The organism is Dactylosporangium thailandense (assembly GCF_059739745.1).
Genome location: NZ_AP029195.1, coordinates 5,067,637 through 5,182,979, shown reverse-complemented (window position 1 = coordinate 5,182,979; position 115,343 = coordinate 5,067,637). Strand labels below are relative to the sequence as shown.

The 115,343-nt window shown below is 74.0% G+C and carries 76 protein-coding genes, 2 pseudogenes and 1 riboswitch (1 of these 79 running past the window's edge); of the genes and pseudogenes, 47 read left to right on the top strand and 31 right to left on the bottom strand.

What is annotated here, in order from left to right; all coding sequences use genetic code 11:
* Positions 1–1,681: the 3' portion of an ArnT family glycosyltransferase gene (locus AC6JBM_RS22445; RefSeq protein WP_497985529.1), read on the top strand. 227 nt of this gene lie to the left of the window's left edge; the window shows 1,681 of its 1,908 coding nt (coding positions 228–1,908); its start codon lies beyond the left edge, outside the window; it ends in the stop codon at positions 1,679–1,681.
* Between the two features lie 39 nt (positions 1,682–1,720).
* On the opposite strand, the gene AC6JBM_RS22440 is transcribed toward AC6JBM_RS22445, so the two are convergent.
* Complete coding sequence (locus AC6JBM_RS22440; RefSeq protein ID WP_497986511.1) at positions 1,721–2,011, bottom strand: substrate-binding domain-containing protein; 291 nt, start codon at positions 2,009–2,011, stop codon at positions 1,721–1,723.
* 102 nt (positions 2,012–2,113) lie between these two features.
* Between AC6JBM_RS22440 and AC6JBM_RS22435 the strand changes: the two genes are divergently transcribed.
* Both AC6JBM_RS22435 and AC6JBM_RS22430 read left to right on the top strand, forming a co-directional pair.
* Positions 2,114–3,436, top strand: coding sequence for a discoidin domain-containing protein (locus AC6JBM_RS22435; protein WP_497985528.1), 1,323 nt, complete (start codon positions 2,114–2,116; stop codon positions 3,434–3,436).
* Between the two features lie 48 nt (positions 3,437–3,484).
* Positions 3,485–4,708: a heparin lyase I family protein gene (locus AC6JBM_RS22430; RefSeq protein ID WP_497985527.1), complete on the top strand. Its 1,224-nt coding sequence runs from the start codon at positions 3,485–3,487 to the stop codon at positions 4,706–4,708.
* 22 nt (positions 4,709–4,730) lie between these two features.
* Here AC6JBM_RS22430 and AC6JBM_RS22425 read toward each other — a convergent pair whose 3' ends face one another.
* Complete coding sequence (locus AC6JBM_RS22425; RefSeq protein WP_497985526.1) at positions 4,731–7,298, bottom strand: LuxR C-terminal-related transcriptional regulator; 2,568 nt, start codon at positions 7,296–7,298, stop codon at positions 4,731–4,733.
* Positions 7,299–7,408: 110 nt separating this feature from the next.
* On the opposite strand from AC6JBM_RS22425, the gene AC6JBM_RS22420 reads away from it, so the two are divergent.
* Positions 7,409–8,725 carry a discoidin domain-containing protein gene (locus AC6JBM_RS22420; RefSeq protein ID WP_497985525.1) on the top strand — a complete coding sequence of 439 codons (1,317 nt, stop codon included), beginning with the start codon at positions 7,409–7,411 and terminating at the stop codon, positions 8,723–8,725.
* 26 nt (positions 8,726–8,751) lie between these two features.
* On the opposite strand, the gene AC6JBM_RS22415 is transcribed toward AC6JBM_RS22420, so the two are convergent.
* Both AC6JBM_RS22415 and AC6JBM_RS22410 read right to left on the bottom strand, forming a co-directional pair.
* Positions 8,752–11,367: an AAA family ATPase gene (locus AC6JBM_RS22415; protein ID WP_497985524.1), complete on the bottom strand. Its 2,616-nt coding sequence runs from the start codon at positions 11,365–11,367 to the stop codon at positions 8,752–8,754.
* Between the two features lie 207 nt (positions 11,368–11,574).
* Positions 11,575–12,810 (bottom strand): MFS transporter, encoded by a 1,236-nt coding sequence (locus tag AC6JBM_RS22410; RefSeq protein ID WP_497985523.1) that lies wholly within the window; start codon positions 12,808–12,810, stop codon positions 11,575–11,577.
* A gap of 370 nt (positions 12,811–13,180) precedes the next feature.
* Between AC6JBM_RS22410 and AC6JBM_RS22405 the strand changes: the two genes are divergently transcribed.
* The 10 genes from AC6JBM_RS22405 (at position 13,181) to AC6JBM_RS22360 (ending at position 24,759) form a co-directional block, all read left to right on the top strand.
* Positions 13,181–14,251, top strand: a complete 1,071-nt coding sequence (locus AC6JBM_RS22405; protein ID WP_497985522.1) for a sugar ABC transporter substrate-binding protein — start codon at positions 13,181–13,183, stop codon at positions 14,249–14,251.
* The gene (locus AC6JBM_RS22400) at positions 14,241–15,041 is read left to right on the top strand and encodes an ATP-binding cassette domain-containing protein (RefSeq protein WP_497985521.1); all 801 of its coding nucleotides are present in this window, start codon (positions 14,241–14,243) and stop codon (positions 15,039–15,041) included. The genes AC6JBM_RS22405 and AC6JBM_RS22400 overlap by 11 nt, the downstream gene beginning before the upstream one ends.
* Entirely contained in the window at positions 15,038–16,234 is a 1,197-nt protein-coding gene (locus AC6JBM_RS22395) for a sugar ABC transporter permease (RefSeq protein ID WP_497985520.1), read from the top strand. The genes AC6JBM_RS22400 and AC6JBM_RS22395 overlap by 4 nt, the downstream gene beginning before the upstream one ends.
* Positions 16,235–16,236: 2 nt before the next feature.
* On the top strand, positions 16,237–17,625 hold the full coding sequence (locus AC6JBM_RS22390) for a GH1 family beta-glucosidase (protein WP_497986510.1): 1,389 nt from the start codon (positions 16,237–16,239) through the stop codon (positions 17,623–17,625).
* On the top strand, positions 17,625–18,632 hold the full coding sequence (locus AC6JBM_RS22385) for a LacI family DNA-binding transcriptional regulator (RefSeq protein ID WP_497985519.1): 1,008 nt from the start codon (positions 17,625–17,627) through the stop codon (positions 18,630–18,632). Before AC6JBM_RS22390 ends, AC6JBM_RS22385 begins: the two co-directional genes overlap by 1 nt.
* 36 nt (positions 18,633–18,668) lie before the next feature.
* Positions 18,669–20,972 (top strand): alpha-xylosidase, encoded by a 2,304-nt coding sequence (gene yicI, locus AC6JBM_RS22380; protein ID WP_497985518.1) that lies wholly within the window; start codon positions 18,669–18,671, stop codon positions 20,970–20,972.
* Positions 20,973–21,181: 209 nt separating this feature from the next.
* A riboswitch (cyclic di-AMP (ydaO/yuaA leader) is annotated at positions 21,182–21,325 on the top strand.
* Between the two features lie 289 nt (positions 21,326–21,614).
* Positions 21,615–22,376: a C39 family peptidase gene (locus AC6JBM_RS22375; protein WP_497985517.1), complete on the top strand. Its 762-nt coding sequence runs from the start codon at positions 21,615–21,617 to the stop codon at positions 22,374–22,376.
* Between the two features lie 364 nt (positions 22,377–22,740).
* Positions 22,741–23,544 carry a class I SAM-dependent methyltransferase gene (locus AC6JBM_RS22370; RefSeq protein ID WP_497985516.1) on the top strand — a complete coding sequence of 268 codons (804 nt, stop codon included), beginning with the start codon at positions 22,741–22,743 and terminating at the stop codon, positions 23,542–23,544.
* A 264-nt stretch (positions 23,545–23,808) separates the two neighbouring features.
* The gene (locus AC6JBM_RS22365; RefSeq protein WP_497985515.1) at positions 23,809–23,955 is read left to right on the top strand and encodes a hypothetical protein; all 147 of its coding nucleotides are present in this window, start codon (positions 23,809–23,811) and stop codon (positions 23,953–23,955) included.
* Positions 23,956–24,090: 135 nt separating this feature from the next.
* Entirely contained in the window at positions 24,091–24,759 is a 669-nt protein-coding gene (locus AC6JBM_RS22360; protein WP_497985514.1) for a hydrolase, read from the top strand.
* 11 nt (positions 24,760–24,770) lie between these two features.
* On the opposite strand, the gene merT is transcribed toward AC6JBM_RS22360, so the two are convergent.
* The 5 genes from merT to AC6JBM_RS22335 all read right to left on the bottom strand — a co-directional run bounded on the left by merT (position 24,771) and on the right by AC6JBM_RS22335 (position 27,917).
* Complete coding sequence (gene merT / locus AC6JBM_RS22355) at positions 24,771–25,058, bottom strand: mercuric ion transporter MerT (protein ID WP_497985513.1); 288 nt, start codon at positions 25,056–25,058, stop codon at positions 24,771–24,773.
* Positions 25,055–25,513 (bottom strand): MerR family transcriptional regulator, encoded by a 459-nt coding sequence (locus AC6JBM_RS22350; RefSeq protein ID WP_497985512.1) that lies wholly within the window; start codon positions 25,511–25,513, stop codon positions 25,055–25,057. Before AC6JBM_RS22350 ends, merT begins: the two co-directional genes overlap by 4 nt.
* Positions 25,510–25,845, bottom strand: coding sequence for a hypothetical protein (locus AC6JBM_RS22345; protein ID WP_497985511.1), 336 nt, complete (start codon positions 25,843–25,845; stop codon positions 25,510–25,512). The genes AC6JBM_RS22350 and AC6JBM_RS22345 overlap by 4 nt, the downstream gene beginning before the upstream one ends.
* A 72-nt stretch (positions 25,846–25,917) precedes the next feature.
* Positions 25,918–27,267, bottom strand: coding sequence for a UDP-N-acetylmuramoyl-tripeptide--D-alanyl-D-alanine ligase (locus AC6JBM_RS22340; protein ID WP_497985510.1), 1,350 nt, complete (start codon positions 27,265–27,267; stop codon positions 25,918–25,920).
* Positions 27,268–27,515: 248 nt separating this feature from the next.
* Positions 27,516–27,917 carry an LppU/SCO3897 family protein gene (locus AC6JBM_RS22335; RefSeq protein ID WP_497985509.1) on the bottom strand — a complete coding sequence of 134 codons (402 nt, stop codon included), beginning with the start codon at positions 27,915–27,917 and terminating at the stop codon, positions 27,516–27,518.
* Positions 27,918–29,027: 1,110 nt separating this feature from the next.
* Here AC6JBM_RS22335 and AC6JBM_RS22330 point away from each other — a divergent pair.
* Positions 29,028–29,547, top strand: a pseudogene (locus tag AC6JBM_RS22330) (NF041680 family putative transposase); the annotation flags it as partial.
* Between the two features lie 217 nt (positions 29,548–29,764).
* Positions 29,765–30,523 (top strand): hypothetical protein, encoded by a 759-nt coding sequence (locus AC6JBM_RS22325; protein ID WP_497985508.1) that lies wholly within the window; start codon positions 29,765–29,767, stop codon positions 30,521–30,523.
* 73 nt (positions 30,524–30,596) lie between these two features.
* On the opposite strand, the gene AC6JBM_RS22320 is transcribed toward AC6JBM_RS22325, so the two are convergent.
* The 3 genes and pseudogenes from AC6JBM_RS22320 to AC6JBM_RS22310 form a co-directional block, all read right to left on the bottom strand.
* Positions 30,597–31,402 (bottom strand): IS5 family transposase gene (locus tag AC6JBM_RS22320; protein WP_497986509.1). Its coding sequence is split into 2 segments (ribosomal slippage): positions 30,597–31,072 and positions 31,072–31,402, totalling 807 coding nucleotides; the frame shifts between segments, so codons are not numbered across the junction.
* 239 nt (positions 31,403–31,641) lie between these two features.
* A complete protein-coding gene (locus AC6JBM_RS22315; RefSeq protein WP_497986508.1) occupies positions 31,642–32,778 on the bottom strand; it encodes an IS701 family transposase in 1,137 nt (378 codons plus the stop codon).
* Positions 32,779–32,863: 85 nt separating this feature from the next.
* A pseudogene (locus AC6JBM_RS22310) lies at positions 32,864–34,294 on the bottom strand (NF041680 family putative transposase).
* A 107-nt stretch (positions 34,295–34,401) separates the two neighbouring features.
* Between AC6JBM_RS22310 and AC6JBM_RS22305 the strand changes: the two are divergent.
* A complete protein-coding gene (locus AC6JBM_RS22305; protein WP_497985507.1) occupies positions 34,402–35,100 on the top strand; it encodes an IS5 family transposase in 699 nt (232 codons plus the stop codon).
* A gap of 48 nt (positions 35,101–35,148) precedes the next feature.
* Here the strand turns inward: AC6JBM_RS22305 and AC6JBM_RS22300 are convergent, their stop codons facing one another.
* Entirely contained in the window at positions 35,149–35,763 is a 615-nt protein-coding gene (locus tag AC6JBM_RS22300) for a hypothetical protein (protein ID WP_497985506.1), read from the bottom strand.
* A 134-nt stretch (positions 35,764–35,897) separates the two neighbouring features.
* Between AC6JBM_RS22300 and AC6JBM_RS22295 the strand changes: the two genes are divergently transcribed.
* Entirely contained in the window at positions 35,898–36,659 is a 762-nt protein-coding gene (locus tag AC6JBM_RS22295; RefSeq protein ID WP_497985505.1) for a LamG domain-containing protein, read from the top strand.
* A gap of 35 nt (positions 36,660–36,694) precedes the next feature.
* Entirely contained in the window at positions 36,695–37,135 is a 441-nt protein-coding gene (locus tag AC6JBM_RS22290; RefSeq protein ID WP_497985504.1) for a hypothetical protein, read from the top strand.
* On the opposite strand, the gene AC6JBM_RS22285 is transcribed toward AC6JBM_RS22290, so the two are convergent.
* On the bottom strand, positions 37,116–37,541 hold the full coding sequence (locus AC6JBM_RS22285) for a hypothetical protein (RefSeq protein ID WP_497985503.1): 426 nt from the start codon (positions 37,539–37,541) through the stop codon (positions 37,116–37,118). The genes AC6JBM_RS22290 and AC6JBM_RS22285 overlap by 20 nt on opposite strands.
* A gap of 185 nt (positions 37,542–37,726) precedes the next feature.
* Between AC6JBM_RS22285 and AC6JBM_RS22280 the strand changes: the two genes are divergently transcribed.
* Positions 37,727–39,130, top strand: a complete 1,404-nt coding sequence (locus AC6JBM_RS22280) for an AfsR/SARP family transcriptional regulator (protein ID WP_497985502.1) — start codon at positions 37,727–37,729, stop codon at positions 39,128–39,130.
* Positions 39,131–39,607: 477 nt separating this feature from the next.
* Here AC6JBM_RS22280 and AC6JBM_RS22275 read toward each other — a convergent pair whose 3' ends face one another.
* Positions 39,608–40,291: a hypothetical protein gene (locus AC6JBM_RS22275; RefSeq protein ID WP_497985501.1), complete on the bottom strand. Its 684-nt coding sequence runs from the start codon at positions 40,289–40,291 to the stop codon at positions 39,608–39,610.
* Positions 40,292–40,501: 210 nt separating this feature from the next.
* Here AC6JBM_RS22275 and AC6JBM_RS22270 point away from each other — a divergent pair, with 210 nt between their 5' ends.
* Positions 40,502–41,668, top strand: coding sequence for a glycosyltransferase (locus AC6JBM_RS22270; RefSeq protein ID WP_497985500.1), 1,167 nt, complete (start codon positions 40,502–40,504; stop codon positions 41,666–41,668).
* Here AC6JBM_RS22270 and AC6JBM_RS22265 read toward each other — a convergent pair.
* Complete coding sequence (locus AC6JBM_RS22265; RefSeq protein ID WP_350610659.1) at positions 41,665–41,862, bottom strand: hypothetical protein; 198 nt, start codon at positions 41,860–41,862, stop codon at positions 41,665–41,667. The genes AC6JBM_RS22270 and AC6JBM_RS22265 overlap by 4 nt on opposite strands.
* A 136-nt stretch (positions 41,863–41,998) precedes the next feature.
* Between AC6JBM_RS22265 and AC6JBM_RS22260 the strand changes: the two genes are divergently transcribed.
* From AC6JBM_RS22260 to AC6JBM_RS22240, 5 genes are all read left to right on the top strand, one after another.
* The gene (locus AC6JBM_RS22260) at positions 41,999–42,496 is read left to right on the top strand and encodes a TlpA family protein disulfide reductase (RefSeq protein WP_497985499.1); all 498 of its coding nucleotides are present in this window, start codon (positions 41,999–42,001) and stop codon (positions 42,494–42,496) included.
* Positions 42,493–42,885 carry a S26 family signal peptidase gene (locus tag AC6JBM_RS22255; protein ID WP_497985498.1) on the top strand — a complete coding sequence of 131 codons (393 nt, stop codon included), beginning with the start codon at positions 42,493–42,495 and terminating at the stop codon, positions 42,883–42,885. Before AC6JBM_RS22260 ends, AC6JBM_RS22255 begins: the two co-directional genes overlap by 4 nt.
* The gene (locus AC6JBM_RS22250; RefSeq protein WP_497985497.1) at positions 42,882–44,639 is read left to right on the top strand and encodes an ABC transporter ATP-binding protein; all 1,758 of its coding nucleotides are present in this window, start codon (positions 42,882–42,884) and stop codon (positions 44,637–44,639) included. Before AC6JBM_RS22255 ends, AC6JBM_RS22250 begins: the two co-directional genes overlap by 4 nt.
* Before the next feature lie 124 nt (positions 44,640–44,763).
* Positions 44,764–45,171 (top strand): DUF3224 domain-containing protein, encoded by a 408-nt coding sequence (locus tag AC6JBM_RS22245; RefSeq protein ID WP_433074765.1) that lies wholly within the window; start codon positions 44,764–44,766, stop codon positions 45,169–45,171.
* A gap of 5 nt (positions 45,172–45,176) precedes the next feature.
* Entirely contained in the window at positions 45,177–45,830 is a 654-nt protein-coding gene (locus AC6JBM_RS22240; protein ID WP_497985496.1) for a hypothetical protein, read from the top strand.
* Between the two features lie 10 nt (positions 45,831–45,840).
* On the opposite strand, the gene AC6JBM_RS22235 is transcribed toward AC6JBM_RS22240, so the two are convergent.
* The 4 genes from AC6JBM_RS22235 to AC6JBM_RS22220 all read right to left on the bottom strand — a co-directional run bounded on the left by AC6JBM_RS22235 (position 45,841) and on the right by AC6JBM_RS22220 (position 50,925).
* Positions 45,841–46,248, bottom strand: coding sequence for a DUF3224 domain-containing protein (locus tag AC6JBM_RS22235; RefSeq protein WP_350610666.1), 408 nt, complete (start codon positions 46,246–46,248; stop codon positions 45,841–45,843).
* 21 nt (positions 46,249–46,269) lie between these two features.
* The gene (locus AC6JBM_RS22230; RefSeq protein ID WP_497985495.1) at positions 46,270–47,478 is read right to left on the bottom strand and encodes an NAD(P)/FAD-dependent oxidoreductase; all 1,209 of its coding nucleotides are present in this window, start codon (positions 47,476–47,478) and stop codon (positions 46,270–46,272) included.
* Entirely contained in the window at positions 47,471–48,970 is a 1,500-nt protein-coding gene (locus AC6JBM_RS22225; protein ID WP_497985494.1) for a class I adenylate-forming enzyme family protein, read from the bottom strand. The genes AC6JBM_RS22230 and AC6JBM_RS22225 overlap by 8 nt, the downstream gene beginning before the upstream one ends.
* Before the next feature lie 86 nt (positions 48,971–49,056).
* The gene (locus AC6JBM_RS22220; RefSeq protein ID WP_497985493.1) at positions 49,057–50,925 is read right to left on the bottom strand and encodes an ArnT family glycosyltransferase; all 1,869 of its coding nucleotides are present in this window, start codon (positions 50,923–50,925) and stop codon (positions 49,057–49,059) included.
* Positions 50,926–51,312: 387 nt separating this feature from the next.
* On the opposite strand from AC6JBM_RS22220, the gene AC6JBM_RS22215 reads away from it, so the two are divergent.
* The 3 genes from AC6JBM_RS22215 to AC6JBM_RS22205 are packed head-to-tail and all read left to right on the top strand — an operon-like array spanning position 51,313 to position 54,454.
* Positions 51,313–52,593, top strand: coding sequence for a cytochrome P450 family protein (locus AC6JBM_RS22215; protein WP_497985492.1), 1,281 nt, complete (start codon positions 51,313–51,315; stop codon positions 52,591–52,593).
* Positions 52,590–53,495 carry a DUF6039 family protein gene (locus AC6JBM_RS22210; protein ID WP_497985491.1) on the top strand — a complete coding sequence of 302 codons (906 nt, stop codon included), beginning with the start codon at positions 52,590–52,592 and terminating at the stop codon, positions 53,493–53,495. Before AC6JBM_RS22215 ends, AC6JBM_RS22210 begins: the two co-directional genes overlap by 4 nt.
* 20 nt (positions 53,496–53,515) lie before the next feature.
* Positions 53,516–54,454, top strand: coding sequence for a DUF6039 family protein (locus tag AC6JBM_RS22205; protein ID WP_497985490.1), 939 nt, complete (start codon positions 53,516–53,518; stop codon positions 54,452–54,454).
* 59 nt (positions 54,455–54,513) lie between these two features.
* Here the strand turns inward: AC6JBM_RS22205 and AC6JBM_RS22200 are convergent, their stop codons facing one another.
* The 3 genes from AC6JBM_RS22200 to AC6JBM_RS22190 all read right to left on the bottom strand — a co-directional run bounded on the left by AC6JBM_RS22200 (position 54,514) and on the right by AC6JBM_RS22190 (position 58,946).
* A complete protein-coding gene (locus AC6JBM_RS22200) occupies positions 54,514–55,719 on the bottom strand; it encodes a cytochrome P450 (RefSeq protein WP_497985489.1) in 1,206 nt (401 codons plus the stop codon).
* A gap of 69 nt (positions 55,720–55,788) precedes the next feature.
* A complete protein-coding gene (locus AC6JBM_RS22195) occupies positions 55,789–57,423 on the bottom strand; it encodes an MDR family MFS transporter (protein ID WP_497985488.1) in 1,635 nt (544 codons plus the stop codon).
* A 173-nt stretch (positions 57,424–57,596) separates the two neighbouring features.
* Complete coding sequence (locus AC6JBM_RS22190) at positions 57,597–58,946, bottom strand: sucrase ferredoxin (protein WP_497985487.1); 1,350 nt, start codon at positions 58,944–58,946, stop codon at positions 57,597–57,599.
* A gap of 129 nt (positions 58,947–59,075) precedes the next feature.
* Between AC6JBM_RS22190 and AC6JBM_RS22185 the strand changes: the two genes are divergently transcribed.
* The 18 genes from AC6JBM_RS22185 (at position 59,076) to AC6JBM_RS22100 (ending at position 109,170) form a co-directional block, all read left to right on the top strand.
* On the top strand, positions 59,076–60,311 hold the full coding sequence (locus tag AC6JBM_RS22185; RefSeq protein WP_497985486.1) for a hydroxymethylglutaryl-CoA synthase family protein: 1,236 nt from the start codon (positions 59,076–59,078) through the stop codon (positions 60,309–60,311).
* A complete protein-coding gene (locus AC6JBM_RS22180) occupies positions 60,302–61,078 on the top strand; it encodes an enoyl-CoA hydratase-related protein (RefSeq protein WP_350610677.1) in 777 nt (258 codons plus the stop codon). The genes AC6JBM_RS22185 and AC6JBM_RS22180 overlap by 10 nt, the downstream gene beginning before the upstream one ends.
* 38 nt (positions 61,079–61,116) lie before the next feature.
* Complete coding sequence (fabD, locus tag AC6JBM_RS22175) at positions 61,117–63,351, top strand: ACP S-malonyltransferase (RefSeq protein ID WP_497985485.1); 2,235 nt, start codon at positions 61,117–61,119, stop codon at positions 63,349–63,351.
* 59 nt (positions 63,352–63,410) lie between these two features.
* The gene (locus AC6JBM_RS22170; RefSeq protein ID WP_497985484.1) at positions 63,411–65,186 is read left to right on the top strand and encodes an amino acid adenylation domain-containing protein; all 1,776 of its coding nucleotides are present in this window, start codon (positions 63,411–63,413) and stop codon (positions 65,184–65,186) included.
* Complete coding sequence (locus AC6JBM_RS22165; protein ID WP_497985483.1) at positions 65,183–66,133, top strand: chlorinating enzyme; 951 nt, start codon at positions 65,183–65,185, stop codon at positions 66,131–66,133. Before AC6JBM_RS22170 ends, AC6JBM_RS22165 begins: the two co-directional genes overlap by 4 nt.
* A gap of 76 nt (positions 66,134–66,209) precedes the next feature.
* Entirely contained in the window at positions 66,210–67,391 is a 1,182-nt protein-coding gene (locus AC6JBM_RS22160; RefSeq protein ID WP_497985482.1) for an alpha/beta fold hydrolase, read from the top strand.
* Between the two features lie 346 nt (positions 67,392–67,737).
* On the top strand, positions 67,738–68,397 hold the full coding sequence (locus tag AC6JBM_RS22155; protein WP_350610682.1) for a Crp/Fnr family transcriptional regulator: 660 nt from the start codon (positions 67,738–67,740) through the stop codon (positions 68,395–68,397).
* Positions 68,398–68,561: 164 nt separating this feature from the next.
* On the top strand, positions 68,562–80,963 hold the full coding sequence (locus tag AC6JBM_RS22150; protein WP_497985481.1) for an amino acid adenylation domain-containing protein: 12,402 nt from the start codon (positions 68,562–68,564) through the stop codon (positions 80,961–80,963).
* A 16-nt stretch (positions 80,964–80,979) separates the two neighbouring features.
* Positions 80,980–101,475 carry an SDR family NAD(P)-dependent oxidoreductase gene (locus AC6JBM_RS22145; RefSeq protein ID WP_497985480.1) on the top strand — a complete coding sequence of 6,832 codons (20,496 nt, stop codon included), beginning with the start codon at positions 80,980–80,982 and terminating at the stop codon, positions 101,473–101,475.
* Between the two features lie 10 nt (positions 101,476–101,485).
* Positions 101,486–102,376 carry an LnmK family bifunctional acyltransferase/decarboxylase gene (locus tag AC6JBM_RS22140; protein ID WP_497985479.1) on the top strand — a complete coding sequence of 297 codons (891 nt, stop codon included), beginning with the start codon at positions 101,486–101,488 and terminating at the stop codon, positions 102,374–102,376.
* Positions 102,373–102,624: a phosphopantetheine-binding protein gene (locus AC6JBM_RS22135; protein WP_497985478.1), complete on the top strand. Its 252-nt coding sequence runs from the start codon at positions 102,373–102,375 to the stop codon at positions 102,622–102,624. Before AC6JBM_RS22140 ends, AC6JBM_RS22135 begins: the two co-directional genes overlap by 4 nt.
* A complete protein-coding gene (locus tag AC6JBM_RS22130; RefSeq protein ID WP_497985477.1) occupies positions 102,621–103,868 on the top strand; it encodes a hydroxymethylglutaryl-CoA synthase family protein in 1,248 nt (415 codons plus the stop codon). Before AC6JBM_RS22135 ends, AC6JBM_RS22130 begins: the two co-directional genes overlap by 4 nt.
* 12 nt (positions 103,869–103,880) lie before the next feature.
* The gene (locus AC6JBM_RS22125) at positions 103,881–104,120 is read left to right on the top strand and encodes a phosphopantetheine-binding protein (RefSeq protein ID WP_350610688.1); all 240 of its coding nucleotides are present in this window, start codon (positions 103,881–103,883) and stop codon (positions 104,118–104,120) included.
* Entirely contained in the window at positions 104,117–105,373 is a 1,257-nt protein-coding gene (locus tag AC6JBM_RS22120; RefSeq protein WP_497985476.1) for a beta-ketoacyl synthase N-terminal-like domain-containing protein, read from the top strand. The genes AC6JBM_RS22125 and AC6JBM_RS22120 overlap by 4 nt, the downstream gene beginning before the upstream one ends.
* A complete protein-coding gene (locus AC6JBM_RS22115) occupies positions 105,370–106,125 on the top strand; it encodes a thioesterase II family protein (protein WP_497985475.1) in 756 nt (251 codons plus the stop codon). Before AC6JBM_RS22120 ends, AC6JBM_RS22115 begins: the two co-directional genes overlap by 4 nt.
* A gap of 209 nt (positions 106,126–106,334) precedes the next feature.
* Positions 106,335–106,547: a hypothetical protein gene (locus AC6JBM_RS22110; protein ID WP_497985474.1), complete on the top strand. Its 213-nt coding sequence runs from the start codon at positions 106,335–106,337 to the stop codon at positions 106,545–106,547.
* 112 nt (positions 106,548–106,659) lie between these two features.
* Entirely contained in the window at positions 106,660–107,271 is a 612-nt protein-coding gene (locus AC6JBM_RS22105) for an STAS domain-containing protein (protein WP_497985473.1), read from the top strand.
* A 141-nt stretch (positions 107,272–107,412) separates the two neighbouring features.
* Positions 107,413–109,170, top strand: a complete 1,758-nt coding sequence (locus tag AC6JBM_RS22100) for a chloride channel protein (protein WP_497985472.1) — start codon at positions 107,413–107,415, stop codon at positions 109,168–109,170.
* Positions 109,171–109,188: 18 nt separating this feature from the next.
* On the opposite strand, the gene AC6JBM_RS22095 is transcribed toward AC6JBM_RS22100, so the two are convergent.
* From AC6JBM_RS22095 to AC6JBM_RS22060, 8 genes are all read right to left on the bottom strand, one after another.
* The gene (locus AC6JBM_RS22095) at positions 109,189–109,713 is read right to left on the bottom strand and encodes a MarR family winged helix-turn-helix transcriptional regulator (RefSeq protein WP_497985471.1); all 525 of its coding nucleotides are present in this window, start codon (positions 109,711–109,713) and stop codon (positions 109,189–109,191) included.
* 9 nt (positions 109,714–109,722) lie between these two features.
* Positions 109,723–109,926: a hypothetical protein gene (locus AC6JBM_RS22090; RefSeq protein ID WP_497985470.1), complete on the bottom strand. Its 204-nt coding sequence runs from the start codon at positions 109,924–109,926 to the stop codon at positions 109,723–109,725.
* Positions 109,927–109,946: 20 nt separating this feature from the next.
* Entirely contained in the window at positions 109,947–111,332 is a 1,386-nt protein-coding gene (locus AC6JBM_RS22085; protein WP_497985469.1) for a serine/threonine-protein kinase, read from the bottom strand.
* Between the two features lie 134 nt (positions 111,333–111,466).
* Positions 111,467–111,922, bottom strand: a complete 456-nt coding sequence (locus AC6JBM_RS22080) for a response regulator (protein ID WP_497985468.1) — start codon at positions 111,920–111,922, stop codon at positions 111,467–111,469.
* A 247-nt stretch (positions 111,923–112,169) separates the two neighbouring features.
* Positions 112,170–113,087, bottom strand: coding sequence for a hypothetical protein (locus AC6JBM_RS22075; protein WP_497985467.1), 918 nt, complete (start codon positions 113,085–113,087; stop codon positions 112,170–112,172).
* 633 nt (positions 113,088–113,720) lie between these two features.
* Complete coding sequence (locus AC6JBM_RS22070) at positions 113,721–114,335, bottom strand: WD40 repeat domain-containing protein (RefSeq protein ID WP_497985466.1); 615 nt, start codon at positions 114,333–114,335, stop codon at positions 113,721–113,723.
* Positions 114,332–114,580, bottom strand: coding sequence for a hypothetical protein (locus AC6JBM_RS22065; protein ID WP_497985465.1), 249 nt, complete (start codon positions 114,578–114,580; stop codon positions 114,332–114,334). The genes AC6JBM_RS22070 and AC6JBM_RS22065 overlap by 4 nt, the downstream gene beginning before the upstream one ends.
* A gap of 160 nt (positions 114,581–114,740) precedes the next feature.
* On the bottom strand, positions 114,741–115,187 hold the full coding sequence (locus AC6JBM_RS22060; protein ID WP_497985464.1) for a hypothetical protein: 447 nt from the start codon (positions 115,185–115,187) through the stop codon (positions 114,741–114,743).
* Positions 115,188–115,343: the final 156 nt, after the last annotated feature.

The window sequence follows — 115,343 nt, the reverse complement described above, 5'->3', positions numbered from 1 at the left end:
GTTCATCACGGTCGACAAGCCGCCGGGCGCGCTGTGGCTCACGGGCCTGTCGGTGCGGCTGTTCGGGCTCAGCCCGTGGAGCATCCTGCTCCCGCAGGCGCTGGAGGGCGTGGCCACGGTCGCGCTGCTCTTCGCGACCGTGCGCCGCTGGTTCGGGCCGGGCCCGGCGCTGCTGTCCGGGGCGGTGCTCGCCACGACCCCGGTGGCGACGCTCATGTTCCGGTACAACAACCCCGACGCGCTGCTCATGCTGGCCCTCGTCGCCGGCGCGTACGCGACTGTGCGGGCGCTGGAGGACGCGCGCACCGGCTGGGTGGTGCTCGCCGGCGCGTGCGTCGGCTTCGGCTTCCTCACGAAGATGCTGCAGGCGCTGCTGGTCCTGCCCGCGTTCGCCCTCACCTACCTGGTGTTCGCGCCGGCCCCGGCCGGGCGCCGGGTGCGCCAGGTGCTGCTCGGCGGGGCGGCGCTGGTCGCGTCCGCCGGCTGGTGGGTGGCGATCGTCGAGCTCACGCCGGCGCGGCACCGCCCGTACATCGGCGGCTCCACCGACAACGACGTCCTGCAGCTGACCCTGGGGTACAACGGCTTCGGCCGGATCACCGGCAACGAGTTCGCCGGCAATGAGTTCGCGGGCTCGGCGGGGCGGCGCTTCGGCCTCGGCTCCGACGGGCCCGGCTGGGGCCGGATGTTCGACGCCGCGACCGGTGGCCAGATCGCCTGGCTCCTGCCCGCCGCCGTGCTGCTGGCCGTGGCCGGCCTCGCCCTCGCCGCCCGCAGCGCCGCGGCCCCCGAGCGGGCCGGACGGTGGCGGGCCGCCTATGCGTTGTGGGGCGGATGGCTGGTGGTGACCGCGGTGGTCCTCAGCCTGATGCACGGCATCTTCCACCCGTACTACACGCTGGCGCTCGCCCCGGCGGTGGCCGCGCTGGCCGGCATGGGCGCCCACACCCTCTGGCGGCTGCGCTCCGACCGCGCCGGCGCGTCCCTGCTGGCCGCCGTGGTCGCCGCAACCGCCGTCTGGTCGTGTGTGCTCCTCGGGCGCAGCGCCGCCTTCCAGCCGTGGCTGCGCGTGGCGGTCGCGGCGACGGGACTGCTCGCGGCGGCCGCGCTGGTCCTGTCCGGACACCGGGCTCGGCGGGGCCCGGTGGTGGTGCCGCGGCTCGCGCCGTTCGCCGGGGCCGCCGCCCTCGTCGCCGTCCTCGCCGGCCCGGTGGCGTACTCCCTGCAGACCGTCGCGGCGCCACGGTCCGGGCCGCTCGTCTCGGCGGGGCCGGCGCTGCCCACCACTCGCGCCGGACGGCCCGACGGCATGGACCTGGCGCGATTTTTCGCCGATCGCGCGCCCGACCCGCGGATCCGCGAGCTGCTGACGCGCGACGCCGGCGCGTACACGTGGGTCGTGGCGACCGTCGGCTCCCGCGGTGCGGCGACCTACCAGCTGGCCACGGGGCGGCCCGCGATGGCGGTCGGCGGCTTCAGCGGCACCGACCCCGCCCCCACGCTCGCGCAGTTCCAGCGGGACGTCGCCGCCAAGCGGATCCACTACTTCGTCGACGATCCGTTCGCGCGCGCCTTCGCCGGCACCCGCGTGCGCGACAGTGCCCGGATCGCGGACTGGGTGCGGCGCGACTACCCGGCGACCACGATCGACGGCGTCACCATCTACGACCTGTCGAAGTAACCACCCGCGGACCGACCAACGGGCGTCGTGCCACATGGCTTACCACCGCACCCCGGTGACCCGCACCGGCCGCACCTGGTCGTTCAAGCTCGACGGCGTCGCGGACCGTGGCGCTGAGCGGCTGCCGGATCGGCGCCGTGACCGTGGACGTCGAGGCGAACGGCGGGGGAGCGCCCGGTCAGACCCGGTGCTCTCCCGCACGACGAGGGAGTAGCCGGTCACGGTGTCGTGGTCGGCCTCGGTGCTCCCGCCGACCCGGTCGAGCAGCAGCGCCACCGCGGTCTCGGCGATCTGCGCCTTGTCCGGCGAGATCGTGGTGAGCGAGGGGATGCTGTACGACCTCGACGGCCGATTGAGTCTCCGATACTCATGAACGCGTATCGGATTACCTCGATGCTGCTCATGCGATAACCCGCTGAGCAGGAGGTACCCGTGCTCCGCCGACCGTTGTTCGTCCTGTCCGCGATCGCCGTCGTCCTGCTCGCCGCGGCCCCCGCCGGGGCCCGGCCCGCCGCGGATGCCGCCGCGAATTCCGGCGCCCTGCCGGCCGGATGCGGCACGAAGCAGGCCCCGTCCGCCGTGAGCGCCAGCGACTACGAGGACGTCAACCCGCCGCGCAACGCCGTCGACGGCAACCCGGACACCCGCTGGTCCGGCTACGGCTTCGGCGCCTACCTGCAGCTCGAGCTGCCCGCCCCGGCCACCCTGTGCGCCGTGCAGGTCGCGTGGTTCCGCGGCGACGAGCGCTGGAACGACTACACCGTCTACACCTCGGCGGACGGGGTGAACTACCGCAACGTCAACGCCGGCCGCAGCACCGGCACGACCCGCGCGCCGGAGACCTACGCGTTCACCCCGCACCAGGCGCGCTTCGTGCGGATCGCGTTCTGGCAGAACGCCGAGCAGCACCTGTGGGCCAGCATCACGGAGGCGACGGTGCTCGGCGCCGCCCCGGCCGGCTCGAACGTCGTCGTGGCCGTCGGGGACATCTCGCAGACCTGCGTGGCGGCCACGTGCCCGACGGCCCGCACGGCGGCGCTGAGCGCGCAGATCGACCCGGCCCGCATCCTGGGGCTGGGGGACCAGCAGAACGGCAACGACACCTACGAGGACTTCCTGCGGTACTTCGACAAGACGTGGGGGCCGCTGCGGGGCCGGTTCCATCCCACGCCCGGCAACCACGAGTACGACGTGGCCGGAGCCGACGGCTACTTCCGCTACTTCGGCGCGGCCGCGAAGCCCCAGGGCACCAGCTGGTACAGCTTCGATCTCGGCAACTGGCACATCGTCTCGCTCAACTCCGAGTTCGACCGCAACGAGGGCGGCGCCCAGCTCGCCTGGCTGCGGGCCGACCTCGCCGCGACCGCCAGGCCGTGCGTCGCCGCCTACTGGCACCGGCCGAAGTTCAGCTCCGGCAGCGAGCACGGCAGCTTCCCCAACGTGAAGCCGTTCTGGGACGCGTTGTACGCCGCCGGCGCCGACGTGATCCTCAACGGCCACGACCACGACTACGAGCGGTTCGCGCCCCAGCGCCCCGACGGCGTCGCGACCCCGGCCGGCATCCGCGAGTTCGTCGTCGGCACCGGCGGCGCGGGCCTGCGCCCGTTCGGCACCACCGTCGCCAACAGCGAGCGGCGCATCGCCGACACGCACGGCGTCCTGCGTCTCGACCTCGGCGCGAACGAATACGCGTGGCGCTTCGTCGACATCGACGGCGTCACGCGCGACCAGGGCGGGCCGGTCGCCTGCCACTGAGCCGGCCGGCCGCTTCGACAGAGCACCCACACAGAGGAGGTACCCCCGATGACATCACGATGGCGGCCGGTCCGGGCGCTGCTGGCGTGCGCGCTGGCCACGGCCGGGCTCGCGCTGGCCGCGCCAGGGTCCCCGGCCCACGCCGACCCGGCCGGTGTGACGAGGACCCTGGACTGGGAGAACCCGGCGGACCGCACGGTGCCCCCGCCCGGCTTCTACAAGCAGTCCTGCTGCGGTACCACGTCCACCCGGATCGTCAGCGACGTGAAGCGCGACGGCGGATACGCCGCCCGCTTCGAGCTCAACAAGACCGACACGGCGGTCTCCAACGGCAAGCGCTCCGAGCTGACCCAGCCCGACACCCAGCCGGCCAACGCCGAGCGGTGGTACGGCTTCAGCATCTACCTGCCCGCCTCGTGGGTGTACGACCAGTCGCCCGAGATCGTCAGCCAGTGGCACCAGTGCGACGCGTCCCGGTGCGGTGGCGGCTCCCCGCCGCTGGCGCTGAAGACCGAGAAGGGCCACTGGAAGCTCGACATGCCGCTGCGCTCGCAGACGGTGGACCTCGACGCCTACAGCACCGGCACCTGGACCGACTGGGTGTTCCACGTCAAGTGGAGCACCGGCGACTCCGGGCTGCTGGAGGTGTGGCGCAACGGCGTGTACAAGTTCGGCTTCACCGGCAGCCGCACGCACGCCGACACGCAGGGCTCGCCGTACTTCAAGTTCGGCATCTACAAGTGGGACTGGAACAGCGGCAGCACCCACGCGTCGGACACCACGCAGCGGGTCATGTACTACGACGCGCTGCGCCTGGGCGACCAGCGCGCCACGTTCGCCGACGTCGACCCGGCGCGCTCCGGCGGCGGCCCCTGCAACCGTGCGCAGCCGGTGGTGTCGACGTCGGCGAGCACCTACGAGGATGTGAACCCGCCGCGCAATGCGGTGGACGGGAACCTGTCGACGCGGTGGTCCGGGTACGGCTACGGGGCGTACCTGACCGTCGACCTCGGCACCCAGCGCACCATCTGCGGGGCCGGCGTGGCCTGGCACCGCGGTGACGTGCGCTGGAACGACTACACCATCTACACCTCCGTCGACGGCGTGACGTACACCAAGGCCTGGGAGGGGCGCAGCAGTGGTACGACACTGCAGCCCGAGGTCACGACGTTCCCGGGCCGGTCGGCCCGCTACGTGAAGTACGCGTGGTGGAACAACGCCGAGGCCAACGGCTGGGCGAGCATCACCGAAGCGACCGCCCTCAGCGCGTGAGGCGGCCGGCCGGCGGCGGGCCTCACCCGCCGCCGGCGGCCAGCGGGGCGAGCGCGAGCCGCTCGGCGAGGTGCCGGCGGCTGCCGATGGCCAGCTTCGTGTAGGACAGCTGCAGCAGATTGCCCACGGTTCGCACCGAGATGCCGAGCCGCTGGGCGATCTCGCCGTTGCGCAGGCCCGCGGCGGCGAGCTCGCACACCTCCCGCTCGCGGGCGGTCAGCCGCGCGGGGGTCGTCAGCGACGGCAGCCACGGCGGCACGTGGCCGGCGCAGCGCTCGGCCGCCCGTCGCCGGGCCCGTGCGGCCGCCGGCGGCGCGGCCGGGTCGCACGCGGCCGCGGCGGCGGCCTCGAGGGCGAATCCGTGGTAGCCCAGCGCGTCGAAGCGCTCGGCCGCGCGCAGCAGCGGCGCGGTCCGGCCCCGCAGCAGGGCCTCGGCATGCTCGGCGAACAGCTCGAACAGCGGGCTGTCGCAGCGCCCGGCGATGGCCCGCAGCCGCCGGACCGCCGCCGCGGTGCGGGCCGGGGCCAGCCGGACATGCAGGTACGCGCACTCGACGGCGGTGGTGAGCCGGCCCGCGGCGAGGTACCGCTCGGCCAGCCGGTCGGCGAGGTCGGCGGCGTGGGCGTGCCGGCCGCCGTGGGCCAGGACGAGGACCCGGTCCAGCTCCACCCGGTCGCTCAGGGTGCTGCCCGGGGCCACCCGATCGCCGAGCTCGGCGAGGATCTGCCCGGCCCGGTCGGCCTCGCCGAGCGCGGCCAGGCACACCGCGTACTGCCCGGCGATGAACACCCGCAGCGGGAACGGTGTCCGCTCGTCCGCCAGCGCGTACGCCTCGCGCAGCGCCGGGAGGGCCCGCGCCGGCCGGCCCGACCACCACTCGGCGACCCCGACGGCGTACGCGGCGGGCGCGGCGTCCTCGGTCCGGGAGCCGCGCAGCACCCGCGCGTAGTGCCGCCGTGCCACCGCGAGCCCCTCGCGGAGCCGGCCGGTCAGCACGAGCGCGTGGGTCTGACAGGTCAGGGTCGCCATGCGTACCGCGGTCCAGGTCGCGGGGGCCGGTCGCGGATCGCGTTCGGCGCACACCTGGCCCGGCCGCCCCCGGAAGGTGAGCTGGTAGGTCCGCAGCGCCTCCCCGACGTCCCGGGTCAGCGGCCCGCCGGCCGAGGCGTCGACCGGTGCCAGGGCCCCGCCGGTGAACAGCGCGACCGCCTGCGCGGCGACCGTGAGCTCCAGCGACTCGTCGGGCCGGTCCACGTGCCGCCGCGCCCGTTCGACCTCGGCCGCCGCCTCGTCGGTGCGCGACAGTCCCCAGAACAGGTTCAGCGCGCGAGCGGCCGCCGCCCGCGGGTCGTCCGGCCGGTCGAGGCACAGCCGCCGCAGGATCCGCTCGGCGTCGGCGGCCCGGCCCAGCGCCACCAGCGCCTCGGCGCGCAGCAGGGCACCGTCGTGGCCGGGCACGGGCCGGGCCAGCCGGGCGGCGAGCACCGGGCGCCCGGCGCCCAGCGCGGCCCCGGCCGCGGCCAGCAGCGTCTCCGGCGGGACGGGCTCGGCCGCCTCGAGCCGCCACCACGCGCGCACCGGACCGTCGTCGGGCCGATCGTCGCCTTCGGGGTGGGCGGCCCGCACGAGGTCGCGGAAGAGCCGGCGGCGCCGCAGCGACCCGACCGACGGCAGGACGCCCTCGACCTGCAGCGGGTGCGCCGGGCGCAGGACCGCGCCGGCCGTCCGCACGACCTGCCCGGCGCCGACGAGGGCGTCCAGCGCGGCCCCGGCGACCACCGCGCGCAGGACCGCCTCCGGCAGCGGGCCCGCCACCGCCAGGTACTCCAGCACCTCGGCCCCGCCCTCCGGCAGCGGCTCGGCGTCGACCGCCCCCAGGTCGCACCAGCGGCGGGGATCGCCGACCGCACCGCGCCAGGACCACACGTCCCGCACGGCGACGAGCCGGCCGCAGGTGAGCCCGACGCCGACCAGCCGGCGCAGCACGAGCGGGTTGCCCCGCGCCGCCCGCCACAGGCCGCGGACCGTCATCCCGTCGACCGGGCCGCCCAGCGCGGCGGTGAGCAGGGCCACCACGGGCGCCAGCGGCAGTGGGCGCAGCGGCAGCTCCGTGATCGGGCGCCCCTGCCACCATGGCGGGGCGGCAGCGGCGGCGGGCCGGGCCGTGAGCAGCAGGCCCGCGCCGGTCCGCTCCGCCAGGTCGCGCACGAGCGCGGCGTCCGCGGCGCTCAGCCGGTCCGCGTCGTCGACACCGAGCACCGTCGGGCGGTCCCCGGCCAGTTCCCGCAGCGCCCGCGCGGCCGCGTCGAGCGAAGTTGCCTCGCCGACTCCGGCGTCGGCCAGCAGTGCCGCGACGGCCGGCGGGGCGAGCGGTGAGGCGCCGGCGGCGGTACGGGCGACGAGCGCGCCGCTCGCCCCGCAGCGGTCGAGGACCAGGCGGGCCAGCCGCGACTTGCCGAGCCCGGCCGAGCCGATGACGACGACGGCGTCGGAGCGCCGCAGCAGCGTGACGGCGAGCCGGGCGGTGTCGGCGCGGCCCACGAGCGGCCAGCGCTGCCCGGCCGCGGATCCGCCGGGTTCCGGGGTCACCGCGGGCTCCCCGGTGCGGTCCGGCGGTTGAGTACGGATCGCTCATGACCGATGGCCGACGGAGGGACGACCGTGAATGCGTTCAGCCCACCCGAACGGAGGCCGTAACCATGTCCGTATCCATGTTCAAGACCGCGCCCGGCTTGGCCCGGGCGCTGCTCGCGATGACCGCCCTGGCGCTGCTCGCCTCGACCGCGCTCACCGCCGTGGCGGCCCGGCCCGCGGCCGCCGCGGGCCCGATCGGCAACGACGCCGACGGCGTCGCCATGATGTATCCGACGAAGGCCGGCGGGCAGGTGTGGCGCCTGGGCTCCAACCCGGCCGGCGACTCGCGGCTCGACGGGCCGGCCCTGCGGCGCAACTCGGACGGCACGTTCAAGGTGACCGAGGCGAACACGCGACTCGGCGTCCTGAGCGCCACCTACGACCACGACGACGAGAACAGTCTGGTGTGGTCGCAGCCGACGCTGCGCAAGGTGGGGTATCAGCACGACGCGTCCGACTGGCGCGATGTGGAGATCACCGGATACGTACGGCTCAACACGACCTCCGACGCCGATCAGGAGTTCACCTGGTATGCCCGCGGCGCCCGGCACACCGGCAGCGGCGCCACCCCGGAGACCTGCTGGGGCACCGCGTACAAGGCGAACCTGCGCTTCCGCGACGGGGCCACCCGATGGCAGAAGGAGCTGTTCCACGACGGTGGCGACGGCTACGCCAGCCGGCCCTGGCAGAACGCCGGAGCGTCGGTGCAGGGCCGGCTCGTCGGCTTCAAGGCGGTCATGTTCAACACCGCGGCCGGGGTGCGGCTGGAGACGTACCTCGACCGCAACAACACCAACACGTGGACCCAGGTCGCGTCCTACGACGACCAGGGCGGCTGGGCGATCGCTCAGGACAACCGCTGCGGCGGCACCCGGGACGAGGTCGTGCGCTGGGGCGGCCCGATCGCCACGTTCCGGTGGGACCTCGCCCAGGACGTCGACGTGACCCGGCTGAGCATCCGGGAGATCAACCCCGGGGCCGCCTGTAACCGCGTGCAGCCGGTGGTGTCGGCGTCGGCGAGCACGTACGAGGATGTCAATCCGCCGCGCAATGCGGTGGACGGGAATCTGTCGACGCGGTGGTCCGGGTACGGCTTCGGGGCGTACCTGACCGTCGATCTGGGCACGCAGCGCACCGTCTGCGGGGCCGGGGTGGCCTGGCACCGCGGTGATGTGCGCTGGAACGACTACACGATCTACACGTCGGTCGACGGCGTGACCTACACGAAGGCGTGGGAGGGGCGCAGCAGCGGTACGACGTTGCAGGCCGAGGTGACGACGTTCCCGGGCCGGTCGGCTCGGTACGTGAGGTACGCGTGGTGGAACAACGCCGAGGCCAACGGCTGGGCGAGCATCACCGAAGCGACCGCACTCGGCGCATAGGGACGGGCTCGCGTCCCGGCCGCTGGTCACCCCACGGCCGCCGATCGGGACGCGGGCGCGGCCAGCACCCGGGCGAGGCCGTCGCGGCCGGTCACGCCGAGCTTGCGGTACACGCGGTAGAGGTGGTTGCCGACGGTGCGGACCGACAGCCGCAGCCGCTGGGCGATGGCCTCGTTGGGCAGCCCGGCGGCGGCCAGGTCGGCGATCTGGCGCTCCCGGACCGTCAGCGCGGCCGGCCGGGCGACGCCCTCCGCCCAGGGCGGCACGAACCCCTCGCACCGCTCGCCGAGCGTCGCGAGCGACGGCCGGAACCGGCTGTCGCGAACCTTCCCCTCCATGCGCACGCCCGACGCCGCGGCCTCCAGCGCCACCGCCGCGTAGCCCCGCCCGGCCAGGTCCTCGCAGGCGGCGGCCAGCCGGTCCACGTCGCGGTGCACCAGTGCGTCGACGTGGTCGGCGAAGACCACGAACAGCGGGCTGTCGGCGCGGTCCGCGGCCTGCCGCAGCGCCGCGGCCACCCCGGCACCCGGCCGCAGCCGCCCGGCCAGGTACAGGCTGTCGGCGGCGCTCGTGAGCCGGTCCAGGGCCAGGTACCGCTCGCCGAGCGCCGCCGCAATCCGGGCGCCGCCGGCGGCGTCACCGCGATGGGCCCGGCACCGCGCCTCGGCCATGTCCAGATGCCCGCCGAGCACCGATCCGGACGGCAGCCGCGCACGCATGTACCGCACCGTCGAGGCGGCCGCCGCGCCGCGGCCGAGCGCGGCCAGGCAGGCGGCGTACTCGCTGAACACGTACGCCTGGATGGGGAACGGGGTGTGCTCGTCGATGAGGGCCCGCGCCTCCCGCAGGTAGGGCAGGGCGCGCGCGGGCCGCCCGGCCCACACCTCGCAGACCCCCAGCTCCAGCGACAGCATCGCCACCTCCGACGCGGCGCCGCGGGGGAGCGCCGCCCGGTGGTACGCGCGCCCGGTGGACAGGGCGGCCGGCAGCTCGCCGGCCATGGCCAGCGCGTGGACGTGGCAGGCCGCGGCCGCGCCGCGCATCGACGCCCACGCGCGGGGCGCCGCCAGGTCACCGTCGCGGAACCCGGCCACGACCCGGGCCGGGGCGCCGGCGAAGACCGCGGCGTACGCGCGGATCGCGGACGCGGCCCCGGCGACGACGCTGTCGGTCACCCCGTCGGAGAGGGCCCCGTCGCCGCGGCCGTCGCCGAAGACGGACAGCGCCAGCGCGGCCACGCCGAGCCGCGGGTCGGCGCGCTGCTCGGCGGGCAGGGTCCGGCGGGCCCGGTCGACCACCGCCGCGGCCTGCTCCGGGCGGCGCAGGCCCCAGAACAGGTTGAGGGCCCGCAGGGCGGCCAGCCCGGCACGGTCGGCGGCCGGCAGGTGCTCATGGCCGGCGTCGAGCAGCGCCTCGGCCGCGACCGCGTTGTCCTGCGCGACGAGCGCGCCGGCCAGCACCTCCACCCCGGCCGCACCGGCGCTGCGCGCCAGGGACTCGGCGCGGACCGCGTCGCCGCGGTCGAGGGCGTCCCGCGCGGCGCGCAGGATGTCCGGCACGGGTACCCGCTCCCGGGCCGCCAGGCGCCACAGGACCGAGCGCAGGTGCGCGCCGGGGCCGGGCATGCCGGCCGCGTCGACCGCCGCGGCCAGCCGCCCGTAGACCGACCGGCGGTCGCGGTCGGAGACGGTGGCCCGCATCAGCTCGCCGTACAACGGGTGGCCGCACCGCACCAGCAGCCCCTGGGCGACGCGGTCGACCCGGATCAGCTGCCGCCGCTCCAGGGCCTCCAGCACGGGCAGCGGGGCCAGCGTCTCCAGCGCGTCGGCGGACATCGGCTCGCCGTGCGCCACGTACCGCAGCGCGGCGCGCTCCTGCGTGTCGAGGCGGCGCAGGACGTCGGCCACGAGGTCGCGCAGGCCCTCGTGGGAGCAGATCGTGCCGTGCCAGCGCCACAGCCCGTCGACCGGGCGCAGCCGGCCCGCGGCGAGCCCGGCGTCGACGAGGTGCCGCAGGAACAGCGGGTTGCCGCGGGTGATCCCGGTGAGCCGGCGCAGGGTGAGCCGGTCGAGCGGGCCACCGAGCACGGCACGGATCAGCGCGTCGACGGCCGCCGGTCGCAGCGGCCCGATCGACACCCGCTGCAGCGTCGGGCGGGCCTGCAGCGCCCGCAGCGCCGGGGCGTCCATGGCCTCGGGCCGGGCGGTCACGAGCAGCTTGGCGGGCACGGCGCCGACCAGGTGCTGCACGAGGGCGGTCGACGCGGCGTCGAGGTGCTGGGCGTCGTCGATGTGCAGCAGCACCGGCCGGTCCGCGGCCCGCTGCCGCAGCGCCCTGGTGGCCGCGGCGAACGCGCGGGCCAGCCCGTCGCCGCCCGCGGCCGGCAGCAGCGGGGCCGCCGCGGCGAGCGGCAACCCGTCGGCCGCCTCCCAGCCGGACAGGGTCGACACCAGCATGCCGGCGTCCGTACACCGCCGCGCAACCTCCTGCGCCAGCCGGGATTTGCCGACGCCGGCCTCGCCGGTGAGCAGCACGCCGGCCTCGTCGGTCGCGCCGAGCAGCGCGGACAGGTGCTCCACCTCGGTCGATCGGCCCACGAGCGGCCAGTGCACCGCCGGGGTGGCAAGGGTCGTCGCAGTCACCGTGGCTCCCACGCGTGTCGGCGGCGACGCGCGGTCGTGCGACACCATCCGTGCGGTGCCGGGACGTCGCCGCGCCCCTATGCTCACCGCCCCGGCCGACCGGCGCAACTGTAGGGGCGGATTCGTGTTGAGCAATGACTACTCATGCGCGCGGCCGGGGGCGGCACCTACGGTCCGCTCGGGAGGCCCTCCGCCCGGCCGCCGGCGTCACCGCGCGGTGAGCGCCGGCCCGGGTGCGGCGTGCATCCGCCGGTCGACGATCAGGATCAGCACCGCGGCGGCCACGGCGGCCGCGGCCAGCACGAGCCAGAGCGGCACGCGGCCGCCGACCAGGAACACCGCGATCGGCGGGCCGATGGTGTTGCCGACCTGGAACACCGCCCACGCCGCGCCGGAGGAGCGGCCGAGGGTGCCCTTCGGGGCGATCCGCTCGACGAGCGTGTAGAACGCGGGGCTGTACGCGCACTCGCCCAGCGCGAACGTGACCATCATGACGGCCAGGAGCGCGACCTGGGGGCCGCCGGTGAGCGCTCCGGCGGTGTAGCCCAGCAGCCAGGCCACCGCCCACATCAGTCCCATGGTGATCAGGGCCCGGGTCTTGTGCACCCGCTCGACCCAGCGGGACACCGGCAGCTGCCCGAGCAGGACCACGGCCGTGGCAACGGCGTAGAGACCGCCGACCAGCGTGGTGGAGCCGGCCATCTCGGTGCGGACGACCAGCGGCACGCCGCTCTCCACCTGGGCCAGCCCGAAGGTGACCAGCAGCAGTTGCGCGACGAGCAGGAGGACGTAGTTGAGGCCCGGCCGGAACCGCACGAGCCGCGCCCGGTCCTCCGCCGCGTCGCCGTCCGGTCGCGGCAGCGGCACGCGGAAGACGATGATCAGCGCGTACACCGCGCAGCTGACCCCGTTCGCCGCGCACATCCACCGATAGCTCGCGGCGGAGCCGAGCAGCACACCGCCGAGCCCGGCCCCGGCCCCGAGGCCGAGGTTGAGCAGCAGGTAGCGCAGCGACATCGTGCGAACCTTGGCCTCGGCGGTGGCGCTGAGCGCGGTGATGATCGGCACCACGGCCGGCAGGAACGCGCCGGTCCCGACCCCGATGACGAGGACCGCCGCCAGCTCGGCGGCGTAGCCGGACGCGAGCGCGACCAGCAGCCAGCCCGCCGTCTGCACCAGCAGCGCGGCGATCGCCACGACCCGCGGCGAGTGCCGGTCCACGAGCCAGCCCCCGGCGACCGACATCGGCACGGCCGCACCGGCCAGGATGAGCAGCAGCAGCGCGATCGCTCCGGCGGACAACCCGCGGAACTGGCTGAGATAGATGGCCAGAAATGGATAGCACAGCCCGGTGCCGACCGCGGACACGCCGTACCCGGCGACGAACCACCATGCCGGTGCGCCGAGCCGCCGTGCCGCTCCTTCGGTCCGATCAACGCCCATGCCAGCCCCTCCCCGTGTCGCCTTGCCGGCAGTGTCGAAGATGCCCCCGCCGCCGGCGCGGGTCAACGGCTTCGGCGCGACGGGGCAATCCGCGTCCGCGGGCCCGACCGGCGTGCAACGATCTTGAAATGGCCGCGGCTGCCCGGCGGTGGACCTGTCACAACGGCGCCGGCCCGCCGTGGTCGCGGCGGCGGCCGGCGGGGCGGTGGGACACCGTCAATGGCCTCGGGAAACGCGCCGCCGAGCGCGGCGCAACAGTCCGGTAACTTGATGTTGACGATGCCGAGACAAGCGGCTAGCTTACCTGCTAGGCGGCTGTCGAAGCGCTTCGACAGATGCTTCGGAACGTTGTGAACAAGACGGAGCTGACATGAAGCGAATCATGGCAACGGCCGCCGCGGCGGCCTTACTTCTGACCGGGTGCGGTGGCGGCGGGAACCAGGGCGCGAACGCCCCGGCGAACTCGTCCAAGGACGTCGTCATCGGATGGATCTCGCCCGACGCGACCTCGTCCACCCGGTGGGACACGCAGGACCGGCCCGCGTTCGAGAAGGCCGTGCAGACGCTGGCGCCGGGCGCGAAGGTCATCGCCAGTACCGCCCCCAACGACCAGGCGATGCTGCAGCAGGCGGAGTCGGCGATCACCCAGGGCGCCAAGGTCCTGGTGATCAACCCGATCACCGCCGAGGGGGCGCTCCCGGTCGTCGACCTGGCGAAACGCGAGCACGTCGCCGTGATCTCCTACGAGGGGCTGATCGCCAAGGCGCACCTCGACGGGTACATCACCTTCAACAACCTCGAGGTCGGTCGCCTGCAGGCGAAGTACATCGTCGACCACGCCGGCCCCGGGGCCAACATCGCGGTCATGAACGGCGCCCAGGTGTGCGAGGCGTGCATCGCGTTCAAGAAGGGCGCGCACGAGGTCTTCGACCCGGCGGTCCAGTCCGGCAAGATCAAGATCGGCTACGAGGCGGACACCCCCAACTGGGAGGCGACCAAGGCGCAGGCCCAGACCGACCAGGCGCTGACCAAGCTTGGCGACAAGGTCGACGGCATCCTCGCCGCCAACGACGGACTGGCCGGCGGCGTCATCGCCTCGCTGAAGGCTCGCCAGCTCAACGGCAAGGTCGTCGTCACCGGCCAGGACGCCACGGTCGCGGGGCTGCAGGAAATCCTGCTGGGCAACCAGACCATGACCGTCTACAAGGACCTGCACAAGCAGGCGCAGGCCGCCGCCAAGGCCGCCGTGGCGCTGGCGATGGGCAAGCCGAACGAGACGGGCCTGACCGACACCTACGACAACGGCGGCAACGCGGTTCCCGCCCTGTTCCTGCAGCCCGTGGCGGTGGACCGCGCGAACATCAAGCAGGTGTTCGACGACGGCTTCGTCACCAAGGCCCAGATCTGCACCGGCGACGTTGCGAGCAAGTGTGACTTCTGAGCACAGCCGCGGCTCCGGCTCAGGCCTGCGCCTGGAGATGCACGGCATCCGCAAGAGCTTCGGCAGCGTCGACGCGCTGCGCGGGGTCGACCTCGAAGTGCGGCCGGGCGAGATCATGGCGCTGGTCGGCGACAACGGCGCCGGCAAGTCGACGCTCGTCAAGACCCTGTCCGGGGCGCAGCCCGCCGACGCGGGAACCATCCGGGTCGACGGCGAGCCGGTCAGCATCACCAGCCCGCAGGACGCCGTCCGGGCCGGGATCGAGACGGTCTACCAGGACCTCGCGCTGTGCGACAACCTCGACGTCGTGGCCAACCTGTACCTGGGTCGCGAGCTGCGCAGCCCGCGGCAGGGGCTGTTCGGGCGGTTCCTCGCGCGGGGCCGGATGAGCCACCACGCGCGGCAGGTGCTCGACGAGCTGGCGGTGACCCTGCCGGCGTTGAGCACCCCGGTCGCCGCGCTCTCGGGCGGCCAGCGCCAGGCGATCGCCGTCGGCCGTGCGGTGCTGTGGGGGTCGAAGGTCGTCGTCCTCGACGAGCCGACGGCGGCCCTCGGTGTGCAGCAGACCGCCACCGTCTACCGGCTCATCCGCACGCTGAGCGAGCGCGGTGTCTCGGTGGTCCTGATCTCGCACAACATGGTCGACGTGTTCGAGCTCGCCGACCGGATCACCGTGCTGCGTCTGGGCGAGGGGGCCGGGGTCTTCACCCCGGCCGAGTCGACCCCACAGGACGTGATCGCGGCGATCACCGGCGGCAACGTGGTGCCTCTCGGGGGGAAACGAGCATGAGTACCGACGTGTCGATCGCACCGTCCGCGGCGCGATCCCGTGCACGCCTGACCAGGTTCAGCGGCGACCTCGGCCCCTGGCCGGTGCTCGTCGGCCTGGTGTGCATCGCCGTGGGCTTCCAGGCGGCGAACTCGGCGTTCCTGACGCCCCGCAACCTGTCCAACCTGATCCTGCAGACCGGCACCCTGGTGGTGCTGACGCTCGGCATCATGCTCGTCCTGCTGATCGGCGAGATCGACCTGTCGATCGGCGCGGTCAGCGGCGTCACGGCCTGCGTCATGGGCATCATGTCGGCGTTGCACGGCTGGCCGGCGTGGGCGGCGATCGCGCTCGCGATCGCCCTGGGGGCCCTGATCGGGCTCGTCCAGAGCTCCTGGATCGTGGCCTTCAAGGCGCCGTCGTTCATCGTGACGCTCGCCGGCATGCTCGTCTGGCAGGGGGCGCAGCTGATCCTGCTCTCCGACCAGAACGGCCAGCTGCGCATCGAGGACTCGGTGATCACCAGCATCGCCTCGAACTACCTGCCCCGGCCGGTGGGGTGGACCCTGACGCTGCTCGTCGCCCTGGCCGGCGCCGGATGGGTCGTCGTGCGCCGGTACCTGTCCCAGCGGGCCGGGTACGGCACGAACTCCCTCGCGGCGGACCTGGGCCGGGTGCTGGCCATCGTCGCGGCCCCGATCGTGGTGATGCTCGTCCTCGACAGCTACCTCGGCGTGCCGTACATGCTGGTGGCCGTCCTGGCCGTCACCGTGACCCTGGCCGTGGTCACCGGGTTCACCGTGTTCGGCCGGCACATCTACGCCGTCGGCGGCAACGCGGAGGCGGCCCGGCGCACCGGAGTCCGCGTCGGATCCCTGCGGATCACCGTGTTCGTGATCGCCTCCGCCCTCGCCGCCTTCGCCGGCGTCCTGGAGGCCTCGCGCGGATTCGCCGTGTCCGTCAACTCCGGCGGTGGCAATGCCGCGCTCAACGCGATCGCGGCCGCGGTCATCGGCGGCACCAGCCTGTTCGGTGGCCGGGGCCGCGTCGTCGGCGCGCTGCTGGGCGCGCTGGTCATCAGCAGCGTCCAGAACGGGCTCGCCCTCATCGGCCAGACGGCGGCGACCCAGATCATCGCGACGGGGCTGATCCTGCTCGCCGCCGTGACGCTCGACATGAGCGCGCGCCGCAAGAACAAGGGGACACGGACGTGACGATGCCGGAGCACTCCAACAGCGTGGGCCCGGACGCCCTGGCGGCACTGCCCGCGGACTTCCGGTGGGGCAGCGCCACGGCCGCCTACCAGGTGGAGGGCGCCGCCCGGGAGGACGGCCGCGGCCAGTCCATCTGGGACACGTTCAGCCACACGCCGGGCCGCACGTTCAACGGCGACACCGGGGACGTCGCGGCGGACCACTACCACCGGTACCCCGAGGACGTGCGGCTCATGGCCGACTTCGGGCTGAACGCCTACCGGTTCTCGATCTCGTGGCCGCGGATTCTCCCGCAGGGCCGCGGCGCGGTGAACCAGGCCGGGCTCGACCACTACGACCGGGTCGTGGACACCCTGCTCGAACACGGCATCGAGCCGATGGTGACGCTCTTCCACTGGGACCTGCCGCAGGCCCTGGAGGACGAGGGCGGCTGGTTCAACCGGGACACCGCGCACCACTTCGCCGACTACGCCCAGGTGGTGCTCGAGCGCCTGGCCGACCGGGTCCCGCTGTGGCTGACCCACAACGAACCGTGGACCGTCATCGGGCAGGGCTACTCGCGGGGGCTGCACGCGCCCGGCTACCGCGACTACCACAAGGCCGGAACCGCCATCCACCACATGCTGCTCGGGCACGGCGAGGCGGTGCAGCGCTTCCGGGCGCTGGCGCCGGGCTCCGCACAGGTGGGCATCACGCTGTCCATGGCGGTGGTCCGGCCGTGGTCGGACGCGCCGGGCGATGTCGCGGCGGCCCGGCTCCTCGACGGCGAGCAGAACCGCGTGTACCTGGACCCGCTCCTGCGCGGGTCCTACCCGCAGGACCTCGACCAGCTCTTCCCGACGCTGTCCGACCCGGCCGTGGTCCGCGAGGCCGACCTGGAGGTCATCGGCACCGGGATCGACTTCCTCGGGGTGAACTACTACCTCAACCACATCGTGAAGGCCGATCCGACGGTGCCCGTGCTCGGCGCCCGGCTCATCGACCCGCCCGGCCCGATGATGAGCGCCGGCATCGCGGCGAAGCCGGCCGGCCTGTACGACTGCCTCACCCGGGTCCACCGCGAGTACCGCGAGCTGCCGATGTACGTCACCGAGGTCGGCGCCTCGGTGCACGACTACGTCGACCCGGACGGCAGGGTGAAGGACCAGCCCCGCATCGACTACCTGCGCACCTGCGTGGAGTCGATCGCGCGGGCGGTCGGCGAGGGGGCCGACGTGCGCGGCCTCTACGTCTGGTCGCTGCTGGACAACCTGGAGTGGGATCTGGGCTACTCGATCCGGTTCGGGCTGTTCTACGTCGACTACCGAACCCAGGAGCGTGTGCCCAAGGACAGCGCGTACTGGTACCGCCGGGTCATCGCGGAGCACACGGCCGGCGAGGGCCCCCGGTAGTGGTCACCATCGCCGACGTCGCTCGGCACGCGGGGGTGTCGGTCAGCACGGTCAGCTACACGCTGTCGGGCAAGCGGCCGATCTCGGCGTCGACGCGGGCGCGGATCGCCCGCAGCGTCGCCGAGCTCGGCTACCGGCCCAACGCCACGGCGCAGGCCCTGGCCAGCAAGCGGACCAACACCCTCGCCCTGATGGCGCCCCTGCGCGCGGACAACAACGTCCCGGTCATCATGCAGTTCGTCGCCGGGATCGCCGCGGCGGCCCGGGACCACGACCACGACATCCTCCTGCTGACCCAGAGCGAGGGCGTGGAAGGGGTACGCCGGGTCAGGGAGACGGCACTGGTCGACGCGGTGATCGTGATGGACATCGAGGCCGACGACGCCCGCCTGCCGGTGCTGCGAGCGCTGGGCCTGCCGGCGGTGCTCATCGGCACCACGCAGAACGCCGGCGGCCTGGTCTGGGTCGACCTCGACTTCGCCCGGGCCGCCGAGGCCTGCGTCGAGCACCTGGCCGGACTCGGGCACGGTTCGGTCCTCATGCTCGGGTCGCCCGGCGCCGTGTACGAGCGCCGCAGCGGCTATGCCCTGGCGTTCGCGGCCGGCTTCGAGTCCGCCGTGCGGCGACACGGCATCGACGGCCGGTGGTGCCCCAGCGAGCCGGCGTACCAGGCCGCGAGCGCGCTCCTCGAACGGGAACTGGCGAAGCGGCCGCGGCCCACGGCCCTCGTCGTGCACAACGAGGGCATCCTCGGGGCGGTCCTCGGCACGCTGCGCCGCCTCGACCTGCGGGTGCCCGAGGACATCTCCGTGGTGGCGCTCTGCCCGGAGCAGACGGCGGTCAACCAGGTCGTGGAGCTGACCGGGGTCGCCGTCCCGGCCGAGCAGATCGGCCGGGCCGCCGTCGAGATGGTCCTGCGGCAGGTCGACGGCGACGGCACCGCGCAGACCCGGCTCATCGCCCCCGAGCTCACGATCCGGCAGAGCACGGCGGCGCGCCATGCGTAACCCTCCCACCCCGACGACTTCTTGGGACAGATCGCGATGAAGTTCAACGACGGCTACTGGCTGCTGCGCGAGGGCGTCACGGCGCGGTACGCGACCGACGCGCTGGACGTGCGCACCGGCGAGGCCACCGCCTCGATCGCGGTGCTGACCAAACGCAACGAGCACCGCGGCTCCGTGCTCAACACGCCCACGATCACGGTGGAGCTCTCCGCGCCGGCCCCCGACGTGGTGCGCGTGCGGGCCAGCCACCGCGCGGTGCTCGAACGCCCGTCGGTGCGGTTCGAGATCTCGCCGGCCCCGGTCGAGGTGCGCGTCGAACGCGACGACGCGGCGGTCCGGCTGACCGCGGGTGACCTCAGCGTCGAGGCGGCGGCCGCCGGGCCGTGGGGGCTGCGGTTCCTCGGCGCCGGTACCCCGCTGACGTCCTCGGGCTTCAAGTCGCTGGCCTCGATGACCGATGCCGCCGCCGGCGACTTCATGATCGAGCGCCTGACGCTGCCGGTGGGGGCCAACGTCTACGGGTTCGGAGAGCGCTTCACGCCCTTCGTCAAGAACGGGCAGGTCGTCGACAGCTGGAACCAGGACGGCGGGACCGCCAGCGAACAGGCGTACAAGTCGGTCCCCTTCTTCCTGACCGACGCCGGCTTCGGGGTCTTCGTCAACTCGCCGGCGCGGGTCTCGTTCGAGGTGGCGTCCGAGATCGTCTCCGCGGTGCAGTTCTCGACCCCCGGCCCGCACCTCGAGTACCTGGTGATCTACGGCCCGACACCGGCGGAGATCCTGCGCAAGTACACGGCGCTGACCGGCCGCCCCGCCCTGCCGCCGCGATGGTCGTTCGGCCTGTGGCTGTCGACCTCGTTCACCACCGACTACGACGAGGCGACGGTCACGCACTTCGTCGAGGGCATGGCGCAGCGGGACCTGCCCCTGAGCGTGATCCATTTCGACTGCTACTGGATGCGTGCCCTGCACTGGTGCGACTTCGAGTGGGACCGGCGGGTGTTCCCGGAGCCGGACAAGATGCTGCGCCGGCTCGGCGACCGGGGCCTGCGGCGCAGCGTCTGGATCAACCCGTACATCGGCCAGCGCTCGCCCGTGTTCGAGGAGGCCGCCGCGGCCGGCTACCTGCTGCGCCGCCCGGACGGCACCGTGTGGCAGTCGGACCTGTGGGTCGCGGGCATGGGCATCGTCGACTTCACCAACCCGGCCGCGCGCGAATGGTTCGCGGGCAAGATCCGGACGCTGCTCGAGTCCGGGGTGGACGCCGTGAAGACCGACTTCGGCGAGCGGATCCCCACGGACGTGGTGTGGTTCGACGGGTCGGACCCGCAGCTCATGCACAACTACTATCCGTTGCTGTACAACCAGACGGTCTTCGACGAGGTGCGCCGGCACCGGGGCGAGGGCGAGGCCGTGCTCTTCGCCCGCTCCGCCACCGTCGGCAGCCAGCAGTTCCCCGTGCACTGGGGCGGCGACTGCGAGTCGACGTACACCGCGATGGCCGACTCGTTGCGCGGCGGGCTCTCCCTCGGCCTGGGCGGCTTCGGCTTCTGGAGCCACGACATCGGCGGATTCGAGGGCACGCCGTCCGCCGCGCTCTTCAAGCGTTGGGTGGCCTTCGGGCTGCTCTCCTCGCATTCGCGGCTGCACGGCTCGGAGTCGTACCGGGTGCCGTGGGCGTTCGACGAGGAGGCGGTCACCGTCACCCGGCAGTTCGCGCAGCTCAAGAATGCCCTCATGCCCTATCTGTGGGCGGCGGCCGTGGACGCGCACCGGCGCGGGATACCGGTCATGCGAGCGATGCTGCTCGAGTTCCCGCAGGATCGCACGTCGTCGTTCCTCGATCGGCAGTACATGCTGGGGCCGGACCTGCTCGTCGCGCCGGTCTTCAGCGACGAGGGAGACGTCGAGTTCTACCTGCCCGGCGGGGCGTGGACCAGCTACCTCGACGGCACCACGGTGAGCGGACCCGGCTGGGTCCGGCAGCGGCACGACTTCGCGTCGCTTCCCCTGCTGGTGCGGCCCGGCTCGGTGATCGCCCTCGGCGCACGCACCGACCGGCCCGACTACGACGACGCGCTCGCCCCGGTGTTCGAGGTCTTCGGGATGGCCGACGGCGACCGGCGCGTCGCCACGCTCTTCGACGCGGCCGGCGAGGAGCGTGTGGTCGTCGAGGTGACCCGGGCGGGATCGCAGCTGCGGGCGGTCGTGACCCGCGGGCTGGAGCACCTGATCGAGGGCTGGACCGTGTGCTGGGTCACCGGGCCGCGCGGCCCGCGGCGAGGACCCCGCGTGTCCGGCTCCGCCACCGAGCACACCCTGACCCTGGCCCTGGACTGAGCAACCGTCAGCCGCCGGCCCACGGATCTGACGGTCCGTGGGCCGGCGGCTGACGGCATGTCACGTCCTGATCGGACAGTGCGGCCAACGCCGCGTTGCGTAGTTGCGCGGAGAGCAGCTCTTCCAGCTAGCAGGTGTTTGCAGGGCCCGTGGCCTTGCGTAACGTCATTGATCGCTCGCCCCGGTTCGTGCTCACAACAGGTGGCGCCGGGACGGGCCCGCTGAGTCGTGCCATGCACGAGCCGGGGACCCACCGCACGTCTGGGGTGAATCCGTGGGCCGAGCGCCCGCGGTAGGGCGACCTTCGCGCCCGAATCCGTCAGCTAACCCGGTAAGCGGATGCGTAAGGGAGATTCGCCTGTGCACAGCCGCAACCCCCGCTGCAGCCAATCTCGCCCGGAGCGTGCGCGCCCGGGTCTGCGTCGATCATCGGCGGCCGAGCGCTAACCACACGTAGGGCGGACCGCCGCCGCGCGGCGCCGAGTGCGCTGCGGGCGAGCCGGGACGCGTTGCTCCGCGCTGCCCACGCCGTGTTGCGGTGGCTGGCCCCTGCGGCCTGCCCCGAGCGCCGTGCTGCGCGCACAACCCCCGATGCTCAACCCTGATCGATCACCCCTGCGCGGGGTGTTGAGGAGAGTCGCAATGCATGCTGAACCCGTACGTGAGCAGGCCGGCCGCATCCGAGGCATGCGCCGGGTGCGAGCGGTCGCGATCTCGGGCGCGCTGCTCGCCGTGACCGCCGCGGCCGTCAGCGCGTGTGGCCAGGCCGCCGACACGTCGTCGGCCCCCGCTGCCGCGGTAGGTGCGCCGGCGGGCGGGCTTGATGCCGCCCGGGCCGTGCCTGACCCGTCCGCTCCGGCGCCGACGCAGTCGACGCCGGCGGCCCCCGCGGAGAAGGAGCTCGCCTACGACTTCCAGTTGCAGCCCAACTTCTACTACTGCGGCCCGGCGGCCACCCGGATCGCGCTGACGGCGGCGGGTCACGCCATCACCCAGGACCGCGCCGCGTCGATGCTGGGCACCACCACGAACGGGACGAACTCGGCCCTGGACACCACCCGGGTGCTCAACAGCGTGATCGGCGACGGCCGCACGGTGTACCGGACCAGGGAGATCCCGGCCTACCCGGCGACGTCAGCGCAGGCGAAGCAGTTGCAGGCCGACGTGGTGTCCACCATCAGCAGCGGGCGGGCGGTCGTCGCCAACATCGCCGGGCACCTCACGGACAACGCCGGTGTCTACCACTCCTACGAAGGCGGGCACTACCTCACCGTCGTGGGATACCAGGACGGTGGCAGCACGGTGAAGATCGCCGATCCGGCCAACCCCCGGGGCGACGGCACCTACTGGGTCAGCGTCCCGAAGCTGGCCGACTGGATCTCCCAGCGGGGCTACTCGTATTGAGGTTTCCGGCCGCGAAGGTTCACCGGGGCTCAGTGAGCCCGGCGCCGAGTACATGACATAGATGAAGGCCGACGTGCCGGGGTGGCGCGCTCCGGGTTGGAGGCCTTCACATGACAGCACTGCGTCTCGCCCGCGGACGGCGATCGTCCGCGGCGGCGGTCGCGCTCGCCATCGCCGGCGCCGTGGCACTCGCGGCGCCGGCGATGAGCTTCGCCGCCACGCCGGGCGACAGCCGAGTGCGCTCTCGTACTGGCACGTGATTGCGAATTCCAGTAACGATCGGCGGGCGGGCGGCTCCACCCTGCCGTGCCTGGCATCGAGAATTGGGTGCCTGTCGTAGGAGCTGCGCTCGTACTCTCTGTTGGTGAGCGATATCAATGACTACGTGAGGTTGCGAGAGACCTTCAACGAGGACGCTGCACGCTATGACCGTGCCCGCCCTCGGTATCCAGTGCAGATGTTTGATGATCTCGCTGCGGCCGGGGTAGCGCCTGGGGCAAGGGTGCTGGAGATCGGCTGTGGCACCGGGCAGGCGACCGTGCCGCTGGCCGAGCGGGGCTGCCGCATCGTGGCTGTCGAGTTGGGCGCGGACATGGCGGCTGTGGCTCGGCGAAATCTTGCCGCGTTCGACGCGGTGGAGGTCGTTACGGCGGCGTTCGAGGAGTGGCCCTTGCCCGGTGAACCGTTCGACGTGGTGTTCTCCGCTACCGCGTTTCACTGGATCGACCCCGCGGTGCGGGTGTCGAAGTCTGCTGACGCTTTGCGCCCCGGTGGCCTGCTGGCCACCGTGGGAACCCACCACATCGCCGGCGGTACCTGGACCGAGGCATTCTTCGTTGAGATCCAGAAGTGCTACGAGCGCTTCGATCCGTCGACCCCACCGGGCCTGCGTCTGGAGACCGCTCGTGACATCGTCGAGGACGATCGGGAGCTCACCTCGTCGGGGCGATTCGGGCCTGCGAAGTTCCACCGATACGAGTGGGAGCTGCCGTACTCGACAGCTGACTACCTGGATCTGCTGTTGACCTACTCTCAGCACCGTGCCTTGCCGGACGTGCAGCGGAACGCACTGCTGAACTCCATCGCGCGGCTGATCGACGCGGACTGCGGGGGGCAAATTGTCAAGCGCTACCTGACGGAGCTGAGGATCGCCCAACGAGTCCGGTGAATCGCTTCGACCACTGGCGGTTGAACTCAGCACAGCGCTCGTGCCCCTCCCGGGGAACTGGTCGAAGGGCAACAAGGGCGCCCCGTGCAGGTCCATCGCACGGGGCGTCCGCGATTCTGTGCGAGGCGCTCTCGTCACGGAGGGCCCTCCCGGAGGCTGGCGCGCAGGGCGGTGAGCGGCATGAAGGCCGAGCCGTTGCCGAGTTCGTTCGGTGTCGGGCCGGATGGTGGGCACATCGTCCGCGGGCTGGGACCGCCGAGCAGGGTGACGACCTCGGCAGCCGGATCGTCGCCGCCCGACTTCGACAGCGCGAGCTACGCGACGAACCCGCCGGCCGACTATCCGGCGACGAGTCACCCGTCGGACGGCTGGTACCCCACGCTGCTCACCCAGTCCGGCGCGGTCTCGTAGGCGGTCGGAGGGTCGGCGCCGGGTTTCTCCTGGACGGGCGGGGGTAGCTCGGTGCCGACGGTGGTGAGCGTGCCGCTCGCCTTACGGCCAGTCGCAACCGCTCGCCTTACGGCCAGTCGCAGCGAGGAGGACGCCATGACAAGCCTTCCCAAGCGTGACCCGGCGAAGGACCACCTGCTGAGCCCGGGAAACGCGGCACTCGTGATCATCGACTACCAGCCGCCGCAGATCTACACGGTACGGTCCATGAACACCGGGCGGATGCTCAACAACATGGTCGCCCTCGCGCGCCTCGCCCGGGTGTTCAACGTGCCGACCGTGCTTTCGACCGTGAACGTGAAGTCGGGCGTGAACCCGGACACGGTTCCGCAGCTGAAGAACGAGCTCGCCGACATCCCCTCGTACGACCGGACGCAGATCAACGCGTGGGAGGACAAGGAGTTCCTCGACGCGGTGAAGGCCACGGGGCGCCGGAAGCTGATCATGTGCGCGCTGTGGACCGAGGCGTGCCTGCTGTTCCCGAGCCTCGACGCGCTCAACGAGGGGTACCAGGTCTTCCCGGTCGTCGACGCGCTCGGTGGCACGACGATCGAGTCGCACAACAATGCGCTCGAGCGCATCAACCACGCCGGGGCGCAGCCCACGACGTGGAACTCGGTCGCGTGTGAGCTCCAGCGGGACTGGGCCCGCACCGAGACGGTGGAGGGCTTCCTGCAGACCGTCATCGACCAGAACGAGGACTGGGGCTGGTACGAGGAGATGCGCGGGCGCGGCAAGCGGCTGCAGACTCCGGTCCCCGTCTGAGCCACCGCCGGTCAGGAGCCGCAGCCGCCCGTGCAGCCGCAGCCCGCGGCGGGCGCGGCGGCCGCGGCGGCGCGGCGGCGGTGCAGCCACCACAGGCCGAGCCCGGTCGCGGCCAGGCCGGCGGAGACGGCGAGGAGCGTCTTCTGCAGGATCGCGGCGCCCGCCGTGGTGAGCACGCCGGCGGCGACGAGCGGCGGCAGGGCGCAGCAGGCGGCGCAGGCGATCGCGGCGAGGACCCCGCTGACCTTGGACCGCAGCGGCGGTCCGTCGTTCACCGGTGGCGGCAGGGACAGGCTCATGCGAGGTCTCCGTCGAGGTCGGGGCGGACGCCGATGGTCAGCATCGGCATCGGGCAGTCGGCACAGGTGCAGTTGGTGAGGGAGTCGCAGCGGGCGTCGACGACCTCGGTCAGGGCCGCCCGGATGGTGGTGAGGTCGGCGATCTTCGCGTCCACCTCGGCGATCTTGTCGATGGCGCGCTGCCGAAGGTCGGGGGTCGGGTGCCGGCGGCCGGTGTCGAGCAGCTCGGCGACCTCGTCGAGGGTGAAGCCGAGCCGTTGCGCGGCCTTGATGACCTGCAGCAGGGCGACGGTGCCGGGCGGGTAGAGCCGGTGCCCGCCCAGGGAGCGGTCGGGCGGGGCGAGCAGGCCGCGGCGCTCGTAGTACCGCAGGGTCTGGATGTTCACCCCGGCCTGCCCGGCGACCTCGCCGGAGCGCAGCCCGGCCCGTCCTTCGGGTTCGGGGAGGCTGGTCACGGCGTCGGGCCGGCCGCGCGTGCGGCGAGCGAGGCGAGGACGCCGGTGTGGGCGGCGGGGACCTCGACGTCGAGGACGAGCGCCTCGCCGTCCTCGACGGGCTGCGGGGTGACGGTGAAGGTGAAGAACGAGCAGCAGGCGGTCTCGCGGGCGGCGAGGTCCCGCACGGTGGCCTCGAGGCCCGCTGGGCCGGTGAGGTGCAGCCGGGCGTGGGTGGGGCTCAGGGTGGTGACCGTGCGGGCCGCGGTGCCGAACAGGGCGTCGAACTCGGCCAGGCGCAGCGGCCGGTCGGCGGCCGGCAGGGTGCAGGCGTCGGGGATGTCGAAGGTCATCGCAGCTCCTTGCGCTGGCGGTGGCGGACCTCGACGATAAACCTGTACCCGGGTACCGGATGCAAGCCCGCGCTATGGGGTCAGGAGTGCGGCGGCGACCTCGTCGAGGCGGGCCGCTCGGGAGGCCTTGACGAGCACCACGTCGCCGGCGGTCAGGTGCTCGCGCAGCCAGTCCACGGCCGCGTCGTTGCCGGTCAGGGGCACCGCCCGCGCGCCGGCCCCGGCGGCGAGCGCCCGGGCGGCCTCGCCGATCGTGAGGACCACGTCGGCCCGGGCCGCGGCGTACTCCCCGACGGCGCGGTGCTCGGCCGCGCTGTCGTCGCCGAGCTCGAGCATCTCGCCGAGCACGGCGATGCGGCGCCGGCCGTCGATCGCCGCGAGCGCGTCGAGGGCGGCGCGGGCCGAGTCGGGGTTGGCGTTGAAGGAGTCGTTGAGCAGCGTCGCGCCGCCGTCGAGCTCGTGCTGCTCCAGGCGCCACTTCGACAGCGAGGCGGTGGCCAGTGCGGCCGCGGCCGCGTCGAGGGGCACGCCGGCCGCCAGTCCCGCCGCTGCGGCCGCTGCCGCGTTGAGCGCCTGGTGCGCGCCGACGAGCGGCAGCGTGACGGCCACGGCGGCCTCGGCGCTCGCCAGGGTGAAGGACGGGCGGCCGAGGCGGTCCAGCGTGAGGCCGAGCACGCGGACGTCGGCGTGCTCGGCTCGGCCGAAGGTCAGCACCGGGCCGCCGGTGCACGAGCGCATGGCGGCCACGCGGGGGTCATCGGCGTTGAGCACGGCGGTGCCGCCGGGCGCCAGCCCCCGCACCAGCTCGCTCTTGGCCCGGGCGATGGCCTCGCGGTCGCCGAACGAGCCGAGGTGGGCCTGGCCGACGTTGAGCACGACGGCGATGTCCGGCGCGGCCAGCCCGGCGAGCTCGGCGATGTCGCCGACGCGGCGGGCCCCCATCTCGAGGACGAGGAACCGGGTGGCCGCATCGGCGCGCAGCATGGTGAGGGGCACGCCGAGCTCGTTGTTGAGCGAGCCGGTCGTGGCGACCGTCGGCGCGGCGGCCGCCAGCACGGCCGCGAGCAGATCCTTGGTGCTGGTCTTGCCCTGCGAGCCGGTCAGCCCGGCGACGGTCAGCCGGGCGCGCAGGCGGGCCACGACGTGGGCGGCGAGCGCCTGCAGCGCGGCCTGGGTGTCGCCGGCGACGACGGTGGGCAGGGCTGTCGGCCGGGAGCCGAGCACGGCCACGGCCCCGGACCGGCCGGCCTGGCCGGCGTAGTCGTGGCCGTCGGCGTGCTCGCCGGCGAAGGCGACGAAGAGGCCGCCGGGTTCGGCCTGCCGGCCGTCGAGCACGGCCGGCGCGGTCACGGTCACCGTGTCGTCGCCCTCGACCGTGCCGCCGACGATCGCGGCGATGTCGCCGACGCTGAGCGCAATCATGCCGCTGAGCCAACGCGGGGCGGTGTTGTCAGGACGTATCCGATTTTCGATACGCCCGCGACATGTGGTGCCGGGTACTGCACGCTGGATGGGGGGTGACCATCCGCGGGCCTGGCAGCGACGGCGCGCCAGCGCCGAGCGGTGTCTGGCGGGAGCGACGGTCCGCACCACGGCGGACCCGAGTCATGATCTGGCGCTACGAAGGTGGTACCGCGGGCCGGCTGACGACCCGCGGTACTCCTCGCGTCCTACTTGGCGGGCTTCAGGCAGAGGACGGTGCCCTTCTGGCCCGACTTGCCCTCCCAGTACGCGCTCGTCGCGTCCGCCCACTGCGCGCACACGTCGGTCGCGTCGACCTCGCTCTCGGTCTTGCTCTCGACCCGGCCGAGCACGACGAAGTTCGCGTCGCTGCTGTCGCACTTGACGATCGCGAGCTCGTTCGCGCCCTTCTGGTGCAGGCAGTCGCCGACCTTGGCGTTGAGCGCGGCGTCACGGCTGATGTACCAGCCGATGCCGGCCAGCACGACCAGGACGATGAGCGAGATCACCAGGCGCGGGATCTTGATGCCCTTCTTGGCCGGCTGCGGTGCCAGGGGCTGCTGCAGGGGCGCTTGCTCCTGCGGCGGCTGCTGCTGCGGGGGTGTGGTCATGGTGTTGGTGCCTCCCGTGTAATTGCGTACCGGGTAGGGGTACCGGGTTCGAGCCGGATCGTCCAGGAGTTGTCGGGTTTGTTACTTGTGATCTTGATCGCTTACCCGTAACTCCCGGCGGTGCGGGCGTTCGCGCGCTTTGGGCCGGGCCAGGCCGCGCTGGGCGGCGGCCGGGCGTTCGTGGCGGCGAAGGTGGCGGCCTCGTTGCCGGTGGTGCCGGTTGGTTGCAGGTGCTGCCGTCGGTGGGGACCTTCTGGCGCCATGCCGTCGGGCAGCGCACGCCCGAGCCGTCCCGTCCGGCGGCGATGATGCCGTGCCGCCGGACGGCGGACTCGAAGGCGGCAGCATGGCCGTGCCGACCGGCCCCGGCCTCGGCGTCGAGCCGGACCGGGTGGCGCTGGCTGCCGCGTACCACGCGGTGCGGGCGGCGACCCCGAGTCCCCCGTCGCACCGGATGGTCGACGCCGGGCACGAGGACGCCCTCGGCGGCGCGATGGGCGTTGACCACCAGGACGCCCGCAACAAGACTGCGGGCGCCGGCTGGTCCGGCGCGGAGCGGCGGCTGCTGCCGGTGTGCTGCTGCGACGGTGCCGGCCTGCCGGTTGCGGATGCCCGATCTCGACCGGCGCGCCGCGACCGAGGCGCTGCGCGAAACCGTGCTCGCCGGCGCGGCGGGTGGCGATGTTCGCCGATGCCGACCCGCGGACGGCCGGCCCGCCGTGCGCGGTCACCGGCTCCGTAGCGGGCGTCGGCGCGCTGTGCTGACGTTCTTTCTGCCGCGGCCGGGCGGCAGAAATACGCCGGGTTTCCTTGCCGAACTCTTAGCTTGATCTTTAACTTCGGGCCGGCTGGTATCGGCCCCGGTTGGTCGATCATTCTTCTTGTCTAGGGAAGAAGATCGGATCAAGGGCTGCGGAGGATCAGTGGGCCTGATGGTGGCCGTGGTGGTGTGGGTGGGGATCTGGGCTGGTTCCGCGGGGAATTGTACCGCTGTCTGACGGCTCGTGCTGATGCGTTGTTCGAGTTGACGGACGCGGTGCTGTGCACGGACGGGCCGGTGCGGTCGTTGCCGGCACTGTCGCTGGTCGCGGAGCATCGCCGTGGTCACGGCGCTCTGTCTGGCTGTGGTGCTCCACCAGCATCGGCCCTGACCCGGCAGCGACCCCGGACGCGGCCATGGTCGACCTGTTATGGCAGGCGTTCCTGCGCCGCTTCGACATCGAGCACACGTTCCGGCTGCTCAAACAGACCCTCGGCTGGACCGTGCCGAAACTGCGCGACCCAGCCGCCGCCGACCGGTGGACCTGGCTGATCATCGCCGCGCACACCCAACTGCGACTGGCCCGCCCGATCGCCGCGGACCTGCGCCGCCCATGGGAGCAACCAGCCCCGTCGCAGCGACTCACCCCGGCCCGCGTCCGACGCGACTTTCGGCACCTCCGCGCGACGAGCACCTGCCCCGCGAACGCACCGAAACCCACCAGAGCAGGCCCCGGACGACCGCCAGGCCAACCCAACCGCCACCCCACCCGCCGCTACGACGTCCACACCGTCACCAGCAACCCAAACCGCAAAACCGAAACCCGGAAAGAAGAAGTCGACCAACCCACGACCACGCCGCACAGGTTAAAAGTCAAGCTAAGACCGCGTCTCATTTGGGGCTGACAACGGCTCAAGGATGATGTTCAATCCGCATCCCGCGCTCGGCGAACTTCGCGAGTACCTCGGCTCCAGGCGAATGGACCCGTCCGACGAAACGGTGTGGTTGCCGAAGTGGGGACGCGCCTCGTGAGGCTGTCGCACGCGTCCCCGGCCCCCGTTTGACGGCTGCGGCTACTCTCGGCGCGGTGAAACGGTTGTTCTCCCTCGTGCACGTCCGCACGCCGATCCTCGGCGTCCTCGGTGCCGCCCTGGTGATGGCTGTGGCGAGCGGCGTGCAGTTGGTCGCCTGGGACAGCGATCCCGCGATGATCTGGGGCATGGCGGTCGGTGTTCCGCTCGCCGCGCTGGCCGTCATGCTGCCTGTCCTCGTATGGGCGTCGCAGCCCCGCCTGCACCTCGACGACCTCGACCGCATGCTGGCCGGCCAGGCATGGGCGCACTGGCGCTACGACGAGGCGGACTGGCGGGCCGCGAACGAGGCCGAGGCGCGCCGGGACCGCCGCAGCGCGCACGCCGCGGCATGGACCGCGCTCGTCATCGGTCTCGTGATCCTCGGCGCCGGTCTGCTGGGCGCACCGGGACTGGTCTTCGCCGGCGCGATGATCACCGCGATCTACCTCGTGCTCTTCGCCGTCGTCGCGGTGGCCGGCACCGGACCGGCCGCCCGCCGCGCCACGACGGGCGAGATCTTCGTCAGCCCGCTCGGCGTGTATCGGCGCCCGGGTGGCTACGTGATGCTGCTCGCGGTCGGGGTGGGGCTCGTGGCGGTCGAACTGGTCGAGGGGGACGTGCTCGTCATCCGGTTCATCGTGCAGGTGCTGAACCGGACCGGGACGCGTCATCTGGAAACGGCCGCCGAGGTCGCCGTGCCGCGTGGGCACGAGGCCGAGGCGAGGGCCCTTGTCGAGCGGTTCCGCACCGAGGTCCTCGCGGAGACCCGCTAGGCCGTTTCGCGCGCCTCGGTCGGAAGAATCCGGACAAGGAGGCTGGCGGGTATAAATCCGATAAGACCATGTCTCATTTGGGGTGTTTCGTGAGTTTGCGGTAGCAGATGAGGGTGCAGGCGATGGTGGTGAACGCGGCGAAGTGTTCGGCGTGGCGGTCGTAGCGGCGGACAAGGCGCCGGTAGCGCATGAGCCAGGACATGGTGCGTTCGATGACCCAGCGGTGTCGGCCGAGACGTTGGGAGGACTCGACCTTCTTGCGGGCGATCCGCACGGTGATGCCACGCCGGCGGACCTCGGCCCGCAGCGCTTTGTGGTCGTAGGCCTTGTCGGCGTGCAGCTTGTCCGGTCGGCGCCGCGGGCGGCCGACCCGGCCAGCGACCGGCGGCATGCCGTCCAGCAATGGCAGCAGCACCGCCGCGTCCGGGGTGTTCGCCGCGGAGATGGCGGTGGTGAGCGGCAGACCGCCACGCTCGGCCATGACATGGATCTTGCTGCCGGGTTTGCCACGGTCGACCGGGCTCGGCCCGGTCAGATCGCCCCCTTTTCAGCCCGGACCTGGATCGAGTCAATCACCGCCCGGGACCAGTCCAGGTTGCCATGGGCCTGGAGTTGTTGCAGCACCGCCAAGTGCAACGCCGGCCACAACCCGGCCTTCGTCCACTCGGTGAAGCGGCGGTGCACGGTGGCGCGGGTGACGCCGAACATCGCCTCGGGCAGCTTCCACCACGAGCACCCAGCCTGGGGCAGATAGCAGATCGCGGCCAGCACCGCCCGGTCATCCACCCGCCGCCGGCCCCCACCCTGCGGCCGCACCGGCGCGGGCGGGATCAACGGGGCTGAGATCTCCCACAGAGCATCAGGACACCAACGCTCCACATCGGACACGCCGAAGATTGAACATCATCCTTGAGCCGTTGTCAGCCCCAAATGAGACGCGGTCTAATACTGCAACGACAGGTTGTGATGATGTCCGCGTCGCTTGTAATGGCTGATTCGGGCGCGGGTCTGGCTGGTTCGTCGCCAGGTCGACCAGTGCACAACGTGGGCGATGACGCGCGTCAACGGGGCGGTGATCCGGTTGAACAACCGTCGGATCTCGTTGACAGACAAAGGAATCAGAGGTTCGCTACCGACGTCAGCGGATCCCCTTTTTTGACAGCGTCTCGGGTGATCACGAGGAACGCCGCCGCGAGCATGGACAACGTGATGTGCCGATACCACGGCTCATAGCCACGGACCTGGTAGTGGTCGAGACCGGTCTCGTTCTTGGCGGTCTGGAAGCACTCTTCGATCGCCCACCTCGAGCCCGCCACCCGGATCAGCTCGTCGAGGTCAGTGTCAGCCGGCCCGAAACACACGTAGTAGGCGAGCTTGCTCGGGTCGCTGACACTGCGCCGGGCCAGCAGCCAATGCCCCCAACCAGGACGCCGCAACGGCCGGATCGGCACCGCCGCCCAGTCATAGACCCGCTCACCGTGCGCGCCAGCACCACAGCTCAACCGCACCCACTCACCAGCCTCAACCGCGGCAACGAGACGATCGACCCGCTCCTTCAACAACCGCTGCGACACCACCATCGCGTTGCACGGCACGGCGAGAACGTGCGCAATGTCGTTGAGTTCCAACCACATCCGCAGTTTGGTGTCCTGGCCATACGCCTCATCGCCCGTCAACCAACCGAACGGCACCTGCGCCTCGAGTGCACGCTCCACCATCTCCTGTGCCAGCAACGGTTTCGTCGCGAACCGCACCACGTCCGGGACGCCGGCATCCCGGCACCGCTGCCGGTCGTCGGTCCATTCCTTCGGCAGGTACAACTCCCGATCGATCAACGCCCGCCCCCGAGGCGAGGCGTAAGCGAGGAACACACCCACCTGAGCGTTCTCAATCCGGCCCGCCGTCCCCGTGTACTGCCGCGCCACACCGGCAGACTTCACACCCTTCTTCAGAAACCCCGTCTCGTCCACCACCAACACCCCACGCTGGGCGTCCCCGATCGCCTCCACCACCGCCGCGCGGACCTCGTCACGGACCCCATCGGTGTCCCAGGCGTAAAAGTTCAGCAACCGCTGCATCCGCTCCGGACCGACATCCCCAGCGGCCTCCGCGAGGGTCCACCCGTTCTTGCGCTCCACCTCACCGAGCAGTCCCCGCACATAGATCCGCATCTGACGCCGCGACTCCACCCTGGGGAACAGACCAGCAAACCGGCCCAGAAACGCCACGAACCCCGCCGACCACCCAGCAGCCATGTCCTCCAACACGGCAGATCAAATACCACAACCAGCGTCTATGTCACAACCTGTCGTTGCAGTACTAAGCTTGTTTGTTTAACCTTCATCGCTGTTTGCGATCCTTGAGGCTCTTGTCCCGCTTGGTGGTCTTGCCGACGTCGTGCTGGATGGCGGGTAGGTGGTTCTTCGATCCTGGCGGGCGGCCTGGGCCGGCTGTGGTGGGTTTCGGTGCACCGGCCGGTCGGGTGGTTTTGGGGCGCAGGTACCGAAATCCGCGGCGGACCCGGGCCGGGGTGAGCCGGTCCGGGTCGGTGGGGCGTTCCCAAGGACGGCGCAGGTCCTGCGCGAGTCCCCGGGCGAGGCGGAGTTGGGTGTGGCAGGCGATCACGAGCCAGGTCCATCGATCGGCGGTCTCGGGGCTGCGCAGCCTCGGGGCGGTCCAGCCGAGGGTCTGTTTGAACAGCCGGAAGGTGTGTTCCAGGTCGAACCTGCGCAGGAACGCCTGCCACAGCTTGTCCACATGCGACGGTGACGCGCCGGTGCGGGATGACCACAGCCACACCGGTTTCGGATTGCGGTCACCGGGAGGTGCTGCACCGTGAGCCGGATCAGGGTGCCTTCCAGCACGGGCAGGTCACCGGCGTGGTCCAGCCAGGCGGCCCGGCGGGTCAGCCGGGGATGCAACCGGTCCCACGCCTGCGCGGTGGCGATGCCGTAGCGGGTGGTGTCGGTGGTGGTCACCTGCCCCCGGCGCCGGCCAGGTGCCGGTATCGGCGAGGTGGAACTCGCCGCCGTGCTTGGCCGGCCGGCCCATCGTGCCCGGCCGGCGGGGTGGTACGGGCATTCGCAGCACCCGGTCGGCGCGCAACCGGCCCAGCACCTCGACCGGCAGATCCGCCAGGAGGAACGCCAGCCGGGCCAGGTCGTAGCCGGAGTCGAAGACGACCAGCACGTCCGGGTCGCCGTCGTGCCAGTGCCCGGCGTCGAGCAGCCGGTGCAGCACCGCACGAACCTGCCCGGCGGTCACCTCGGCCACGTCATCGTCCGGGCCGAGCCGGACCGCGTCCAGCACCGCGGTCCACGACGTGCGGCCAGGTTACAACGCGGCCACGAACGAGTACGGCCAGCCGGGGATCTGCTGGTCCTGGTTACGGCCGCGGCCGTGGACGTGGCAGAACAGCCGGTCGGGGCTGGTCGCCGCGTCCGGGCGCAGCCACGGGCTGACGTCGACGGCGAGCGTGAGCCGTCCCTCGCGCGAGCGGGGTAGCGGCAGGCCCGCCACGGCCGTGCGCAGCCGCTGCACATCGATGCGGCCGGCGTTGAGTCCGTCGTACATCGCGCCGTGCCCACGCCGGTGCTCCGGCGCCAACGTCAGGTCCACCAACGTCTTGACCGGCCCGTCGGTACACAGCAGCGCATCGGTCAGCTCGAACAATGCGTCAGCCCGAGCGGTCACACACCGGTAGAACTCCCGCCGGAACCTGCCCAACTCCCCGAACGCGCCCGCCACCGCAGCATCAGGCACACTGATCACCCAGACAGCCCTTGCTCATAGATCTTCTTCCCTCGACAAGAAGAAGGATCAACCAAGGGCTGTCCCATGATCAGCCGGGGTCACCACCGACCGGCCGCATCCTGTACGTGGTCCACACTGGCTGCGCCTGGCGGTACCTGCCGGCCGATTTCCCGCCATGGCAGACCGTGTACTGGTATTTCAGGCAGTGGGAACGGGACGAGGTCACCGACCGGATGCTCACCGCACTGCGGGAGCAACTCCGCGTGCAGCAGGGCCGCAACCCGCAGCCCAGCGCGGGCATCATCGACTCCCAGAGCGTCAAGGGCACTGACACCGTCGGACGCGACAGCCGGGGCTACGACGCGGGCAAGAAGATCAACGGCCGGAACAGGTTCGTCGTCACCGACACTCTGGGCCTGCACGTCGTCGTGGTCGTCCTCGCCGCGAGCGTCCAGGACCGCGACGGAGCCCGGACTACCTTGCTGTCTTTGTACCTGGCGGCACCCATCCGGTTCGTCTACGCCGACGGCGCCTTCGCCGGCAAACTCGTCGAGTGGGCCGCCGCCATCCTGCGCACCACGCTGCACATCGTGCGTAAACCCTCGGATCAACACGGCTTCGCTGTCATTTCCCGCCGCTGGGCGGTGGAGCGCACCCTGGCCTGGCTGACCGGGCACCGCAGGTTGGCCCGCGACTACGAACGATATCCCGCGACATCCGTGGCAATGATCCGATGGGCCGCCATCAACACGATGACCCGCCGCCTGGCGCGTGGCCGCCCCGTTACCCGTCCACCTCGTTGGCGTTGGCCTGCAGGGCCATAGCCACCCGGATGCGTCGACGACAGCATGGGCAGACGGCGAGTGCACCGGTCAACTGATATGAGGTAGCGCCGCAATCAGCGCGTCGAACACCGCGGGGTCGTACCGGTCCGCCCTCGCCGCAGGCAGTACGGCGGGAAGGCCGTCCGACGGCAGTCCCCAGCGCACCCGGCCGGGTGCGGCTAGCTCCAGCGCCTGGTACCACTCCCGCAACGGTTCCGCCAGCCGAACGTGCAACGCGAAGTTGCGACGTTGACGGGTCGGGTCGCCATCCCGGCGCCGGCGCAGCTCCTCAACGGACGGCAGGGAAACCAGTACCACGTCGGCGAAGCCGAGACGCCCGGCCGCGATGGCAGCCCGGTTCGCGGCCACCTCGAACGTCCACAGTTCTGGACTGGCCGCACCGACACGGACCAGCGACCAGGAATAGTGCAGCTTCAACGGGTCGTCGTCGCAGACGGCCAAACCAGAGGCCCGCTCCCGCGCTACCGCGGCCTGCCACCGGCGGCAGTTCACCGCCGACCAGAAGGCAGCCTGCGCCGACAAGTCCCCGTCGTCCGGTTCCGCGCCGGTCGGCGCGTACTCGGCGACCAGATTTTCGGGGTGGTGGCGTCGGCACCACGTGGTCTTGCCGGCCGCGCTCGGGCCGGTCACCGCGACGATCACACCCGACAGTCTGCCCAACAACCAGCGCGAATCTCGCAACACCCCCTGCCGCGCAACGTTATCGTAAACAAAACTTCCTGTCTGGCGGCTGTGGCGGCGGCGCGCCGGGCCCTTCGGGACGGTGGGAGACAACTATGTCCGTGCAAGCACCGCCGCTGCGCAGGTTCACGAGAGCCGTGGCCGTCGTCAGCCTGCTGACCGCCGGGGCCCTCGTGCTCGGTACCGCCGCGCACGCGGCGATCCCGGCCCCGCCCGCGGGCTTCACCCAGGTGTGGGCCAGCGACTTCGACGGCGCGGCCAACACCGGCGAGATCGAGACCATGACCGACAGCACGCAGAACGTCTACCGCGACGGCAGCGGGCACCTGATCATCAAGGCCAGGCACGCGGGCACCAACCCGGCCACCGGCTGGACCTCCGGGCGGATCGAGACCAAGGCCACCTTCGGCGCCGGGGCGGGCGGCGTGCTGCTGGTCAAGGCCGCGATCTGGCAGCCGGACGTGACGACCGCCAACGGCGTCGGCTACTGGCCCGCCTTCTGGATGCTCGGCTCGACGCTGCGCACCGGCACGCCGTGGCCCACCTCCGGCGAGATCGACATCATGGAGGACGTCAACGGCCGCAGCTCCGTCTTCGGCACCCTGCACTGCGGCACGAACCCGGGCGGGCCGTGCAACGAGTCGACCGGGATCGGCAGCGGTGAGCGCGCCTGCAATGGTTGTCAGACCGGCTATCACGTGTACGCCGTGCAGGTCGACCGCTCGGTCAAGCCGGAGCAGATGCGCTGGTACCGCGACGGCACCAACTACTTCACCGTCAACGCGAACCAGGTCCCGGCCGCGACCTGGACGAACGCGGCGGCCCCAACGCGGCCACGGCCGGCGGCCACGCCATGAAGATCGACTACGTCGCCATCGCCGAGCAGTAGTTCGTGGACGTCCCGGTCGTCACGGCCGCCCGGATGTACTTCCATCTCGGCACCAAGGACAGCCAGTACTCCGACTTCATCGAGCTCAACACCACGGCCGCGTGGATCGGCGCCAACACCACGAGGGTCGACGGGTTCGGCCTCAAGCTCGCCCTGCGCGTGCACACCAAGGGCGGCGCCGAGTCGACGGTCGGCGAGATCCAGGCCGTCTTCGCGCAGGGCCGCGGCGCCACGTTCCAGGAGTTCGTCGACGCGATGCCGGCGCCGCCCGTCGCTTTGCCGGCGAGCGCGAGCGCGGCTGGGCGGCGTGGACGATCGCGGCCCTGGTCGCGGCGGTCGCCGGCAACGTGCTCGCCGCGGCCGCGGGCGACTTCCGCGCGGCCCTGCTCGGCCAGGCGGTCGGCGCCGCGTGGACGACCTCGCTCTACGCCCGGCTGCTGCTGAACGCCCCGCGCCTGGTGCCGGCCGCGCCGTAGCTGCGCCGGATCAGCGCGACGGCCTCCCAGCCGAGCAGGCCGGCGAGCGCCACCAGCACGCCGGCGCCCGTCATCATCAGCCGGGTGTCGGCCGGGTGGGCGGTGGTGCCCGCGGCGAAGACCCGCAGCGTCGCGGGGGAGTGCGGGCTCACCTCGCGCACGGTGCCCCGGACCTCGCCGTCGCCGAGGTTCCAGGTGCCCTTGCAGGAGATGTGGGACACCTCCTGCCACATGTCGTCGACGCAGTCGCTCAGGGACGCGGTGGTGAGCGATCCGCCGCGCAGGTATTCACCGAGGCCGCCGCGCGGATAGAGCAGCGAGGCCGCGCAGATTACCAGAAAGCCCATCAGGACCCACCGGAACAAGGCGATCATGTCGAGCCCCTCCAGGATCGGCGCCACTGCCCCTCACAACGCCCCAACGTATCGATCGGGTTGTCTTCCGAGAAATTGATGCTCTCGACATCGATTCTTGCGAAGATGCGTCCGAACCTTGCGCTCGATCGAGACCGTTCGCTACCGTACGGGCCGCGACAACCGGCACCGCGGGGGTGTGTGAGGTGAGGTTTCAGCTGCTCGGGCCCATCCGGGTGTGGCGCGGAGGCGACCCGCTGCCCATCGGCCCGGCCAAGCAGCGCAGCCTCGTCGCCGCCCTGCTGCTCGAACCCAACCGGATCGTCCCGCTCGACCGGCTCGTCGGCATGATCTGGGACGGCGAGCCGCCCGCCTCCGCCGTCGCCAACGTGCGCACATACGCCTCCCGGCTGCGCCGCACCCTCGTCGACGACACCGGCGAGGCGCGGCTCACCGGTCACGTCCCCGGCTACCGCCTCGCCGTCGGCGACGACGAGCTCGATCTCGCCGCCTTCCGCCGGCTCGCCGCCGACGGCCGCGCGGCCCTCGCGGATGGCGACCCGGGCCGCGCCGCCGGTCTGCTCGGCCGGGCCGTCGGGCTCTGGAAGGGCGCCGTCGGCGAGGACCTCGAGCGCTCGCCCGGCCTCGACCGCTGCCTCGGCCCCCTCGAAGAGCAGCGGCTCGTCGCCGTCGAGGACTGGATCGAGTCCAAGCAGCGCCTCGGCGACACCATCGGCCTCGTCACCGACCTGCGGCACCTGCTCGACGAGCACCCGCTGCGCGAGCGGCTCTGGGCCCAACTCGTCCTCGCCCTCTACCGCACCGGCGACGTGGCGGGCGCGCTCGGCGCGTTCGGCGAGGCCCGGCGCTGCTTCTCCGAGCGCCTCGGCGTCGACCTCGGCCCGCAGCTGACCGGGCTGCACCAGGCCGTCCTCCGGCGCGATCCGGCCCTGGAGGCCCGTCCCGCCGCCGTTTCCGCATTGGTACCGCGAGAGCTCCCCGCCGACACCCGGCTGCTCGTCGGCCGCGACCGTGAGCAGGCGACCATGGCCGAGGCCGTCCTGCGCTCCGACGGCCCGGTCTTCATCGCGGTCCACGGCGCCGCGGGGATCGGCAAGTCGGCCCTGGCCGTGCGCGTCGCCACGCGGCTGGGCCGGCACTTCCCCGACGGGCAGCTCTACGTCGACCTGCACGGCTCCGATCCCGGCCGGGCCGTGCGCCGCCCCGCCGACGTGCTCGCCCAGTGCCTGCGCTCCCTCGGCGTGCCCGGCGCGCAGGTGCCCGCGGCCGAGGAGGAGGCGGCCGCGCGGTACCGCACCGTCGCCGCCAACCGCCGCCTGCTCGTCGTGCTCGAGGACGCCGCCGACGAGGCCCAGGTCCGCCCGCTGCTCACCGCCACGGCCGGCAGCGCGGTCATCATCACCAGCCGGCGCCGCCTCGCCGTGCACGACCGCACCGTCCACATCGGACTCGGCCCGCTCACGGTCGCCGACTCCGTCGAGGTGCTGGCCGGACTCGGCGGCCCCGGCCGCGACGGGCACCTGCTACTGCGATTAGCGCGCAGCTGCGACGGCTCCCCGCTCGCCCTGCGCCGCGCCGCCGCCGGCTAAGCCGCGCGCTTCGGTCTTCCTGGCTACCAAGCCGAGCGGATCTCCGTCGATCGGTCGTGTTCGGTGCCCCGATGGTGGGCCTGCGCTGTTTCGGTGTGTTGCGTCAGTGGTCGTTTGAGGTTGCCGGTCCAACCTTCGGCGGAAAGTCTGGCCACCGCCGACAGCCAGGACACCCACACCTTCGACACCGCCGACCGGATCATGGACGCCGGCTACGTCCACGACGCCTTCGGCCGCACTACCACCCCGACCGGCCTGACCAACACGTACTACGCCAACGACCTCGCCGCCACGACCAGCGCCACCGGCGACACCCGCCTGCAGCTCACCAACCTGCACGGCGACGTGGCCATGACCATCGACACCGCCCTCACCACCCCCGAGGCCTGCAGCTCGGGCAGGCCGGTCCGCGGCGGTCGGTGCTCATGTGCCCCTCGGCCGGCGTATCTGGGGGCGCTGCGCAGGCCCGGCAGGCGGCTAAAGTCCGAATGCGGCCGTTACCCGTTCCGTCAGATCGCCCTCGGTCATCGCGGTATCGATCTCGATGGTACTCAGCGCGAGCCGTTTCGTTTCCTCGTGGAGGCGTTGGGTGAACATCTCATCGCGCTCAAGCAGATTGTGCAACGCTCTGTCGGGATCGGTGGTCCTCCCAGCGATCTGCCACAGCGAGCCGCGGCTGGCAAAGGCCGCCCGGCGGAAGCCGGGCGTCGGGAGAAGCCAGACGGCGTGACTGGGCGCCGCGAGGAGCGGCTTGACGAGGCGCGGCAACAGCCGGAAGCCTTCGACGATCACGCGGGGTTCCGTCGGGAGGCGCATCAGGTCCTCGATGATCAGGTTGAAGCTCTCGCCCCGAAACCAGTGGAAGGTCTCCAGCATGGTCTCCGGGGATCGGTTCACCCAACGCTCGTCCATGTCCATCGCCGCGAATTCGGCCAGTTGTGGGCTGTCGTCGGGCGTGCTGCGCCGAGCGTGATCGGACATCACATCGTCGGTCGCATAGACATGGAAACCGTGCCGAGCCGCTATGCGGTGAGCGATGGTCGACTTGCCTGCTCCGCTCCCGCCGCCGATCCAGTAGACGTGCTGCAGTTGGGCCTGCAGCGCTGCGGCGTTGCCGGTGCCGGCGTGATGGTCAGGCCGGGTAGGGGTCGCGTCGTGCACGGCGGCTCCTCATGCGCGTCGGCTGATGTCGGCGGCGAGGCTGATGTGCGAGCGTCGGCAACGCTTTCCACAACACCCGGGTCCGGGCCGCGAGAAAAGACGCCTTCCAGTACGGCCCGGTCTCTCCCGTTCAACCGTACAACGCGGGGCGGGGCTTGCGGCAAGACCCCCGGAAGGGCGCAAAATCGCAGCTCGAATGGGGGTGTGGTCATGCGTGTGATCCTCTCGACGTACGACTCGCGCGGGGGAGTCGAGCCGTTGGCGGCGCTGGCGGTACAGCTGCAATCGCTCGGCAGCGAGGCCGTGATGTGCGCGCCGCCGGACTGTGCCGAGCGACTCGCCGAGCTCGGCGTGCCGCTGGTCGCGATCGGCAAGCCGACCCGGGAGGTCGTGCACGGCTCCGGCGTGCCGGACGTCGACCAGCTCGCGGCGGACTTCATCGGCGTGCAGTTCGACCAGCTCGCCGAGGCCGCGCGGGGCAGCGACGCGATCGTGACGAGCGGCCTGCTGCCGGTCGTGGCCGGGGCGCAGTCGGTCGCCGAACTGCTCGGCGTGCCGTCGGTGAACGTGAACTACTGCCCGATCTTCCTGCCGTCGCCGCATCACCGGCCGCTGCCGCTGCCGGGCCGCCCGGTGCCGGCCGACGTGACCGACCCGGAGGCGCTGGACGCGCTCGACATCGCGAACTACAACGGGTTCATCCGTGCACCGCTGAATCGGTACCGCGCCGAGGCCGGGCTGGCGCCGGTGGACAGCGTGCGCGAGTTCGTGCGGACCGCGCGGCCGTGGCTGGCCGCGGATCCGGTGCTCGCCCCGTGGCCGGGTGGCCGCGTCGACGTGGTGCGCAGCGGCGCCTGGTTCCTGACGGACGAGCGGCCGCTGTCGCCGGAACTGGAGGCGTTCCTGGACGCGGGCCCGGCGCCGGTGTACCTCAGCTTCGGCAGCATGCCCGCGCCGGAGGGCTTCGCCGCGCGGGCCGTCGACGCGATCCGCGCGCGGGGCCACCGGGTGATCATTGGGCGGGGCTGGGCCGAGCTGGACGCCGAGGACTGCTGCGTCGTGGGCGAGGTGAACCAGCAGGCGCTGTTCCGGCGGGTGGCGGCCGCGATCCACCACGGCGGCGCGGGCACGACGACGACGGCGACCAGGGCGGGCGTGCCGCAGGTCGTGGTGCCGCAGTGGTCCGACCAGCCGTACTTCGCGGGGCGGGTCACGGCGCTGGGCATCGGGGCCTCGGCGAACGCCGAGTCGCTGCCGGCGGCGCTGGACGTGGCGCTGCGCCCCGAGACGCGCACGCGCGCGGCCGCCGTGGCCGCCACGGTCCGCACCGATGGCGCGGCCGTGGCGGCCCGGCGGCTGCTGGAGCTGGCGGGCTAGCAGCTGTACGTGCAGTTGGTGACGCAGCCGCCCGGGCCGACCAGGTTGCAGCAGGTGCGGGTACGCCAGTAGCCGCCGCTGCACGGGCCGGAGTAGTGGTACGGCACGGTCGAGCAACCGGTGCACGCCGCCGCGTTCACGCTGGGCACGAACCGGCTGACGATGCGGTCGGCGAGCTTGCCGAGCTGTCGCATGGCTCCTCCTTCGGTTGATGGTGCGGCGGGGACGGTAACGCTCGTCGATACATCGCCCATACGGCCCGCCGCGGCGGCGCGTGTATCGGGCGTGTATCGGCGCCGGTTACCGTCCCCGCCGTCGAAGGGAGCGATCGTGGCGATTCTCTGGGCGGCCGTGGCCGTGGTCGGTGTGCTGTGCCTGCTCGACCTGCTGTTCACCGTCGGCGTGATCCGGCGGCTGCGGGAGCACACCGAGCTGCTGGCCCAGCTCAAGGCCGCGTTGCCGGCGGTGCCGCCGCTCGCCGCGCCCGGCACCCGCGTCGCGGACGTCGGGGTGCCGGCCGCGATCGTCGGCTTCTTCTCGCCCGGCTGCGGCCCGTGCGCCAAGCTGCTGCCGGAGTTCGTCGAGCACGTGGCCGGCGAGTCGGTGCTCGCCGTCGTGGTCGGCGACGGGCCGGAGGCCGAGGGCATGGTGGCCGCGCTGGAGCCGGTCGCGCGGGTGATCCGCGAGGACCACGGCGGGACGGTCGCGGCGGCGTTCGGGGTGTCGTCGTTCCCGTCGCTGTTCGCGCTGGACGGCGAGCGCACCATCACGGCCAGCGGCCACGACCTGCTCGCGCTGCGGGAGCCGGTCGCGGCCGGCCACCGGTGACCGGGCTGGTCGTCGCCGGGCTGGTGGCGGCCGCGGGGCTGGTATGGCTGCGGCGCGCGTTCCTGGTGGTGACGGTGACCGGGCGGAGCATGGCGCCGACGTTCGAGCCCGGCGACCGGGTGCTGCTGCGCCGGGGTCGCGCGCGCACCGGCGACGTGGTGGTGGTCGGGCCGGGCAACCTGGTGATCAAGCGGCTCGCGGCGGTGGCCGGCGAGCCGGTGCCGCGCCACGAGGTTCCGGCGCTCGCGCAGGTGGTGGAGTCGACGGTACCGCCCGGCAAGATGGTCCTGCTCGGCGACGCGCTCGAAAGCTCGGACTCGCGCCAGCTCGGCTACTTCGACGCCGACCGCATCGTGGGGCGCGCGGTGCGCCGCCTGCCCCGCCGGTGAGCGTGCTCGGGCTCTACGTGCGGGCGGCCCCCGGGCCGGTCGCGGCGCGCCTGGTCGCGCTGGTGCTGCTGGGGCTCGCGCCGGCCGCGACCGCGTGGTGCACGAAGCTGCTGCTGGACCGGCCCGCCTGGCCGCCGGCGCTGGCGCTGGCCGGGATCGGCGCGGTGGTGGCGGTGGCGGGGCAGGTGAGCGCGTACGCCGACGCGGAGATCGGCCGCCGAGTCACGCTGCTCACCCAGGACCGGCTGTTCGCGGCGGTGACCGCGCCCGCGGGCATCGCCGAGCTGGAGGACCCGGCGTTCCAGGATCGGCTGCGGCTGGCGCAGATGGCCGGGCAGTCCGGGCCGCAGCAGCTCGCCGCGGCGGTGCTCGGCATCGCCCAGTCCGCGCTGAGCGGGGCCGGGCTGCTGGCGGCGCTGGTCGCGGTGTCGCCGGTCGCGGCCGGGCTGGTGCTGGCCGCCGCGGTTCCGAGCCTGTTCGCCCAGCTGCGGCTCGGCCGGCGGCGCACGGAGATGACGGTGCGGATCACGCCGTACACCCGCCGGCAGTTGTTCTATGCGATGCTGCTGCTGGACGTGCGCGCGGCGAAGGAGATCCGGCTCTTCGGCCTGGGCGGCTTCTTCCGCGGCCGGATGCTGGGCGAGCTGCGCGCGGCCCAGGGCGACGAGCGGCGGGTGGACCGGGCGGCCGTGCGCGTGGACGGGGGCCTGTCGCTGCTGACCGCCGCGGCCTGCGGGGTCGCGCTGCTGTGGACGGTGTCGCGCATCGGCGACCGTACCGGCAGCGTCGGCGACATCGGCGTGCTCGTCGCCGCGGTGGCGGGCGTGCAGGGCACCCTGACCGCGATCGTCGCCCAGATCGCGTCGGCCGCGCAGATGCGCACCCTGTTCCGGTCCTACGCGCAGATCGTGTCGGCCGCGGCGCCCCCGGCCGCCCTCGCGCCGGCGCCGCCGCTGCGCACCGGCATCGAGCTGCGCGACGTGTGGTTCCGCTACCACCCCGACCACGACTGGATCCTGCGCGGCGTCGACCTGACGATCCCGGCCGGCCGCTCGGTGGCGCTGGTGGGGCTGAACGGCGCCGGGAAGTCGACGCTGATCAAGCTGCTGTGCCGCCTCTACGAGCCCACGCGCGGAACCATCGCCTGGGACGGCGTGCCGGTGTCCACGATGGACATCCGGCCCCGCGTCGGCGTCGTGTTCCAGGACTTCATGAGCTATGAGCTGTCGGCGGCGGACAACATCGCGGTCGGCGACCTGTCGGCGGACGGGACGCGGCGGCACGCGGCGGCCTCGGCGGCCGGGATCGGTGCGACGCTGGCGGGGCTTCCGCAGGGGTACGACACCCTGCTGACGCGCATGTTCGGCGCCGAGGACGGGGCGGGCGTGGTGCTGTCCGGCGGCCAGTGGCAGCGCGTGGCGATCGCCCGCGCGGTGCTGCGCGCCGACGCCGATCTGCTGATCCTGGACGAGCCGTCCGCGGGGCTGGACGCGCAGGCGGAGGCGGACGTGCAGCGCAGCCTGGCCGCGCTGCGCTCGGGCCGCGGGAGCCTGCTGATCTCGCACCGGCTGAGCACCGTGCGCTTCGCCGACCACATCGCCGTGCTGGACGGCGGCCGCATCGCCGAGCATGGCACGCACGAGGAGCTGATGGCGCGGGACGGCCGGTATGCGCGCCTGTTCCGCCTCCAGGCCGACGGTTATCAGCTCACCCCGGATCGATTCACCCCGGAGCGATCATTCGATAGAGGGTAATCTATACACCGGATATGGTTGCGCCGGACGCGGGCGTGGTTCGTACAGTACCATCGCGGGTTGTGAATTGCGTGACCTCGTGATCGCGTCGCGTAATCGAAAGTCGTATCTGGGAGGACATTGCATGCGAGTCAGCGGGACCTTCAGCGTCAAGAGCTTCGTCCCCACGACGGTGGCACCCGACCCTCCGATCGAGACCGCGCTGCCCGTCGGCGTGGCCCTGATGGAGAAGCACTACGAGGGTGAAATCAGCGGGCGATCCGCGACGCTGTTCACGTCCGCGTTCGACCAGGCGTCCGGCGCCGGGACGTACGTGGCCATGGAGTCGTTCGAGGGCAGCGTGGACGGCCGCTCCGGCGCGTTCAACTTCGTGCACTCCGCGTCGACGTCGGGCTCGGACCGCACCGGGGAGTTCTTCACCATCGTGGCCGGCAGCGGCACCGCGGACCTGGCCGGCATCTCCGGCGGCGGCGGGATGACCGTGGACGGCGACGGCACGCACCGCGTGTGGCTCGAGTACGAGCTGCCCTAACCGTCATGCCGGTGGTGCGCATCGCCGTCGAGGCGGGCAAGAAGAAGACGTTCGCGGTGGCCCTGGACTGGCCCGGCTGGGCCCGGGCCGCCGCGGGCGAGGAGGCGGCCGTCGCCGCGCTGGCCGACTACGCCGAGCGGTTCCGGCCGGTGGCCGCGGCGGCGGGGCTGACGTTCCCGGCCGAGGCCGACCTGACGTACCAGATCGTGCAGCGCTGGCCCGGCTCGGGCAACACCGACTTCGGGGTGCCGGCCGCCGTCGGCGACGAGGACCGGGCGGCGGTCGACGCCGGGCTCGCCGAGCGGCACGTGGCGCTGCTGACGGCGGCGTGGGGGCTGCTCGACGCGCAGGCCGAGGCGTCGCCGGAGGAGCTGCGCAAGGGGCCCCGCGGCGGCGGGCGCGACCGGGACGTCATGGTCGGGCACGTGCTGAGCTCCGAGGCGGTGTACGCGCGCAAGATCGGGATCAAGCACCCCGAGCCGCAGCCGGGCGAGACGGAGGCGATCGAGTCGCTGCGGGCGGCCGTGCTGGAGGTGCTGGGCAAGCCGAGCGGCGAGGTCGCACCCGGAGCCAAGGGATGGCCGCCGCGGTACGCCGCTCGCCGCTTCGTCTGGCACGTCCTGGATCACCTGTGGGAGATGCAGGACCGGTCGGAGTAGGGATCCTCACTCATTCGGGTGAGGACGACGGCAGGCTGTACTCGAACGTGTAGTCGTGGTGCCCGTCGACGACGGTGATCGTCATACGGCCGGCGATGCCGGTCAGGTCGCCGGTTCCGGTGTCGGGCACCACGGTCACCTCGAGGGTCGCGTCGCCGCGGTCCATCAGGCCGGTGTGGCGCAGCACGAAGCTGCCCGCGCGGCCCCGCACGGCGCCGACGACCCGCTCGAGGCCGACGTAGGCGGCCGACCCGGGGACCGCCGAGACGGCCTTGATCAGCTCGACGCGGCTGGTGCCCTCGATGCCGCCGCGGAACACCTTGTGCCCGGTGGCGTGCATGAGGCGGGCCCCTTCGGCCTCGTCGTAGGGGCGATCCTGCGAGGTGATGTCGAAGGTACCGCTGACGTGCTCGGCCATGCGTGGAACTCCTTCGGCGTCTCAGCGGCCGGCCAGCATGGCCTGCAACTGGGGAGTGTAGAGCTCGGTGGGGGAGCGCAGGCCCGCCACCGCGTCGAAGTACACCTGGGTCAGCTCCTCGCTGCGCCCGACCGCCGCGAGCAGGGCCTTGCGCTGCTCGCGGGCCGCGGCCTGGGCCACCAGCAGCGTGCCCTGGTACGACTCGGTCAGCCGCCGGTCCCGCTCGGCGGCGTAGTCCGCCAGTGCCGTGTCCAGTGCCTCGTCCGGCGCCCCGGGCGAGCCGAGCGCCGGCGCCACCCGCTCGGCCAGCAGCTGGGCCTGCAGGAACGCGTCGCCGATGCCGCGGGCGGTCAGCGAGTCCTTGTGGTGCCCCGCGTCGCCGGTGAGGGCCCATCCGGGTCCGTGGGCCCGGCGGAAGAAGTTCTGCTGGTCCCCGGTGCCCTGCAACGTCTCCAGCTGCGTGGCGCCGCCCAGGCGGGCGAAGAGCCCGGGCGCGTTGGTGCGCACGTTGTCGAGGTAGTGCCGCTGCGCGTCGTGGCGGACCTCCTCGAAGCGGTCCTGCGGGTAGTACGCCGACACCAGCACGGCATCGTTGGTCGGCACGGCGGACACCCAGCCGGTCGGCCCCTCGTAGAGCTCGAAGTCGGCCGGGAAGCGGCTCCAGATCGCGTAGTACGCGCACGTCAGCCGCGGGTGCTCGACGAGCTTCTCCGCCCCGGCGAGCTCGGCCACGCTCGAGCGCATCCCGTCCGCGCCGACCACCAGCCGGGCCCGCACCCGCACGGGCTCGGCGTCGGGGTCGTCGCTGCGGCGGTACTCCACACCGGTGACCCGCTCGCCGTCGCGCAGCAGCGCCGTGACCCGGCACCGCTGGCGCAGCTCCGCCCCGGCCGCGACGGCCGCGTCGGCGAGGATGGCGTCCAGCACGAACCGGCGCGGCGCGTACGCGGCCCGCTCGCCGTCGACCGGGCTGGCGCAGCCGGCGAGCCGCACGTCGCCGAGCTCGTACACGACCCGCTCCAGCGGCGGGCAGCCGGAGTCGCGGACCGCGTCCAGCAGGCCCCAGCGGCGCAGCAGCGCGACGCCCGGCTGCTGGATGTAGAGGGTCGAGAGCTTGTCCGACGGCAGCGTGCCCCGCTCCAGCAGCAGCACCCGCCGGCCGGCGCGGGCTAGCAGCATCGCCACCGGCGCGCCCGCGCAGCGCGCGCCGACGACCACGACGTCATACATGTACACCTCCGGATGTGACGGCCCGTGTGCCGTCGCGCAGCACGTGCTTGAGGACCTTGCCGGTGATCCCGCGGGGCAGCCGCTCGTGCCGCTCGACCCGCCACGGCGGCGCGTCGGCCGGCAGGTGCCCGGCCACCACCTCGGCGACGCCGCCGGGGCCGTCGACGGCGTGGCCGGGCGCGAGGACCACGGCGATGCGCAGCCACGGCGCCCCGTCGGCGTCCGTGCCGCCGTAGGCCGTCGCCTCCACCACGCCCGGGTGCTCGTAGGCGGCGTGCTCGACCTCCAATGTGGACAACCAGCCGGACGGCGTCGGCAGCGCGTCGGCCGCCCGGTCGATCAGCTCCAGCCGGCCGTCGGCGGCGAGCCGGCCCAGGTCGCGCGTGCGGGTCCAGCCGCCGGCGTGGATCTCGCGGTTGCGCGCCTCGTCGAGGTACAGGCGCTTCGGGGCCTGGCAGCGGAGCCAGATCTCGCCGGTCGGCGTGGGCTCCCCGTCGGGGCCGGCGACGCGCAGCTCGGTGCCCGGCCCCGGCCGGCCCACGCAGAGCGGGCGATCCGGGTCGTAGGTGTTGAGCACGACGGCGGGCGCCGCCTCGCCCTGCGCGTAGGCGGTGCTGATGAGCAGGCCCGGCATCATCGCGGCGAGCCGGCGGGCGACCGCGGGCGGCAGCGCGGCGGAGGCGAGCGCCAGGCGCCGCACGCGGCTGAGGTCGTGCCGCTCGTGGACGCGCGCGTTGGCCAGCCGGATCGCCGTCCACGGGGTGAGCATGAGCGACACGACGCCGAACCGCGCCGTCAGCGCCGCCATGAGCTCGACGTCGTCGACCGGGCAGATGACCACGGCCGAGGTGGTGGTCAGCGCGAGCATGCCGACGGTGCTGGCGCTGGAGGGCGTGCCCAGCGGCATCGGCGCCAGCAGCGGCGCGGAGCCGTCGAAGGAGGCGAGCGCGGCCGGCCCGCGGCCGAAGGTGAGCGCGCCGTGCGGGTTGGTGAACGCCTTCGGCCGTCCGGTCGTGCCGGAGGTGTAGAGGATGTCGGCGATGTCGTGCGGAGCGACGGCGACCGTCGGGGCGAACCCGGTGCCCGCCGCGGTGAGCCCGGCGACCGTGTGGACGGTGACGCCGGCGGGCGGCGCGACCCCGGCGCCGACGACCGCGTCGCCCGCCCGGCACTCGCCCAGCCGGTCGGCGAGGTCGGCGGCGCCCAGCGTCGCGGGCAGGTGCACGGCGGTCGCGCCGGTCTTGAGCACGCCGGCGTAGGCGATCGCGTAGTCGGTCCAGTCCATCCCGCCGAACAGCAGGGCGATGCGGTCGCCGCGGCCGTGCCCGCGCCGGGCGAGCGCGGCGGCGACCCGGTCGGAGCGGCGGTCCCATTCCGCGTACGAGGGACCGGGCTCGGCGCCGACGGTGAAGGGCACCCGGTCGCCGTGCTCCCGGGCGCGCAGCCGTAGCAGATCCGGGGCCATGGGGGAGTAGTCGGAAGCGTCCGCCATGCGGTGACCGTAAGCCCGCTCACGCGTCCGCCGCTGCTCCAAAGTGAGCAGCGGCGGACGCTGGTTCGGCTCGAGTCGGCGAGGGGTCAGCCGCCGCAGCGGTACAGACCGATCTCCGGCTTCTGCGGGGCCTTGGCGCCGTACTCGGTCGGCGGCACCACCGTGCAGTGGTCCTTCACCCACGCCCGCAGCGCGTCGGTGTTGGGGTTGGGCAGCAGCTTGCCCAGCACGCTGGCGTCACCGAAGTACACGTACGTCAGCTCCTTGCGCGCCACCAGCCCGCTGAGCTCGTCGGTGCTCGGGGTGTACGCCCGCCCCGACAGCCCGGCCATCGGCAGCACCGGCGCCTTCTCGGCCAGGATCAGCGGCAGTGCCTGGATCTCCGGGTAGATCGCGGCCAGGTACTTCTCGCCGTGCTGCTGCGCGCGCAGGTACTCCAGCAGCGAGCGCTGTGCCGGGGTGAGCTCGGTGGTGGTGCCGAAGATCGGCCGGATCTGCTGCAGCACCTTGCGCATCGCGTCGGCGTCCTTGCCCTTGGGCAGGAACCCGACGCCGCGCACCGGGCCGGCGGTGGCCTCGCTGACGGTCCCGCGGTACGTCGGCGAGATGACCGAGCCCGACCACACCACGGGCGGCAGCAGGATCGCCACGAGCCCGGCGACGAACGCGTAGCGGCTCAGGCCGCCACCCTGCCCGCCCCGCGCGGCCGCGAGGGCGAGCAGCACCACGGCGATGAGCCCGATGACGATGACGACCTCGGCCAGGCCCGGCACGAACTCGCTGTAGGACAGGGTGAAGTACGCGCCCCAGGCGACGGTCAGGGCGAGCACCACCGGCAGCGCCCACGCCCGCTGACCGCCGGCGTTGAACTCGCGCCACATCAGCACGAGGCCGTAGGCGGCCAGCGCCGCGATCGGCGGGGCCAGCGCGGCCACGTAGGCGGTGTGCGCGAGGGTGCCGAAGCTCAGCGCGAGCGCGGTGACGACCAGCCACAGGCCCCACATCACCAGGCCGGCGCGGATCTTGTCGGTGCGCTCGCCGCGCTTGGTGCCCCAGAGGAACCCGAGCACCAGCCCGGCCAGGGCCACCGGGTACATCCAGCCGATCTGCGAGCCGAGGCTGCTCCAGAACAGCTTCTCCGGGCTGCCCTCGATCTCGGCGTACCCGCCCAGCAGCGGCACGATCGCGCCGGGCACGTGGATGCTGTCGCCCATGCGGCTGAAGCCGTTGAACCCGAACACCTGGGAGAAGACGTTGTCGTTGGTCGTGCCGTCCAGGTACGGCCGGCTGTCCTTCGGCACGATCAGGCTGATGATCATCCAGAACATCGACGCGACCACCATGACCGCGCCCGCGATACCGATGTTGGCCCAGCGTCGGCCGGCGGTGACCGGCGCGGCGAGCAGGTAGGCCACCGCGAACGCCGGCAGCACCAGCCACGACTGCAGCATCTTGGCCTGGAACGCCAGGCCCACCCACGCCGCACAGAAGATCAGCCAGCCGAGGCTGCCGGAGTCGACCGCGCGCTGGTAGCCGTAGGCGGCCACGACGAGGCAGCACAGCAGCGCCGCGTCCTCGATCTGGTTGCCGAACAGGGCCGCGGTCACGGGCGTGAACGCGAAGAGGCCCGCCGCGAGCAGCCCCGCGTGCAGTCCGGCCCAGCGCCGCACCATGGCGTAGATCAGCACGACGCTGATCACGCCCTCGACGGCCTGGGGCAGGACCAGCGCCCACGGGTGGAAGCCGAAGATCGCCGCGGAGATCGCCTGCGGCCACAGATAGCCGGGCAGCTTGTCCAGCCCGACCCAGCCGTTGGGGTCCACCGCGCCGAAGAAGAAGTTCTCGAAGCTCTGGGTCATGCTGCGGACCATCGGCCCGTGGATCGGCTTGAATTCGCTGCCGCGCATCTGCCACAGGTACAGGAATGCGGCGCACGCGACGATGACCAGCAGCACGGGGCGCGCCCATGCGGGGTCGTTTTCGGGGGCCTTCCACAGCTCACTGACGCTTCTGCGTTGCCGAGGCACCCGTGTAACGGTCTGCTCACCAGTGTCGGTCGATGTCTGCATGATTGTGATTACCGCGCACGGATGTCATTGGTCAAGAGAAGTTCCATCGAACGGGAGTTGACTAGGGGATTCGTCAACCTGCGGCAGTGCTCAATATTGAGCAGACTCCCGGAGCGCCCTGTGCTAAGGCCGCGAACATTGCGCCGATGCTCACTATGGGGCAGACGCAAGGCCGTCTATTGATTGACGCTGGTCGAGGTATGCGTCATTTGCTCATTGATCATTCCGCGGTGCCGGCCGCGCCCGGTCGGTGCGACACAGATTGGAGCCGTCATGGGCGACACCGCGGCCGGTGCGCCGGTCGACTACCCCGAGGGATTCCGCACTGACCCCTACCCGGCCTACGCCACCATGCGCGAGGGCGGCGCCGCCTGCCACGTCCGAGAGCCCAACGGCCTGCACCACTGGCTGGTGGTGCGCTACGACAGTGCCCGCGACGTGCTGGCCGACAACACGTCCTTCTCCAAGGACCCCCGCCGGTTCTGGGACCAGCTGCGCGAGGCCGGCTACGTCACCGCCGAGCAGCCCGACGAGAACGACTACATCTTCCACCTGATCAACACCGACCCGCCCGACCACACCCGGCTGCGCTCGCTGGTCTCCAAGGCGTTCACCGTTCGCCGGGTCGAGCGGCTGCGGCCGATGATCGAGCGGATCGCCAACGCGGCCATCGACGCGTTCGCCGAGCGTGGCGAGGCCGACCTCATCCGGGAGTACGCGCACCCGGTGCCCGCCACGGTGATCTGCGAGCTGCTCGGCGTGCCGCACGGCCACCGCGACGACTTCCGGCTGTGGTCCACGGCCATGCTGACCGGACCCGAGGTCACCGACGCGCCGATGACCCGCCAGGAGGGCAACCGGCGCATGCGCGAGTTCCTCACCGAGCTGCTGGAGCGCAAGGCCGCGACGGTCGACGCCGCGCTGACCCCCGAGGAGCAGCCGGACCTGCTCTCCGCGCTCATCGTCGCCCGCGACGGCGACAGCCGGCTGTCGCAGCGCGAGCTGCTGGCGATGTCCGAGCTGCTGCTCGGCGCCGGCCAGGAGCCCACCGTCAACCTCATCGCCAATGGCACCCTGGCCCTGCTCGGCGCGCCCGACCAGCGCAAACTGCTGGCCGAGCGGCCCGAGCTCATCACCGGCGCGGTCGAGGAGATCCTGCGCATCGACGCGCCGGTGCACCAGGCCACGCTGCGCGTCGCCGTGCGCGACGTCGACCTCGACGGCGTGCGGGTGCCGGCCGGCAGCGTCGTGACCGTGGCGCTCGGCGCGGCCGGGCGCGACCCGGCCCGCTTCAGCGCCCCCGAGCAGCTCGACATCGGCCGCGCCGGCCCGGCCCACCTGGCCTTCGGTCACGGCATCCACTACTGCGTCGGCGCCCCGCTGGCCCGCCTCGAGGGCCAGGTCGCCATCGACGCGCTCATGCGGCGGCTGGGCGACCTCGCCCTGGCCGTGCCCGCCGACGCGCTGCGCTGGCGGGATACCCGCATCATGCGCGGCGTGGCCGCGCTGCCCGTCACGTTCACCCCCGTCGCGAAGACTGGAGAGCCAGCATGACCACGGACATCCGCCCGCCGACGGCGGACGTGCCCACCGCCGCCGCCCAGGCGCCCCTGCCACCCGGGCAGGTCCTGCACTCGGCCAACTGCGGCCTGATCATCCACCGGGTCGGGCAGCTGCAGTACGAGTTCGCCGCCGAGGGCCGCCAGTTCGGCCACGACGTGCTGGCCTACCTCAACACCGCGCAGGCCGGGGCGATCACCACCTTCCTGTACGAGGAGGTGCTGGGCACGCGCGACCGGCTGCACTGGTACATCCACCTGAAGTCGCCGCACGACTACCAGCGGGTGCTGGAGATGGTCGACCACGACCGGGACTTCCAGGACATCTCCGAGCGCGACCGGCTCGAGGACAAGGGCCACGGCAACTGGGAGCGCATGTTCGTGCAGGGCAGCATCCAGGAGCGGATCTTCTGCCCGCAGCACGGCCAGACGCACACCGGCGACGACTTCGACCCGAAAGAGCTGTTCGTGCCGCCGGCGCGCAACCAGACGGCCCAGCCGCGCGAGCTCCAGCTCCACACCGCCGGTTGCGGCGCGCTGCTGCACCGCACCGCGGAGGTCCGCTACGACGTGCGCGAGCCGGCCCGCGACTTCGCCGTGGCCTGGCAGGAGCGGCTCAACCTGGCGCTGCCCGGCGTCGTCACCTCGTTCCTGTACGAGGAGACGTTCGGCAAGCAGGACCGCATCCACTGGCTGATCCACCTGCGCTCGCTCGCCGACTACCCGGCGCTGCGCGCGGCCGCCGACACGCCCGAGGCCGAGGAGCTGCTGCGCCGCGACTGGGTGCCGGCCTCGCGCGGCGGCGGCTCGTGGGCCTCGATGTTCATCCCCGGCACCATCCACGACACGGTGCTGGTGCCCTACGTCGGCGGCGTGAGCCCCAAGCTGCCGCTCTGACCCGTGGTGAGGAGTTTTCCGTGACCGTGACGCACGACGCGGCGGTACTGTCCGCCCAGCACCAGACCAGCGTTGCCCCCGACAAGATCCTGCACTCGGCCAACGCCGGCGTCATCGTCGAGCGCGTCGGGCAGCTGCGCGGCGAGTTCCGCTCGGAGGGCCGCCAGTTCGCCCGCGAGCTGGCCGAGTACATGAACACCAACTACGCCGGCCTGGTCACCGTCTTCCTCTACGAGGAGACCTTCGGCACCAAGGACCTGCTGCACTGGTTCATCCACCTCAAGTCGTTCGACGCCTACGACACGCTGTTGCGCATGGGCACCCGGGACGAGGGCTGGCGCGACCTGATCCTGCGCCACCGCATCCCGGCCGAGCGCGGCGGAGGCGGCTGGGAGCGCATGTTCCTCGACGCCGGACTGAGCGAGACGGTGCTGCTGCCGCAGTTCACCGGGATGTACGGCACCGGCGACGCGTCCCCGCCGGCCCCCGGCGACCGGCTCGGCGGGGCCGCCGTCGTGCCGCCCGCGCAGCACCAGACCAAGCTGGCGCCGGAGGAGATCCTGCACTCGGCCAACGCCGGGATCGTCATCCACCGCTACGGCCAGCTGCGCTACGGCCTGCGCGCCGAGGGCCGGCAGTTCGCCCGCGACGTCGCCGAGATGATCAACGAGCAGCAGCGCGGCGAGGTCACCGTCTTCCTCTACGAGGAGGCCTTCGGCCGCTCCGACCGCATCCACTGGCTGCTGCACCTCAAGTCGCTGAGCTCCTACTACGCGATGATCGACATGCGCGCGTTCATGAAGCCCGAGGTGCTCGACGTCTACACCCGCGAGCGCATCGCGCCGGAGAAGGGCGGCGGCACCTGGGACCGGATGTTCATCGACGCCACCCTGACCGACATCGCGCTCACCCCGCAGCACTGGGGGATGCACGCCACCGCGGGCGCCAAGTCGTCCTGACGGAGCACGGCAAGGTGCCCCGGGGCCGCTCGGCCCCGGGGCACCGTCGTGTCAGCAGGTCACCAGGTCACCGGCAGCGCGTGGACGCCGTGCACGCTCATGTCGTCGCGGAACGGGATCTCCTCCAGCGGCACGGCCAGGCGCGCCCCCGGCAGCCGGCGCAGCACGGCCGGCAGCGCGATCTGCAGCTCGAGGTTGGCCAGTGTCCCGCCCAGGCACTGGTGCAGGCCGTGGCCGAACGCGACGTGCTGGTGGGCGTTGGGCCGGTCGAAGTCGACGGTGTCGGGATCCGGGAAGACCGAGTCGTCCCGGTTGGCCGCCGGCAGCGAGATGATCACGCCGTCACCGGCCCGGATCAGCGTGTCGCCGATGGTCACGTCCTCGGTCGCGACGCGCGGGACGCCGTCCTTGAGCACGGAGTGGTACCGCAGCAGCTCCTCCACCGCCCGCGGGACCACGGCCGCGTCGGCGAGCATCGCCGCGCGCAGGTGGTCGTGGGTGAGCAGGGTGAGCAGGCTCAGGGCCAGCATGTTGGCCGTCGTCTCGTGACCCGCGACGAGCAGCAGCCACGCCATCGTGACCACGTCGTCGTGGCTGAGCCGGCCCTCGCGGACCTGCCGGCGCACGAGGTCGCCGATGAGGTCGTCGCCGGGGTCGCGCTCCTTGGCCGCGACCAGGTCGTCGAGGTACGCGTACACCTCGGCCCGGGCGGTGCGGGACTGCTCCGCCGTCGCGTCGCGGGCCACGATCGCCGTGGCCGTGCGGTCCTGGAAGAACGCGTGGTCGGTGTAGGGCACGCCGAGCAGGTGGCAGATCATCTGCGTGGGCACCGGGAGGGCGAAGTCGCGCACGAGGTCCGCCGGCGGCCCCTTGTGCACGATCTGGTCGAGCAGGTCGGCGACGACCGTCTCGATCTCGGCCCGGCGCAGCTCGACCGAGCGGGTGGAGAACGGCTGGGCGACCATCCGGCGCAGCACGCCGTGTTCGGGCTCGTCCATCCGGCTGAAGCTGCGCCGCCCGGCCCGCTCGGCGCCGACCAGCAGGCCGGGGCTGAGCCGCGGGAAGCTCGGGTTCGTCGCGTCGGCGCTGAAGCGGCGGTCCTGCAGGACCTGCCGGGCCAGGTCGTGGCGGGTGACGAGCCACGCCTCGTCGTCGTTCCACAGGCGGACCCGGGCGACCGGCCGCTCGCGGCGCAGGTCGCCCAGCTGCTGTGGCGGGTCGAGCGGGCACTCGCGGCGCCCCGGGAGCGCGGGGGGCTGGGACATGGCGATCCTCTCTGGCTCGGCCGGCCGGTCGCCACGCAGGCGGCTGGGCCCGTCGGGATGCCGGAGCGCTCAGGCCCCGTCGCGGGCGGCGGCCGCGGGGCGGCCGGCGGCTTGATCGGTGGGGCCGGGCGCGGGGTCCGACTGTGGTACCTCGCGCAGGAACAGGCTGGCAACCGCGGCCGCGACGGCGATGACCGCGGCGACCAGGAACACGGTGTGCAGGGCGTCGGCGACGCCGAGGCGTACGGCGCCCACGATGGCGTCGTAGAGGCCTGGGCGGTCCGGGGGCAGGGTGTCGCGCATCCGGGCCAGCGCCGCGGGGTCCAGCGCGCTGTGCGGGTCGCCGTCGGCGAGGCCACCGGGCAGTGCCACGCCGGGCGGCAGCCCGACGGTGGCGAGCCGCTCGGACACCTTCCCGGCCAGCCCGGCCGACAGCACGGCGCCGAGCACCGCCACCGAGACCGGGCCGGACATGACCCGCCAGAACTGGATCTGGCTGGTGCCGGCCCCGAGGTGGCTGCGCTTGACCGCGTTCTGCACGACCGAGGTGGTCAGCGGCAGCAGCACGCCCATGCCCAGGCCGACGAGGACCATCGCCACCGTCGCCGGGCCGCCCCCGGCGCCCGGGCGGGTGTAGGCCAGGATCGCCAGCGCGGCGGCGAGCCCGGTCAGCGCGCCGGTGGCCAGGTAGCGGTACCGCGGCACCCGCGACAGCAGCCGGCCGGTGAGCGTGCTGGTGACGATCAGGCCGAGCATCAGCGGCGCGAGCAGCGTGCCCGAGCGGGTCGGGCTCTGCCCGAGCACGCCCTGGAACAGCAGGGGGGCGAAGTACACCGCGGCCATCATGCCGAACGTGGACAGGAACGCGATGACGATGGCGACGGTGAACGGGTTGCTGCGGAACAGCCCGAAGGGCACCAGCGGCTGGGCCACGACCCGGGTCTCGACCAGGTAGAAGCCGACCAGCACGGCGGCGCCGCCGAGCATGAGCACCCAGGCCGTGGCCGACGGGTGCCCGGGCGCGGTCCCGGCCAGGGACAACCCGATGAGCAGCGGGGTCAGCCCCGCGGCCAGCAGCGCCGAGCCCAGCAGGTCCAGGTCGCGCCAGGTGGTGTGGCCGGTCACCCGCGGCAGCGACAGGGCGAAGGCGAGCGCGATCAGGCCCAGCGGGACGTTGATGTAGAAGACCCAGCGCCAGCCGAACTGGTCGGTGACGAAGCCGCCGGCCAGCGGCCCGAGGACCGAGCTGACACCGAAGACGCTGCTGGCCACGCCCTGGATGCGGGCGCGCTCGGAGGGCCGGTAGAGGTCGCCCAGCACCGTGTACACCGTGGCGATGAGCATGCCCGCGAAGACACCCTGCAGGGCTCGCGCGGCGACCAGCCAGCCCATGCCGGGCGCGGCGCCGCACAGCCCCGACGAGGCCATGAAGCCCACGATCCCGGCGATCAGGAACGGCTTGCGCCCGAGCAGGTCGCCGAGCTTGCCGGCGATCGGCACGGCCACGGCGCAGGACATCAGGTAGGCGGTGCCGACCCACGCGTACAGCTGCAGCCCGTGCAGCTCCGCGGCGACCCGGGGCAGGATTGCCCCGATGGCCTGGTCCAGGGAGGCCAGGGCGAGGGCCAGCAGGGCGCTGGCCGTGCCCAGGGCGCGCCGGCGGGCCGGCAGCGGCTCGGCGGCGGGGGGCGTGTCGGTCGGCATGCGTCGTCCTGTCGTCGTGCGATGCGTGCGCGCGGAAATCGGGGCCACGCGGGATCGCGCGGCCCCGTCCGATCGTTCTTCCGGCAATTTCCGCGACAATGGCGGCCGTATCGCCCGAGGATACCCACGGTGCATTCACGCACACAACGTGAACGCCCCTCGCGGGTCGGCGATCAGCCCTCGACCTCGTCCCAGTTGCGCATTCCGCCCTCGGATCCGGAAATCTGCCGCCAGATCAGGCCGTCCTTGAGGACGTATGCGCCGAAGCCGATCTCTTCGACGCCTTTCACGCTCATCACGCCGCGCATCAGGATGGTGTCGTCGGTGTGCGTGTATTCGAGCATCTCCAGGTACTGCATGTTCATGTCCATGTAGCCCTGGATCATGCCGCGGATCTCGTCGCGGCCGCTCAGAATGTCCTGGAAGCGCACGACCATCGCCTCCGGGTGGTAGCACTGCATGAGTCCGTCCAGGTCGCCCTTGGCCAGGTACTCCGCCTGCTTGAGGAAGATCGGGTGCATCTGCACCATGTTCTGGGTCATCGGCCCCTCCTCGGTCCGCGAGTTTGCCATTGAACGCCGTCCATGCTCCGGTGCCGGTCGCGGATCTGTCTGCGCACTCTTGAGCGTCCGCACCGATGCCACGAAGAACCGGCACGGGCTGGACTGGTGCCCGTGCGGGCATCGGGTGCGCCGCGGCGGCAGGTCGTGGGCCCGGACGTCGACCTCGTAGCGCTCGTCGCCGGCCGTCAGGCGGACCCGGTGCCCGCCGGTGCCGTCGCGGGCCACGCCGTGCAGTGTCACGTCCGCCCAGTCGTAGCCGCCGGTCGCCCGGTGCAGGTGCGCCTCGGCGGCCTGGGCGGCGCGGGGCCAGCCGGTCCGGCCGCGAAACCAGCGCGGCTCGACCCGCCCCTGCTCGCACGCGGCCACCACGGCCGGGACCGCGGCCGGGGTGAGCCGGCCGTACAGCGCCCCGTCCGGCAGGCACAGCAGGTTGCCCGCGAACCGGCAGCCGCCCAGGTGGCTGGTCTGCCAGAGCCGGTCGCCGACCAGCCGGCGCACCGCCTCGGCCACGGGTCGCCCCAGCCGGGCGCAGCAGGCGTCGACGGCGCCCTGCACGCAGGCCAGGTACAGCGGCCGGGTCCACGCCTCGCCCAGGTCGGGCACCCAGCCGGTGGCCAGCGCGGCCAGCGCCGCCCGGGCGCCGGGCCGCAGCAGGTCGATCGGCTCCCGCACCAGCAGCCGGCGCAGTGTGGCACGCCCGGCGAGGAACACCGTCCGGCGCTCGGCGGGGCGAACCCGGCCCGGCCGGCGGATCAGCTGCAGGCGCAGTCCGAGGCGCCCGAGCTCGGCTCGCAACGCGGCCGGCACCAGCGGGCTCTGCGCGGCGGGCCGGCGGCCGAGCGGGCCGGGCTGCTCGAGCAGCACCCATCCGGCCGCGGGCCCGGCCGTGGCGCACAGCGGCTCGCCGCAGGCGCTGGACACCTCGCTGCACGCTCGCCGCGGCAGGCTGAAGTCGTCCATCGCCGCATGGTCACCCGGCCGGCGGCCGGCGTCTACTCAGGAATGCTCATTCGCAAATATCAATGCCATAGTGTTTCTCCTGCGCAGATTTGAGCAGACGACGGCAATAGCGCTTCGTAGCGTGGCGGTGTGACGACCGTTGGCATCGAGGCTATCAACGCGTACACCGGCCCCGCGTCGCTGGACGTGCGGCAGCTGTTCGAGGCCCGGGGACTGGACCTGCGCCGCTTCGGCAACCTTCTGATGACGCGAAAATCGGTGAACCTGCCGTGCGAGGATCCGGTCACCAATGCGGTCAACGCGGCCAAGCCGATCGTCGACGCGCTGCCCCCGGACGCCCGCGAGCGGGTGGAGCTGGTGATCGTCGGCACCGAGTCGGGCCTGGACTTCGGCAAGCCGATCAGCACGTACGTCCACGAGGCGCTGGGCCTGAGCCGGCGGTGCCGCTCGTTCGAGACCAAGCACGCCTGCTACGGCGGCACGGCGGCGCTGCAGATGGCGGCCGGGTTCGTCGCCACCCACCCCGACCCGCAGGTGCGTGCCCTGGTCATCGCCGCCGACGCGGCCAGCGTCGCGGCCCGCAACACCTACTGGGAGCCGTCGCAGGGCGCGGGCGCCGTCGCGCTCGTGGTCAGCCGCCGGCCCGACATCCTCGCCCTGGACACCGGGGCCAACGGCTACTACAGCCACGAGGTGATGGACACGCTGCGCCCGCGCCCGGACCTGGAGGCGGGCGACTCGGACCTGTCGCTGCTGTCGTACATGCACTGCCTGGAGCAGTCCTACCAGCACTACACCGAGCGGGTCGTCGGCGCCGACATCATGACCACCTTCGACTACCTGGTGCTGCACACGCCGTTCGCCGGCATGGTCCGCAGCGCCCACCGCCAGCTGCTGCGCAAGCTCAAGCGCATGTCGCCCGAGCGGATCGAGGCCGACTTTCAGGCCCGGGTGACGCCGTCGCTGCGCTACTGCACCGAGGTCGGCAACGTCTACTCCGCGGCGCTGTACCTCGCGCTGTGCGCCCTGCTCGATCACGGCGACTTCGACCGGCCCAGACGCATCGGCCTGTACTCCTACGGCTCCGGCTGCGCCTCAGAGTTCTACAGCGGCGTGGTGGCCGAGGGGGCCGCCGCCCGGCTCGCCGCCCTCGACCTGCCGGGCCGGATCGCCGCACGGCACCCGCTGACCATCGCGGAGTACGAGGCCGTCTCCGACGACAGCCTGCACCGCATGTGCGGGGTGCGCGACCACGTGTTCGACGTCGGCGGGTACGAGCACATCTACAAGACCCAGATGGAGGGGCGCGGGCTGCTCGTGCTCGGCGAGATCCGCGACTTCCACCGGAGGTACCGGTGGAGCTGACCGCACCCAACGGCACCCTGCGCCTGCGCGGCGAGGGGGCGGTGCTCACCGTCACGCTGGACCGGCCCCGCGAGCAGAACAGCATCACGCCCGGGCTGATGGCCGACCTGCACGGCGCGCTCGACCGCGCCGAGGCCGACCCCGGCTGCCGCGTCGTGGTGCTGCGGGCCGAGGGCTCGGCGTTCTGCAGCGGCATGGACCTGCACGCGGCCGCCGCGGGCACCGACGACCTGGCGGCACACGGCGGCGAGCGTTTCCTGGGCCTGCTCAAGCGGCTCACCACCGTCGAGCGGATCGTGGTGTCCTGTGTGGACGGTCGCGCCTCCGGCGGCGGGGTCGGGATCGTGGCGGCCAGCGACCTCGTGCACGCCACGCCGGCCAGCCAGTTCGGGCTGCCCGAGGCGCTGTGGGGGCTGCTGCCGTGCTGTGTGCTGCCGTACCTCATCCGCCGCGTCGGCTTCCAGCGCGCCTACGCGATGACCCTGTCGACGCTGCCGGTCGGGGCCGCCGACGCGGCCCGGTGCGGTCTCGTCGACGAGCTGGCCGAGGATCCCGAGCCGGCCCTGCGGCGGCTGCTCGTGCGCGCCACGAAGCTCGACGGCACGACGATCGGCGACCTCAAGCGGTACTTCCGCCGCATGTGGATCGTCTCGGAGGAGATGGAGGCCGACGCCGTGCGCGAGTTCGGCCGTCTCATGCACTCGCCGGTGGCCCGGGAGCGGATCACCGCGTTCGCCAGCGGCGCGCGAATGCCCTGGGATCGGTGAGCCGCGCCTATCCGACGAAACCTGCTGAAGGAGGCATCGTGCGGGCATGGCTGTTTCCCGGCCAGGGATCGCAGCGGCGGGGCATGGGGGCCGACGTGCTCGACCACCGGCCCGACCTGCTGGCCGAGGCGGGCGAGATCCTCGGCTACGACGTGCGCGAGCTGTGTCTGAGCGATCCGGACAACCGGCTGCGTGACACCCGCTACGCCCAGCCGGCGCTGTTCATCGTCAACGCGCTGCACTGCCTGGAGCGCCGCGAGCGCGAGCCCGAGCCGGACTTCCTCGCCGGGCACAGCCTGGGGGAGTACGACGCCCTCTTCGCCGCCGGCTGCTTCGACTTCGCCACCGGCGTACGGCTGGTCCAGCGCCGCGGCGAGCTGATGGCCCAGGCCGCCGGGGGCGGCATGCTCGCCGTCGTCGGGCTCGCCGCCGACCGGGTGGCGGCGCTGCTGCGCGAGGCCGGCCCTGATGGCGCGGACGGCGCGGGGGGCGTGGACGTCGCCAACCACAACAGCGACGAGCAGATCGTGCTCTCCGGTCCCCGGGAGCGCCTCGACGCCCTGGTCGCACCGGTGCGCGCGGCCGGCGGGCGGGCCGTGCCGCTCAACGTCAGCGCGCCGTTCCACTCCCGCTACATGCGCGACGCGGCGCGGGAGTTCGGCGCGTTCCTCGACGGCTTCGCGTTCGCCGCACCCCGGATTCCGGTCGTGGCCAACGTGACCGCCCGGCCCTACCCGGCCGGCGAGATCGCGAAGCTGCTGCGCGAGCAGGTCGCGAGCCCGGTGCGGTGGTGGGACACGATGCTGTTCCTGCGCTCCCGCGGCGTCGGCGAGGCGGCGGAGGTGGGGCCCGGCACCGTGCTGTCCGGTCTGTGGCGAACCGCAGCCGCGATCACGCCGCCCGACCCGGCGGCAGGCCTGGGCAGCCGGGGGTTCCGCGACGACTACGGCGTGCGATACGCCTACGCCGCCGGCTCGATGTACCAGGGCATCGCCTCCACCGCCCTGGTCATCCGCATGGCGAAGGCGGGCCTGATCGGGTTCTTCGGCGCCGGCGGACTGCGGCTCGACGAGATCGAGGACGCGCTGCGGGAGCTCAGCACCGCGCTCGGCCGCGGCGGGCGCTTCGGCATGAACCTGCTCTACGGCCTCGACGACGGCGCCCGCGAGGACGCCACCGTCGGGCTGTACCTCGACCACGGCGTGCGCTTCGTCGAGGCGGCCGGGTACACCCAGGTGACCGCCCCGGTGGTGCGTTTCCGGTTCTCGGGCGCGCACCGCGACGCCGCCGGCCGGCCGGTCGCGGTGCGCCACGTGCTGGCCAAGGTGTCGCGGCCCGAGGTCGCCGAGGCGTTCCTGAGTCCTCCGGCCGAGCCGCTGCTGCGCAAGCTGGTGGAGACCGGGCGGCTCACCGAGGGCGAGGCGGCCGTGGCGCGGGAGCTGCCGGTCAGCGGCGACCTGTGCGTCGAGTCGGACTCCGGCGGGCACACCGACGCCGGGGTCGCGCTGACCCTCGTGCCCTCCATCGTGCGGCTGCGCGACCGGACCGCGCGGCAGTACGGGTATCCGGCGCCGGTGCGCGTCGGCGCGGCCGGCGGGCTGGGCTCGCCCGAGGCGGTCGCGGCGGCGTTCGTGCTCGGCGCCGACTTCGTCGTGACCGGCTCGGTGAACCAGTGCACGCCCGAGTCCGGCGCGGCGGCCGCGGTGAAGGACCTGCTGGCCGGGCTGGACGTGGCCGACACCACGTACGCGCCGGCCGGAGACATGTTCGAGCTCGGCGCGCGGGTGCAGGTGGTGCGGCGCGGCACGCTGTTCGCGGCCCGGGCCAACAAGCTTTACCAGCTCTACCGGCAGTACGACGCGCTGGAGGCCCTGGACGCCGCGGAGCTGGCCACCGTGGAGCGGTACTTCGGCCGCACCGTCGAGGAGGTGTGGAAGGAGACGGCGGACTACCTGGCCCGCACGCGCCCGGACGAGCTCGCCCGCGCCGAGCGCAACCCGCGCCACCGCATGGCGCTGGTCTTCCGGTGGTACTTCGTGCACTCGACCCGCATGGCCGCGGCCGCCGACGGCGAGCAGCGGGCGAACTACCAGATCCACTGCGGCCCGGCGATGGGCGCGTTCAACCGGTTCGTCGCCGGGACGCCGCTGGAGGACTGGCGGCAGCGCCACGTCGACGTCGTGGCGGAGCGGCTGATGCAAGGGGCCGCGGCGTGGCTGGAGGGCTTCTGCGCAAATGTGAGCAGCCACGATGCAGCGGGAACGCTACGATAGAAGTGACGATCATCGATGTATACGGAGTGCGGAGATGAAGTTCGCGACCACGAGGGGGCATGATGCGTGAGGATGGCGCCGCCTGCCTGCACGAGGTGTTCCGCCGCCGGGCCGAGCGGGATCCGGGCCGCACGGCGGTCGTCGCGCCGGACGGCCGGCTGACCTACGGGGAGCTCGCCGAGCGGGCGGGCCGGGTCGCGGCCCGGCTGCGCGAGGCCGGCATCGGCCCGGACATGACCGTCGGTCTCGCGGCCCGCCGCGGCACCGGCCTGATCGCCGGGCTGCTGGGCATCCTGGAGGCCGGCGCGGCGTACCTGTCACTCGACCCGGACTACCCCGCGGCGCGCCTGCGCTACCTGCTCGAGGACAGCAAGGTGGCGGTGGTCGTCGCCGACGACGCCGCCGCGCTGCCCGGCGACGCCCCGGTGCAGGTGGTACCGCTGGATTCGGAGACGGCGCCCGGGCCGGCCCTCGCGGACGCGCCGGGCTGCGACGGCGACCGGCTCGCCTATGTCATCTACACGTCCGGCTCGACCGGGGCGCCCAAGGGCGTGCAGGTCGAGCACCACAGCGTGCTGCGGCTGTTCGAGCAGACCCGGTCCTGGTTCGGCTACGGGCCCGACGATGTCTGGACGATGGTCCACTCGGCGAGCTTCGACTTCTCGGTCTGGGAGCTCTGGGGCGCGCTGCTGCACGGCGGCACGCTGGTCGTGGTGCCGACCGAGGCGACCCGCAGCCCGCAGCTGTTCCGCGAGCTGCTCGCCCGCGAGCGCGTGTCGGTGCTCAGCGCCACGCCGTCGATGTTCCGCCAGCTGATGGCCGACGCCACCGAGCTGCCGCCGTCGCTGCGCTGCGTGGTCTTCGGCGGCGAGCGCCTCGACCCGGCGCTGCTGCGGCCCTGGATCGAGCGTTTCGGTGACGCCCGGCCCGAGCTGGTCAACATGTACGGCATCACCGAGACCTGCGTGCACGTCACCTACCGGCGCATGCGCCGCGCCGACCTCGGCCGCCCCGGCGCCAGCCCGATCGGCGTGCCGATCCCGGACCTGCGTGTGCACGTGCTGGACGGCGACGGCCGGCCCGTCGCGGACGGCATCGCCGGCGAGCTGTACGTCGGCGGCCCCGGCGTGGCCCGCGGCTACCTCGACCGCCCGGAGCTGACCGCCGAGCGGTTCGTGACGCTCTCCGTCGACGGCGCCGCGCCCGAGCGGCTGTACCGCTCCGGCGACCTCGTCGTGCGCGAGGGCGGCGAGCTGTACTACGCCGGCCGCGCCGACGACCAGTTCAAAGTGCGCGGCTTCCGCGTCGAGCCGGGCGAGATCGAGGCGTGCCTCGCCGCCGACCCGCGTGTCGGCGCCGTCGCCGTGCTCCCGCACGACTTCGGCGACGGCGACCTGCGCCTGGTCGCCCACGTCGTCCCGGCCGCCGGAGCCGGCCTCGACCCGCTGGACGGGGCGCTCGCCGCGCGGGCGCGGGCCGAGCTGCCGGTCCACCTGCGCCCGGCCGAGTACCGGGTGCTGGACCGGCTGCCACTGACCCCGTCGGGCAAGACCGACCGCGCCGCGCTGGCCGCCTACGACCCGCGCGCCGCCGCCGCGGCCCCCGCGGCGGCCGACGGCGACGTGCTCGCCGTGGTCGGCTCGCTCGCCGGCGCGGTGCTCGGCCGGGAGCGGGTGAACCCCGACTCCGACCTGTTCGACATCGGCGCCACGTCGCTGGCCTTCATCAGGATCATCGCCGAGGTGAACCGCCGCTTCGGCACCGAGCTCAACGGCAGCGAGCTCGGCGTCGCCACGCTGCGGCGGATCGCCACCTGCGTCAAGGAGCAGTCATGACCATCGCTGACGAGACCCACCGCTTCGCGCTGAGCGCGGAGGAGCTGGCGAGCTTCCGCGAGCGCGGATACTTCGGCCCGTTCAAGGTCTACGAGATCGAGCAGATGCGCGAGCAGTGGCGGCGCGAGCGGCTCGCGCTCATGGACCGCTCGGCCGCCGTCTACCAGGACGAGGCGGCGACGTCGGGCAACACCAACATCGCCAACTATGACCGGCATCTGGACATGGCGTTCCTTGCCGAGCACATCATGCGCCCGCAGATCACCGACCGCGTGGCCAGCGTGCTCGGGCCGGACGTGCTGTGCTGGCGCACGGAGTTCTTCCCGAAGTACCCCGGTGACGAGGGCACCGACTGGCACCAGGCCGACACGTTCGCCAACGCCTCCGGCACGCCGCAGATCCTCTGGCCGGACGAGGCCAAGGACTTCGGCGGCACGATCACCGTGTGGACCGCCTTCACCGAGGCCAACGAGGAGAACGGCTGCCTGCAGTTCATCCCCGGCTCACACCAGCAGATGAACTACGACGAGACCAAGCGGATGCACTACGACCCGGCGGGGATCAACGCGCGGGACAAGGAGGGCGTGCGCCGCGGCTTCTTCGGCTACGACTACCGGGAGCTGCAGGTCGACCCGGACTGGAAGCCCGACGAGTCCAAGGCCGTGTCGATGGTGATGCGCCCGGGTGAGGCGATCATGTTCTGGTCGACGCTCATGCACGCCTCCCACCCGCACGCCGGCCGCACCGACGAGATGCGGCTGGGCTTCGCCGCGCGGTATGTGCCGACATCGGTAAGAGTGTATCCGGACACCGATGCCATCGAGGAGTACGGCGGCCGGGTCTCGCTCGATCGCTACGGGGTGGTGCTGGTGCGGGGCGACGATCGCTTCGGCCACAACCGCCTCACCGACCGCACGACCCGGGGGCACGAGTTCCGGCGCGACTGAACGCGCTTGCGGGAAAGGAACGGCACGGCAACGGCGACGGGCCGGCGCACTGCGCCGGCGGTGGAGGTCAGAGGCGATGGGAGCCGGTTCCATCGAGGCGGTGGCGCGGCTCACCGAGCGCGTGCTGAGTGTGCGGCCGCTCGCGGGCGTGTTGAGCCCGCCGGTCGCCGTGGCGAGCGCCGCGGCCGGCCCGGACGAGCTCAACACGACCGGGCGCCTGCTCGGCTGTGTGGCCGACCGGGTCGGCGCCGGGGCGTTCCGGCTGCTCGGCGCCGGCGAGGCGGCCCCGGACGTCTTCGCCGGGGTCGTCGGGCGCCGTCTCGACCTCTCGGCCGCCTGGCTGCGTGACGCCGCCGCGGACCCGCCCGAGCCGCCCGCCGTCGCGGCCGCCGCGGCCGAGGTGCTGGCCCGCAGCTTCGGCGCCGCCTGCCGGCGCGCCGAGCTCGTCCGGCCCGACGGCGCGCGGCTGACCGCGTACGCCGCCGGCGACCCCGCCGCCCCGGCCGTCGTGCTGGTCTCGGCCTGCGGCATGCCGGTCGAGCTGAGCGAGCACTGGGTGCGCCGGCTCCAGCGGAGCCATCATGTCGTCACCTGGGAGAGCCGCTGGCTGTTCGGCCCCGGGGTGAGCGAACCCGAGGACGGCCCCGCCTCCGACGTCGCCGCGCAGGCCGCCGACCTGATCGCGGTGATGGACCACTTCGGCGTCGACCGCGCGCACCTGATGGGGCTGTGCGGCGGTGCGGTGATCGCCCTGGACGCCGCGGTGCGGTGGCCGGGCCGCTTCACCTCCATGAGCCTGTGGCACGGCGACTTCGAGCTCGGCCCGGTCGCCCCCAAGACCGATCACCAGCGCAACCTGCAGGCCCTGCTGGACATGGCCCGGCAGGGGCGTGCCGGATCGGCCGCAGTGCACCGGGTGCTCAGCAACTCGCTCGTCGAGCAGCTGCCCGAGGACATGGCGCACCTGGTCATCTACCCGTATGCGACGGGCGAGCTGTGGTACCGCTACAGCCTGCTCAACGGCGCCATCATGGCCACCGACGTGCGCGGTCACCTGCCCCGAATAGCCCTGCCCACGCTCGTGGTGACCAGCACGGACGACACGACCGCCCACCCCGACGGCTCCATCGCGGTCGCCCGCGGCCTCGACGAGGTGACGCTGCACATCGCCCCGCACGGCGATCACATCTCGCTCTTCCGCGGACCCGCGGAGCTGATCGATCTGGCCCTGGACTTCGCGCAGCGGAACCGGCCGTGACCCGCGCCGCCGTGACCCTCGCGTGTCATCGGGCGCCGCGATGCCGCGGCGTCGGGATGCTCGGCTCCAGTGCCGGCCGGCATGGGTGGTCCCCACGGACCAGCCCCTGCCGGCCGCTCTGTTTGTGGGGCGCGCCGATCGGCTGCGCGGATCTGCGCCGCGGACCTCCCACTAGCACGCCGTGACACACATCGCCAGGTGTTGATTCGCGCTACGTCAGCGTAGTGTTACGCTTCGTGCCCGGACGGCCGGGCCGCCATGCTGTGCGGTCGAGTCCGGTGCCGTTGCTCGGTTTCGAAACGAGTGTGGGCTTGGGGGCTCCGTGTCAATCGGCAATCATGACGCCATGCCGGAGATGTTCGGTAAGAAGCTGCGGGAATTCGTGGAAAACAGTCCCGCAAGCGTCTCCAAGGTGACGATCGAAAAGGGCGACAATCTCTACAACTACGGCAACAGCGACGGCAACGTCTATCTTCTCGAGTCCGGTCTGATGAAGACGGTCATATATGCCAAGGACGGCAAGAAATGCCTGCTGTCCATCTGTACCCCGGGCGACTCGCTCGGCGAGCTCGCGATGTTCCTGCCGTGCTGCACCGAGACCGCCTCGGCGATGAAGCGCTCGGTGGTGTGGCAGATCCCGGTCGTGCGCTTCCTCGAGGCCCTCGCCGACGACGCGCTGGTCGAGGGGCTGATGCGGCACCTCGCGCAGCGGGTGGCCGAGCAGCAGCAGATCATCGCCAATCTGGTGATGATGGATTCGGAGCGCCGGCTCGGCGCGACCCTGCTCAGCCTGGCCCGCAAGCTCGGCCGGGTCCACGGCTCGCACTTACTCATCGACGACCGCATCACGCAGGACGACCTGTCCGGAATGGTCGGCACGACCCGGTCGCGGGTGGGGTTCTTTCTCAAACGGTTCCGCGCGGCCGGCCTCGTCGACCTGTCGCCGCAGGCGTTTCTCGCGGTCCACGAGCCGTCCATGGCCGCGTACGTGGAGGCCGGCGTCTGAAAACGGCTGCCGACCCTGCTCAGTTCTGAGCAGGAATGTTCCTCGGCGACGTTTAGCATCGATATTGCAATAACGACGATCGTAAATCTCTTCACGCGCCGATGAACCGGCGTGCGGCTGCGGCCGTGCGCCGGACGGCGGCGCGCGCCCGTTTGGGGGAGACGATGACCCACGACGAGCGGTATGCCGACCTGGTCCGCACCACGCTCGCCGGCCTGACCGGCGGCCCCCGCGCGGAGGACGACCAGCCGCTGCGCGACCACGGGCTCAGCTCGCTGCTGGCGGTGCGGCTGGTGCTCGAACTCGGCGCGCGGCTCGGGGCCGACGTGCCGATCGAGTGGATCACCGGCGGCACCACGATCCGGGGCCTGGCCGGTCGCCTCGCCGCGCTCGCGCCCGGCTACGACCCGTCCCGCGACCGCGGCGACGATCAGCCCGTCGGGCCCGCCGCGGATGACGGCCTCCCCCTCACCCCGATCCAGCAGGCGTACCTCATCGGCGCCGACCCCGACCTGGGCACCGACCCGGTCGGCTGCCAGCTGTACCGCGAGTTCACCGTCGCCGGCCTGGACCCGGACGCGGCGGTCGCGGCCTGGCACCGGGTCGTCGCCGCGCACGACGCCCTGCGGCTGCGCGTCGGCGACGACTGGCGCCAGCGCGTCGCACCGGCCGCCACGCCGGCTGTGGTCCCCGTGCACGACCTTTCGGCCGCCGGCCCCGCCGAGTTCGCCGCGCATCTCGGGCGGGTCCGCGCCCGGCTGACCGCCCGCACGTTCGGCCCCGGCGGCGAGGACCGCTGGGCGCTGGAGGTGAGCCGCGGCCCCGGCGACGCCGGCGTGCTGCATCTCGTCATCGACGGCCTGATCATCGACGGGCGCGGCCTGGACCTGGTGCTCGCCCACTGGTGGCAGGCCTACGGCGAGCCCGGCCACGACTTCGGTGGCGGCGCGCTCACGCTGGAGCGCTGCCTGCGCACCCTCGCCGCGGACACCGGCACCCGCGAGGCGGACCTGGCCTACTGGCGGGACCGCCTGCCCGCGGTGCTGCGCGCCCCGGCGGTGCTCGGCGGTGAGCCGCCCGCCGGCCCCCTGCCCCGCGGCGTCCTGCAGGCCGCCCTCACCCCCGCCCAGTGGCGCCGGCTGCGGGAGCACGCCGCCGCCCTTGACGTGTCGCCGACCGCGCTGGTGCTCACCGTCTTCACCGACACCCTCACCCGCCACGGCGCCCGGGACCCCTACGCGCTCGTGCTGACCGCCAGCGACCGGATGCGCCTGCCCGCCGCGGCCGACGCGGTGCCCGGTCCGTTCACCTCCACCGTCGTCTTCGCGGTCGAGCCCGCGTCCGGCCCCTTCGAGGAGACCGCCGCCGCCCTGCACGCCGCGCTCTGGCGCGATCTCGGCCACGCCCGGATCAGCGGGGTCGAGGCCCTGCGCGACCGGCACGCCGGCGGCGACGGCCCCCTGCCCGTCGTCTTCACCAGCCTGCTCGACCTGCCCACCGCGGACGTGCGCACCAGCTTCGCCGCGTACACCACCCACCGCTCCAGCCGCACGTCCGGCGTCGCGCTGGATCACCAGATGTGGGAGCAGGACGGCGCGCTGCGCATCCACTGGGACGTGGCACCGGCCCGGTTCGCGGCCGGCACCCCGCAGACGCTGCTCGCCTCGTTCACCAACGCCCTGCGGGCCCTCGCCGCGCACGACGCCGCGCGCGACGAGCAACGCCCCCTCAACGAGCTGCAAAAAGCCTATTTCGTACCGCGAGTGAGCGGCCCGGCACCATGGGACGGCTGCCAGGTCTACCACAGCTTCACCGTCGACGACCTCGACCTCGCCCGGCTGGAGGCGGCCTGGCAGCGCATGATCGAGGCCCACGACGTGCTGCGCTCGCGGCTGTGCTACGACGGCACCCTGCGCGTGCGGGCGCGGGCCGGTGACGGCTGGCACATCCCGGTCATCGAGCTCGACCCCGGCACGGAGGCGGCGGAGCTGGCCCGCATCCGCGACGAGATGGCCGGCACCGCGTTCCCGCTCGACCGCTGGCCCCAGTTCGACCTGCGGGTGACCCGCACCGCCGGGGACGGTGACCCCCGGTGGGTCGTGCACTGCGGTATCGACCTGACCATCGCCGACGGCATCAGCATCCACCGCATGCTGCGCGAGCTGTTCCGCCTCGCCGCCGACCCCGCCGCCGCCCCGCGCGTCGCCCAGCCCTGGGCCGCGCTCGAGCGCCACCGCGCGGCCGCGTACCCGCCGCCGGCCCGCGACGCCGCCCGCGCCTACTGGCGGGAGCGCTTCGCCGGCATGCCGCCCGGACCCCGGCTCGCCCAGGACCCGGACCGGCACCGGCAGCGGCGCACCGGCCGGCTGACCGGCTGGCGGGCGCTGCGCGAGCGGGCCGAGGCCGAAGGGTACGGCGCCGACCCGCTGCTGCTGGCGATCCTCGTCCAGGCGCTCGCGACGGTCTTCGACGAGGATTTCGCGCTGCCGGCCGTCCGGTGGACACCGCACGACGAGCCGTACCGCCCCGGCGAGCACACCGGCCTGAGCTGGATCGCCCGCGGCCCGCGAGCGCTGCCCGTCGCCGAGCGCGCGGCGCTGATCCGGCGGCAGTACGTGCGCGACGCCGCGGGCGACGCGGTCAGCGGCCTGGAGGAGCTGCGGCGGGTGGTCATGGCCCAGCGCCGCGGCGGCGACTACGGCTTCCCGATCGTGTACACCGGGCTGCTCGAACTCACCGAGGAGCGCCTGCCCGACGGCGTCGCCGCCGGGCCCTGGATGACGTACACGCCGGACGTGTCCCTGGACTGCATCGCCGCCGAGGACGGCGACGAGCTCGTCTACTTCTGGGACGCCGTGCCCGGCGACTTCCCGCCCGGCGCGCTCGACGAGGCCTTCGCGTCCTACGAGCGACTGCTGCGCGAACCGTTCGCGGCCGAGCCCACCCCGGACGCCCCCTCGCCGGCCTGGAACGACACGGCCGTCGCGCACCCGCCGCCCGAGCCGGCCCACCTGCGCTTCGAGCGGCAGGCGCAGGCGCGCCCGCACGAGGTGGCGTTGCGCTACCGCGGCGGCACGACGACCTTCGGCGAGCTCGACCGCCGGGCCAACGGCATCGCCGCCCGGCTGCGCGCGCTCGGCGCCGGCCCCGGCACCTTCGTGGCGATCAGGGCCCGGCGCGGCCCCGGCATGATCGCCGCGGTGCTCGGCGTCGCCAAGACCGGCGCGGCCTACGTGCCCGTCGACCCAGCCCTGCCCGAGGCCCGCGCGCACGTCATGCTCGCCGACGCCGCCGCCCGGATCGTGCTGAGCTCCGGCGGCGCCGCCCAGTGGGAGCCGCCCGCCGGCACCGCGGTCGTCGATGCCGACGCCGTGCCCGGGGCCGACGCCGGCCCCGAGTGGCGCGGCACGCCCGACGACCCGGCGTACGTCATCTTCACCTCCGGCAGCACCGGCACCCCGAAGGGCGTCCTGGTCGCCCACCGGGCCCTGGACAACCTGCTGCACTGGGCCGCCCGCGCGTACCCCACCGGCCCCGGCGACGTCGGCCTGCAGGTCACGTCGCTCGGCTTCGACCTGTCCGTCTACGACATCTTCGGGCTGCTCGGCAGCGGCGCCGGGCTCTACGTCGCCGACGCCGAACAGCAGAAGGACCCGGCCCTGCTGCTCGACGTGCTGCTCACCGAGCCGGTGACCTTCTGGAACTCGGCACCGACCACGCTGGCCCAGCTGATGCCGCTGCTGCCCGGCCCCGAGCCCGCCCACCCCGGCACCGGCACCCTGCGGCTGGTCTTCCTCTCCGGCGACTACACCCCGCTGACGCTGCCCGACGCGCTGCGGGCCGTGTTCACCCGGGCTCGCGTCATCAGCCTTGGCGGCGCGACCGAGGCGACGGTGTGGTCCAACCACTTCCCGATCGAGGACGTCGACCCGGCCTGGCGCAGCATCCCCTACGGCCGGCCGATCGACAACTGCCGGTACTACATCCTCGACGAGGCTCGCCGCCCCTGCCCGGTCGGCGTCGAGGGCGACCTGTACATCGCCGGCGTCTGCCTGGCCGAAGGTTATGTCAACCGGCCCGACCTGACGGCCGAGCGCTTCGTCGAGGACCCGTTCGCGAGCCCTGCCGGGCAGCGGATGTACGCCACCGGCGACCGGGCCGCCTACCGCCCCGACGGCGTCATCGTCTTCCTCGGCCGCGCCGACACGCAGGTGAAGATCCGCGGGTTCCGGGTCGAGCCGGGCGAGATCGAGCACTGCCTGCGCCGCCACCCCGCGGTCGCGGACGCGGTCGTGGTGCCCCGGCCCGACCCGGCCGGCGACCGCAAGCTCGTCGCGTACATCGTTCCGGCCGGCCCGTTGCCGCCGACCCGCGAGCTGCGCGCGTTCGCCGCGCAGACGCTGCCCGACTACATGGTGCCGAACGCGGTCGTCGCCGTTCCCGCGTTCCCGGCGACCGCCAACGGCAAGCTGGACCGCGACGCCCTGCCGTGGCCGCCGCCCCCGTCCCCGATCGTCGACGGTGCCGTCATCGCCCCCGTTGCCGCGGCCCTGCCCCCGGCGCCTGTTCCCGCTCCTGTTCCTGCTCCCGCTTCGGTGGTGGAGCCGGCGGCGGACGGGCGGCTCACCGAGGAATTGGCCGCGATCCTTGCCGGACTGCTCGGTCAGGCATCGGTCGACACGGAGCAGGACCTGTGGGACCAGGGCGCGACGTCGTTCACGATGGTCCAGGTCGCGGCGGAGATGCGGCGGCGCTACGACCGCCGGGTGCCGGTCAACGTGCTGCTGGCCGAGCCGACGGTCGCCGCGATGGCGGGCCACCTGGCCTCCACCGGCGCCCGGCCAGTGTCTCCGGCCCCGGCCCCGGCTGCGGCGGCCCCGGTCCCGGTCGCGGCGCCCTCGTCGCCAGTGCCGTCCGCCGAGCCGCCCGCACCGGTCGCGCCGCCCACTCCGCCCGAAGTTCCCTCACCGTCCAGTGTGGACGTCTTCTCCGCGGACGAGCAGGCCGCGTTCAAGGCGGCCGGATGGGGACAACGCCCCGCCGGGCCGGACGACGTCCTCGTGCCCCTCAGCGCCGCGGCACCCGCGGCCGAGCACTTCCGGTGGCGCGGCACCCGCCGCACGTTCGCCGCCGGGCCGGTTCCGCGCGCCGCGTTCGACGGGCTGCTCGGCCTGCTCGGGGCCGAGCCCGGCGACGGGCAGCGCCGGCTGTACCCATCGGCCGGCGACACCTACGCGGTGCAGGTCTACGTCCGGGTCCGCCCCGACGCCGTGCAGGGCGTCCCGGCCGGCCTGTACTACCTGCGGGCCCAGGAGCGCGCCCTGCAGCTGGTGAACCCGGCGCCCGACATCCCGCGCGGCATCCACTTCTTCTACAACCGGCCCGTCTTCGACACCGCGTCCTTCGAGGTGTACCTCATCGGGCAGTCGCGCGGCATCGAGCCCGTCTACGGCCCGGACGCCGACGGGTACCTGCGCCTGGAGGCCGGCTACCTCGGCGAGCTGCTCATGCTCGGGCAGGCCGCCTTCGGGCTCGGCCTGTGCCCGATCGGCGGCCTGGCCTTCGACCGCATCCGCGCGCAGTTCGCCCTGGACGACGGCCACCGCTTCCTGCACGCATTCCTCGGCGGCCCGGCCGGGCACGACCCCGCGACGGCCGGCGCCGTGCCCGCCTTCGCGCCGCCCGCCGTGCCGACCGTGCCCGCCGTGCCGCCCGCGTCCGTCGTATCCGCCGTGCGGGACGTGCCCGCCGTGCGGGACGTGGCGATCGTGGGTCTGTCCGGGCGCTACCCCGACGCCCCCGACCTCGACCGGCTCTGGCGGAACCTGGCGGCCGGCCGGCGCAGCGTCGCCCCGCCACCGCCCGCGCGGGCCGGTGACGTCGGCTCGGCGCTGCCCGGCGCGTACCTCGACGACATCGACCGCTTCGACAGCCTGCTGTTCCACATCGCCCCGGCCGAGGCGCGCGAGCTCGACCCGCAGCTGCGCCTGGCGCTGGAGGTGGCGTGGGAGTGCCTGGAGAACGCCGGGTACACGCCGGAGGGGCTGCGCGCCGCCGCGCCCCGCGTGGGCGTGTACGCCGCCGTCATGTGGCAGGACTACCAGCACGTCGGAGCGGCCGGATGGACGGACGGCGGCGCGGCCCGGGTCTCCGGCGTCGCCGCGGACATCCCCAGCCGCATCTCGCACTGCCTCGGGCTGCGCGGCCCGAGCATCGCGGTGAACACCTCCTGCTCGTCCTCGCTCACCGCGCTGCACCTCGCGGCCACGGCCCTGCGCTCCGCCGAGTGCGACGCCGCCCTGGTCGTGGCGGTCAACCTGATCGCGCACCCGTACCACGCCGCCGTCCTGCGCGGCCTCGACCTCGTCTCCACCAGCGGGGTCGCGGGCGCGTTCGACGCGGCGGCCGGCGGCTGGTCGCCCGGCGAGGGCGCGGGTGCGGTCCTGCTGCGACCCGACGCCGCGGCCGTGGGCGACGGCGATCACCGCTGGGGCGTGCTCGAGGCCACCTGGGCGGGGCACGCGGGCGGCGGCAACCGCTTCCTCGCCCCGAACGTCGCCGCGCTCACCCGCTCGCTGCGCGAGACCCTCGCCGCCGCCGGGCGGGAGCCGGCCGACATCGGCTACGTCGAGTGCGCCGCCGGCGGCTCCGGCATCGCCGACGCCGCCGAGATCCAGGCCCTCGACGCCGTGCTGGGCGGGCGCGGGGGCACCGTGCCCATCGGCACCGTGAAGGCCAACATCGGCCACCTCGAGGCCGCCTCCGGCCTGGCCCAGCTGACGAAGGTGCTGCTGCAGTTCCACCACGAGCGGCTGGCCCCGACGCCGCGCGCGGACGAGCTCAGCCCGCTGGTCGACTGGGACGCGGTCGCGCTGCGGGTCGTGGACGCCCCGGCCCCGTGGCCGCCGCCGGACGCCACGGCCCCGCGCCGGGTGCTCGTCAACGCCCTCGGCGCCACGGGCTCCTACGGCCACCTCGTCCTGCGCGCGCCCGACCCCCTCGCCGTGGCGCCGGCCGCCGACGGTCCCCTCGTGGTACCGCTGTCCGCGCAGACGCCCGATCAGGTGCGCGAGGCCGCCCGGCGGGTGCGCGCGGCCCTCGACGGCGGGGCGGTGCCGAGCGCCGACATCGCGTACACGCTGCAGGTCGGCCGGGTGACGATGGCGCACCGGGTGGCGTTTCCCGCCGCCGACCCGGCCTCCCTCCGCGCGGCCCTCGACGCGTTCCTGGCCACCGGGCACGTCGAGGCGCCCGCCGACGTGCTGACCCGCTCCTGGCTGGCCGGGGAGCCCGTCGACTGGGCCGCGGCGTGGCGGGTGCCGGGCCGCAGGGTGCCGCTGCCGACCTACCCGTTCGCGCCGGACCGGCACCGCCTGGCCGTCGAGCCCGCCCCCGCGCCCGCCGACGAACCCGGCGACCTGGAGCGCTACCTGTGCGCCATGTTCGCCGAGGTGTCGCAGATCCCGGCCGGGCGCATCGACGCGCACACGCCGCTGGAGCACTACGGCCTCACCTCGCTGATGGTCACCGGCCTCAACGCCCGCCTCGCCGAGCGCTTCGACGGCGTACCGCGGACGCTGTTCTACGAGCACCGCGACCTGGCCGGCATCGCGGCCGCCCTGACCCGCACCGCCGCGCCGCGGACCGCGGCCGAGGCGCCGCTTGCCCGGACTCGCGATACGGAGGAGCCGATCGCGGTCATCGGGGTCGCGGGCCGCTATCCGCAGGCCGCCGACCTCGACGAGTTCTGGCGCAACCTCGTCGCCGGCCGCGACTGCGTCACCGCGCCGCCGCCCGGCCGCCCCGGCCCGGACGACGACGCCGCGATCGGCGGCTTCCTCGACGACGTGGACCTGTTCGACCCGATGCTGTTCCAGATCACCCCGCGCGACGCGACGCTCATGGACCCACAGGAGCGGCTGTTCCTGGAGACGGTGTGGCGCGTGCTCGAGGACGCCGGGTACAGCCGGGCCCGGCTGCGGATGCGCCACGGCGGCCGGGTGGGAGTGTTCGCCGGAACGATGTACAACGAGTACCCCTTCTTCGGCGTCGAGCGATCCGCCGCCGGCGCGCCGATCGCGACCGGTTCCGCCATCGCCGGCATCGCCAACCGGGTCTCGTGGTTCCTCGACGCCGCCGGGCCCAGCCTGACCGTCGACACCATGTGCTCCTCCTCGCTCACGGCGCTGCACCTGGCGGCCGAGAGCCTGCGCCGGGACGAGTGCGAGGTCGCCGTCGCCGGTGGGGTGAACCTGTCGCTGCACCGCAACAAGTTCGTCCAGCAGCGGGCGATGGGCATGACGGCCGCCGGTGGACGGTGCCGGCCGTTCGGCGCCGGTGGCGACGGGCTGGTGCCGGGGGAGGGCGTCGGCGCGGTACTGCTGAAAACCCTGGCCCGCGCGCAGGCCGACGGCGACCGCATCCACGGCGTGATCCTGGCGACCGCGGTCAACCACGGCGGCCGGACCAGCGGCTACCTGGTCCCGAACCCGGTCGCCCAGGCAGAGCTCGTCGCCTCAGTGCTGCGCCGCGCGGGCCTCGACCCGTCCGGCGTCGGCTACGTCGAGGCCCACGGCACCGGCACCGCGCTCGGCGACCCCATCGAGCTCAGCGGCCTCCAGCGCGCCTACGGCGACCGGCCTGCCGGCAGCGTGCCGATCGGCTCCGTCAAGTCGAACATCGGGCACCTGGAAGGCGCCGCCGGCATCGCCGGGCTGACCAAGATCCTCCTGCAGCTGCGCCACGGCGAGCTGGTGCCGTCGCTGCACGCCGACCGGCTGAACCCGAACGTCGACTGGGCCGCCAGCCCGTTCGCCGTCCAGCGGGCCGTCGCGCCGTGGCCGCGTGGCGCCACCGCGCGCCGGGCCGCGCTGAGCTCCTTCGGCGCCGGTGGCAGCAACGCGCACGCCCTCGTCGAGGAGGCTCCGCCGCCGGTCGCCCCGAGCCCGGTCCCCGGACCGCAGCTCGTCGTCGTCTCCGCCGCGAACCCCGAACAGCTCGCCGCCGTCGCCGCCCGGCTGGCCGGACACCTCGCCGACCATCCGGGCCTGGACCTCGCCGGCGTCGCCCACACGCTGCGCGCGGGCCGCGAGGCCCTGGCGCACCGGGCCGCGTTCGTCGCCGCCGATCTCGCCGAGGCCCGGCGCCGCCTGGCGGCCCTCGCCGCCGGCGACCACACCGGCATCGTGCTCGGCCGCCGGAGCGGCCCGGCGGGATCGGGGCCGACCGTGGCCGATCCGGAGCGCCTCGACCTCGACGAGCTGGCCCGGCAGTGGACCGCCGGCGCCGAGGTCGACTGGGACCGCCTGGGCCGGGCCGGCCTGGTCGCCCTGCCGGGCCATCCGTTCGCCCGGATGCGCTGCTGGCTGCCGGACGCGGACCCACCGGCGCCCGGGCGCGGCCACGAGATCGAGGCGGAGTCCGCCGCGGTGCCGCTGACGGCCCGCCGGTGGGAGCCGGACGAAGCGCCGTTCCCCGACGCGTCGCCGTTCCCCGGTGCCGTGCTCTGCCTCATCGGCGGCGCCGACGGCACAGACCTCGCGGCACGGGTCGCGGCCGCCCTGCCCGCCACGCGGTTCGTGCTCGCCCGCACCGCGGCCGGCGCGGGCGACGACCTGCCGGTCGTGGACTCCGAGGCGGCCGGTCTGGCCCTGCTCGACGCGCACCCCGGGCTCACCGGCTGGCTCGATCTGTCCGATGTGGACGGACCCGCCGCCGGCGACCCCCGCCCCCACACCTGGCGGCCCCGACTGACGATGCTGCAGCGGCTGCTGCGCGGCCCCCGGCCCGTCGCGCGGATCCTCCACGTGACCCGCGGCGTCCAACCGGCCGGCGGCCCCCCGCCGCGGCTGGCCGGCGGCCCCCCGCCGCGGCTGGCCGGCGCCGTGATGACCGCCCTCGTGCGCTCGATCGCCGCCGAGCACGCCGCGGTCCGCGCGACCGCCCTGGACTGCGACGAGGCCGACCCGGCGCGCATCGCGTCCGAGTTCACCGCCGGCGCCGGGGCCGAGGTCTGCCATCGGTCGGGGCGGCGGCTGCTCCCGCTGGCCGTCGCGGCGCCGGCCCGGCCGCTCCCGCCGGCGCGGTTGCGCGCGGACCGGGCGTACGTGGTCACGGGCGGCACCCGGGGACTCGGCGCCCTCGCCGCCCGGCGGCTGGCCGAGCGCGGCGCCCGGCGGATCGCGCTGTTCTCGGCCACACCGGTGTCGGGGGACACCCAGGCCGCGCTGGCGACGATCCGCGCGCTGGAGGCCGAGGGCGTCACCGTGCACGCCTCCGCACCGGACCTGACCGACCCCGCCGATCTCGCCGCCGCACTGGAGCGGGTGCGGGCCGATCTCGGGCCGATCGGCGGGCTGGTGCACTGCGCCGGCCGGGCCGCCGCCCCGGGGCCGCTGGTGCTGCGCGACCCCGGTGCCGTCGCCGCGGTGCTCGCGCCGAAGACCGAGGGCGCCACGAACCTCGCCGAGCTGTGCGCGGCCGACCCGCTGGAGTTCGCGGTGCTGTACTCCTCGGTGTCGGCCGCCGTACCCGCGCTCGCCGCCGGTGTCGCGGACTACGCGGCGGCCAACGCGTACCTCGACCTGCTCGCCGGCTACCAGGCTCGCCTCGGCCGCACCGCCTACCGCAGCATCCAGTGGACGGTCTGGCGCGAGTCGGGCTCGGGAGCCGGGGCCGCGGCGGCGTGCGCCCGGGCCGGGCTCGGCACCCTCACCGATCGCGAGGGCCTGGACGTGCTGGACCTCGCCCTCGCCGGTGCGACACAGACCGTCGTGCAGACCGCACCCGCCGTGCCTGGCCCGGTCGACACGGTTGCCGCAACCGAACCGCCCGCGGCGGCCGGGCCGGTGCCGGGCTGGCTCGCCGACCTGTTCGTGGCGACCGCCGGCATCCCCGCCCAGGCGCTCGACCCGGACGCGGAGTTCCGCGATCTCGGCGTCGAGTCGGTGATGCTGGCCGAGCTCGTGCGGCGCATCGAGGAGCATGTGGCTCAGCCGGTACCGCCGAGTCTGCTTCTGGAACATCCGACCCTGCGCCTGCTGGCCGCCGCGTTGCCGGCCCCGGACCCGGCCCCCACTGCCGAGCCGCGGGCCGCGACCCCGGCACCGGCCGGGAAGGTCGCCGTCATCGGTCTCGCGTGCCGCATGCCCGGCGCCGCCGACGCCGATGCCTTCTGGGACAACCTCGTCGCGGGCCGCTCCGCGGTGACCGAGGTGCCGCCCGGCCGCTGGAGCGCCGCCGAGCTGTACCCCGGGCGCAGCGTGAGCAAATGGGGCGGGTTCGTCGACGGCATCGAGGACTTCGACGCCGGCTGGTTCGGCATCGGCGAGGAGGAGGCCGTCTGCCTCGACCCCGGCATCCGGCTGTTCCTGGAGTCCTCGGTCGCCGCTCTGCGCGACGCCGGCTACCGCGACGACGAGGTCCGCGGCCGCGACGTCGCCGTGTTCGCCGGCGCCCGGCTCTCCGGCTACCGCCACCGCGCCGGCGTGCGCGGCGGAGCGGCGGGGCTCGGTGCCGACCAGAACTTCATCGCCGCCCGGGTCGCCGACGCGCTCGACCTGCACGGGCCGAACCTCGTGGTCGACAGTGCCTGCTCCTCCGCACTGGTCGCCGTCGGCCTGGCCTGCCGCAGCCTGCTCAGCGGCGAGTCCGAGCTGGCGCTGGCCGGTGGGGTGGAGATCCTGCTCGACGAGGAGCCGTACCTGCAGTTCACCGCCGCCCGCGCGCTGTCGCCCTCGGGCCGCTGCGCAACGTTCGACGCCGACGCCGACGGGTTCGTGCCGGGCGAGGGCTGCGGCGTGCTGGTGCTCAAGGAGCTCGGCGCCGCGATCCGCGACGGCGACCGGATCCGGGCCGTCATCGACGCGGTCGCGGTGAACAACGACGGCCGCACCATGGGGCTCACCACGCCGAACCCGGTCGCCCAGGCGGCCGTCGTGCGGCGGGCCATCGCCGCCAGCGGGTACGGCGCCGGCGACATCGGGCTGCTCGAGGCGCACGGCACCGGCACGATGATCGGCGACCCGATCGAACTGCGGGCGCTGACCCAGGTGTACCGCGAGTCCACATCGGACACCGGCTACTGCGGCCTCGGCAGTGTGAAGACGAACGTCGGGCACCTGTTGTCCGCGGCCGGCATCGCCGGGCTGCTCAAGGTCGTCCTCGCCGTCGAGCGCGGCGTCCGCCCGCCGACCCTGCACTGCCACCGGCCGAACCCGCGCTTCGACTTCGCCGCGTCCCCGTTCACGCCGCAGCTGGCCGCCGAGCCGTGGGCCGGGCGGCGGGTCGCCGGGGTGAGCGCGTTCGGCCTCGGCGGCACCAACGCCCACGCGATCGTCTCCGCGCCCGACGACCACGTCGCCGCCGGGGTCCGCCGCACCGCGCTGCCCGCACCGGGATTCCAGCGGCGGCGGTACTGGCTGGAGCGGGCCGCCGCCCCGGCGCCCGAGCCGGCACCCGCCCCGCCCGAGCCGGTCGCCGTGCCGCCACTGCCCGCATCCGTGTCGTCGCTGCTGGACCTGCGTTTCGTCAGGACCACGCGGGTGAACGGCCGCACACCGAGCTGAACCAGGAGACACCGACATGGACGACCCCCAGATCGAGTGTCGGCTCGAGCTGTCCGACACCGACTTCATCATGAGCAACCACCGGGTGCACGGGGTCTCGGTGCTGCCCGGCGTGACGTTCCTGGACATCCTGATGCGGGTCCTGGCCGCGCAGGGCCTGGACACCGAGCGCGCCGAGCTGCGCCGCATCCTGTTCCCGGAGCCGGTCGTCACCGCCGAGGGCGCGCCCCGGGAGCTGCGCCTGTGCGTCGGCGCGCCCGGCCCCGGCGGCGGCCGCCCCGTCACCGCCCAGAGCCGCTGGGCCGGCCGCCCGGAGGCGCCGCCCTGGCGGGAGAACATGCGCGCTGAGCTCGTCTTCGCCGACGCCCCGGCGGCCGCGCCGCTCGACCTCGCCGCGCTGCGGGCCGGGGTCCGGCGCAGCTACCCGATCGCCGAGCTGTACGCGCGGGCCCGGGCCGAGGACATCCGGCACGGCCCGGCGATGACCTGCCACGGCGATCTGCACATCGGCGACGGCTACCTGCTCGCCGAGCTCGACCTCGACCCGGCCGCCCCGCCCGAGGACGCCTTCCACCTGCACCCGGCCAAGCTCGACGCGGCGACCATCGCGGCCTACGGCCAGACCGAGGCCGTCTCCCGGGACCCGTTCATCCCGATGTACCTCGACCGGTTCCGGGCCCCGCGTCCGCTGCGCGGCACCACGCTGCTCTACGCGCCCCGGGTCGAGACGCTCGCCGCGTCCGCCGACGTCATCGACAACGACTACGGCCTCTACGACGCCGCCGGGACGCTGCTGGCCGAGTTCGGCAAGCTCACCTGCAAGCGGATCCGCCACGCCGGGCTGATCTCCCGCCTGCTCGCCGACGTGCCCTCGGCCCCGGCCGCCCGGCTTCTGCATTCCGGCGCGGACGCGGTGCGAGCCTTCGCCGGTCACCTGCGGGCCCTCGTCGGTGAGCGGCTGGGCCGCGCCGCCGCGGACGTGCCGGTCGACGCCGGCTTCTACGAGCTCGGCCTGGACTCCGTCGCCATGCTCGACATCAGCCGGGAGCTGGAGCCGGTGGCCGCGACCGCGCTGTACCCGACGCTGCTGTTCGAGCACACCGACATCGCCGCCCTCGCCGAGCACCTCGGCACCGCCCACGCCTTCCACCCGCCCGCGGCCACCGGCGACGACCCGGCCCCGTCGGACCTTGCCGCCACCCTGTTCCGGCCACAGTGGACCGCCATCGGGGCCGGGCCGGACCCGGACGCCGGACGGCCGCTGGTGGTCATCGGGGCCGACGAGGCCACCGTCGCCGCCCTGCGCCGCGCGGGTCACGCCGTCGACGCCCATCCGGGTGACGAGCTCGACCTCACCGACCCGGCCCAGGCCGGCCGCGTCGTCGCCGCGGCCGCCGACGGCGCCGCGTACGTGCGTGTCGCCCCGGAGGCGTCCGACGCGGACCCGGCCCGGCCCGCGGTCGAGGTGTGGACGCTCGCCTCGGCGCTGCACCGCCGCCGCCTGGCCGCCCCTGGGCCGATCCTCTACGTGCACCCGTCGCCCGACCCGGCCGGGGCCGCGATCGGCGCGCTGGGCCGAACCGTCGCGGCGGAGGCGCCCGCGCTGCGGGTCCGCTCGGTCGGCGTCGCCGCCTGGGGCCCGGACTCGCTCGCCGCCGCGATCGCGGGGGAGGCCGCCGACCAGGGCGGCGGCAGCGAGATCCGTCACGTCGCCGGGCGGCGTGAGACGCGCGCGTACGCCCCGCTGCCCGGGCCCGGCGGACCGGTGCCGTTGCGCGACGGCGGCGTCTACCTGCTCACCGGGGCCGACGGGGCGCTCGCCGGGCTCGTGGGGGAGCACCTCGCGCGGCGGTACCGTGCCCGCTGCATCCTGCTCGGCCGCCGCCCGCTCGGCGAGCCGCTCGCGGGTCGCATCGCCGCGTGGCGGGCCGCCGGAGCGGAGGTGCTGCACGTCGTGGCCGACCTCACCGACGCCGGCGCCGTGCGGGCCGCCGTCGAGCGGGGCCGGGCCCATTTCGGGCGCATCGACGGCGTGCTGCACCTGGCCGGAACGCTGCGCGATGGGCTCTTCCCGGCCAAACGCCGCACCGACTTCGCCGACGTGACCGGCCCGAAGGCCGCCGGTGCCGGGCACCTCGACGACGCCACCGCCGGCGACGACCTCGCGTTCTTCGCCGTGTTCTCGTCCCAGTCGGCCACGGTGCCCAACCCCGGTCAGTGCGACTACGCCTACGCCAACGCCTACCTGGAGCACTTCGCCGAGTGGCGGGCGGCCCGCCCGGACCGCCACGGGGTCAGCGTCGCCGTCGCGTGGCCGCTGTGGGCCGACGGCGGCATGCGCATCGCGGACGCGGCGATCGAGCGCGCCCGCCGGGAGCACGGCACGGCACCGCTGCCGACCGAGGCGGGCCTGGCCGCGCTGGAGTCCGCGCTCGCCGCCGGCGACGGCACCGTGCTCGTGCGCTACGGCGACCCGGACCGGGCCGCGGAGGGCCTGCCCCGCCCGGAACCGCTGCCGCCGGCCGCCCCGCACGCCGAGCCCGCCCCGTACGTCGGCGAGGTGGCGATCGTGGGCCTGGCCGGGCAGTACCCGCAGGCGCCCGACCTGCGCACGTTCTGGCGCAATCTCGCGGCCGGCCGCGACTGCGTCACCGAGGTCCCGGCCGGGCGCTGGGACCACGAGCGGTACTTCGACGCCGAGCGCGGCGCCCCGGGCCGCACGTACGGGCGCTGGGGCGGCTTCCTCGACGGCATCGACGAGTTCGACTTCGCGTTCTTCGGCATCTCCCGCAAGGACGCCGAGCGCATGGACCCCCAGGAGCGGCTGTTCCTCACCACTGCCTGGCAGGCGATCGAGGACGCCGGGTACGCGCCGCAGCGGCTGCGCGGGGCGCCCGTGGGCGTGTTCGCCGGTGTCACCTGGAGCCACTACCAGCTCTTCGACGAGGACGGCGTCGCGCCGGCGGCGATGCACGCGGCGGTGGCGAACCGGGTGTCGTACACCCTCGGCCTCACCGGCCCCAGCATGGCCGTGGACACCGCGTGCTCGTCGTCGCTGTCGGCCGTGCACCTGGCCGTGCAGGCGCTGCGGCTCGGGGAGTGCGACCTGGCCGTCGCCGGTGGCGTCAACCTCACCGTGCATCCGCAGAAGTACCTCCAGCTGGCCCAGGGGCAGTTCCTGTCCGACGACGGCCGCTGCCGCAGCTTCGGCGAGGGCGGCACCGGCTACGTCCCGGCCGAGGGCGTCGGCGCGGTCGTGCTCAAGCCGCTCGCCGCCGCGGTGCGCGACGGCGACCACGTGTACGGCATCATCCGCGCCACGGCGCTCAACCACGCCGGCCGTACGAGCGGCTTCACCGTCCCCAGCCCCGCCGCCCAGGCCGACCTCATCCGCGAGGCGTGGCGGCGCGGCGGCGTCACCCCGGAGACCGTCGGCTACGTCGAGGCGCACGGCACCGGAACCTCGCTGGGCGACCCGATCGAGATCGAGGCGCTGCGCGCCGTCTTCGCCGAGTCGGCCCCGCCGGGCGGGTGCGCGGTCGGCTCGGTGAAGTCGTCGATCGGCCACGCCGAGAGCGCCGCCGGCATCGCGGCGCTGACGAAGGTGCTGCTGCAGCTGCGGTACCGCACCCTGGCCCCGTCGCTGCACGCCGAGCGGATCAACCCCCACATCGACCTCGACGGCACGCCCCTGCACATCCAGCGCGAGGCGGCCCCGTGGCCAACGCCCGGCGACGGCGGCCCGCGGCGGGCGGGCGTGAGCGCGTTCGGTGCCGGCGGGGCCAACGCGCACCTCGTCGTGGAGGAAGCGGCAACGGTACCGCCGGCCGAGCCCGCCCCCGGCGAGGCGCTCTTCGTGCTCTCGGCCCGCGACGAGCCGGCCTTGCGTCGCTACGCCGGACAGGTCGAGGCGGCCCTCGCCGACGACACCGGCGCGGATGCCTCGGCCGTCACTGCCGCGGCCGCCCCCGCCGACGACGCCGGCGCGGACGCCTCGGCGGTCACGGCCACGGTCGCGCTCGCGGGCGATGTCGGCGCGGATGCGTCGGCCGTCACGGCCGCGGTCGCCGAACTGCTCGGCGTCGACGCGGCGACCGTCGACCCGGACGAGACGCTCACCGACCTGGGCCTGGACCGGGCGGCGCTGCTGAGCCTGCGCGAGCGTTTCGGCCCCATCAGCGGCCTCGCTACGCCCCGCTCGCTGGCCTCGGCGTCACCGGGCTCCGGTCTCAGCCTGGCCGCCGTGTCGCCGGGCTCCGGTCTCAGCCTGGCCGCCGTGTCGCCGGGCTCCGGTCTCAGCCTGGCCGCCGTGTCGCCGGGCACCGGTCTCAGCCTGGCCGCCGTGTCGCCGGGCACCGGTCTCAGCCTGGCCGCCGTGTCGCCGGGCACCGGTCTCAGCCTGGCCGACGTCGCCTACACCGTGCAGGTCGGCCGGGCCGCGATGGCCCACCGCCTGGCCGTCGTCGCCGGCGACCTGCCCGCCCTGCGCGCCGCGTTGCGCGCGGTCGCCGCCGGTGTCGAGCCGCCCGCCGGTGTCCTGCTCGGCGTCGCCGCCGGCGAGCACCCGGCCCTGGACCCGGAGGGCGTCGGCCTGCACGAGGTGGCGGCGCGCTGGGTGAGCGGCGCCGACGTGGACTGGGCGCGGCTGCACCGCCCGGGTGCGCGCCGCCGGGTGCCGCTGCCCGGGTATCCGTTCGCCGGCGAGCGCTGCTGGGTCGGCCAGTGGCGCCGCCGCGGGACCGCACCCACACTCACACCCGAGCCCTTGCCCGAGCCCTTGCCCGAGGCCCTGCCCGAGCCTTTGCCTGAAGCCCTGCCCGAGGCCGCCGGCGAGGTTCCGGTCGACGTGCGGCTGCTCGACGACGGCGTCGCGGTGGTCACCATGCGCGGCGACCGCAACATGTTCACCGAGGGGCTCGTGCGCGGCCTCGAAGCGGCGTTCGCGAGCGTGGCCGCCGAGCCGTCCGTCAAGGCCGTCGTGCTCACCGCGTCCGGCCCGGCGTTCAGCATGGGCGGCACCCCCGACGCGCTGGAACGGCTGGCCCGCGGCGACGGGCGCTTCACCGACGTCCCGTTTCTCTACCGCGGCCTGTTGCGCTGCGACCGTCCCGTGGTGGCCGCGATCACCGGCCACGCCTCGGGCGGCGGCCTCGCCTTCGGCCTGTACGCCGACGTCGTCGTCATGGCTCGCGAGCCCGGCTACGCGGCGAACTTCCTGCACTACGGCTTCACGCCGGGCATGGGCGCCACGTTCATCCTCGAGCACCGCTTCGGCCGCGCGCTGGCGAGCGAGATGTTCTACACCGGCCGCGCGTTCGACGGCGCGGAGCTGGAGCGCCGCGGCGCTCAGGTCCGCTTCGAGAACCGCGCGGACGTCCTGCCGGCCGCGCTCGCCGTGGCCCGCTCGATCGCCCGGCAGCCCGAGGCGGCCGTCGCGGCCCTCAAGCGCGAGCTGGCCGACCGGGTGCTGACGACCGTCGACGCCACGGTGTCGCGCGAGGTCGCCCTGCACGAGCGCGTCCTGGGCTCCGACGCGGTCGGCCTGGTCCGCGAGCACATGGGCAAGGTGGACCGCTTCGCCGGCCGCGAGACGCCCGCCCCCGTCACGCCGGGACCGGACCCGGTCGCGCTCGCCCCTGCGGCCCCGGTCGCGCTCGCCCCCGTCGTGCCGGGATCGGCCCCGGTCACGCTCGCCCCGGTCGCGCCGGGACCGGCCCCCGTCACGCCCACTCTCGCCGCGCCCCCGCCGATCGAGGTTGCGCCCTCGCCGATCGAGGTTGCGCCCTCGCCGATCGAGGTTGCGGCCGGACCGGCGCTCGACCGCGACGAGGTGGTGGCGGCGATCGGCCGGACCTTGGGCGCGCAGCTGTACCTGGAGCCGGCCGAGATCGACCACCGGCTGACGTTCAGCGAGATGGGCATCGACTCCCTCGGCGCCGTCGAGCTGGTCCGCGACCTCAACCGGCGCTTCGGCCTGGACCTCGACTCCGTCACCGTGTACGACCACCCGACCGTCGACCGCCTCGCCGACCACGCCCTCGACAGCGCCGCCGAGACCCGCCGCCTGGAGGCCGGGGCCACAGCCCCCGCTCCCACCACGCCCGCTCCTGCGCCCGCTCCCGCTCCCGCCGCGTCCGCCGCTCCGGCTCCCGCTCCCGCCGCGCCCGCAGCCGCTCCCGCCGCGCCCGCGACCGCGCCCGCCGCCCCCGTGGCGATGCCCGCGGCGCCTGACTCGGTGGCTGACGAGGTGCCGACGAGTCCTGAACCCGTGGCCGCCGAGCCAGCCCCGCCCGTCGCCGCCGGTCCGCCACCGCTACGGCTCGCGCCGGTCGCCGCCGCACCGGCCCAGCCCGCCGCGCCAGCTGAACCCGCACCCGTACCGGCGCCGGTCACCGTGGTGCTGGCCGAGGTGCCGGACGGGGCCGCCGATGACGACGCCGACGACATCGCCGTCATCGGGATGTCCGGGGCGTTCCCCGACGCGCCGGACGTGGACGCGTTCTGGAACAACCTCCGAGACGGGCGGTGCAGCATCCGGGAGGTGCCCCCCGAGCGCTGGGACCCGGCCGAGACCTACGACCCCGACCGGCACGCGCCCGGCCGCAGCTACAGCAAGTGGGCCGCCCCCCTGGCCGATGTGGACGCGTTCGACGCGGCGTTCTTCCGCATCTCGCCGATGGAGGCGGAGCTGATGGACCCGCAGCAGCGGCTGTTCCTGCAGCGGGCATGGGCCGCGCTCGACGACGCCGGCTACGTCCAGCGCGGGTCGCGCCGGTGCGGCGTGTTCGTCGGCAGCGGCGGCGGCGACTACCTGCGGCTGCTGGAGGCGTCCGGCCTCGACGGCGCCGGGCAGGCGTTCCTGGGCAACTCGCCGTCGATTCTCGCGGCCCGCATCGCGTACCTGCTCAACCTCACCGGCCCCACGATGTCGATCGACACCGCGTGCTCGTCGTCGCTCGTCGCCGTGCACCTCGCCGCCGAGAGCCTGCGCTCGGGCGCCTGCGACCTGGCGATCGCGGGCGGTGTCGCGGTGATGGTCACCCCGCGGATGCACGTGTGGACGAGCAAGACCGGCATGCTGTCGCCGACCGGACGGTGCGCGCCGTTCGACACCTCGGCCGACGGGATCGTCCTCGGCGAGGCGGTCGGCGCCGTCGTGCTCAAGCCGCTGCGCCGGGCCCTCGCCGACGGCGACCACGTCTACGCCGTGGTGAAGGCCAGCGGCGTCAACGGCGACGGGCACACCAACGGCATCACCGCGCCCAGCGCCGAGTCCCAGGCCGCCCTGCTGCGCGAGGTTTACGCGCGCGGCGGCGTCAGCCCGGCCGACGTCGGATACGTCGAGGCCCACGGCACCGGCACCCCGCTGGGCGATCCGATCGAGTTCAAGGCCCTCGGCCGCGTCTTCGGCGAGCACGCGGACGGCCGCTCCGGCTGGTGCGCGGTCGGCTCGGTGAAGGGCAACGTCGGGCACACGACCATGGCCGCGGGCATCACCGGCTTCATCAAGGCCGTCCAGGCGCTGCGGCACCGCGTCATCCCGCCCTCGCCCGGGTTCGCGACGCCGAACCCGCGCATCGACCTGGCCGGCGGCCCCTTCACCGTGCCGGTCACGCCGACGCCGTTCCCGCCGGGCCGGGACGGGATCCGCCGGGCGGCGGTGAGCAGCTTCGGCTTCAGCGGTACCAACGCGCATGTCATCCTCACCGAGGCCCCGCCCGCCCCGGCGCCCGCCGCCACCGCCGCGGCCCGCGCCGAGCTCGTGCCCGTCTCGGCCGCGACCGAGTCCGCCCTGCGCCGCCGCATCGCCCAGCTGCACGACGCCCTGCCCGGCGACGCGCCGCTGCGCGACCTGGCCCACACGCTCGGCACCGCCCGCGCCCACCTGCCGGCCCGGGCCGCCTTCGTCGTCACCGACGTGGCCGGGCTGCGCGAGCGCCTGGCCGCCTGGTCGCCCGCCGGCCCGGTCCCGGCGGCCGCCGACGTCTCGGACTCGGACGCCGGCGGCGACCCGGGCCGCCGCGCCGAGCTGGCCCGGCTGGCCGCCGCGTACGTCGCGGGGACGGACCCGGACTGGGCCGCGCTGCACGAGGGCGAGCCCGTCCGCCGCGTGCGCATCCCCGGCTACCCCTTCGAGCCCGAGCGGTACTGGCCGTCCGGCGGTCGACCGGCGGCGGACACGTGGCGGGCGAACCCCCGGGACGAGCTCGTGGCGCACCACCGCCTGGCCGGTCGCCCAGTGCTCGCCGGCGCCGTCTCGGCCTGCTGGGCGCTGGCGAGCCGGGGCGGACCGGCCCGGGTCACCGCGCTGCGCTGGCTGCGTCCGGTCGAGCTCGACGCACCACGGACCCTGCGTCTGCGCGCCGGCACCGACGGGGCGTTCACCGTTGAGGACGGCGACGACGAGGTGTACGTGCGCGGGGTCGCCGGCGACCTGCCCCCGGCCCCGCCCGAGCGGCTCGACGTCGAGGCCGTGGCGGCCCGCTGCCCGGCCCGGCGGGACACCGCCGAGCTCTACGCCGCGTTCACCGAGGCCGGCCTCGACTACGGGCCCTCCTATCGCATCGCCGGGCTCGCGGTCGGCGACGACGAGGCCCTCGCCACGTTCGCCCTGCGTTCCGGCACCCCGGACGGTCCCGCCCCGGCGGCCGCCGGCGGCGTGCTCGACCCGCGCCGGCTGGACGGTGCCTGGCAGGCCATCGCGGCGCTGACCGATGCCGCGGCGGCCGGCCCGCTCCTGCCCTTCGCCGCCGACACCGTCGAGGTGCCCGACCCGGCGGCGATCGCCGCCTACGCCCACGTCCGCCGCACCGGCACGCACCGCTACGACGTCGCCATCGCCGACGCCGAGGGCCGCGTGGCCCTGCGCTGCACCGGCCTCGCGCTGCGCCCCGCCCGGACCCCGGCCGCGGCCGGGAGCAGTGCGGTGGCCGGGAGCAGCGCGACGGCCGCCGAGGACCCGATGCTGCTCTGCCCACATTGGGCCGAGGCGCCGGTCGCGCCCGGCCCGCGCGCCGGGCGGGCGATCGTCGTGGCCACCCCCTCGGACGGGGAGGCCGACGCCCTCGCCGAGAGCCTCGGCCCCGGCACCGTCCGCGCGACACTCGGCGAGCCGCTGCCCGCCGAGGCGTCCACGGTGGACACCGCGTACCTGCTGTGCGGCTCCGGCTCGCCCGGCGGGGCCACGGTCGCGGCGGCCGTGCGCAGCGTGCGGGCGCTGGCGATGACCGTGCCCGCCGGACGGGCGCTCCGGCTGACCGTCGCCGCCGCCGGCGCCGTCGCGACCGGCCCCGGCGACCGGGTGCACCCGGACGTCGCGGGCGTGTTCGGCGTCGCGCGCTCCGCGGCGGCCGAGCACCGGGCCTGGACCGTCCGCTGCGTCGATGTCGGGCTCGACTCGGCGGACACGCCAGGCCCGGACGCCGCAGTGCTGCGCATCACCGCCGAGGCGGACGGGGAGCCGGTGGTGGCCTGGCGGGACGGCCGCGCCCGGCGGCTGCGGTTCGCCCGGGCCGAGCCGCCCGCGCCGCCCGCGCCGGACCGGGAGCCGTTCCGCGACGGCGGCGTATACCTCGTCGTCGGTGGCGCCGGGGGGCTCGGCGCCGCGCTCAGCCTGGAGCTGGCCCGCCGGCACCGGGCACGGCTGGTGTGGACCGGCCGCCGGGAGCTCACCCCCGCGATCGCCGAGGCGCTGCGGGCCGTGGCCGAGGCGGGCGGGGAGGCCGAGTACGTGCGCGCCGACGTCACCGACCCGGCGGCGGTCCGCGCGGCGGTGGCGTTCGCCCGGCGCCGGTTCGGCCGGCTCGACGGCGTGCTGCACGCCGCCGGGGTGTGGCGGGACGCGGCGCTGACCCGGCTCGACGACGACGCCGTGGCCGAGGTGCTGGCGCCGAAGCTCGCGGGCACGGCCACGCTGCTCGACGCGCTGCGTGACGAGCCGCTCGACCTGTGCGTGCTGTTCTCCTCCGCGGCGTCGTTCGTGGCGGCGGGCGGCCAGGCCAACTACGCCGCGGCCAGCGCCGCCCAGGACGCGTGCGCCGTGGCCGCGCCGTTCCCCGTCACCGTGGTCAACTGGGGGTACTGGGGCGGGGTCGGCGCCGTCGCGGGAGACGCCTACGCGCACCGGTTCGCCGGCCTCGGGGTGCGTTCGATCGAGCCGGAGGCCGGGTACCGGGCGCTGCGCCGGATCCTCGCCGCCGGGCTGCCGCAGGTCCTCGTGCTCGACGCGGACCCGGACCGGCTGGGGGAGTACGGCATCGCGGTCGCCGACCCCGAGCCGGCGGCCGGGCCCGATGTCGCCGCGGTGCGCGAGTACCTGCGCGACGTCTTCGCCGAGGTGCTCAAGTGCCGTCCGGAGACGCTGCGGGACCGGGAGACGTTCGAGACGTTCGGCGTCGACTCGCTCGTCGCGGTCGATCTCGTCCACCGCCTCGCCGCCGATCTGGGTGAGCTGCCGGCGACGCTGCTGTTCGAGCACATGACCATCGACCGGCTCGCGAACCACCTGCTCGCCGAGCGGCCGGGCGAGCTGTCCCGCGTGCTGCCCGCCCGCGACGATGCGACGACCGCGCCCGAGGCAGGCATAGTCCGTACCGAATCCGACCGTACAGAATCCGCCAGAACGGAACCCGTCGAGGATCCCGGCGCCGTCGCGGTCGTCGGCGTCACCGGCCGCTATCCCGAGTCGCCGGACCTCGACGCCCTGTGGCGCAACCTGCGCGAGGGCGCGAACTGCATCCGCGAGGTGCCGGCGTCTCGATGGGACTGGCGCGAGCACTTCGACCCGCGCAAGGGCCGGCGCGGCCGAACGTACGGGCGCTGGGCCGGGTTCATCGAGGACGTCGACCAGTTCGACGCCGCCCACTTCTCGGTGCTGCCCCGCGACGCGGCCGCCATGGACCCGCAGGAGCGACTGTTCCTGGAGACCTGCTGGAACCTGCTGGAGGAGGCCGGGTACCTCGGGCCGCGCCGCCACGAGCCGGCGACCGGCGTCTTCGTCGGCACCATGTACGGCTCGTACGGCAAGCTCGCCGCCGCGAGCGGATGGCCGCGCGGCGAGTTCGCCGGCGCCCACTCGGCGTACTGGTCGCTGGCGAACCGGGTGTCGTACACCTTCGACCTCACCGGACCGAGCTTCGCCGTGGACTCGGCGTGCTCGTCGTCGCTGACCGCGGTGCACCTGGCGTGCGAGAGCCTGCGGCGGGGCGAGTGCCGCATGGCGATCGCCGGCGGCGTGAACGTCATCATCCACCCCGCGCACCTCGTCGCCCTGTCCGCGATGAACATGCTCGCCAGCGGCGACGGCTGCCGCACCTTCGACGCGGCCGCGGACGGCTACGTGCCGGGCGAGGGCGTCGGCGCGGTACTGCTCAAGCCGCTGGCCGCCGCCCGCGCCGACGGCGATCGGATCTGGGCCGTCATCCGGGCGAGCCTGGCCAACGCGGGCGGCAAGACCAGCGGGTACACCGTGCCGAACCCCAACGCCCAGGCCGACCTCGTCCGCGCGACACTGCACCGGGCCGGCGTCGACCCCGCCACGATCGGCTACGTCGAGGCGCACGGCACCGGCACGGAGCTCGGCGACCCCATCGAGATCGCGAGCCTCACCCGGGCGTTCGGGGCGCGGCCGGAGGGGGCGGCCCCGTGCCCCGTCGGGTCGGTCAAGGCCAACGTCGGGCACCTGGAGGGCGCGGCCGGCATCGTCGGGCTCACGAAGGTGCTGCTGCAGCTGCGCCACCGCGAGCTGTTCCCCGCCGCCAGCCTCGACACGGTCAATCCGAAGATCGACTTCGCCGGCTCGCCCTTCCACCCCCAGCGCGAGCTGGCGCCGTGGCCGCGGCCGGACGGCGGCGGGCCGCGCCGGGCCGGGGTGAGCTCGTTCGGCGCGGGCGGCGCGAACGTCCACGTCGTGCTGGAGGAGCCCGAGCCCGAGCCCGCACCGCCGGCCGCCGCCGGCCCGGCCCTGTTCCTGCTCTCGGCCCGCACGCCCGAGCGCCTGCGCGCGTACGCGGCCCGCGTCGCGGCGTTCCTGCGCACCCCCGACGGTGCCGAAGTCGACCCGGCCGCGCTCGCCTACACCAGCCAGGTCGGCCGCCGCGAGTCCGACGAACGGCTCGCCGCCCGCGCCGACGACCTGCCCGCGCTCGCCCGGCGGCTGGCCGCGTTCGGCGCCGGTGAGGACGCGGGGCCCGGCCTGTGGCACGCGACGGCGTCGGCCCGGCCGCCCGCGCCGCCCGTGGACGGCGGCCCGGATCAGCTCGACGGGCTGGCCCGCGCCTGGACCGGCGGCGCCGACGTCGACTGGCCCGCCCGCTGGAGCGGCCGCCCCCGGATCGTGGCGTTCCCCACCACGCCGTTCGCCCGTCGCCGCTTCTGGCTGCCCGACGCGCCCACGGACCCTGCCACAGACACTGCTCTGGACCCTGCCACGGACCCTGCCGGGGCCGACCTCACCGGCGACGCGCCCCACCTTCGTGAGCACCGGGTGCGCGGCGAGCGCTGGCTGCCCGGCGCGGCGCTGCTCGACGCGGTGCGCACGGCGGCGGCCGGGTCGGGCGTCGACGCGGACGTGGTCCGGGACCTGCGCTGGCTCGCCCCGGTGCGGCTCGACGACGGCACCGAGCGGCTGCCGATGCGTTTTCGCGGCGACGGTACCGCAACCGCCTTCACCGCCGGCCCGCCCGACGCCCCGGTCGCGACCGGCACGCTGGAGCCCGGCCCCGGACGGCCGGAGCCGTTCGACCTCGACGCCGTGCGGGCCCGCTGCGGCCGTGAGCACGATGTGACCGCCTTCTACGAGGGCCTGGCCGCGGGCGGTCTCGAGTACGGCCCGGGGATGCGTGCGGTGCGCGACCTGTGGACCGGCGAGGGCGAGGCGCTGGCCCGGCTGGACGGCGGCCCGGTGTCCTGTGTGGACGGTGCGCTGCAGGCGCTGGCCGCGCTCGGCACCGCCGGGGACGCCCGGGTGCCGGTCGGGTTCGACCGCGCCGATTACGGCACCCCGTTCACCGGCGCCGGCTGGGCCTGGGTCCGCCGCAGCGGCGCGCACCGCTTCGATCTCGACCTGGCCGACGAGACCGGCCGCGCGATGCTCGCCATCCGCGGCCTGCGCGTCGCCGCCGTGCCGGCCGGGGCGGCGCATGATGCCGATTCCGCCCCGTGGTCACTGTTGCGGCCGGCCTGGGGTGCTGAGCCGTTGCCGCCGCGGACCGCGGAACCGCCGGCGCTGACGATCCTGATCGCCCCCGACGCGGCCGTCGCGGCGCCGGCCCGGGCCCGGCTCGAGCGCGACGGCGGCCGCTGCGTGACGGTCGTGCCGGGCGACGGGTTCGCCCGCGACACCGACGGGTTCACCGTCCGGGCCGGGGCCCGCGACGACCTGTACGCGGTGGCCGAGACGCTGGCCGCCGAGGGCGCCCGGCCCGGCGCGGTGCTGCGCCTGCCGGCCGACGAGCCGGCCTGGACCGGCGGACCCGGCCTGGACGAGCGCATCGCCACCGGGCTGCTGACGGTGCTGTGGATGAGCACCGCCCTGCTGGCCGAGCGCGGCCCCGACGAGCTGCGCATCGTGTACGGGTACGCCTCCGCCAGCCCGGCCGGGCAGCCGCACGACGCCGCCGTCACCGGCGCGCTGCGCACCCTCGCGCTGGAGCATCAGCGGGTCCGGGGCGTGGTCGTCGCCTTCGAGGGGGCCGACGCGACCGCCGGGCCGCGGCGGCACGCCGAGGCGCTCGTCGACGAGCTGCTGGCGTGCGGGCCCCAGGCCGACCGGGTCCGCTACACCGGCGGGCGCCGCGAGGTGCGCCGGCTGGAGCGAGCCGGGACGGGTGAGCCCGTCGGCGTGCGGCCGGGTGGTGCGTACCTCGTCACCGGCGGCGCCGGCGGTCTCGGGCTGCGGTTCGCCCGGCACCTCGCCGAGCGGGGCGCGGGGGCGGTCGTCCTCATCGGACGGTCCGAACTGGACGGTGACCGCCGCGCGGCGCTGGACGGGATGCCGGCCGGGGTGGAGTACCACGCGGTGGACGTCACCGACGGCGACGCCCTCGAGCGGCTGGTCGCCGCCGTCACCGAGCGGCACGGTCCGCTGCGCGGGGTCCTGCACGCGGCCGGCGTGACCCGCGACGCCCGGTCCGTGGCCAAGACCGAGGAGCAGGTGGCCGCGGTGCTCGCGGCGAAGGTGGCCGGAACCGTCGCCGTCGACCGGGCCACCGCCGGGCAGCCGCTGGACTTCGTCGCGCTGTTCTCGTCCGTGGTCGCCGAGACGGGCAACCCGGGCCAGGTCGACTACGCCTACGCCAACGCGTTCCTGGCGGCGTTCGCCGGGCTGCGCGAGCAGTGGCGGGCCGCCGGCACCCGGACCGGCCGCACGGTCGCGATCGGCTGGCCGCTGTGGCGCGACAGCGGCATGAGGGTCGACGAGGCGACGCTCGCGGTGCTGCGCCGGCGCTTCGGCATGGTGCCGCTGGACCCCGAGGACGGCCTGCGCGCCTTCGCCGCCGCCCTGGCGCTGGACTCGCCCGAGGTGGTGGTGGACCCCTCGACGTCCCCCGTCGAGCCGCCGGTCGTCGAGGAGGAGGCGGCGGGCGGCGACGCCGAGGACCGCGTCGACGCCGTGCGGGCCGAGCTGCGCGAGATGGCGGCAGCGTTCCTGCTCGTGGACCCGGCGGAGGTCGAGCTGGGGGCGGAGCTGATGGACCTCGGCTTCGACTCGATCTCGCTGACCGAGCTCGTCAACCAGGTCAACGAGCGCTACGGCCTGGACCTGCTGCCGACCGTGCTGTTCGAGTGCCCCGACCTGGACGCGTTCGCCGGCTACCTCGTGCGCACCCACCCCGCGGCCGTCGCCGCCCGCCATCCGGCGCTCACACCGACACCCGCGCCGACCGCTGCGGCCGAGCCGGTCGCACCGGCGGTCCCGGTGGCGACGGCCGAGCCGCGACGCCGGCGGATCGCCGTGATCGGGATGGCCGGCGTGCTGCCCGGGTCCGCGGACCTCGACGAGTTCTGGCGGCACCTGCGCGCCGGCGACGACCTCGTCGGCGAGGTGCCCGCCGACCGGGCCGACCTGCGGGCCGACCCCGGCACCCGGCACCTGCGCGGCGGGTTCCTGTCCCATGTGGACCGCTTCGCCGCCGGGTTCTTCGGCGTGGCCCCGCGCGAGGCCGCGCTGATGGACCCGCAGCAGCGGCTGTTCCTGCAGACGGCGTGGCGGGCGGTGCAGGACGCCGGCTACCGGCCGTCGGCCCTCGCCGGCACCGCCACCGGCCTGTTCGCGGGCGTGTCCACATCGGACTACCAGGACCTGCTCAAGGGCCACGGGGTGCCGATCGAGGCGCACACCGCCACCGGCATCGCGCACTCGATCCTGGCCAACCGGGTGTCGTACCTGCTGGATCTGCGCGGCCCGAGCGAGGTCGTCGACACCGCCTGCTCCAGCTCGCTCGTGGCGGTGCACCGGGCCGTCGCCGCGCTGCGGGCCGGCGACTGTGACCTCGCCCTCGCCGGCGGCGTCAACGTCCTGCTCAGCCCGGGCCTGTTCAACGCCTTCACCCAGTCCGGCATGCTCAGCCCGGACGGCCGCTGCAAGACCTTCGACGCCGGCGCCGACGGGTACGTGCGCGGCGAGGGCTGCGGCGTCGTCGTCCTCAAGGACCTGGAGCGGGCCGAGCGCGACGGCGACCACATCTACGCCGAGGTCCTCGGCAGCGCGGTCAACCACGGCGGGCGCGCGCCCTCGCTCACCGCCCCGAACCCGGCCGCCCAGGCCCGCGTCATCGCCGCCGCCTGGCGCGACGCCGCGGTCGACCCGGAGACGATCGGCTACCTGGAGGCCCACGGGACCGGCACCAAGCTCGGCGACCCCGTCGAGATCGAGGGCGTCAAGCAGGCGCTGGCGGACCTCGGGCGCACCCGCCCGGGCGGGGAGCCCCTCGCCATCGGCGCGGTGAAGACGAACGTGGGCCACCTGGAGGCCGCGGCCGGCATCGCGGGGATCCTGAAGGTGCTGCTGGCCATGCGGCACGGGGAGCTGCCCCCGAGCCTTCACCTGCGCCAGGTGAACCCGCATGTCCGCCTCGACGGAACGCCCCTGCGCCTGCAGACTCGGCTGTCGGCGTGGCCGGGGACGCCGCGGCGCGCCGGGGTCAGCTCGTTCGGCTTCGGCGGGACCAACGCCCACGTCGTGCTGGAGGCTCACGGGACCCGCGCCGCCGGGCCGGCACCCGCCGGGCCCCACGCGTTCGTGCTGTCCGCGCCGGCGCCCGAGGCGCTGGCCGCCTACGCCGCCGCGCTCTCCCGGCACCTGCGCGCCGAGACGCCGGACCTGGCCCGCGTGGCCTGGACGCTGCAGACCGGCCGGGAAGACCTCGCCGAGCGGCTCGCCGTCGTCACCGCGAGCCGCGACGAGCTCGCCGCCGCGCTGGAGGCCGCCGGGCGGGGCGAGACGCCCGCGGGACTGCTGCGCGGGACGGTGCTGCGGTCCACGACCGCCCCCGACGACCCCGGACCGGCGGCCGGGCCCCTCGCCCGGGCCGAGGCGTGGGTCGCGGGGGCGCCGGTCGGCTGGGCGGGTGCGTGGCCGAGCCCGCCGGGACGGGTACCGCTGCCCGGCTTCCCGTTCACCGAGACCCGCCACTGGTTCACGATTCCCCCCGCGGAGGTCACGTTGTCCCAGCCCGCAACGCCGCCCGGTACAGGCCGGCCGAAGCTGCGCCTGACCCCGTTGCCCGCGTCCACGCCCACACCCGAGCCCGCGCCCGCGTCCGCTCCGGCACCAACTCCGGCACCGGCATCAGCACCGGCATCGGCACCGGCCGACCCGGGCCGGGGGCGTGATGCCGGAGCCGTCGAGGAGCTCGTCGTCGCGCGGCTCGGGCAGATCCTGGGCCTGCCGAAGGCGGCGATTCCGCTGGACCAGCCGTTCGGCGACCTCGGACTCGACTCCATCTACCGCATGGAGCTCGTGCGGCTGCTCAACGCGACCTTCGAACTGGACCTGAAGGCGACGGAGCTGTACGAGTACGACACCGTCGACCGCCTGAGCGCGTTCGTCGCCGCCGCGGCCGAGCCCGTGGCGCGGGAGACGCCCGACGTGGAGACGGCCCTCGCCGCGGTGATCGACGCGGCGCTCGAACGGCCCTGGGACCGGCAGGTGTCGTTCGCCGACAACGGGTTCACGTCGTTCGACATGCTCCGGGTGGTCGGGGCCCTGGAGCGGGGCCTCGGCGCCATGCGCAAGACCGTGCTGTTCGACCATCCCACGCTCGGCGGCCTCGCCGCGCACCTCACGCAGCAGCATGGCGACGCGCTGGCCGCCCGGCTCGCGCAGGCCGCGCCGCCCCGGCCCGAGGCCGCCGGGACCACGGCAGCCGGGACCACGGTCCGCGGCACGGCGGAGGCGGGCCCGTGGATGGTCGCCAAGCAGGAGCTCGACGCCGGTACCGCGACGCTCGTGGCCGAGCTCGAGCAGCGCCACGGCAAGGAGGGCGGCCTGCCCGGGCGGGACATCGCCCCGCTGCTGTTCATCGGCTCGCGCCGCACCGCGTACTTCAACGCCTCCCAGCGCGACGGCGTCCTGCTCGCCTGGAGCTACGTCGGCTCCGCGGCCGACCTGGAGGAGCTCACCGCCGAGTGGGTCGCCCACGCCGAGCGGCACGGGCTGCGCCCCAACCAGCTGTCGATGGTGCGCCTGAGCGACGTGGCGGGGCGGCCGTTCACCGCCACGCCCTTCGGCGTCGTGCAGCGGCTGGACAAGCTGCCCGAGTTCACGCTGGAGGGCGGCCCGATGACCCGGGTGCGCTCGCTCGTCAGCCGGTTCCAGCGGGCGGGGAAGGCGCGCGTGGAGGAGTACCGCGTCGGCTCCGATCCCGCGACCGACCAGGCGATCGTGGGCATTATCGACGGGTGGACCGCGACGAAGGAGATGATCAATCCGTACGTCGGGACCGTCCGCGACGAGATCGGCCGGGGCGTGCTCGCCGAGCGGCACCGGATGTTCCTCACCCACGTCGACGACGAGCTCATCGCGGCCGTCATCGTCACCCGCATCCCGTCGGAGCCCGGCTACCTGCTCGACCTGGAGTTCTACCCGCACGCGATGCCGCGCGGCGGGCTGGAGTACACCATCGTCGCCATCATCGAGCGGATCACCGCCGAGGGCAGCACGATGTTCAGCTTCGGCGGCACGTTCGGGGTCCAGGTGACCGGCTCGCCCAACGCCGACCCGGCGGTGGAGCGGGCCCTGGCCGAGCTGCGGGAGTCCGGCGTGTTCTCCGGCGAGGGCAACTTCCGGTTCAAGAACAAGTTCCGGCCGGTCAACCTGCCGATCTACCTGTGCCGCCCCGCCGACGCCGACCCGGCCGACGTGACCGCCGTCCTGCTCATGATCACCAACCCGACGGTGAAGCCCGCAGCTCCGGCGAAGGTGGAGGCGCCGCCGCCCCGAAAGCCGGAGGCGACGCCTTATCAGGGGCAGCTGGACCGGTACGGCCACAATCCCGTGCGGATCCCGGCCGCCGAGGTCGGCGTGGACCTGCTCACCGACTCCTGGGCCGAGCTCGACGCGGACTTCGTCCGGGCCGGCACCGCGGCCGTGCGCGAGCGCGCCGCCGGCCACTCCGGCGCCCTCGACCTCGGCCCGCGCCCCGCCCTGCCGTTCTCGTGCGTCGTCCCGGCCGCCTCGGGCCGCTCGGCCGAGGCCCTGCTCTGCCGCGCCTGGGCGGGCCCGGGGCGGTACGTCGTGCAGAACCCGCTCTTCCCGACGTGGACCCTCAGCCGGCTCGACCGGGGCCTCACCGCCCTGCCCGTGCGCCGCACCGGCGCCGACCTCGACCCCGAGCACCTCGCCGAACTGCTGGCCGCGTACCCGGGTGACATCGCGTTCGTCGCGGTCGAGGTGAGCACCAACGCGCTCGGCGGGCTGCCGCTGAGCCTGGACAACCTGCGCCGCGTCCGCGCGATCACCCGCGAGCACGGGGTGTCGCTGGTGCTGGACGCCACCCGGCTGGTCGACAACGCCGTCGCCGTCGCCGAGCGCGACGGCCGCGACGCCTGGGCGGTGGCGGGGGAGATGCTGGCCCTGGCCGACGCGGTGACGATGGGGCTGTCGAAGGACTTCGGCGTCGACCGCGGCGGGCTCGTCGCCACGTCCGACCCGGCCCTCGCCGAGCGGCTGCGCGAACACGTGGCGCTGCGCGGCTGCGAGGTGAACCTGGCCGACCGGCGGCTCATCGACGCCGCCCTGGCCGATCCGCAGCGGGTCGTCGCCGGGGTCCGGGCGCGGATGGCCGCCGTCGCCGCGCTCGCGCAGGCCCTGCGGTCGGCCGAGGTGCCGATCGTGGAGCCGGTCGGCGGGCACTGTGTGCTGCTGGACACGGCCCGGATGCCGCGCCTGGCCGGCCTCGCCCATCCGGTGCAGGCGCTGCTGGCCTGGCTCTACGCGGGCACCGGCGTCCGCGGCGCCGCGCACCTCGCCGACGACAGCGTCGACGGCTCCGGCGCCTGGGTGCGCCTGGCGGTCCCGGTCGGGCTTCCGGCCGAGGTGGCCGCCGAGGCGGGCCGGGCCGTCGCCGAGCGGTACCGCGACCCGGCGCCCGTGCCCGACCTGCTGATCGTGGACGGGACCGGGCCGGCGCCCCAGGCCGTCTACCACCCGGCCGGGCGCATCCCCGAGGACGTGCGCGCGGCGATGGACGAGGGGCACCGGCCCGCCGACGACAACTGGGCGGTCCTGCGCGAGCACCAGCCGCGGGTGCGCCGCGACCTGGTGCGCCTCGACGACGGCGAGGTCGAGGTGTTCACCGCCGGTGACGGCCCTGTCCTGCTGCTCATGCCGCCGTTCAACATCGGCGCCGGGTTCTACGCGCCGCAGTTCGCCGCGCTCGCCGACCGGATGCGGGTGGTCGCCGTGCACCACGCGGGCGTCGGCGCGACCACCGCCGCCGAGAGCCTGTCCATCGACGGCATCGTCGGGCTGATGGCCCGCACGCTCGACGCGCTGGGGCTGCACGAGCCGGTACACCTGGCCGGCTCCTCCTTCGGCGGCCTGCCCGCCGCCGCGTTCGCGCTGCGCCATCCGGAGCGCGTCGCGTCGCTCACGCTGATCGCCAGCTCCTACCGGGTCGGCAACCGGGCCGGGGAGATGAACCGGCTCTCGCTCGTGGCCCGCGAGGACTTCGAGCGGCTCACCGCCGCCGGCGTGACGCGGGCGGACGAGGCGGAGGCCTGGGAGCGGCTGCTGCTGCGCTGCGAGAGCATGGACGCGCAGATCGGGCTGCGGTACCTCGACGAGTTCGCCGCCAATCCCGACCTGCTGGGCCGCCTGCCGGGGCTCGCCGTCCCGACGCTGCTCGTGCACGGCCGGCTCGACTCGGTCGTGCCGCTCAAGACCGCGCACCTGCTGCACGGCACCATCCCCGACACCCGCTACGAGGAGCTGCCCGACGCCGGGCACTTCCCGAGCCTGACCCACGCCGCCCGGGTCAACGCGCTGCTGGCCGAATTCACCGCTCGCTGAGAGGAGTCGCATGCTGCTCCGGGACATTACGGTCACCCCGGCGATGTGCGGGTACAACTCGCTGTTCGTCGGCCAGGTCGGCGACTGGACCTGGCAGACGGTCAGCGAGCTGTGCGGCACCGACGCGTTCACCGCCCGCGACGAGTCGGGCGCGCCGACGTACCTCGCGTTCTACTACTACCACCTGCGGGGCAGCCGCGAGATGCACCTGCGCCGCTTCACGTTCGGCGACCGGCTGCGGGTGCTGTCCGCCTGCTACGGCTACGGCAGCGAGTCGGTGCTGACCCTGCACCGCATCGCCCTGGCCGGCGACCCGGCGGCCGCGGCCGAGAAGCTCGACCCCGTCGAGTTCTACGAGCGTCCGCGCTCCGGGTGCCTCTACGTCGAGACGTTCAACCGCTGGGTGACCCGCAGCGCGGAGCGCAGCAACCGCGACCTGGTGCGCTCGGCTCCGGTGGACTTCCGCCACGAGCACCTGCCGATCCTGCCGGAGCGGTACTCCCCGCGCGCCGTCTACCACCGCGCCCGCACCGCCCGCACGTTCGACGAGGGCCCGGCCGAGGTCGTCGTCGACGGGCACACCACCGCGTACCGCCTCGACCCGACCCGGGACCTCAACGGCGTCGGCCTCGTGTACTTCGCCGCGTACTTCTCCATTGTGGACACCGCGGTGTGGCGGCTGTGGCAGCTGCTCGGCCGCGACGAGGAGGAGTACCTGCGCCTGCGCCTGACCGACGAGCGCGTGTGCTACCTCGGCAACGCCGACGCCGGCACCGTGCTCACGCTCACCGCGCGGCTGCGCCGGCACGCCGACGGCGCCGAGGTCGTCGACGTCGTCATCGAGGAGCAGGACACCGCGCGGCTCATCGCCGTCGCCACGCTGCAGGTCGGTGCCGCATGAGCCCGGCGACCCGCGAGCGCGTCACGGCGGCGGTGCACAGCGCGATCACCACGATCCTGCCCGGCCTCGACCCGGGCGCCATCGACCACGGCAAGCACCTCAAGGACCTCGGCGCCGACTCGGTCGAGCGGGTGGAGATCATCCTCATGATCACCGACCGGCTCGGCGTGCGCCGGCCCCTGTCCGACTTCAGCGGCATCCCGAACGTCGCCGCCCTCATCGACGACCTCTGCCAGGCGGAATCATGACCGACGCAACCCTGACCATCGGTATCGAAGCGCTGAACGTGTACTGCGGCGTGGCCCAGATCCCCGTGCCGGTCCTGTTCGAGGGCCGCGGCCTGGACCCGGCGCGGCTGGAGAACCTCGCGATGACCAACCGCTCCATCGGCCTGCCCTGCGAGGATCCCGTCACCAACGCCGTCAACGCGGCCCGGCCGATCGTGGAGGCGCTGAGCCCGGAGGAGCGCGACTCGATCGAGCTGCTCGTCACCTCCACGGAGTCCGGCGTCGACCTCAGCAAGTCCGTCGCCTCCTACGTGCACGAGCACCTCGGCCTCGGCTCCCGCTGCCGGCTGCTGGAGGTCAAGCAGGCCTGCTACGGCGCCACCGGCGTGCTGCAGCTCGCCGCCGGCTACCTGGCCGCCGCCGTGTCACCCGGCGCCCGGGCCCTCGTCGTGGCCACCGACGTCGCCCTCGTCGACGCCCGCAGCGAGTACGCCGAGCCCGCGACCGGCCACGGCGCCGCCGCCGTGCTGCTCGGCGACCGGCCGCGGGTGCTGACGCTCGACCTGGGCGCCTTCGGGCTGCACAGCTACGAGACGATGGACTCGGCCCGGCCCACGCCGCAGTTCGACATCGCCGACACGGACCGGTCGCTGTTCGCCTACCTCGACTGCCTGTCGCGCAGCTTCGCGGCCTACGCCGAGCGGGTGCAGGACGCCGACTTCGTCGCCACCTTCGACCGGCTGGCGCTGCACACCCCCTTCGCCGGGCTCGTCCGCGCCGCGCACCGCAAGATGCTGCGCGAGCACGCCGGGGCCGATCCCGCGGCGATCGAGGCCGACTTCCGGCGGCGGGTGGAACCGTCGCTGGCCTACCCGCGCACCGTGGGCAACCTCTGCTCCGGCTCGGTGTACCTGGCGCTCGCCTCGCTCATCGAGCACACGCCGCTCGGCAGCCCGGCCCGCGTCGGCCTGTACTCCTACGGCTCCGGCTGCTCGTCGGAGTTCTTCAGCGGGACCGTCGACGCCGGCTCACGCGCGGCGCTCGCCCCGATGCGCATCGGCGCCCGGCTCGCGGCCCGGTGCGAGCTCAGTTTCGAGGAGTACGCCCAGCTGCTCAAGGAGAACCTGCGGGTGCTCGTCCCGGAGCCGCACCGCGACGTGGACGTGGCCCGCTACGACGAGTACCTCGACCGGGTGCCCGGCCGCCCCCGGCTGCTGGTGCTCACCGGTATCGACAACTTTCACCGCCGGTACGCCTGGCACTGAGGAGGCGACATCATGGACGACGACCAGATCTTCCAGCTGGTCCGCAAGAATCTCTGCCTCGTGCTGCCCGAGGTCGACCCCGGCTCGGTCCGCCCCGACGTGGCCATGGCCGACCTGGGCTGCAACAGCCTCGACCGCACCGAGGTGGTCGCGATGACGATGGAGGACCTCGACGTCGACGTGCCGGCCATGGCGTTCCGCGACGTCGGCGACATCGCGGGGCTCGTCGCGGTCCTGCGCCAGTACGCGTGAGCGCGGAACCGGTCGCCGTCACGGGCATGGGCGTGCGCTGCGCGATCGGCGACGGCGTCGAGGCCTTCACCGCCGCCCTGCGCCGGGGCGCGAGCGGCGTGGTCGGCGTCGACGACCCGGCGACGGCGGGTCCCGCCTGCGCCGCCCCGATGCCCGACGTCGACCTCGCGGCGGCCCTCGACAGCGCACCCGATGCGGTGGCCCGCCGGTCGGCCCGCGCCGCCGCCCGGGCGCCGCTGCCGATCCGCGCCGCCGTCGCCGTCGCCGTCGAGGCCGCGGGCGCCGCCGGCCTGCTCACCGGCGCGCTGCCCCGCGAGCGCCTCGGCGTCGTCGTCGCCGGGCACAACCTCACCGGCCGCTACGCGCAGCAGGTGGCGGCCACTCTCGGCCGCGCGCCGGCCCGTGTCCCGGGCCGGGCCGCGCTGCGGCTGCTCGACACCGATCACCTCGGCGTCCTCAGCCACGTGCTCGACGCGGCGGGGGAGGGCTGCCAGGTCGGTGCCGCCTCGGCCAGCGGCAATGTCGGCATCGTCACCGGCGCCCGTCTGGTGGCCGTCGGCGCCGTGGAGGCCTGCGTCGTCGTCGGCGCCCTGGCCGACCTCACCCCGGCCGAGACGCAGGCGCTGTTCAACCTCGGCGCGATGGCGGACGAGCCGTGCCGGCCCTTCGACGCCGGGCATCGAGGTTTCGTACCAGGCCAGGGATGCGCCGCCCTGGTGCTGGAGCACCGCGACTCGGCCCGCGCGCGCGGCGCCACCGTGCGGGCGAGCATCGTCGGCACCGCCGTGTGCCTCGACGCCAACAGCGGCCCCGACCCCGACGAGCACGGCGAGGCCCGCGCCATGACGGCCGCCCTCGCCGCGGCCGGCCGCACCCCCGGCGAGGTCGGCTACGTCAACGCCCACGGCACCGGCTCCCCGCTCGGCGACCGCACCGAGGCGGCCGCCCTGTGCCGCGTCTTCGGCACCGGCCCGGACCGTCCCTGGGTCAACGCGACCAAGGCCCTCACCGGGCACTGCCTCTACGCCGCCGGGGTGGTGGAGGCCGTCGCGACCATCGCGCAGCTGCGCGGCGGCTTTCTCCACCCCAACCCGCGCCTGTCCCGCCCCATCGAGCCCGCCCTGCGACTCGTGGGCGCCGAACCGGTCGCCGCCCGTCCCGTCCTGGCTCTGTCCAACGGCTTCGGCTTCGGCGGCATCAACACCAGCATCGCCATCGCGGTCGAACCCGGGAGCCTAGGGAGCGCGGCATGACGTCCCTGCAGCTCGGCACCGCCTGGATCGGCGGCCCGGCCGGCGAGACCGGCGCACCCCTGCGGCTGTTCTGCTTCGCCCACGCCGGCGGCGGCGCCACCGCCTACCGCACCTGGCGCGAGCCGCTGCTGCCACACGTCGCCCTCGCCCCGGTCCAGCTGCCCGGCCGCGAGTCCCGGCTGCGCGAACGCCCGGTGCGCAGCATGGACGACCTCATCGCGCCGCTCTGCGACGGCCTGCTGCCCATGCTGGACCGGCCCTTCGCCGTCTTCGGCCACAGCATGGGCGCCGCGATCGCCTTCGAGGTCGCCCACGAGCTCGCCCGCCGCGGCTGGGGCGCACCCGTCCGGCTCTTCGTCTCCGGCCGCCGCCCGCCGCACCTGCCCGCCCGCCGGCCGCCGCTGCACCGCCTGCGCGACGAGCAGTTCGTGCCCGCGGTCAGCTCCCTCAACGGCATCCCCCGCGAGGTGCTCGACGCCCCGGACATCATGGCCCTGGTCCTGCCGACGCTGCGCGCCGACTTCGAGCTGAACGAGACGTACTGCCCGCGCCGCACGGACCTGCTGCGGTGCCCGGTGACCGCCCTGACCGGTGACGCCGACCCGGAGGTGACCGCCGACGAGATGGCCGCCTGGCGCGACACGACCCGCTCCTCCTTCGACCTGCATGTCTTCCCGGGCGACCACTTCTACCTCAGACCGGCCCGGGACGCGGTGCTCGCGACCGTCCTGGATCGTCTCGCCGGCGCCTGACACATCGCGTTCGGCCGCGCCGTTGCGACCCGTCCCCGGATACGTGCACATAGCAACATATTCATATGGCATGTACGATGTCCGCTCGCCCGTGATCGGCGATTGCGCAGCCCGGGCGGGCTGCCCGGCGCTGCACATGTCGTGGAATCGTCATCGAATCGCCGGAGAAGCGTCATGGGTCGAGAGTGACGATGGATCGGGAGGTTCGGATGACGGTGTTGCATGAGTCCGATGGCGTCGACTTCCGGCTGGTGTGCGACGGCTGCGGAACGGCCGTGGAGCGTCTCGGCGCCAACTTGCACAACTGGGATCTGGCTTGGAGCTTCGTGAAGCGGCACGGCTGGATCGGTGACCGGTCGCGGCGGGGGCCGCACGGGTGCCCGCGATGCACGGCGCGCGCCGCGATCGCGGCCGACGGGTGACGGTGCTCCGGCGGGCGGCCGATTGTCACGGGAACGTCATGCCCCGCAACGATGTGGGCATGACGGGCGTCCGGGATAATTGCACTATGCACATGATTGTTCGGGTGGCCCGATGACCGCGTTGCTCAGCCGGGACGGTGCCGACTTCAGTCTGGTGTGCGACTCCTGCGGCTGGGTGATCGGCAATCTCGCGGCGTCGGCGGGCGACTGGCGCGGGGCCTGGAGCCTCTTCAGGCTGGACGGATGGTGCGGCAGCGAGCTGGCGGTCGGGCCGCACGGCTGCGGCCGGTGCGGGCCGCCGACGTCGCTCGACGGCATCGTGGCCCGATCGCTGGACGCCCCCTCGGTCGTGCCGGCCGGACGGTCCGGCCCGCGGATGGTGCTGCAGCTGCTGCCGGACGTCCGCGCGATCGAACTGCGCGGCGAGCTCATGTGCACCGACGACGCGCGGCTCTGGGACATGCTGAGCGGCGACCCCGGCCCGTTCACGCATCTGCTGGTCGACGTCAGCCGGGTCGGGCGACTGAGCTCCGCGACCGTGGACGTGCTCGTCCGCGCGGCGCAGCGCGCGTCCGCGGCCGGGGGCCGCGCGTGTCTGGTCGGCGCCGGTCCGGTCGTGGCCGGTGCGCTGCGGATGCTGTGCCTGGATGGCGTCCTGCCCATGCGGGCCGAGCGGGCGGCGGCGCTGGAGTGGCTGCGCTCGGGCCGACCGGTGGCGTGCTGAGCTGACCCGGCGCCGCGCGGGCGCCTCGAAGCCCCACCCGCGGTCGTGGTCCACCAGTGCACGTCCTGGCGCACACGGCCGCCGCGGGTGCTGCGTGCACATTTAGCTGCCTACTACAATGGTTGCACTATGCAGCTATTAATGCGCGTGCCACGCGAGCGGTACCTGGTGTTGTGGGACCGGCTGCGGGGCGGCTCGGCCGGTCTGCTCGTCCTCGCCGTCGGCATCGGGGCCGGGGCGAGCCTGGGCGCGGTCGCCTTCCGCTGGCTCGTATCCGCCGCCACCGAGCTGTTCAGCGGCGCGTCCGACTACACCGCCCACCCGGGTGCCGCCCACCCGTTGCTGCCGTGGGCGGGCCGGTGGTTCGTGGTAGCGGCGCCGGTGGCGGCCGGGCTGCTGTACGGGCCGCTCATCCATCTCGGTGCCCGCGAGGCCCGGGGCCACGGGGTGCCGGAGGTCATGTACGCCGTCACCGCCCGCGGAGGCCGGATTCGCCCGCGGGTCGCCATCGTGAAGTCCGTCGCGAGCGCCCTGTGCATCGGCGGCGGCGGCTCCGTCGGCCGCGAAGGGCCGATCGTGCAGGTCGGCTCGGCGCTCGCCTCGGCCGCCGGGCAGGCGCTGCGGCTGCCGGACTCCCGGCTGCGCCTGCTCGTCGGGGCCGGCGCGGCCGGTGCCGTGTCGGCGACCTTCAACGCGCCGATCGCCGCGGTCTTCTTCGCCCTCGAGCTGATCCTCGCCGACTTCGCCGTCGAGTCGTTCGCCGCGGTCGTGCTGGCCTCGGTGACGTCGAGCGCCATCAGCCGGGCGCTGCTCGGCGACCACCCGTTCCTGGCACTGCCGGCCTTCCACGTGGTCTCGCCGGTGGAGTACCTGTGGTACGCGGGACTCGGTCTGGTCGCGGCCATCGTCGGGGTCGGGTTCAGCCGGGTGCTGTACCTGGTCGAGGACGTCTGTGACCGCTGCTGGCGCGGGCCGGAGTGGCTGCGGCCGGCGGCCGGGGGCCTTGCGCTGGGAGGCGTCCTGCTCCTGCTGCCGCAGCTGTACGGGGTGGGGTATCCGGTCCTGGGCCGCGCCGTCGCGGGCGGCTACCCGCTGCTGTTGCTGCTCCTGCTGCTGGTCGGCAAGATGCTGGCCGCGAGCCTGACGATCGGCATCGGCGGATCCGGGGGCGTCTTCGGCCCCACGCTGTTCATCGGCGCGATGCTCGGCGCCGCGGCCGGTGACGTCGCGCACGCCGTGATGCCCGGCCTGACCGCTCCGCCGGGCGCCTACGCGCTGGTCGGCATGGGCGCGGTGTTCGCCGGTGCGGCCCGCACGCCGATCACCGCGGTGGTCATGATCTTCGAGCTAACGGGCGAGTACTCGGTCGTGCTGCCGCTGATGGTCGCCGTCGCCCTGGCCGCCGGCGCCTCGCGGCTGGTGTCCACCGACACGATCTACACGCGGAAGCTGCATCGGCGCGGTATCGACCTGGGCCGGGACCATCGGCCGGCGCTCCCGGTGCCGACCGTGGATGCGGTGGCGGGGCCGTTGCCGGCCGCGCTGCCGGCGGACGCCGGGCTGGCGGAGGTGGCCGAACGGTTCGCGGCCGGCGGCCATGACGCGCTGCCGGTCGTCGACGATCGGGGCCGGCTACGCGGCGTGGTGCCCGCCGTGGAGGTGGAGCGCGCGCTGCGCGACGACGCCGGCGGCGTGACCGCGGCCGACCTGGCCTCCACCGTGCCGGTGCTGCGGGCCGGGCAAGCCCTCGACGAGGCTCTCGACGCGGTGGTCCGCGCCGGCGGGCTCGGCCTGCCGGTGGAGCGCGATGACTGCCTGGTCGGCTGGGTCACGCACCGCGACATCCTGGCCGCCGTCACGACCCGCCCGCAGCCGTGGGCCACCGCACCGGGCCCGTGAGGATCCCCGGTGCCGGCGTCAGCTGTCCGGGGTCTCGAGCTCCTCGTCCACGGACGGGAAACCGAGCCACCACTCGCTCTCCGGCGGCTCACCGGCGGCGGCGGCGAAGGCGCGCAGTGCCGGGGCGACCGCCGGGTGCCAGACCTCCGCCGTCGCGGCGACGATGTCGGACAGCTGCTCGCGGCGGCTCTCCGTCACCTGCTGGACGAGCCGCCGCCCGGCCGCCGTCAGCGTGAGCCGCACCACACGCCGGTCGGAGGTCGGCCGCGAGCGGCGGGCCAGGCCCTTGCGGACCAGCCGGTCGCACATGCGGGTGCCGGTCGACGGGGCGACCTGCAACTCGGCCGAGATGTCGGCCACCCGCTGCGGTCCGCGCGCGGCCAGGACGACGAGCGCGCGGTACTGCGGCAGCGTGACGTCGGGATCGATGTCGGCCAGGGACCGGGCGGCGATGCCGACCAGCGCCCGGCTCGCCGTCAGCAGTGCCTCGACGGCCTCGGGGCCGGCGATGGCGGCATCAACCGCGCGTGCGTCCTTGGGCATGCGCCAACCCTAGAGCGTCGGCGGATCCTCCACGAAACGCCCCGCGCAGGCGGGACAACGGTGCCACCACATCTCGCGGAGCCGTTCCGCCTGCCACCCCGAGGCCTGGGCCCGGGCCCAGAGGGTCTCCCGGTCGGCCCCCGCGACCCGCAGGGTGGCACCGCAGCGGTCGCACGAGACCTCCACCGCCCTCGGATTCGTAGTGACGATCATGACGGGTCACCTCCGGACGGTCAGGCGTCCGCCGCCGCGACGGCGTAGATGGACACGGTGCGCTGGCAGCGGACGCCGTCGAGCTCGAAGGCGGCCGGGAACCCGGTGTCGGGCTGGTCCAGGGTTCCCGAGAGGGTGACCCGCACCGGCGTGGCGCGGTCGGGCGAGCCCTCGCCCGTCACGACGACGAGTGAGCCGGACTGGCTGACGGTCGAGCCGGAGGCGTTGGTCACCCGCTGCCCGGGTGGCGCCGTGAAGCGCAAGGTCCACGACTGCGTGCTCGCCGCGGTCACGGCGACGTCCGCGGTGAAGGTCGTCGGGGTGCGGTGTCCGACGTACCGGACCGAGCATGCGCCGCCAGTGTCCGACGGCGGCCCGCCGGCGGTCGCGGCGGGCGTCGACCACAGCGGGCGCATCCAGCCGCCCGCGGCGAGGAGCGCCGCCGCGGCAATCAGGACGGCCGGGCGTCGCCAGCCGATCGCGGGGCCGGAGCGCCATGGGACCGTGCACGGATGCCGGGGACGCTCGGGCCCGCGCGTCTCGCCGGGCGCGGTGCGCACGTCAGGCGCCGGATCGGCCCCGTCCGCGTGCCGTGCCAGCGCGTCACGAAGGACCTCGCCGAGGTGACGGCTGGACGGGCGAAATGCCGGGTCGTCGGCCAGGCACGCGTCGACGGCCGCGACCACCTCGGCCGGGACCTCCGTCGCCGGCGGCAGGGACACGCCCGGCGAGGCCAGGCGCTCGCGAACGAGCGCATGGCGGGCCACCGCGGTCCACGGCAGAACACCGGTCAGCATGTGGTACAGCACGACCCCGAGCGCGTACATGTCGGTGGCGCTCGTGGCCGGCTCGCCGCGCAGCTGCTCCGGAGCCATGTACTCCGGAGTGCCGAGCAGCACGCGCGCGGCGCGGCCGTCGGCGGCGCCGATGATCGAGGCGAGCCCGAAGTCGACGACCTTCACGCCCGAGCGGGTGAGCATGATGTTGCCCGGCTTGATGTCGCGATGGACGACACGGTGCCGGTGCGCGGCCGCGAGCCCGTCGGCGACCTGCGCGGCGATGCGCACGGCTTCGCGCCAGGGCACCGCCCCGGGGCCACGGAGGCGATGGTCGAGCGTCTCGCCGTCGACGTACTCCATCACCAGGTACGGCACCGCCCGGCCCAGCCCGCGCGCCCGGTGTCCGGCGTCATGGATCGCGGCGACGTTCGGATGATTGATCCGGGCGGCCGCCTTGGCCTCGGTGACGGCGCGTTCGCGAGCGCGGGCCGAGCCGGCGAGCTCGGGCAGGAGCAGCTTGACCGCCACGGTCCGGTCGAGGCGGGTGTCGACGGCGCGCCACACCTCCGCCATGCCGCCCGAGCCGGCCTGGCTCACCAGCCGGTACCGGCGGGCGATCGTCGACATCGCGCAACCTCCCTCGGCGGCAACGGGCACCAAACCCGCACATTACCGAGGCGTTTTCGCCTGCGGCCAGGCTCGGGCGCCTCGAGCGGCGCATTGACACGGGACCGTCATATCCGCGGCCCGCGCACGCACCGTCAGACGGCCGGCCGATTGCGGTCGACCACGAGGGCGTACCGCTCGATGCTGCGTATCAGCCCGACCAGCTGGGCGAAGTCCACGGGTTTGCGCAAGAAGTGTGCGGATGGCACCCCGAAGTCGAGCAGCATGCTCTCCTCGACGTCCGAGCCGGTGAGCACGACCACCGTCAGGTCCCGCAGCCGCGGGTCGGCGACCACCCGGTCGAGCACCACGCGCCCGTCGACGCCGGGCAGGTTCAGGTCCAGCAGCAGGACGTCGGGCACCGGCGCGTCCCGGTACGCGCCGCGCCGTTCGAGGTACTCCAGCGCGCGGCGTCCGTCGCCCAGGACGGTCACCGGGTTGCGGAGGCGGTGCTCCCGGAACTCGTCGAGCGTGAACGCGACGTCGCCGGGGTCGTCCTCGACCAGCAGAATCCGGACCAACGGCAGCGATCCGCTCGTCGGTTCGGTCACTGCGCGCATCCTTTCCGACGTAGGGCCGCCCCCGTCGTATGCATGCAGTGTACAACTAATGCATTACGCAGCCGTCACTGGCGCCGGTAGCGTTCCGGCGTGGGTATCTGCCTGGTCAACATCAGCGCCGCGAACTGGGCGCAGGGCGCATGCGCTGCTGGCGGCCTTCCCGCCGACCTGCCGAGCGGGCCGCCGGCGCTGACCACCGCCGTCGACGACCCGCTCAGACCGATGTGTACCCGCCGGGTCACTGCGGGTAGTCGGCCGGGTCGACCGAGTCGGTGTGCGCGTTGCCGCCGGTGGACGCCTTGAGGGTGATTTCCCAGGTGGTGTACTGCCTGCTGGTGGTCTTGAAATCGATGGGCTCCGTGAACTTCGACAGGTCACAGTTGCGGGTGAAGCCGCCGATGCCCGCGTCCCAGTCCGCGCCGCTCGCCATGTAGACGTCGTAGCTGCCGTCCCGCACGCGCTTGACCTTGAACGTCTGACCGGCCGAGATGTAGACCGTCGTGGCGGCGGCCTTCGTACCCTTCGGCACAAGGCTCACCACGACGTCGCTGTCGCCGCCACCGTTGTTGACCGTGAACTCGCCCGAGCCGTTGAGCGTGCCCTTCTTCACATACGTGCCGTTGGCCAGCTTGCGGTCCTGCTGGGGGGCGGGCGCCGGCAGCCACGCGCCGAACGTGAACGTCGTCCCGAAGGCCTTGACCGCCTCCCGGACCTCGTTCGCCGCCACCGAGCCGGTCACCTGCGAGACCGCCGAGGAGCCGGCGCACACCTCGCCCCGCTGCACGGTCACGGCCAGGTTGCTGAAACCGTTGCTGGACGACGAGAACGCCCGCATGAGGTGCTCGTGGCCGTCCTTCGCCTCCGGGGGCGCGGTCAGGTACGCCAGCCGGGCCTCGCTGTCCTTGGCCGCCTTGGACAGTGCCGTCGCGGCCTCGGACGTCGCGGTCCGGTTGCCCGCCCCGGCAACCTTCTGCCACGCCGGCCCGAGCAGGCCGTCGACCTCGGTGAGAATTGCCTGGTACTCGGCGACGGACATCGCCTTCGGCGGGCTCGATGGCTCGCTCGAGGCCGTGCCCGAGGGCGAGGCGTCCGTTCGACGGTCACCGACGACAACGAACGCGGCGACGCCACCGGCGGAGCACAGGAGCAGGAGCACGACAACGACAACGCCGACGATCAGCCCGGTCCTGGACCGCTGCGGCGCGACCGGCGCACCGACGGGCCAGCCCGCACCGGGACCGCCGGCGTACCCACCGGGCCCCGGCGCTTGCCAAACCGGCACGTCACCGGTCGGCATCCCGGGGCCGGGCATCGCATAGCCGGGCGCCGCGGGGGCGGGCATTCCGGACGTCGGAGCGGCAGCTGTCGGCATCCCGGGGCCGGGCATCGCGAAGTCGGGTGCTGCGGGGGCGGGCATCCCGGACCCCGGCGCTTGCCAAACCGGCACGTCACTGGTCGGCATCCCCGGGCCAGGCATCCCAAAGTCGGGTGCTGCGGGGGCGGGCATTCCGGACGTCGGCGCCGCAGCTGCCGGCATCCCGGAGGCAGGCACCCCGGACGTCGGTACCGCACCGGTCGACGGCGTGCCCGAGGCCGGCTCGGTGGCGTCGGGCACGCTCGAACCGGGCTGGTCCGGGGCCGGCCCGACGGGGGAGGATGGCGTTGTCACGCGAGCACGGTACAGGTCGAGCGGCGCACGCACGACCCCGCTTCGTTCCAGCACGAACACCAGCCAAAGTCGGCCCTCCGACGATCTCGTCGACGGACGACGTCATGGCGCGGCCCAGCATCAGAAGGCGGGCACCTCGACACAGTGGAGGTCTCGGCGGCATGCCACGACCAACAGGCCACCCGGCGCCCAGGCCAGTGCCGTTGCCGGGTAGGGCAGGACGAGCCGGCAGACCTCCCGCTCGGCGGCCGCCTCGATCACCGACACGCTGCCGTCCGTGCGCGCGATCGCTACCGCCGCAGGGCGGGCCGGGTCATCGGTGGCCGCGAGCGCGGTCACCGGCTCGTCATGGCCGGGTTGTAGCCGCGACACGGTGCCCGTCAGCAGGCCGTGGATCTGCACGAGCGACTCGTGCACCGTGACCACGGCCGGCCCGGTGCCGGTGTCGATCCACCCGCGCGCTGCCTCGCCGATCTGGACGTTGGCAGCGGCAGGGGTCGAGATCTCGGTACGGGTCGCGAGATCCCAGACGGTGAGTGGGCCGAACATCCAGCAGATTGCGGCGGCGGGTTGTCCGGCCATCAGGCCCACCGCAACACCACGCGGGGGATAGGTGTCCGAAATGGTGCCCCGAGGCAGCCCGGTGCGGATCTGCGTGAGATGTACCTGGCCGTCGCATCCGGCGGTGAGTACCACCGGCTCGCCGCCGATTGAGAAAGTGAGGGCGATGTTCACCTCTCCCCGGTGGTCCAGCGAGACCGCGCGCACGGCATGCCCGTCGACCCATCGCCGCGCTCGGGGCAACGCTCGTGATGCAGGTCGCCGAGGTGACAGTCGAAGTCCTCGTGCTCGTCCACGAGCGTGACGAGGATGTCGACTCCGCCGACCACCGCGGTCGCCACCGCAGAAGGCCGGTCAGCGGCGAATGTCTGCCGCAACGCCAGATCGGCTCCCCGGTCGGTTGTCCAGAGGGTGCGCACCGAACGATGTTACGAGGCCAGTCACCTTACGCCACCGTGGTGCCGGGCCGGCCAGTCGCGCGAGTCAACCGGCCTTGGAACCGGAGACACACTCATTCGGCACGAACGCGCACCCAACCGCAGGTTCGGGCGGGCGAGAGCGACGGACGGCTGGCCGCGCTCAGTCGCCGATGAACCAGAGATAGCGGTGGGGCCTGCAGCCATGTGCTCCTATCAGTACGCCTAGCGCGCGGGCCGTGCTGAGCGCCACGCCGTCGAGTTCGGGCTGAATCGCCGCCAGTTCCTCGAGCAATGCCGACATCTGGCTCCGGTTGAAGATCGTGTTCCCGTAGGGATCGACGTGCGCAAGCATGGGAAACCTATGGTGATCCTCTGGCCAGACAAAGGGGTCGTACCACCCAGGCGGCAACGGCGGCGGGACGAGATGCACCACGTCACGCAGGCTCGCCAGCCGCTCGTGACGTTCGTTGCGGACCCAGACGCTGATTGGCACCGGTTCATCATCGACGTTCGGGCCGCCCCGGGAACTGCAGCCCATCACACGCCCGCCGAGAACGCGCTCATCGGCAGGGCGGAGAAGGCTCTGCGCGCCGTCCGAGGCCGTCACTCGATGTCGCGACCGTGCTCTGCCGCCGCCCAGTGCTCGCGGCCCGACGTGCAGCTTGCACAGGGATCCGTCCTGCGGCTGCCGCAACTGGGCACGTGGCTTCAGCGGCCTCGCACAGCGGTACTAGCCTCCGCCGCATGCCTGACGGCCTGGAGG

Bases quoted from the DNA above. Each gene is read 5' to 3' on its own strand.
- AC6JBM_RS22210 (WP_497985491.1), top strand. From the start codon at position 52,590: ATGACCACGGACATCCGCCCGCCGACGGCGGACGTGCCCACCGCCGCC.
- AC6JBM_RS22420 (WP_497985525.1), top strand. From the start codon at position 7,409: ATGTCCGTATCCATGTTCAAGACCGCGCCCGGCTTGGCCCGGGCGCTG.
- AC6JBM_RS22345 (WP_497985511.1), bottom strand. From the start codon at position 25,845: ATGACCTTCGACATCCCCGACGCCTGCACCCTGCCGGCCGCCGACCGG.
- AC6JBM_RS22130 (WP_497985477.1), top strand. From the start codon at position 102,621: ATGACCGACGCAACCCTGACCATCGGTATCGAAGCGCTGAACGTGTAC.
- AC6JBM_RS22140 (WP_497985479.1), top strand. From the start codon at position 101,486: ATGCTGCTCCGGGACATTACGGTCACCCCGGCGATGTGCGGGTACAAC.
- AC6JBM_RS22105 (WP_497985473.1), top strand. From the start codon at position 106,660: ATGACCGCGTTGCTCAGCCGGGACGGTGCCGACTTCAGTCTGGTGTGC.
- AC6JBM_RS22245 (WP_433074765.1), top strand. From the start codon at position 44,764: ATGCGAGTCAGCGGGACCTTCAGCGTCAAGAGCTTCGTCCCCACGACG.
- AC6JBM_RS22170 (WP_497985484.1), top strand. From the start codon at position 63,411: ATGATGCGTGAGGATGGCGCCGCCTGCCTGCACGAGGTGTTCCGCCGC.
- AC6JBM_RS22295 (WP_497985505.1), top strand. From the start codon at position 35,898: ATGTCCGTGCAAGCACCGCCGCTGCGCAGGTTCACGAGAGCCGTGGCC.
- AC6JBM_RS22285 (WP_497985503.1), bottom strand. From the start codon at position 37,541: ATGATCGCCTTGTTCCGGTGGGTCCTGATGGGCTTTCTGGTAATCTGC.
- AC6JBM_RS22145 (WP_497985480.1), top strand. From the start codon at position 80,980: ATGGACGACCCCCAGATCGAGTGTCGGCTCGAGCTGTCCGACACCGAC.
- AC6JBM_RS22165 (WP_497985483.1), top strand. From the start codon at position 65,183: ATGACCATCGCTGACGAGACCCACCGCTTCGCGCTGAGCGCGGAGGAG.
- AC6JBM_RS22115 (WP_497985475.1), top strand. From the start codon at position 105,370: ATGACGTCCCTGCAGCTCGGCACCGCCTGGATCGGCGGCCCGGCCGGC.
- AC6JBM_RS22200 (WP_497985489.1), bottom strand. From the start codon at position 55,719: ATGTCCCAGCCCCCCGCGCTCCCGGGGCGCCGCGAGTGCCCGCTCGAC.
- AC6JBM_RS22100 (WP_497985472.1), top strand. From the start codon at position 107,413: ATGCGCGTGCCACGCGAGCGGTACCTGGTGTTGTGGGACCGGCTGCGG.
- AC6JBM_RS22215 (WP_497985492.1), top strand. From the start codon at position 51,313: ATGGGCGACACCGCGGCCGGTGCGCCGGTCGACTACCCCGAGGGATTC.
- AC6JBM_RS22340 (WP_497985510.1), bottom strand. From the start codon at position 27,267: ATGATTGCGCTCAGCGTCGGCGACATCGCCGCGATCGTCGGCGGCACG.
- AC6JBM_RS22395 (WP_497985520.1), top strand. From the start codon at position 15,038: ATGAGTACCGACGTGTCGATCGCACCGTCCGCGGCGCGATCCCGTGCA.
- yicI (WP_497985518.1), top strand. From the start codon at position 18,669: ATGAAGTTCAACGACGGCTACTGGCTGCTGCGCGAGGGCGTCACGGCG.
- AC6JBM_RS22410 (WP_497985523.1), bottom strand. From the start codon at position 12,810: ATGGGCGTTGATCGGACCGAAGGAGCGGCACGGCGGCTCGGCGCACCG.
- AC6JBM_RS22390 (WP_497986510.1), top strand. From the start codon at position 16,237: ATGCCGGAGCACTCCAACAGCGTGGGCCCGGACGCCCTGGCGGCACTG.
- AC6JBM_RS22155 (WP_350610682.1), top strand. From the start codon at position 67,738: ATGCCGGAGATGTTCGGTAAGAAGCTGCGGGAATTCGTGGAAAACAGT.
- AC6JBM_RS22270 (WP_497985500.1), top strand. From the start codon at position 40,502: ATGCGTGTGATCCTCTCGACGTACGACTCGCGCGGGGGAGTCGAGCCG.
- AC6JBM_RS22335 (WP_497985509.1), bottom strand. From the start codon at position 27,917: ATGACCACACCCCCGCAGCAGCAGCCGCCGCAGGAGCAAGCGCCCCTG.
- AC6JBM_RS22090 (WP_497985470.1), bottom strand. From the start codon at position 109,926: ATGATCGTCACTACGAATCCGAGGGCGGTGGAGGTCTCGTGCGACCGC.
- AC6JBM_RS22405 (WP_497985522.1), top strand. From the start codon at position 13,181: ATGAAGCGAATCATGGCAACGGCCGCCGCGGCGGCCTTACTTCTGACC.
- AC6JBM_RS22315 (WP_497986508.1), bottom strand. From the start codon at position 32,778: ATGGCTGCTGGGTGGTCGGCGGGGTTCGTGGCGTTTCTGGGCCGGTTT.
- merT (WP_497985513.1), bottom strand. From the start codon at position 25,058: ATGAGCCTGTCCCTGCCGCCACCGGTGAACGACGGACCGCCGCTGCGG.
- AC6JBM_RS22095 (WP_497985471.1), bottom strand. From the start codon at position 109,713: ATGCCCAAGGACGCACGCGCGGTTGATGCCGCCATCGCCGGCCCCGAG.
- AC6JBM_RS22360 (WP_497985514.1), top strand. From the start codon at position 24,091: ATGACAAGCCTTCCCAAGCGTGACCCGGCGAAGGACCACCTGCTGAGC.
- AC6JBM_RS22135 (WP_497985478.1), top strand. From the start codon at position 102,373: ATGAGCCCGGCGACCCGCGAGCGCGTCACGGCGGCGGTGCACAGCGCG.
- AC6JBM_RS22195 (WP_497985488.1), bottom strand. From the start codon at position 57,423: ATGCCGACCGACACGCCCCCCGCCGCCGAGCCGCTGCCGGCCCGCCGG.
- AC6JBM_RS22125 (WP_350610688.1), top strand. From the start codon at position 103,881: ATGGACGACGACCAGATCTTCCAGCTGGTCCGCAAGAATCTCTGCCTC.
- AC6JBM_RS22085 (WP_497985469.1), bottom strand. From the start codon at position 111,332: ATGTCGACGATCGCCCGCCGGTACCGGCTGGTGAGCCAGGCCGGCTCG.
- AC6JBM_RS22150 (WP_497985481.1), top strand. From the start codon at position 68,562: ATGACCCACGACGAGCGGTATGCCGACCTGGTCCGCACCACGCTCGCC.
- AC6JBM_RS22235 (WP_350610666.1), bottom strand. From the start codon at position 46,248: ATGGCCGAGCACGTCAGCGGTACCTTCGACATCACCTCGCAGGATCGC.
- AC6JBM_RS22230 (WP_497985495.1), bottom strand. From the start codon at position 47,478: ATGTATGACGTCGTGGTCGTCGGCGCGCGCTGCGCGGGCGCGCCGGTG.
- AC6JBM_RS22430 (WP_497985527.1), top strand. From the start codon at position 3,485: ATGACATCACGATGGCGGCCGGTCCGGGCGCTGCTGGCGTGCGCGCTG.
- AC6JBM_RS22160 (WP_497985482.1), top strand. From the start codon at position 66,210: ATGGGAGCCGGTTCCATCGAGGCGGTGGCGCGGCTCACCGAGCGCGTG.
- AC6JBM_RS22240 (WP_497985496.1), top strand. From the start codon at position 45,177: ATGCCGGTGGTGCGCATCGCCGTCGAGGCGGGCAAGAAGAAGACGTTC.
- AC6JBM_RS22110 (WP_497985474.1), top strand. From the start codon at position 106,335: ATGACGGTGTTGCATGAGTCCGATGGCGTCGACTTCCGGCTGGTGTGC.
- AC6JBM_RS22225 (WP_497985494.1), bottom strand. From the start codon at position 48,970: ATGGCGGACGCTTCCGACTACTCCCCCATGGCCCCGGATCTGCTACGG.
- AC6JBM_RS22190 (WP_497985487.1), bottom strand. From the start codon at position 58,946: ATGGACGACTTCAGCCTGCCGCGGCGAGCGTGCAGCGAGGTGTCCAGC.
- AC6JBM_RS22375 (WP_497985517.1), top strand. From the start codon at position 21,615: ATGCATGCTGAACCCGTACGTGAGCAGGCCGGCCGCATCCGAGGCATG.
- AC6JBM_RS22265 (WP_350610659.1), bottom strand. From the start codon at position 41,862: ATGCGACAGCTCGGCAAGCTCGCCGACCGCATCGTCAGCCGGTTCGTG.